At 69.1% G+C, this 98,512-nt stretch carries 106 protein-coding genes and 1 pseudogene (1 of these 107 only partly in view); 63 read left to right on the top strand and 44 right to left on the bottom strand.

Features of this window, described 5'->3' with window-relative positions; all coding sequences use genetic code 11:
* Positions 1–486 (top strand): SDR family oxidoreductase (locus NJ4_RS03065; protein ID WP_157550636.1); only part of this gene is annotated, 486 nt, incomplete at its 5' end.
* On the opposite strand, the gene NJ4_RS03060 is transcribed toward NJ4_RS03065, so the two are convergent.
* Complete coding sequence (locus NJ4_RS03060; protein ID WP_067429943.1) at positions 418–1,230, bottom strand: SURF1 family cytochrome oxidase biogenesis protein; 813 nt, start codon at positions 1,228–1,230, stop codon at positions 418–420. The genes NJ4_RS03065 and NJ4_RS03060 overlap by 69 nt on opposite strands.
* Positions 1,231–1,298: 68 nt before the next feature.
* Between NJ4_RS03060 and moaA the strand changes: the two genes are divergently transcribed.
* On the top strand, positions 1,299–2,291 hold the full coding sequence (gene moaA / locus NJ4_RS03055; RefSeq protein ID WP_067429940.1) for a GTP 3',8-cyclase MoaA: 993 nt from the start codon (positions 1,299–1,301) through the stop codon (positions 2,289–2,291).
* Positions 2,292–2,318: 27 nt separating this feature from the next.
* Here moaA and NJ4_RS03050 read toward each other — a convergent pair whose 3' ends face one another.
* Both NJ4_RS03050 and NJ4_RS03045 read right to left on the bottom strand, forming a co-directional pair.
* Complete coding sequence (locus NJ4_RS03050; RefSeq protein ID WP_067429938.1) at positions 2,319–2,516, bottom strand: acetone carboxylase; 198 nt, start codon at positions 2,514–2,516, stop codon at positions 2,319–2,321.
* Between the two features lie 105 nt (positions 2,517–2,621).
* Complete coding sequence (locus NJ4_RS03045) at positions 2,622–2,948, bottom strand: DUF3099 domain-containing protein (protein ID WP_067429935.1); 327 nt, start codon at positions 2,946–2,948, stop codon at positions 2,622–2,624.
* Between the two features lie 64 nt (positions 2,949–3,012).
* Here NJ4_RS03045 and NJ4_RS03040 point away from each other — a divergent pair, with 64 nt between their 5' ends.
* Genes NJ4_RS03040 through NJ4_RS03025 form a run of 4 tightly spaced genes read left to right on the top strand, consistent with a single transcriptional unit; the run spans position 3,013 to position 6,509 of the window.
* Complete coding sequence (locus NJ4_RS03040; protein WP_067429932.1) at positions 3,013–3,225, top strand: dodecin; 213 nt, start codon at positions 3,013–3,015, stop codon at positions 3,223–3,225.
* A gap of 58 nt (positions 3,226–3,283) precedes the next feature.
* The gene (gene fabG, locus NJ4_RS03035) at positions 3,284–3,988 is read left to right on the top strand and encodes a beta-ketoacyl-ACP reductase (protein WP_067429929.1); all 705 of its coding nucleotides are present in this window, start codon (positions 3,284–3,286) and stop codon (positions 3,986–3,988) included.
* A 46-nt stretch (positions 3,989–4,034) separates the two neighbouring features.
* Positions 4,035–4,805: an enoyl-ACP reductase FabI gene (fabI, locus tag NJ4_RS03030; RefSeq protein ID WP_067429926.1), complete on the top strand. Its 771-nt coding sequence runs from the start codon at positions 4,035–4,037 to the stop codon at positions 4,803–4,805.
* Between the two features lie 18 nt (positions 4,806–4,823).
* Entirely contained in the window at positions 4,824–6,509 is a 1,686-nt protein-coding gene (locus NJ4_RS03025) for a Mur ligase family protein (protein WP_245644421.1), read from the top strand.
* 20 nt (positions 6,510–6,529) lie between these two features.
* On the opposite strand, the gene NJ4_RS03020 is transcribed toward NJ4_RS03025, so the two are convergent.
* Genes NJ4_RS03020 through NJ4_RS03010 form a run of 3 tightly spaced genes read right to left on the bottom strand, consistent with a single transcriptional unit; the run spans position 6,530 to position 10,705 of the window.
* Positions 6,530–6,889 carry a cupin domain-containing protein gene (locus NJ4_RS03020; protein WP_067429923.1) on the bottom strand — a complete coding sequence of 120 codons (360 nt, stop codon included), beginning with the start codon at positions 6,887–6,889 and terminating at the stop codon, positions 6,530–6,532.
* 7 nt (positions 6,890–6,896) lie between these two features.
* Positions 6,897–9,692, bottom strand: coding sequence for a cyanophycin synthetase (gene cphA / locus NJ4_RS03015; RefSeq protein WP_067429920.1), 2,796 nt, complete (start codon positions 9,690–9,692; stop codon positions 6,897–6,899).
* Positions 9,689–10,705, bottom strand: a complete 1,017-nt coding sequence (locus NJ4_RS03010) for a cyanophycinase (protein WP_082748119.1) — start codon at positions 10,703–10,705, stop codon at positions 9,689–9,691. Before NJ4_RS03010 ends, cphA begins: the two co-directional genes overlap by 4 nt.
* 63 nt (positions 10,706–10,768) lie before the next feature.
* Here NJ4_RS03010 and NJ4_RS03005 point away from each other — a divergent pair, with 63 nt between their 5' ends.
* Positions 10,769–11,257: a SixA phosphatase family protein gene (locus NJ4_RS03005; RefSeq protein ID WP_067430041.1), complete on the top strand. Its 489-nt coding sequence runs from the start codon at positions 10,769–10,771 to the stop codon at positions 11,255–11,257.
* 21 nt (positions 11,258–11,278) lie between these two features.
* Here the strand turns inward: NJ4_RS03005 and serB are convergent, their stop codons facing one another.
* Together serB and NJ4_RS02995 are read right to left on the bottom strand one after the other, a co-directional pair.
* A complete protein-coding gene (serB, locus tag NJ4_RS03000) occupies positions 11,279–12,514 on the bottom strand; it encodes a phosphoserine phosphatase SerB (RefSeq protein WP_067429918.1) in 1,236 nt (411 codons plus the stop codon).
* A 49-nt stretch (positions 12,515–12,563) separates the two neighbouring features.
* Entirely contained in the window at positions 12,564–13,301 is a 738-nt protein-coding gene (locus tag NJ4_RS02995; RefSeq protein WP_067429916.1) for a hypothetical protein, read from the bottom strand.
* Positions 13,302–13,339: 38 nt separating this feature from the next.
* Here NJ4_RS02995 and NJ4_RS02990 point away from each other — a divergent pair, with 38 nt between their 5' ends.
* The 4 genes from NJ4_RS02990 (at position 13,340) to NJ4_RS02975 (ending at position 16,550) form a co-directional block, all read left to right on the top strand.
* Positions 13,340–14,140, top strand: coding sequence for an ABC transporter ATP-binding protein (locus NJ4_RS02990; RefSeq protein ID WP_067429914.1), 801 nt, complete (start codon positions 13,340–13,342; stop codon positions 14,138–14,140).
* Positions 14,141–14,149: 9 nt separating this feature from the next.
* The gene (locus NJ4_RS02985) at positions 14,150–14,611 is read left to right on the top strand and encodes an NfeD family protein (protein ID WP_067429911.1); all 462 of its coding nucleotides are present in this window, start codon (positions 14,150–14,152) and stop codon (positions 14,609–14,611) included.
* 62 nt (positions 14,612–14,673) lie between these two features.
* Positions 14,674–15,789, top strand: a complete 1,116-nt coding sequence (locus NJ4_RS02980; RefSeq protein WP_067429909.1) for an SPFH domain-containing protein — start codon at positions 14,674–14,676, stop codon at positions 15,787–15,789.
* Complete coding sequence (locus NJ4_RS02975) at positions 15,786–16,550, top strand: sulfite exporter TauE/SafE family protein (RefSeq protein WP_067429903.1); 765 nt, start codon at positions 15,786–15,788, stop codon at positions 16,548–16,550. Before NJ4_RS02980 ends, NJ4_RS02975 begins: the two co-directional genes overlap by 4 nt.
* Before the next feature lie 41 nt (positions 16,551–16,591).
* On the opposite strand, the gene NJ4_RS02970 is transcribed toward NJ4_RS02975, so the two are convergent.
* Positions 16,592–16,945: a DUF4267 domain-containing protein gene (locus tag NJ4_RS02970; RefSeq protein WP_067429902.1), complete on the bottom strand. Its 354-nt coding sequence runs from the start codon at positions 16,943–16,945 to the stop codon at positions 16,592–16,594.
* A gap of 58 nt (positions 16,946–17,003) precedes the next feature.
* Positions 17,004–17,957 (bottom strand): alpha/beta hydrolase, encoded by a 954-nt coding sequence (locus tag NJ4_RS02965; RefSeq protein ID WP_067429899.1) that lies wholly within the window; start codon positions 17,955–17,957, stop codon positions 17,004–17,006.
* A 115-nt stretch (positions 17,958–18,072) separates the two neighbouring features.
* On the opposite strand from NJ4_RS02965, the gene NJ4_RS02960 reads away from it, so the two are divergent.
* Positions 18,073–19,578, top strand: a complete 1,506-nt coding sequence (locus tag NJ4_RS02960) for a catalase (RefSeq protein ID WP_067429896.1) — start codon at positions 18,073–18,075, stop codon at positions 19,576–19,578.
* Positions 19,579–19,641: 63 nt separating this feature from the next.
* On the opposite strand, the gene NJ4_RS02955 is transcribed toward NJ4_RS02960, so the two are convergent.
* From NJ4_RS02955 to NJ4_RS02935, 5 genes are read right to left on the bottom strand one after another with little or no spacing between them, the layout of a single operon-like run.
* Complete coding sequence (locus tag NJ4_RS02955) at positions 19,642–20,016, bottom strand: ankyrin repeat domain-containing protein (protein WP_067430038.1); 375 nt, start codon at positions 20,014–20,016, stop codon at positions 19,642–19,644.
* 4 nt (positions 20,017–20,020) lie between these two features.
* On the bottom strand, positions 20,021–20,974 hold the full coding sequence (locus NJ4_RS02950) for an ABC transporter ATP-binding protein (protein ID WP_067429893.1): 954 nt from the start codon (positions 20,972–20,974) through the stop codon (positions 20,021–20,023).
* 1 nt (position 20,975) lies between these two features.
* Positions 20,976–21,791, bottom strand: a complete 816-nt coding sequence (locus tag NJ4_RS02945; protein WP_245644420.1) for an ABC transporter permease — start codon at positions 21,789–21,791, stop codon at positions 20,976–20,978.
* Positions 21,784–22,581: an ABC transporter permease gene (locus NJ4_RS02940; protein WP_067429889.1), complete on the bottom strand. Its 798-nt coding sequence runs from the start codon at positions 22,579–22,581 to the stop codon at positions 21,784–21,786. Before NJ4_RS02940 ends, NJ4_RS02945 begins: the two co-directional genes overlap by 8 nt.
* A 42-nt stretch (positions 22,582–22,623) precedes the next feature.
* Positions 22,624–23,118, bottom strand: coding sequence for a DUF6174 domain-containing protein (locus NJ4_RS02935; RefSeq protein ID WP_067429886.1), 495 nt, complete (start codon positions 23,116–23,118; stop codon positions 22,624–22,626).
* Between the two features lie 132 nt (positions 23,119–23,250).
* Here NJ4_RS02935 and NJ4_RS02930 point away from each other — a divergent pair, with 132 nt between their 5' ends.
* Together NJ4_RS02930 and NJ4_RS02925 are read left to right on the top strand one after the other, a co-directional pair.
* Positions 23,251–24,390, top strand: coding sequence for an LLM class flavin-dependent oxidoreductase (locus tag NJ4_RS02930; RefSeq protein ID WP_067429884.1), 1,140 nt, complete (start codon positions 23,251–23,253; stop codon positions 24,388–24,390).
* 61 nt (positions 24,391–24,451) lie between these two features.
* Positions 24,452–25,087, top strand: coding sequence for an FMN reductase (locus NJ4_RS02925; RefSeq protein ID WP_067429883.1), 636 nt, complete (start codon positions 24,452–24,454; stop codon positions 25,085–25,087).
* A 172-nt stretch (positions 25,088–25,259) separates the two neighbouring features.
* On the opposite strand, the gene NJ4_RS02920 is transcribed toward NJ4_RS02925, so the two are convergent.
* A complete protein-coding gene (locus NJ4_RS02920; RefSeq protein WP_067429881.1) occupies positions 25,260–25,751 on the bottom strand; it encodes a VOC family protein in 492 nt (163 codons plus the stop codon).
* Between the two features lie 27 nt (positions 25,752–25,778).
* Between NJ4_RS02920 and NJ4_RS02915 the strand changes: the two genes are divergently transcribed.
* Complete coding sequence (locus NJ4_RS02915) at positions 25,779–26,666, top strand: helix-turn-helix domain-containing protein (protein ID WP_082748118.1); 888 nt, start codon at positions 25,779–25,781, stop codon at positions 26,664–26,666.
* A 13-nt stretch (positions 26,667–26,679) separates the two neighbouring features.
* Here the strand turns inward: NJ4_RS02915 and NJ4_RS02910 are convergent, their stop codons facing one another.
* Complete coding sequence (locus NJ4_RS02910; protein ID WP_067429878.1) at positions 26,680–27,201, bottom strand: YbhB/YbcL family Raf kinase inhibitor-like protein; 522 nt, start codon at positions 27,199–27,201, stop codon at positions 26,680–26,682.
* Positions 27,202–27,283: 82 nt separating this feature from the next.
* Here NJ4_RS02910 and cobT point away from each other — a divergent pair, with 82 nt between their 5' ends.
* The 3 genes from cobT to NJ4_RS02895 are packed head-to-tail and all read left to right on the top strand — an operon-like array spanning position 27,284 to position 30,367.
* A complete protein-coding gene (cobT, locus tag NJ4_RS02905; protein ID WP_245644419.1) occupies positions 27,284–28,354 on the top strand; it encodes a nicotinate-nucleotide--dimethylbenzimidazole phosphoribosyltransferase in 1,071 nt (356 codons plus the stop codon).
* Positions 28,354–29,571 (top strand): uroporphyrinogen-III C-methyltransferase, encoded by a 1,218-nt coding sequence (gene cobA, locus NJ4_RS02900; RefSeq protein ID WP_067429875.1) that lies wholly within the window; start codon positions 28,354–28,356, stop codon positions 29,569–29,571. The genes cobT and cobA overlap by 1 nt, the downstream gene beginning before the upstream one ends.
* On the top strand, positions 29,564–30,367 hold the full coding sequence (locus tag NJ4_RS02895) for a TrmH family RNA methyltransferase (protein ID WP_067429872.1): 804 nt from the start codon (positions 29,564–29,566) through the stop codon (positions 30,365–30,367). Before cobA ends, NJ4_RS02895 begins: the two co-directional genes overlap by 8 nt.
* Before the next feature lie 53 nt (positions 30,368–30,420).
* On the opposite strand, the gene NJ4_RS02890 is transcribed toward NJ4_RS02895, so the two are convergent.
* Both NJ4_RS02890 and NJ4_RS02885 read right to left on the bottom strand, forming a co-directional pair.
* On the bottom strand, positions 30,421–31,434 hold the full coding sequence (locus NJ4_RS02890; RefSeq protein WP_067429869.1) for a hypothetical protein: 1,014 nt from the start codon (positions 31,432–31,434) through the stop codon (positions 30,421–30,423).
* Positions 31,431–31,955: a sugar transferase gene (locus NJ4_RS02885; RefSeq protein WP_067429866.1), complete on the bottom strand. Its 525-nt coding sequence runs from the start codon at positions 31,953–31,955 to the stop codon at positions 31,431–31,433. Before NJ4_RS02885 ends, NJ4_RS02890 begins: the two co-directional genes overlap by 4 nt.
* Before the next feature lie 73 nt (positions 31,956–32,028).
* Here NJ4_RS02885 and NJ4_RS02880 point away from each other — a divergent pair, with 73 nt between their 5' ends.
* Positions 32,029–32,727, top strand: a complete 699-nt coding sequence (locus tag NJ4_RS02880; protein ID WP_169799206.1) for a GNAT family N-acetyltransferase — start codon at positions 32,029–32,031, stop codon at positions 32,725–32,727.
* Positions 32,728–32,763: 36 nt separating this feature from the next.
* Here NJ4_RS02880 and def read toward each other — a convergent pair whose 3' ends face one another.
* Positions 32,764–33,360: a peptide deformylase gene (gene def / locus NJ4_RS02875; RefSeq protein WP_067430026.1), complete on the bottom strand. Its 597-nt coding sequence runs from the start codon at positions 33,358–33,360 to the stop codon at positions 32,764–32,766.
* An 8-nt stretch (positions 33,361–33,368) separates the two neighbouring features.
* A complete protein-coding gene (locus NJ4_RS02870; protein WP_067429860.1) occupies positions 33,369–34,187 on the bottom strand; it encodes a hypothetical protein in 819 nt (272 codons plus the stop codon).
* Positions 34,188–34,304: 117 nt separating this feature from the next.
* Between NJ4_RS02870 and NJ4_RS02865 the strand changes: the two genes are divergently transcribed.
* Positions 34,305–35,681: an acyl-CoA dehydrogenase family protein gene (locus NJ4_RS02865; protein WP_157550632.1), complete on the top strand. Its 1,377-nt coding sequence runs from the start codon at positions 34,305–34,307 to the stop codon at positions 35,679–35,681.
* Between the two features lie 30 nt (positions 35,682–35,711).
* Positions 35,712–36,923 (top strand): acyl-CoA dehydrogenase family protein, encoded by a 1,212-nt coding sequence (locus tag NJ4_RS02860; RefSeq protein ID WP_067429858.1) that lies wholly within the window; start codon positions 35,712–35,714, stop codon positions 36,921–36,923.
* A 117-nt stretch (positions 36,924–37,040) separates the two neighbouring features.
* Here NJ4_RS02860 and NJ4_RS02855 read toward each other — a convergent pair whose 3' ends face one another.
* Positions 37,041–37,328, bottom strand: coding sequence for a YiaA/YiaB family inner membrane protein (locus NJ4_RS02855; RefSeq protein ID WP_067429857.1), 288 nt, complete (start codon positions 37,326–37,328; stop codon positions 37,041–37,043).
* A 92-nt stretch (positions 37,329–37,420) separates the two neighbouring features.
* Here NJ4_RS02855 and NJ4_RS02850 point away from each other — a divergent pair, with 92 nt between their 5' ends.
* Positions 37,421–38,032: a hypothetical protein gene (locus NJ4_RS02850; protein ID WP_157550630.1), complete on the top strand. Its 612-nt coding sequence runs from the start codon at positions 37,421–37,423 to the stop codon at positions 38,030–38,032.
* Between the two features lie 34 nt (positions 38,033–38,066).
* Here NJ4_RS02850 and galK read toward each other — a convergent pair whose 3' ends face one another.
* A complete protein-coding gene (gene galK / locus NJ4_RS02845; RefSeq protein ID WP_217996725.1) occupies positions 38,067–39,224 on the bottom strand; it encodes a galactokinase in 1,158 nt (385 codons plus the stop codon).
* Between the two features lie 53 nt (positions 39,225–39,277).
* Here galK and NJ4_RS02840 point away from each other — a divergent pair, with 53 nt between their 5' ends.
* The 5 genes from NJ4_RS02840 (at position 39,278) to NJ4_RS02820 (ending at position 46,650) form a co-directional block, all read left to right on the top strand.
* Positions 39,278–40,714, top strand: coding sequence for a GuaB1 family IMP dehydrogenase-related protein (locus tag NJ4_RS02840; RefSeq protein ID WP_067429846.1), 1,437 nt, complete (start codon positions 39,278–39,280; stop codon positions 40,712–40,714).
* 118 nt (positions 40,715–40,832) lie between these two features.
* Positions 40,833–42,626: an ABC transporter ATP-binding protein gene (locus tag NJ4_RS02835; protein WP_067429841.1), complete on the top strand. Its 1,794-nt coding sequence runs from the start codon at positions 40,833–40,835 to the stop codon at positions 42,624–42,626.
* Positions 42,626–44,524 carry an ABC transporter ATP-binding protein gene (locus NJ4_RS02830; RefSeq protein WP_082748115.1) on the top strand — a complete coding sequence of 633 codons (1,899 nt, stop codon included), beginning with the start codon at positions 42,626–42,628 and terminating at the stop codon, positions 44,522–44,524. The genes NJ4_RS02835 and NJ4_RS02830 overlap by 1 nt, the downstream gene beginning before the upstream one ends.
* Before the next feature lie 226 nt (positions 44,525–44,750).
* The gene (locus tag NJ4_RS26305; RefSeq protein ID WP_245644418.1) at positions 44,751–46,091 is read left to right on the top strand and encodes a lytic murein transglycosylase; all 1,341 of its coding nucleotides are present in this window, start codon (positions 44,751–44,753) and stop codon (positions 46,089–46,091) included.
* 10 nt (positions 46,092–46,101) lie between these two features.
* Positions 46,102–46,650 (top strand): nucleosidase, encoded by a 549-nt coding sequence (locus tag NJ4_RS02820; protein WP_067429837.1) that lies wholly within the window; start codon positions 46,102–46,104, stop codon positions 46,648–46,650.
* A 22-nt stretch (positions 46,651–46,672) separates the two neighbouring features.
* Here the strand turns inward: NJ4_RS02820 and NJ4_RS02815 are convergent, their stop codons facing one another.
* Positions 46,673–47,482 carry a LysR family substrate-binding domain-containing protein gene (locus NJ4_RS02815; RefSeq protein ID WP_245644417.1) on the bottom strand — a complete coding sequence of 270 codons (810 nt, stop codon included), beginning with the start codon at positions 47,480–47,482 and terminating at the stop codon, positions 46,673–46,675.
* 317 nt (positions 47,483–47,799) lie between these two features.
* On the opposite strand from NJ4_RS02815, the gene NJ4_RS02810 reads away from it, so the two are divergent.
* The 3 genes from NJ4_RS02810 to NJ4_RS02800 all read left to right on the top strand — a co-directional run bounded on the left by NJ4_RS02810 (position 47,800) and on the right by NJ4_RS02800 (position 49,608).
* Positions 47,800–48,393 (top strand): M23 family metallopeptidase, encoded by a 594-nt coding sequence (locus NJ4_RS02810; RefSeq protein ID WP_157550628.1) that lies wholly within the window; start codon positions 47,800–47,802, stop codon positions 48,391–48,393.
* Between the two features lie 531 nt (positions 48,394–48,924).
* Positions 48,925–49,125 carry a cold-shock protein gene (locus tag NJ4_RS02805; protein ID WP_056678061.1) on the top strand — a complete coding sequence of 67 codons (201 nt, stop codon included), beginning with the start codon at positions 48,925–48,927 and terminating at the stop codon, positions 49,123–49,125.
* 72 nt (positions 49,126–49,197) lie between these two features.
* Positions 49,198–49,608, top strand: a complete 411-nt coding sequence (locus NJ4_RS02800; protein ID WP_067429831.1) for a TIGR03618 family F420-dependent PPOX class oxidoreductase — start codon at positions 49,198–49,200, stop codon at positions 49,606–49,608.
* A 73-nt stretch (positions 49,609–49,681) separates the two neighbouring features.
* Here NJ4_RS02800 and NJ4_RS02795 read toward each other — a convergent pair whose 3' ends face one another.
* From NJ4_RS02795 to NJ4_RS02785, 3 genes are all read right to left on the bottom strand, one after another.
* A complete protein-coding gene (locus NJ4_RS02795; protein ID WP_067429829.1) occupies positions 49,682–50,194 on the bottom strand; it encodes a ferritin in 513 nt (170 codons plus the stop codon).
* A 68-nt stretch (positions 50,195–50,262) separates the two neighbouring features.
* Entirely contained in the window at positions 50,263–50,883 is a 621-nt protein-coding gene (locus tag NJ4_RS02790) for a response regulator (RefSeq protein ID WP_067429826.1), read from the bottom strand.
* Entirely contained in the window at positions 50,880–51,953 is a 1,074-nt protein-coding gene (locus NJ4_RS02785; protein WP_067429824.1) for a sensor histidine kinase, read from the bottom strand. The genes NJ4_RS02790 and NJ4_RS02785 overlap by 4 nt, the downstream gene beginning before the upstream one ends.
* A gap of 149 nt (positions 51,954–52,102) precedes the next feature.
* On the opposite strand from NJ4_RS02785, the gene NJ4_RS02780 reads away from it, so the two are divergent.
* The 5 genes from NJ4_RS02780 to NJ4_RS02760 all read left to right on the top strand — a co-directional run bounded on the left by NJ4_RS02780 (position 52,103) and on the right by NJ4_RS02760 (position 56,801).
* A complete protein-coding gene (locus NJ4_RS02780; RefSeq protein WP_067429821.1) occupies positions 52,103–53,110 on the top strand; it encodes an FtsX-like permease family protein in 1,008 nt (335 codons plus the stop codon).
* Entirely contained in the window at positions 53,107–53,796 is a 690-nt protein-coding gene (locus NJ4_RS02775; RefSeq protein WP_067429819.1) for an ABC transporter ATP-binding protein, read from the top strand. Before NJ4_RS02780 ends, NJ4_RS02775 begins: the two co-directional genes overlap by 4 nt.
* A 75-nt stretch (positions 53,797–53,871) precedes the next feature.
* Positions 53,872–55,080 (top strand): sensor histidine kinase, encoded by a 1,209-nt coding sequence (locus NJ4_RS02770; RefSeq protein ID WP_067429816.1) that lies wholly within the window; start codon positions 53,872–53,874, stop codon positions 55,078–55,080.
* The gene (locus NJ4_RS02765) at positions 55,077–55,727 is read left to right on the top strand and encodes a response regulator transcription factor (RefSeq protein ID WP_067429813.1); all 651 of its coding nucleotides are present in this window, start codon (positions 55,077–55,079) and stop codon (positions 55,725–55,727) included. Before NJ4_RS02770 ends, NJ4_RS02765 begins: the two co-directional genes overlap by 4 nt.
* 87 nt (positions 55,728–55,814) lie before the next feature.
* Positions 55,815–56,801, top strand: coding sequence for a hypothetical protein (locus NJ4_RS02760; protein ID WP_067429810.1), 987 nt, complete (start codon positions 55,815–55,817; stop codon positions 56,799–56,801).
* On the opposite strand, the gene NJ4_RS02755 is transcribed toward NJ4_RS02760, so the two are convergent.
* Together NJ4_RS02755 and NJ4_RS02750 are read right to left on the bottom strand one after the other, a co-directional pair.
* Positions 56,791–57,738 (bottom strand): hypothetical protein, encoded by a 948-nt coding sequence (locus NJ4_RS02755; protein ID WP_067429805.1) that lies wholly within the window; start codon positions 57,736–57,738, stop codon positions 56,791–56,793. The two genes, NJ4_RS02760 and NJ4_RS02755, sit on opposite strands and share 11 nt — an antisense overlap.
* Before the next feature lie 102 nt (positions 57,739–57,840).
* Positions 57,841–58,737: a universal stress protein gene (locus NJ4_RS02750; RefSeq protein WP_067429802.1), complete on the bottom strand. Its 897-nt coding sequence runs from the start codon at positions 58,735–58,737 to the stop codon at positions 57,841–57,843.
* Positions 58,738–58,919: 182 nt separating this feature from the next.
* Here NJ4_RS02750 and NJ4_RS02745 point away from each other — a divergent pair, with 182 nt between their 5' ends.
* Positions 58,920–59,360, top strand: a complete 441-nt coding sequence (locus NJ4_RS02745) for a pyridoxamine 5'-phosphate oxidase family protein (protein WP_067429799.1) — start codon at positions 58,920–58,922, stop codon at positions 59,358–59,360.
* A gap of 32 nt (positions 59,361–59,392) precedes the next feature.
* Here the strand turns inward: NJ4_RS02745 and NJ4_RS02740 are convergent, their stop codons facing one another.
* Positions 59,393–60,187 (bottom strand): ABC transporter permease, encoded by a 795-nt coding sequence (locus tag NJ4_RS02740; RefSeq protein ID WP_217996724.1) that lies wholly within the window; start codon positions 60,185–60,187, stop codon positions 59,393–59,395.
* On the bottom strand, positions 60,126–61,028 hold the full coding sequence (locus NJ4_RS02735) for an ABC transporter ATP-binding protein (RefSeq protein WP_281178245.1): 903 nt from the start codon (positions 61,026–61,028) through the stop codon (positions 60,126–60,128). Before NJ4_RS02735 ends, NJ4_RS02740 begins: the two co-directional genes overlap by 62 nt.
* A 185-nt stretch (positions 61,029–61,213) precedes the next feature.
* Between NJ4_RS02735 and NJ4_RS02730 the strand changes: the two genes are divergently transcribed.
* Positions 61,214–62,596: an MBL fold metallo-hydrolase RNA specificity domain-containing protein gene (locus tag NJ4_RS02730; RefSeq protein WP_217996722.1), complete on the top strand. Its 1,383-nt coding sequence runs from the start codon at positions 61,214–61,216 to the stop codon at positions 62,594–62,596.
* 61 nt (positions 62,597–62,657) lie between these two features.
* Here NJ4_RS02730 and NJ4_RS02725 read toward each other — a convergent pair whose 3' ends face one another.
* Entirely contained in the window at positions 62,658–63,524 is an 867-nt protein-coding gene (locus NJ4_RS02725; protein ID WP_067429786.1) for a universal stress protein, read from the bottom strand.
* A gap of 202 nt (positions 63,525–63,726) precedes the next feature.
* Here NJ4_RS02725 and NJ4_RS02720 point away from each other — a divergent pair, with 202 nt between their 5' ends.
* On the top strand, positions 63,727–64,149 hold the full coding sequence (locus NJ4_RS02720; RefSeq protein WP_067429776.1) for a pyridoxamine 5'-phosphate oxidase family protein: 423 nt from the start codon (positions 63,727–63,729) through the stop codon (positions 64,147–64,149).
* Here NJ4_RS02720 and NJ4_RS02715 read toward each other — a convergent pair.
* A complete protein-coding gene (locus NJ4_RS02715) occupies positions 64,074–65,027 on the bottom strand; it encodes a universal stress protein (RefSeq protein ID WP_067429774.1) in 954 nt (317 codons plus the stop codon). The genes NJ4_RS02720 and NJ4_RS02715 overlap by 76 nt on opposite strands.
* Before the next feature lie 133 nt (positions 65,028–65,160).
* Between NJ4_RS02715 and NJ4_RS02710 the strand changes: the two genes are divergently transcribed.
* The 6 genes from NJ4_RS02710 (at position 65,161) to NJ4_RS02685 (ending at position 68,528) form a co-directional block, all read left to right on the top strand.
* Positions 65,161–66,063 (top strand): hypothetical protein, encoded by a 903-nt coding sequence (locus NJ4_RS02710; RefSeq protein ID WP_157550624.1) that lies wholly within the window; start codon positions 65,161–65,163, stop codon positions 66,061–66,063.
* Positions 66,064–66,150: 87 nt separating this feature from the next.
* Positions 66,151–66,561: a pyridoxamine 5'-phosphate oxidase family protein gene (locus tag NJ4_RS02705; RefSeq protein WP_067429769.1), complete on the top strand. Its 411-nt coding sequence runs from the start codon at positions 66,151–66,153 to the stop codon at positions 66,559–66,561.
* Positions 66,558–66,833: a CBS domain-containing protein gene (locus tag NJ4_RS02700; protein WP_157550622.1), complete on the top strand. Its 276-nt coding sequence runs from the start codon at positions 66,558–66,560 to the stop codon at positions 66,831–66,833. Before NJ4_RS02705 ends, NJ4_RS02700 begins: the two co-directional genes overlap by 4 nt.
* A complete protein-coding gene (locus NJ4_RS02695) occupies positions 66,800–67,090 on the top strand; it encodes a magnesium transporter (protein WP_082748112.1) in 291 nt (96 codons plus the stop codon). The genes NJ4_RS02700 and NJ4_RS02695 overlap by 34 nt, the downstream gene beginning before the upstream one ends.
* Positions 67,091–67,173: 83 nt before the next feature.
* Positions 67,174–68,091 carry a universal stress protein gene (locus tag NJ4_RS02690; RefSeq protein WP_067429765.1) on the top strand — a complete coding sequence of 306 codons (918 nt, stop codon included), beginning with the start codon at positions 67,174–67,176 and terminating at the stop codon, positions 68,089–68,091.
* Positions 68,091–68,528, top strand: a complete 438-nt coding sequence (locus NJ4_RS02685) for a pyridoxamine 5'-phosphate oxidase family protein (protein ID WP_067429762.1) — start codon at positions 68,091–68,093, stop codon at positions 68,526–68,528. The genes NJ4_RS02690 and NJ4_RS02685 overlap by 1 nt, the downstream gene beginning before the upstream one ends.
* 74 nt (positions 68,529–68,602) lie before the next feature.
* On the opposite strand, the gene NJ4_RS02680 is transcribed toward NJ4_RS02685, so the two are convergent.
* Positions 68,603–69,592 carry an Acg family FMN-binding oxidoreductase gene (locus NJ4_RS02680; protein WP_067429759.1) on the bottom strand — a complete coding sequence of 330 codons (990 nt, stop codon included), beginning with the start codon at positions 69,590–69,592 and terminating at the stop codon, positions 68,603–68,605.
* Positions 69,589–70,044 carry a hypothetical protein gene (locus tag NJ4_RS02675; protein ID WP_067429756.1) on the bottom strand — a complete coding sequence of 152 codons (456 nt, stop codon included), beginning with the start codon at positions 70,042–70,044 and terminating at the stop codon, positions 69,589–69,591. Before NJ4_RS02675 ends, NJ4_RS02680 begins: the two co-directional genes overlap by 4 nt.
* Before the next feature lie 183 nt (positions 70,045–70,227).
* On the opposite strand from NJ4_RS02675, the gene NJ4_RS02670 reads away from it, so the two are divergent.
* Both NJ4_RS02670 and NJ4_RS27100 read left to right on the top strand, forming a co-directional pair.
* Complete coding sequence (locus NJ4_RS02670; protein ID WP_067429753.1) at positions 70,228–71,640, top strand: DUF4389 domain-containing protein; 1,413 nt, start codon at positions 70,228–70,230, stop codon at positions 71,638–71,640.
* Positions 71,595–72,065 (top strand): DUF5655 domain-containing protein, encoded by a 471-nt coding sequence (locus tag NJ4_RS27100; RefSeq protein ID WP_407668040.1) that lies wholly within the window; start codon positions 71,595–71,597, stop codon positions 72,063–72,065. Before NJ4_RS02670 ends, NJ4_RS27100 begins: the two co-directional genes overlap by 46 nt.
* On the opposite strand, the gene ppdK is transcribed toward NJ4_RS27100, so the two are convergent.
* Positions 71,996–74,656, bottom strand: a complete 2,661-nt coding sequence (ppdK, locus tag NJ4_RS02665) for a pyruvate, phosphate dikinase (protein ID WP_067429750.1) — start codon at positions 74,654–74,656, stop codon at positions 71,996–71,998. The two genes, NJ4_RS27100 and ppdK, sit on opposite strands and share 70 nt — an antisense overlap.
* A gap of 396 nt (positions 74,657–75,052) precedes the next feature.
* Between ppdK and NJ4_RS02660 the strand changes: the two genes are divergently transcribed.
* Together NJ4_RS02660 and NJ4_RS02655 are read left to right on the top strand one after the other, a co-directional pair.
* Positions 75,053–75,466: a DUF302 domain-containing protein gene (locus NJ4_RS02660; protein WP_067429746.1), complete on the top strand. Its 414-nt coding sequence runs from the start codon at positions 75,053–75,055 to the stop codon at positions 75,464–75,466.
* On the top strand, positions 75,456–75,716 hold the full coding sequence (locus tag NJ4_RS02655) for a metal-sensitive transcriptional regulator (RefSeq protein ID WP_067429743.1): 261 nt from the start codon (positions 75,456–75,458) through the stop codon (positions 75,714–75,716). Before NJ4_RS02660 ends, NJ4_RS02655 begins: the two co-directional genes overlap by 11 nt.
* Before the next feature lie 24 nt (positions 75,717–75,740).
* Here NJ4_RS02655 and NJ4_RS02650 read toward each other — a convergent pair whose 3' ends face one another.
* Positions 75,741–76,325 carry a hypothetical protein gene (locus NJ4_RS02650; RefSeq protein ID WP_067429740.1) on the bottom strand — a complete coding sequence of 195 codons (585 nt, stop codon included), beginning with the start codon at positions 76,323–76,325 and terminating at the stop codon, positions 75,741–75,743.
* Between the two features lie 226 nt (positions 76,326–76,551).
* Between NJ4_RS02650 and NJ4_RS02645 the strand changes: the two genes are divergently transcribed.
* Positions 76,552–79,272, top strand: a complete 2,721-nt coding sequence (locus NJ4_RS02645; protein ID WP_169799204.1) for a bifunctional acetate--CoA ligase family protein/GNAT family N-acetyltransferase — start codon at positions 76,552–76,554, stop codon at positions 79,270–79,272.
* Positions 79,273–79,297: 25 nt separating this feature from the next.
* On the opposite strand, the gene NJ4_RS02640 is transcribed toward NJ4_RS02645, so the two are convergent.
* The gene (locus tag NJ4_RS02640) at positions 79,298–79,888 is read right to left on the bottom strand and encodes a CBS domain-containing protein (RefSeq protein ID WP_067429734.1); all 591 of its coding nucleotides are present in this window, start codon (positions 79,886–79,888) and stop codon (positions 79,298–79,300) included.
* A gap of 164 nt (positions 79,889–80,052) precedes the next feature.
* On the opposite strand from NJ4_RS02640, the gene NJ4_RS02635 reads away from it, so the two are divergent.
* The 3 genes from NJ4_RS02635 (at position 80,053) to NJ4_RS02625 (ending at position 81,783) form a co-directional block, all read left to right on the top strand.
* Positions 80,053–80,718, top strand: coding sequence for a response regulator (locus NJ4_RS02635; protein ID WP_217996721.1), 666 nt, complete (start codon positions 80,053–80,055; stop codon positions 80,716–80,718).
* 61 nt (positions 80,719–80,779) lie between these two features.
* The gene (locus NJ4_RS02630; RefSeq protein ID WP_067429731.1) at positions 80,780–81,034 is read left to right on the top strand and encodes a hypothetical protein; all 255 of its coding nucleotides are present in this window, start codon (positions 80,780–80,782) and stop codon (positions 81,032–81,034) included.
* Positions 81,031–81,783, top strand: coding sequence for a sensor histidine kinase (locus NJ4_RS02625; protein WP_067429728.1), 753 nt, complete (start codon positions 81,031–81,033; stop codon positions 81,781–81,783). Before NJ4_RS02630 ends, NJ4_RS02625 begins: the two co-directional genes overlap by 4 nt.
* Positions 81,784–81,791: 8 nt before the next feature.
* On the opposite strand, the gene NJ4_RS02620 is transcribed toward NJ4_RS02625, so the two are convergent.
* The 4 genes from NJ4_RS02620 to NJ4_RS02605 are packed head-to-tail and all read right to left on the bottom strand — an operon-like array spanning position 81,792 to position 85,633.
* The gene (locus NJ4_RS02620) at positions 81,792–82,340 is read right to left on the bottom strand and encodes a hypothetical protein (protein WP_082748126.1); all 549 of its coding nucleotides are present in this window, start codon (positions 82,338–82,340) and stop codon (positions 81,792–81,794) included.
* 52 nt (positions 82,341–82,392) lie between these two features.
* A complete protein-coding gene (arcC, locus tag NJ4_RS02615) occupies positions 82,393–83,403 on the bottom strand; it encodes a carbamate kinase (protein WP_067429721.1) in 1,011 nt (336 codons plus the stop codon).
* A 1-nt stretch (position 83,404) separates the two neighbouring features.
* Positions 83,405–84,406, bottom strand: a complete 1,002-nt coding sequence (gene argF / locus NJ4_RS02610; RefSeq protein ID WP_067429718.1) for an ornithine carbamoyltransferase — start codon at positions 84,404–84,406, stop codon at positions 83,405–83,407.
* A gap of 3 nt (positions 84,407–84,409) precedes the next feature.
* Positions 84,410–85,633 (bottom strand): arginine deiminase, encoded by a 1,224-nt coding sequence (locus NJ4_RS02605; RefSeq protein ID WP_067429715.1) that lies wholly within the window; start codon positions 85,631–85,633, stop codon positions 84,410–84,412.
* A gap of 373 nt (positions 85,634–86,006) precedes the next feature.
* On the opposite strand from NJ4_RS02605, the pseudogene NJ4_RS27095 reads away from it, so the two are divergent.
* Positions 86,007–86,189, top strand: a pseudogene (locus tag NJ4_RS27095) (hypothetical protein); the annotation flags it as partial.
* Between the two features lie 32 nt (positions 86,190–86,221).
* Here the strand turns inward: NJ4_RS27095 and NJ4_RS02600 are convergent.
* On the bottom strand, positions 86,222–86,776 hold the full coding sequence (locus NJ4_RS02600; RefSeq protein ID WP_169799203.1) for a universal stress protein: 555 nt from the start codon (positions 86,774–86,776) through the stop codon (positions 86,222–86,224).
* Positions 86,777–86,922: 146 nt separating this feature from the next.
* Here NJ4_RS02600 and NJ4_RS02595 point away from each other — a divergent pair, with 146 nt between their 5' ends.
* From NJ4_RS02595 to NJ4_RS02580, 4 genes are read left to right on the top strand one after another with little or no spacing between them, the layout of a single operon-like run.
* Positions 86,923–88,485 (top strand): YfcC family protein, encoded by a 1,563-nt coding sequence (locus tag NJ4_RS02595; protein ID WP_067429710.1) that lies wholly within the window; start codon positions 86,923–86,925, stop codon positions 88,483–88,485.
* A gap of 48 nt (positions 88,486–88,533) precedes the next feature.
* Complete coding sequence (locus NJ4_RS02590) at positions 88,534–89,451, top strand: universal stress protein (protein ID WP_067429708.1); 918 nt, start codon at positions 88,534–88,536, stop codon at positions 89,449–89,451.
* Positions 89,448–92,033 carry a cation-translocating P-type ATPase gene (locus tag NJ4_RS02585; protein WP_067429705.1) on the top strand — a complete coding sequence of 862 codons (2,586 nt, stop codon included), beginning with the start codon at positions 89,448–89,450 and terminating at the stop codon, positions 92,031–92,033. The genes NJ4_RS02590 and NJ4_RS02585 overlap by 4 nt, the downstream gene beginning before the upstream one ends.
* On the top strand, positions 92,030–92,908 hold the full coding sequence (locus tag NJ4_RS02580) for a universal stress protein (RefSeq protein WP_067429702.1): 879 nt from the start codon (positions 92,030–92,032) through the stop codon (positions 92,906–92,908). The genes NJ4_RS02585 and NJ4_RS02580 overlap by 4 nt, the downstream gene beginning before the upstream one ends.
* A 19-nt stretch (positions 92,909–92,927) precedes the next feature.
* Here NJ4_RS02580 and NJ4_RS02575 read toward each other — a convergent pair whose 3' ends face one another.
* Positions 92,928–93,974, bottom strand: a complete 1,047-nt coding sequence (locus NJ4_RS02575) for a zinc-binding dehydrogenase (RefSeq protein WP_067430004.1) — start codon at positions 93,972–93,974, stop codon at positions 92,928–92,930.
* Between the two features lie 359 nt (positions 93,975–94,333).
* On the opposite strand from NJ4_RS02575, the gene NJ4_RS02570 reads away from it, so the two are divergent.
* The 6 genes from NJ4_RS02570 to NJ4_RS02545 form a co-directional block, all read left to right on the top strand.
* Positions 94,334–95,713: a ferredoxin reductase family protein gene (locus tag NJ4_RS02570; RefSeq protein ID WP_082748125.1), complete on the top strand. Its 1,380-nt coding sequence runs from the start codon at positions 94,334–94,336 to the stop codon at positions 95,711–95,713.
* A gap of 68 nt (positions 95,714–95,781) precedes the next feature.
* Positions 95,782–96,219: an FMN-binding protein gene (locus tag NJ4_RS02565; RefSeq protein WP_169799202.1), complete on the top strand. Its 438-nt coding sequence runs from the start codon at positions 95,782–95,784 to the stop codon at positions 96,217–96,219.
* Entirely contained in the window at positions 96,216–97,028 is an 813-nt protein-coding gene (locus tag NJ4_RS02560; RefSeq protein WP_067429697.1) for an FAD:protein FMN transferase, read from the top strand. Before NJ4_RS02565 ends, NJ4_RS02560 begins: the two co-directional genes overlap by 4 nt.
* Positions 97,029–97,095: 67 nt before the next feature.
* Positions 97,096–97,605 (top strand): DUF2231 domain-containing protein, encoded by a 510-nt coding sequence (locus NJ4_RS02555; RefSeq protein ID WP_157550616.1) that lies wholly within the window; start codon positions 97,096–97,098, stop codon positions 97,603–97,605.
* 38 nt (positions 97,606–97,643) lie between these two features.
* Positions 97,644–98,306 (top strand): response regulator transcription factor, encoded by a 663-nt coding sequence (locus NJ4_RS02550; protein ID WP_174524572.1) that lies wholly within the window; start codon positions 97,644–97,646, stop codon positions 98,304–98,306.
* Positions 98,303–98,512, top strand: partial view of a sensor histidine kinase gene (locus NJ4_RS02545; protein WP_067429688.1) — the 5' portion only. The gene runs 1,017 nt beyond the window's last position; the window shows 210 of its 1,227 coding nt (coding positions 1–210); its start codon is at positions 98,303–98,305; its stop codon lies beyond the right edge, outside the window. The genes NJ4_RS02550 and NJ4_RS02545 overlap by 4 nt, the downstream gene beginning before the upstream one ends.

The following is a 98,512-nucleotide window of genomic DNA, read 5'->3' as shown; positions in this document are numbered from 1 at the left end:
GGGCCTCCGGCGGGCAGCGTGGCCGAGACCAGCGACGAGGACTGGACCCGTTCCTTCGAGTCCGTCTTCCTGGGCGCCGTGCGTGTGGCCCGCGAGATCGCGGCGGCACTCGAGGAGGGCGGCTCGATCACGTTCGTGCTCTCCAGCTCCGCCAAGGCGCCCCTGGGCAACATGGCCATCTCGAACGGACTGCGGCCCGGCCTGGCGATGGTCGCCAAGCAGCTCGCCGACGAGCTCGGCCCGCGCGGGATCCGGGTCAACGGGCTGCTGCCCGGGCGCATCGACACCGAGCGGGTGCAGCAGCTCGACGCCGGCACCGGTGACCCGGAGGCCGCACGGGCCGCCACCGTGGCCGACATTCCGCTGGGTCGCTACGGAGCGCCGGAGGAGTTCGGCCGCACGGCGGCCTTCCTCATGTCACCCGCGGCGGGTTTTCTGAGTGGCGTTCTTCTTGCGGTCGACGGCGGGATGTCTCGCACCCTGTGACTGCCGGGCCCTCTTGGCGCCCTTGCCGCTCCACTCGTCGTAGGCCATCCAGAAGAAGCCGACGATCGCGAGCAGACCGAAGAACCACCACTGCAGGCCGTAGAAGAAGTGCGGTCCGTTGCTCAGGTCGGGAGTCTCGGCCTGTTCGAGCGGTTCAGCGGCTTCGGGGTCCTCGGACTCCAGGTCGATGAATCCGCCGTACGTCGTGATGCCCAGCTCCTCGGCCAGCCGGCTGCTGGAGATGGCTCGCGTGGAGTGGTCGGACACGTCGGTCGAGTCCCCGGTGGCGTCCTTGCGGACCCAGCCGGTCACGGTGACCTCTCCCGAGGGCGGGTCGGGGATGTCATCGGGACGGGCGCCGCTGTTGCCGGTGGACATCCATCCCCGGTCGACCAGGAGAGACGTTCCCGACGTCGTCACCAGGGGCACCACGATGTCGACGCCGGACTGGCCGTCGCGAGTGCGGTAGCGCACCACCACCGTGTCATCGACGTCGTACTCACCGGTGGCCGTGACGAGGCGCCACTCGTGCTCGGTGTCCACGGCTCGGCCCGGAGCCATCACCTCGTCGAGCGGCACCGGATCGCCGGCGGTGTTGCGCTCCACGATCGCGTTGGACGCCTTGCGGTCCTCGAGCCGGTGGAACTGCCACTCGCCGAGTCGCCAGGCCAACCAGGCCAGGGCGATGACCACCAGGAAGAAGAGGATCCACCGCCGGCTGAGCAGGAACGACAGTGATCTCACGCCATCGAGGTTATCCCGGCGCCCGGCCGCGAATCGGATCGGGTTGCCCACCGCACTAGGATGGTGTGATGCAGACCTTGAGCGACGCATTCGGCCGCGCGGCCACCGACCTGCGGGTCTCGCTCACCGACAGGTGCAACCTGCGGTGCTCCTACTGTATGCCCGCCGAAGGGCTGGAGTGGCTGCCCGACGACTCGGTGCTCACTGATGACGAGCTGGTGCGGTTGATCTCCATCGCCACCGGCATGCTCGGGGTGAACGAGGTGAGGTTCACCGGTGGTGAGCCGTTGGTGCGCCGCGGCCTGGTCGACATCGTGCGGCGTACCGCTGCCCTCGACCCGCGGCCAGAGATCTCGGTGACCACCAATGCCCTCGGGCTGGCCCGCAACGCCAAGGCCCTGGCCGAGGCGGGACTCGACCGGGTCAACGTCAGCCTCGACACGATCCGCGCCGAGACGTTCGCCGAGATCACCCGCCGAGACCGCATGCAGGACGTCGTCGCCGGTCTAGCCGCAGCACACGAGGCGGGCCTCGGCCCGGTCAAGATCAACGCCGTGCTGTTGCGCGGCGTCAACGACGACCAGGCCCCCGAGCTGCTGCGTTGGGCCATCGAGCACGACTACCACCTGCGGTTCATCGAGCAGATGCCACTCGACGCCCAGCACGGATGGCGTCGCGACACGATGATCACCGCCGACGAGATCCTGGCCGCTCTCGAGGCGGAGTTCGCCCTCACGCCGGCGCAGGAGCCCCGGGGGAGCGCCCCGGCCGAGCTGTTCACCGTCGACGGGGGACCGGCCACGGTCGGGGTCATCGCGTCGGTCACGCGCCCGTTCTGCGGCGACTGCGACCGGGTGCGGCTGACCGCCGACGGCCAGGTGCGCAACTGCCTGTTCGCGCGTGAGGAGTCCGATCTCCGTACGGCGTTGCGCGCCGGGGCCTCCGATCTCGAGCTCGCCCAACGCTGGGTGAGCGCGGTCGCGGGCAAGCTTCCCGGCCACGGCATCAACGACCCGTCGTTCCTCCAGCCGACCAGGCCGATGTCAGCGATCGGCGGCTGAGGCGTCGCGAGGCGGCTCCGCCCGGGCTCAGTCCTGTGTGACCGGCTCGACGTCCTTGAGGAAGCCGCGGGCGCCCAGGAAGTCGCTGAGCGACTGCTTGTGCTCCTCACAGGCCAGCCAGGTCTTGCGGCGGTCGGGGGTGTGCAGCTTCGGGTTGTTCCAGAGCAGGGCCCACTGCGCCGGGGCCTGACACCCCTTCGCGGAGCAGCGCAGCTCGTCGTCCATGTGATCACCCAGTCCCGTCACAGACGATGCCGGACGGCCACGGGGGAGGTCGTCCGGCATCGCTGGTTGATGATTGCACGACCCCGCGTGGTTTCCAATCCGCGCTCACGTGTCGCCGTCGTGTGGCGTCGGACGACGCTCCGAGGAGCCTCCGGACAGCTCCCGGCCGAACCAGTCCGTGGGTCGCAGGTCCATGTCCTCCTTCGGCGTCTGCTCGCCGTTGGCGAAGACCACCGCGACGTACGGCAGGAACACGGCACCCGCGATCAGCACCCAACGCAACCAGCCGGGCCCGACCGCGACGGCGCCGATGAAGCAGGCGGTGCGGATCCCCATCGAGATCAGGTAGCGCTTCTGCCGAGCGGCGATGTCCTCGGCTCGGGCCGGCGCTGCGGTGGTGATCCGCACGGCTTCCGGCTCTCTGCGTGGCATGCCTCCATCGTACGTCGGTAGGCTCCAGGAGTTGTCCGCACTTTCACCCCATCTGGAGGCACCCATGTCGAACCGCACCTACCGAGTCACCGAGATCGTCGGCACGTCCCCCGACGGCATCGACCAGGCCATCCGCAACGGCATCGAGCGTGCCTCCACGACGCTGCGTCACATCGACTGGTTCGAGATGACCCAGGTCCGCGGCCAGGCCAAGGACGGCCAGGTCGAGCACTTCCAGGTCGGTCTCAAGATCGGTTTCCGCCTCGAGGACGAGTGACCAGGACCACGCGCGTCCGTTTAGGCGTACCCCACGGTAATCACTAGCGTCGAGTGGCGTGAGCAGATCCGTACTCGTCACCGGCGGCAACCGCGGCATCGGTCGCGCCATCGCCCAGGCGTTCATCGACCAGGGCGACCAGGTCGCCGTGACCACGCGCAACGGCGGTGCCCCCGAGGGAGCTCTCGACGTGCGCTGTGACATCACCGACCCGGCCGCCGTCGACGCGGCGTTCAAGCAGATCGAGGAGGCCCACGGGCCCGTCGAGGTGCTGGTCGCCAATGCCGGCATCACCAAGGACACCCTGGTGCTGCGGATGAGCGACGACGACTGGGACTCGGTGATCGCCACCAACCTCACCGGCTCGTTCCGGGTCGCCAAGCGCGCCGCCAAGGGCATGCTCAGGCTGCGCCGTGGCCGGATCATCTTCATCTCCTCCGTGGTCGGCCTGCTCGGTTCGCCGGGTCAGGTCAACTACGCGGCGTCCAAGTCCGGCCTGGTCGGCATGGCCCGGTCGCTGGCTCGTGAGCTGGGCTCGCGCTCCATCACGGCCAACGTGGTGGCGCCGGGCTTCGTCACGACGGAGATGACCGACGTCCTGCCCGACGAGCAGAAGGCCGCCTACCAGGCCCAGATCCCGCTCGGCCGGTTCGCCGCGGTCGAGGACGTGGCCGGCGCGGTCACCTGGTTGGCCGGAGACGGCGGTGCCTATGTGACCGGGGCCGTCATCCCGGTCGACGGCGGCCTCGGCATGGGCCACTGACCCACCTTCCCCGACCCCAGTTCGCATGACACAAGGAGTGAGACGCATGGGCATTCTCGACGGCAAGCGGATCCTGGTCGCCGGCGTGACGATGGACAGCTCGATCGGATTCGCGGTGGCCAAGGTCGCCCAGGAACAGGGCGCCACCGTCCTGATCTCCAACTTCGGCCGGGCACTGGGCATCACCAAGCGCATCGCCAAGAGACTGCCGGTCGAGCCGCCGGTGCTCGAGCTCGACGTCACCGACGAGGAGCACCTGGCCCGCCTGCCCGAGCTCGTCACGGAGCACGTCGACGGACTTGACGGCGTGGTGCACTCCATCGCCTACGGCAACCCCGAGACCCTGCTCGGGGGCAAGTTCCTCGACGGACCCTGGAACGACGTCGCCCAGGCGGTGCAGGTCTCGGCGTACTCGCTGAAGTCGCTCGCGATGGCCGCCAAGCCGTTGATGGGCAGCGGGAGCTCCGTGGTCGGCATGACCTTCGACGCGACCGTCGCCTGGCCGGCGTACGACTGGATGGGCGTGGCCAAGGCCTCGCTGGAGTCCACCTCGCGCTATCTGGCTCGCGACCTCGGCGCCGACGGCATCCGGTGCAACCTGGTCTCCGCCGGCCCGCTGCGCACGCTGGCTGCCAAGGCCATCCCCGGGTTCGGGGACCTCGAGGAGATGTGGGGAACCCGGGCACCGCTGGGCTGGGACAACACCGACCAGGACCCCACGGCCCGCGCCGTGTGCGCCCTGCTCTCGGACTTCTTCCCGGCCACCACCGGCGAGATCGTGCACGTCGACGGGGGCTTCCACGCCATGGGTGCGTGACTCTGTAACGTCTCCGGGGTGACCTCACTCATCGAGCTCCGCATCCTGGAAGGGCCCAACCTCTACTTCCCCCGGGCCGCGGTCAAGCTGACCCTCGACATCGCGGCACTGGCCGATGCTCCCGACGACCGGGCGGCGCGTCTCTCCCGCAGGATCGGGCTGAAGAACGCCCGCCCGGGAGCCGCCGGATCCGGTTTCCGGCAGCGGTTCGCGGCCCGCGCGGTGGCCCGGCTGGTCCGGTCCGTGGCCAGTGAGGCAGGCACGGCGCGGCTCGCGGTGCGGGTGCGTACGACGAGCGACCCGCACCAGCTCGTGGTGGCCTTCCCCTGGCGGCACCGCACCCGTGCGGAGGCCCTGGGCCGCTCAGTCGCCGAGGTCCTGGACGGTCTGCCGTCGGCCGACATCGAGTCGCTGATCAGCGAGGTCGCCGAGCGGCTCTCCTCGGTGGAGCCGGGTCCGGCACCCACCACCATCCGCCCGAAGATCCCCGTGGTCGCGGTCACCGGCACCAACGGCAAGACCACGACCTCCCGGATGATCGCGCACATCGCCCGCACCCGGGGACTGCTGGTCGGCTGGTCGAACACCGACGGCATCTACATCGACGGTGAGCTCGTCGAACCCGGCGACTACTCAGGGCCTTCGGGTGCCGGCCGGGTGCTGGCCCACGAACAGGTCGAGCTGGCGGTCACCGAGACCGCGCGCGGAGGCATCCTCCTCAAGGGCATCGGCCTGACCCGCAACGACGTCTCAGTGGTGACCAACGTGACCGCCGACCACCTCGGGCTGCAGGGCATCGACACCGTCGACCAGCTCGCGGAGGTGAAGTCGGTGGTCCCGCAGATCACCCGCCCCGACGGCTGGGCGGTGCTCAACGGCGACGATCCCCGGGTGCTGGCGATGCGTCAGGTGATCAAGGCCAAGCCGTGGGTGTTCTCCCGTGACCCCGACTCGCCGGCGATCCGGGAGGCGCTCAACGCCGGAGGCAGAGCCACCACGGTCATCGACGGGTGGGTGGCGGTGATCGAGCCGGGCAAGGACGCCGACCCGCTCGTCGAGCTGGTCGACGTCCCGATGACGCTGGCCGGACTGTCGCGGTTCAACGTCGAGAACACCCTGGCCGCGGCCTCCGCGGCGCTGGCGATCGGGCTGCCCCGCGAGACCGTCGTCGAGGGGCTGCGCACCTTCCGCCCCGACGCGGAGCACAACCCCGGGCGGATGAACTTCTTCTCCGTCGGCGAGATCTCGGTGGTGATGGACCTCGCCCACAACGAGGCCGGCCTGGAAGCGCTGATCGAGATCATGAACGGCGTACGCCGCCCCGGGGCACGCCTGCTCCTCGGTCTCGGCGTGGTGGGTGACCGCCAGGACGACCTGATCGAGAAGCTCGGCGAGATCGCCGGCCGTGACGCCGACGTGCTCGCGATCTGCCACAAGGAGAAGTACTTCCGCGGGCGCACCATGGAGGAGCTCGACGAGTTGATGCGGGCCGGTGCCGAGCGGGTCGGCGCCACCCACATCGTGTCCTGGCCCACGGAGGTGTCGGGGCTGGAGGCGCTGGTCGCTCAGGCCCAGCCCGGCGACGTGGTCGGCATCATGTGCCACGCCGAGCGGCAGGCCTGCTACGACTGGATCGCCGAGAAGGGCGGCACCGCCGACTCCGCGGAGACCCTGGCCGCCAAGGTCCGCGCCGCCGAGGCCTGAGCCCTGGCCGCCGGCGCGGGTCAGGGGGCGTCGACGGCGCCCGGTCGGGTGTCGAGGTCGACGTCGCCCTCGACGATGAAGCCGACCAGGCCGGCCCGAGACCTCGTCCCGTGGAGCTCGCCCGCCTCCCAGACCGCTGCCTGGCCGGGCCCGATCTCCTGCTCGACCTGATCGCTGCCGCTCACCGTCGCGTCGCCCTCGATCACGACCAGGATCTGGCGGCCGCCAGCGGGATGCCGGCCGATCACCCCACCTGCGGCGAGGCGTACGACGACCAGGTGGGCGTCGGCGGTGATGCCGAGGGCGCCCACCGAGAAGCCGACACTGCCGTGCGACTCGATGGGGCGCCGCGGGACCTGGCCCAGGCTGAGGATGCGCACGTGTCGGTCAGATCCGCTCGGTCGACCCGGAGGTGATGTCGGGATCGGCGGCGGGGGAGTCGTCCGTCGCACCCGACCCGGCCTGGGCCTGGTTGGACCAGGTCTCCAGCTCGGCCATCACCTGTGGGTGCTTGTCGACACAGAGGATGACCAGGTCGCCTCGGTTGGCCCGGCTCATGGCGTGCCGGATCGCGTCGGTCTCGTCGAGGATCACCTCGACCTGCTTGCAGCGGGCGCCGACCTCCATCTCGCGGCGTACGCCCTCGGCCACGAAGCCGGCGACCTCGCCGCGTTCACGACCCCGCAGCGCGACGTCCTCGCGCACGACGACCACGTCGAAGTGGCGCGCGGCGATCTCGCCGAGCTCGCGCATGTCTTCGTCGCGCCGGTCGCCCGCGGTGGCGATGACGCCGATGCGCGAGGGGCGGGCCAGCTCGTGCGCGGACTCGAGCGACTCACCGACCCGGTCGACGAAGTCGCCGAGCATGCGCATGCCAGGAGCGTTGTGGCAGTAGTCGACGATGACGTTGACGCCGTTGACCTCGACCTCGTTGAGGCGGCCGGGAGACTGGTAGTAGTTCGTCGAGAACGTGCGCATGCCTTGGCGGATGTCGTGCAACGGAGCACCAGCGGCGAACGCGGCCGCCGCGGCGGCCATCGCGTTCTGCACGTTCATCCGGGCCCGGCCGCCGAACGTGGACGGGAGCAGGTGGGTCCAGGCCAACTGCATCTCGCGTCGCCCGTGCTTGACCAGAATCATCTCGCCGCGGTCGGAGGGCGCCAGGATCAGCGCCTTGCCACCCCGACGGCAGTGCGCGTCGATCATCTCGCGGGCCTCGGTGCCCGGTTCCTCCATGGAGAACCAGACGATCTGACCCGAGCAGCGACGGCGCATGTTGCGCACCAGCGGATCGTCGGCGTTCAGCACGGCGTGCCCGTCGCGCGGCACCGCCTCGACCACGACCGCCTTCACGTCGGCCAGCTGCTCGACGGTGTCGATGCCGCGCAGGCCCAGGTGATCGGGCTGCACGTTGAGCACGACCGCGACGTCGTTGCGCTCGTAGCCGAGCCCCTCGCGCAGGATGCCGCCACGCGCGACCTCGAAGACCGCGAAGTCGACCCGCGGGTTCTGCAGCACCATGCGCGCCGACCGGGGTCCGGACGCGTCGGCCCGGATCAGCAGCCGCTCGTCGATCACCACACCGTCGGTCGAGGTCATGCCGACCTTGCGGCCCATGCCCTTGAAGATGTGGGAGATCATCCGCGAGGTGGTGGTCTTGCCGTTGGTGCCGGTCACCGCCACGATCGGGATCCGTGACGGCGCCCCGGGCGGGAAGAGCATGTCGACCACGGGCTTGGCGATGAACTGCGGCTCGCCGATGGTCGGATGGGTGTGCATGCGGAAGCCGGGAGCGGCGTTGACCTCGCAGATCGCGCCACCGGTCTCACGGACCGGCTCGGTGATGTCCGGGCAGATGAAGTCGATGCCGGCGATGTCGAGGCCGATCATGCGTGCGGCCTCCTCGGCGATCTCGACGTTCTCGGGGTGCGCCTCGAAGGTGCGGTCGATCGAGATGCCGCCGGTGGACATGTTGCCGGTCAGGGCCAGCTTCACCTGGACGCCGGCCTCGGGGACGTCGCTCATCTCATAGCCCTGGTCGCGGACTCGCTCGATGGCTGCGTCGTCGACGGCGATGCGGGTGAGCACCTTCTCGTGGCCGACGCCGCGCCGCGGGTCGGCGTTGGCCATCTCGACCAGGTGCTCGATCGAGCTGGTGCCGTCGCCGGTGACACCGGCCGGGACGCGCTCGGCCACGGCGACCAGCCGGCCATCGATGATCAGGCAGCGGTAGTCCTTGCCGGTGACCATCGACTCGACGATCACCCAGCCCCGCCGGGACTGGTCCTTGGCGATCGGGAACGCCTCGCGGACGTCGTCCTCGCTCTCGAGGTCGAGGCAGACGCCGCGGCCGTGGTTGCCGTCGAGCGGCTTCACGACGACGGGGTAGCCGATGCGGTTGGCGACCGTGACCGCCTGGTCCGCCGTACGCACGGACTCCTGCTTGGGGACGGGCAGGCCGGCGGCACCGAGCAAGCGTGTGGTGAGGTCCTTGTCGCTGGCGATGTCGACCGCGATCGAGCTGGTCTCCGAGGTCATCGTGGCCCGGATCCGCTTGGCGTGCACGCCCTGGCCGAGCTGGACCAGCGAGTGCTGGTTCAGTCGCAGCCACGGGATGTCGCGCGAGACGGCCTCGTCGACGATGGCCTGCGTGGACGGACCGAACGCGGTGCGTTCGGCGCGCTTGATGAACGCCTCCAGCTCGTTGTCCCAGTCGAACTCCGGGTCGGCCTCGACGAGGTGGTTGACCAGGCGTACGGCCAAGCGTGCGGCGGCCAGGCCGACCTGCTCGTCGACATAGCCGAAGATCACGTTGTAGTGCCCGGGCCTGCCCTTGACCTGCCGGGTCTTGCCGCGGCGGATGTCGTGGCCGACCACCTGCTGCAGGGCGAGCGCGGTGTGCTCGGCGACGTGGCCCAGCCAGGTGCCCTCGTTGAGCCGTTCGACGAAGCCGCCGCGGCGGCCGCGGGAGCAGGAGTGCTCACGCAGGCCGGGCAGCATCTGGAGGATGTTGTCGGTGAAACCGGGGATCGTGTTGGTCGGGAACTGCTCCAGGGAACCGAGGTCGACGACCAGATGGATCGAGCGGTCGTAGGACCAGATGTTCGCGCCACGGTAGACGCGGGTCTCGACGATGGCCAGGTCAGCGGTCGGGCGTCCACCCGCCAGGGGAGTTTCGGTCATGAGCTCGCTTCCGTCTCGTCGTGGATGGTGGGGTTGTGGGCACTCGCCCGTCGTCTGCTCCGACGACGCCTCAGGACCGTGGGCGACACGTCTCCGGCCGCGATGTCGCGAGCCAGCTTGCGGAGGTCGCGACCGGCCTCCGCGATCTCGGCCGCCTCCGCCTCGTCGGCCACGGCGGGCTTGGGCACCAGCGAACGTGTCGTCAGGTCGAAGGTGGCACCTTGTGGGAGCACGTGCAGGACGACGCCGGAGGTGAGCAGGGGTGAGGACCGGGGTGCCTCGTGCGCGTTGGTGACGATCTGGCTCGGGTCGAAGATGGTCACCGCCCCTTTGCCGATCACGCGCAGCACCTCGTGACCGTCCTCGACGGTGACCACGGCCGCGGTGTCCTCGTCGACCCCCATGCCGAGCAGCTGCGGCGACTGGGCCACGATCATCAGCAACCGGCCGTAGCGGTTGCGCTGCTCGAAGTGCTGGTCGATCACGGAGTTCTCGATCAGCCCGAGCCCGGCCGCGACCTGCGTCATCCGCTGCTTCGCGGTGGCCCCGCCGGTGCCGAACGCGACCATGTGCGAGGACTGGATGCTCGCGCCGGCCGACGTGCCCGCGATCACGGCACCACGACGGCGCGCCGCATGGATGGCTTCGCCGAACGGGGTTCCGCAGATTGCACCTGAGAGCTTGAGCTGGTTGCCGCCGGTCATGAAGATGCCGGTCACGTCGGCCAGCGCCTCCACGAACTCGGCGTCGTGCGACTGATCCCTGGTCTCCGGACGCACCGAGACGACCTCGGCCGCGCCCAGCCTGCGGAAGAGGGCGTCGTACACCTCGACGATCTCTGGGCCGAGTGACGAGGCGGTCGCGATCACGGCGATCTTCGCCTCCGCGCCGCCGCTGGCCCGCACGAACTCGGTGAGGACCGAACGCCTGCGCAGCTTGTCCTCGGCGCCCCCGACGATCATCAGGGGTCCGGGTGTGGTGGATTCGATGGTCTGCTCCGGCTCCGTCGGCATGACAGGCAGGCTAGCCGGTGCCAACATGGGCGCGTGCACACGACTTCCCGGATCCTCGTCATCATGAGACACGCCAAGGCGGAGCCGGCCGCCGTGACCGACCACGCACGGGATCTGACCGCCGGTGGTCGCCGCGACGCGGCCCTGGCGGGCGAGTGGTTGCGCGAGGCGCGGATCGTCCCCGACGCAGCCCTGATCTCCTCCGCGACACGGACGACGAGCACGTGGCAGGAGGTCTCCTCGGCGGCGGGGCTGAACTGTCGGCTCGACTCGAGTGACGCGTTGTACGCCGCCGAGCCCGACTCGGCTCTCGACCTGATCCGGAGCACGGCGGACGAGGTGGGCACCCTGATCGTGATCGGTCACAACCCGACGATGGGGCTGCTCGCCCAGTCGTTGGACGACGGCGACGGTGACGTCGAGGCCTCCACCGGCATGATCGCCGGCTTCCCGACCTGCGCGACGGCGGTGTTCACGTTCGAGGGCGGTTGGGTCGACCTCGCGCCCGGGGCCGCCCGTCTGGCCAGCTTCCACGTGCCGCGGGGCGGTTGAGTCCAGCCGCGGGTCGAGCCTTCAGACCGGTGGCGCCGGGGTGACGATCCCGACCGCAGCGTCGGCCGCCTCGATCTCCTCGCGTGAGATGCCCAACAGATACATGATCGCGTCGAGGTAGGGCACGTTGACCGCGGTGTCGGCGGCCTGCTGCACGACCGGCTTCGCGTTGTAGGCGATGCCCAGGCCGGCGGCGTTGAGCATGTCGAGGTCGTTGGCGCCGTCGCCGATCGCGATGACCGACTCCTCGGTCACCCCCACCTCGGCAGCGAACCGGCGCAGGGCGGCGGCCTTGCCGGCACGGTCGACGACGTCGCCGACGATGCGACCGGTGAGTCGGCCGTCGGCGATCTCGAGCTCGTTGGCGTGGGCGAAGTCGAAGCCCAGGTCGGCGGCGATCCGGTCGGTGATCTGGCTGAAGCCACCCGAGACCATCGCGAACCGGTAGCCCAGTCGCTTGAGCGTGCGGATCATCGTGCGAGCACCCGGTGCGAAGACGATGCCCTCGTAGACCCGGTCGAGGGCGCGGGCATCGACGCCTTCCAGCAGGGCGACGCGGCCACGCAGTGAGTCGGCGAAGTCCAGCTCGCCGCGCATCGCCTGCTCGGTGACCCGGGCCACCTCGGGCTCACACCCGGCGTGGGCGGCGAGCATCTCGATGACCTCACCCTGGACCAGGGTGGAGTCGACGTCCATCACGATCAGACGCATGCCGCGGCGCAGGAGGTTCGCCGGTTGCACGGCGACGTCCACGCCCTGCGTGGCGGCCTCCCTGACCAGCCCGGCGCGCAGCGTCTCGGTGGCGACGCCGGAGACGTGCAGCTCGATGGCGGTCACGGGATAGCGGGCCATCCGCTCGATGCGGTCGATGTTGCCGCCCGAGTCGGCGATGCGCCCGGTCATCGCGGCCATCGCCGCAGCGCGCAGGGGTGCGCCGATGACGGTGACATGGCTGCGCCCGTCGCGCCGGGCCTTGTTGTCGCCGACACCTCGGTCGACCTCGACCTGCATGCCGAGGTCGGTGCCGACCTGGGCGACCGCGTCGCGCAGCCGCTTCCACTCGCGGGGGGCACTCACCAGGACACCGAGCACCAGGCGGCGCCGCAGCACGATCTGCTCGATGTCGATCACCTCCACGCCAGCCGTGGCGAGCGTGGAGAACACGGCGGAGGTCACGCCCGGGCGGTCCTTGCCCGTGAGCGTGATGAGCAGGGTCTTCGGCGGACCGGTGGGGTCACTCGTGTCAGGCGCATTCATGTCAGGGCCGAGGCTATCCCCGTTGGGTGACGAGTCGTCCACCAGTTCGTCAGGCGGGCGGCCACACCTCGGGCGAGCAGGCCGCGACCATGGCCCGGCGTGCGGCGAGCTCCAGGGGGAGCAGTGCGTCGCTGCGTCGCGCCATCTCGTGGGCCGACATTGCGCCGCCGTGGTCCTCGCCGGCCAGCTCGACGATGCCCAGGGCCTGGAGCGCGCGTCCGGCCAGGGAGACGGCACGCGGCGGGGTCCCCTCGGGGGCGTCGTACGTCGGCACGTGCCGCAGGTTCATCAGCTCGTCGGCCACCTCGGGTCGCCACCGGGCGACATCGAGGTCGACGAGTGCTGTCGCGGTGGCGGCGACCGTCGCTCTCAGGCCACGGTCGGCCTCACCGAGGTCGTCGATCGCGCGTCGGCCGGCGGGCAGCACCTGCCAGACCACGCCGGCACCGGCGCGAGCGGGCACGAGGCCGAGGTCGGCACCTTCGAGCAGCACGGCCTCGCCGGACTCCAGTGCGGCGGCGTTGAAGTCGGACGGGCCGCCGAGGCCGGTGGGATGGCCGGGGGCAGGCAGGGCGAGACCGGCGGAACGGGCACCGCTGCGTCTGATCGCGCCCAGGCTGAGCAGCAGTGACGTGGTGCCGTCCGCGCCCGGCAGGCCGCTGAGGTCATGGGCGGCATCGCCGTCGAGCACCGCGTCGCGGACGTCGTCGGGGGTGGCATTCCCACGCAGCCACGCTGACAGCCACCAGGCCATGCGGGCCGAGTCGATCGGGAGTGCCGGTGCCATGCCGCGGGAGCCTACGCCGGGTGGATAGGGTGCGTGGCATGACCGCCGTACTTGAGTTCGCCGAGGTGACGGTGCGCCGTGGCGGGGCCACGTTGCTCGACGGCATCAACTGGACGGTCGAGGAGGACGAGCGTTGGGTGATCCTCGGGCCCAACGGGGCCGGCAAGACCACGCTGATCCAGGTCGCTGCCGCTCAGATCCACCCGACGTCCGGTGTCGCCGGCATCCTCGACGAGGTGCTCGGCACGATCGACGTGTTCGAGCTGCGACCCCGGATCGGGCTGACCTCCGCGGCCATCGCCGAACGCATCCCGCGCACCGAGCTGGTCCGCGACGTCGTGGTCTCCGCGTCGTACGGCGTCCTCGGGCGCTGGCGTGAGGAGTACGACTCCCTCGACCACGGGCGTGCGGAGCAGCTGCTCGTCGAGCTCGGCGCCAAGCCTCTGCTGGACCGCACGTTCGGCACGCTGAGCGAGGGGGAGCGGAAGCGGGTGCAGATCGCCCGGGCGCTGATGACCGACCCCGAGCTGCTGCTGCTCGACGAGCCCGCTGCGGGCCTCGACCTGGGCGGACGCGAGGACCTCGTCTCGACCCTGTCGGTGCTGGCGCAGGACGAGCTCGCCCCCGCGACCGTGCTGATCTCGCACCACGTCGAGGAGATCCCCCCGGGCTTCACCCACGCCCTGCTGCTGCGTGAGGGACGGGTCGTGGCGGCCGGGCCGGTCGAGCGGGTGATCAGCGAGGAGCTGCTCAGTGCCACGTTCGGGATGGCCCTGCAGGTGCGACTGGAGGACGGCAGGTACGCCGCCCGTCGTCGAAGTCGACGGCACGCGGGCTAGGCTCCGGACATGGACTGGTTGCGGGATCATGCGTGGGAGACCTGGTTGGGTCTGACCATCCTTCTCGGTGTCGCCGAGCTGTTCAGCATGGACCTCATCCTGCTCATGCTCGCCGCCGGTGCCGGGGTGGGTGTCATCGCCGCGCTGCTCGGGGCGCCGCTGGTGCTGCAGGTGCTGCTGTTCGCGATCGCCTCCGTTGCGGCGCTGGCGCTGGTGCGCCCGAGTGCGCTGAAGAGGCTGCACTCCGGTCCGGAGCTGTCGCTGGGCCACGGCAAGCTCGTCGGTCACCAGGGCGTCGTACTCGCCCGCATCACCGAGCAGGAGTCCGGTCGCATCAAGCTCGCCGGCGAGGAGTGGACCGCCCGACCGTACGACGAGACCATCGTGATCGAACCCGGGGAGACCGTCGAGGTGCTCCAGATCAAGGGAGCCACGGCCTACGTCCACCCGGTGCCGCGGCTCGAGCCCTGAGCCGCACAAGACCTGTTTGTCGCAACAAGTGACGGATCTTCCGTCGGGGAAAGGAAGAGCACATGCCCGTAGTACTCGTGCTGTTGCTACTGCTGTTGCTGTTCGTCGTCGTCGTGCTCGCCAAGACTGTGCGGATCGTTCCGCAGGCGCGCGCCGGCATCGTCGAACGGTTCGGCAAGTACAAGGGCTCGCTGCCGGCCGGCCTCAACATCGTGATGCCGTTCATCGACAAGGTGCGCTACATGATCGACCTGCGTGAGCAGGTCGTCTCGTTCCCGCCCCAGCCGGTGATCACCGAGGACAACCTGGTCGTCTCGATAGACACCGTCATCTACTTCCAGGTCACCGACCCGGTGGCGGCGACCTACGAGATCGCCAACTACATCCAGGCCGTCGAGCAGCTGACCATGACCACGCTGCGCAACATCGTCGGCGGCATGGACCTCGAGGAGACCCTCACCAGTCGTGACGCGATCAACAGCCGCCTGCGCGGCGTGCTCGACGAGGCGACCGGCAAGTGGGGCATCCGCGTGAACCGTGTCGAGCTCAAGGGCATCGACCCGCCGCCCTCCATCAAGGACTCGATGGAGAAGCAGATGCGCGCCGACCGTGAGAAGCGTGCCGTCATCCTCACCGCCGAAGGTCAGCGCCAGGCTGCGATCCTCACCGCCGAGGGTTCCAAGCAGTCCGCGATTCTCTCCGCCGAGGGTGACCGCGAGTCACTGATCCTGCGGGCCCAGGCTGACCGTGAGTCGCAGATCCTGCGTGCCCAGGGTGAGGGCCAGGCCATCCAGACGGTGTTCCAGGCGATCCACGACGGCCGTCCAGACCAGTCACTGCTGGCCTACCAGTACCTCCAGATGATGCCGAAGATCGCGGAGGGCGACGCCAACAAGGTGTGGATCGTGCCGTCCGAGATCGGCAAGGCGCTCGAGGGCCTCGGCTCCACGATGACCGAGCTCAGTGGCATCCCGAAGGACGTCGACGGGCCTCGGGTGCGCGTCGACATGGGTTCGAGCACGCCGAAGATTCCCGACCCGGCCGACCCGACCCTGTCCAGCACCCACGCAGCGGTCGAGGAGGCCATCGCCGAGGCCAAGGGCGCGGCCATCGGCAAGGACTCGGCCGCTGGTGCGTCGACGCCGCCGGTCGACCCTGAGGTGCCACCGAACCAGTGACACTGCTCGAAGCGGCGGCGATCCTGTTTGCGGGGCTCGCCGCCGGCACCATCAACACCGTGGTGGGGTCGGGAACGCTGATCACGTTCCCGACCCTCCTCGCGTTCGGCGTACCACCGGTGACTGCGAACGTGTCCAACACGGTCGGGCTCGTCCCGGGCTCGATCTCCGGCGCGGTCGGCTACCGCCGCGAGCTGCGCGGCCAGCGCGGCCGGATCGTGCGCCTCTCGGTGGCCTCACTCATCGGTGGTACGACGGGCGCGATCCTGTTGCTCGTGCTCCCGGAAGGCGCCTTCGAGGCGGTCGTGCCGGTGCTGATCGTGCTGGGCTGTGTGCTGGTCGTCTTCCAGCCGCGGATCTCGGCATGGGTGGCCAGGCGGCACGAGGCGGCCGGTGGCCTGCCCGAGCACGGGGCGTGGTGGGTGTGGCCGGCGGTGCTGCTGACCGGCGTGTACGGCGGTTACTTCGGCGCGGCCCAGGGTGTGCTGTTGATGGCGGTCATGGGCATCGGCATCGACGAGACGATGCAGCGGCTCAACGGCGCGAAGAACGTGTTGGCGGCGCTGGTCAACGGGGTCGCTGGCATCATCTTCGTGATCGTGGCCGACGTCGACTGGTTGGTGGTCGTGCTGATCGCCGCTGGTGCCGTGATCGGGGGGCAGGTCGGAGCGACGTACGGTCGTCGTCTGCCGTCTGCCGGGCTGCGCGCACTGATCGTCGTGGTCGGGATCGTGGCGCTCGTCTTCTTTCTGGCGGGTTGAGTGCCCGGGTGGCGGCGGGAGCGACCAGATGAGCACGCGACCTACCTGCGGAGGCCGGCAACTCCTGCGATGACCGCGCCGAGAGCCGGAAGAGTCAGCAGCACGGCGGTCTTCTTCGAGACCGAGCCGTTCGCGCCGGAGACCATGCCGGCCACGGCGTCAGCCGCGTCGATGCCGACGCCGACGAGCACGAGGTCACGTCGGCGAGTGCCGGAGGCGGCGAGCGTGAGCGCGCCGACCGCGACCTCACGCGAGCCGAACATCCGGGTCATGTAGCCGAGCTGGGGGTTCTTCGCCCCGTCGAGGCCGAAGATCCGGGTGGCGAGCGTGGGCGTGAGCAGGCTCAGCAGTCCGAGGACGAGGCGGCCGAGGTTCAGTCCGGTGACGGGATTCATGACCGGAGACTAGCGGCCGCCCTCGGACGTTCGTCGACGAACCTCCGACGATGTCCACTCAGTGGGTGTCGACGTACGCCGTCAGCCAGATGTCCATCTCGGCATACACCTGCTTGCGCACCTCGGGCAGTGACAGCACGACGTCGTGGCGGGCGTCCTCGATGGCGATGCTGGTGACGTGGCGCCCCAGCGACGGCGCCCACCGGCGGATCTGGCTGACGTCGAGGACGATGTCGTGACGGTTCACGGCGTCATCCATCTGTTCGGGGGCGGCGCTGCGGGCACTGGAGAGGACGAGGGAGGGGCAGCCCACCTCGATGCCCGCGTGCAGCTCGGCGTGCCCGTTGCGGACCGCGCGCAGCCACCCCGCATAGACCGGCTGGGACTCCACCGGCTTCCAGGCCAGGTCGAAGTCGAACTCGCCCTCGTGGTCACGGTGCAGGCTGCGTGTGTAGAAACCGTTGACCGGTCGCGGGATCACCCGTTTCGGTGTCCGGGCGCCGACCTGCTTGATCACCGTGGTGCCGATCGTGCGGGTCCACCACGCGCCCTGCATGTCGAACCAGGGCGAGTTGAGCACCATCCCGGCCAACGGGGGGCGACGGTCGTTGGCCCACAGGGGCAGGGTCAGGCCGCCGGTGGAGTGGGCGGTCACCACGACATGGTCGTGGTCGTCGCGTCCGGTGACACGGGCCCAGGCCGCGTCGAGGTCGGGGTAGTACTCCTTGAGGTCCTCGACGTAGTTGGGCGTCTGATGTGGCCGGATGGACCTGCCGTACTTGCGCAGGTCGAGGGCGTAGAAGTCGTAGCCTCGCGCGTTCCACCACTCGGCGTACTCGGTCTGGAAGAAGTAGTCGGCGAAGCCGTGCACGTGGAGCACCGCCCGGCGGGTCGGCGAGGGTGCCGGGCGGCGGACCAGCGTGGCCACCACCGCGCCCTCGGCGTCGTCGGGAAGGGTGATCGTCTCGGCGGTGTACGGCGTCCCCAGGACGTCAGTGTCGACCTCGCTCATGAGGTGATTGTCGCAGCCCCGACACGCCATCAGAACGTGGTCCGGAGTTTCTTGAATTATTCCAGAAAAGATGGTTGAGTCGTGGTGTTGACCCACCCCGACGAAGGAGCGATCAGTGAGTGACGAGAACACCAAGCCGTTGACCACGGCGGCCGGTGCCCCGGTCTCCAACAACCAGGACAGCCTGACCGCAGGTCCGCGTGGACCCATGCTCCTGCAGGACCTCTGGTTCCTCGAGAAGCTGGCCCACTTCGATCGCGAGGTCATCCCCGAGCGACGCATGCACGCCAAGGGATCTGGCGCCTACGGCACGTTCAAGGTCACCCACGACATCTCGAAGTACACCAAGGCCAAGCTGTTCAGCAAGGTCGGCAACGAGGCCGAGATGTTCGCCCGGTTCTCGACCGTGGCCGGCGAGCGCGGGGCGGCCGACGCCGAGCGCGACATCCGTGGCTTCGCGGTGCGCTTCTACACCGAGGAGGGCAACTGGGACATCGTCGGCAACAACACCCCGGTCTTCTTCTTCCGTGACCCGCTGAAGTTCCCCGACCTGAACCGTGCCGTGAAGCGCGACCCGCGCACCAACCTGCGCGACGCCGAGAACAACTGGGGCTTCTGGACCAACCTCCCCGAGGCGCTGCACCAGGTCACGATCGTGATGTCGGACCGAGGCATCCCGAAGTCCTACCGTCACATGCACGGCTTCGGCTCCCACACGTTCTCGATGATCAACGAGGCCGGCGAGCGGTTCTGGGTCAAGTTCCACCACCGCACCCAGCAGGGCATCGAGAACCTCACCGACGAGGAGGCCACCAAGCTCGTCGGCGAGGACCGCGAGTCCAGCCAGCGCGACCTCTACGAGGCCATCGAGCGCGGTGACTTCCCGAAGTGGAAGCTCTTCATCCAGGTGATGCCCGAGGCCGACGCGGAGAACTACCGCTTCCACCCCTTCGACCTCACCAAGGTCTGGTCGAAGAAGGACTACCCGCTGATCGAGGTCGGCGAGTGGGAGCTCAACCGCAACCCGGAGAACTACTTCGCCGACGTCGAGCAGGCCGCCTTCACTCCGGCCAACCTGATCCCCGGCATCAGCATCTCGCCCGACCGCATGCTGCAGGGTCGACTGTTCTCCTACGGCGACGCGGCGCGCTACCGCCTCGGCGTCAACCACCACCAGATCCCGGTGAACTTCGCCAAGGCGGCACCGGCCCTGAACACCTACCACCGCGACGGCACGATGCGCGTGGACGGCAACCAGGGTGGCGTTCCCGGCATCGAGCCGAACAACTTCGGCCGCTGGGCCGAGCAGCCGTCGTACGCCGACCCGGCCCAGGCGATCGGGTCGACGGCCGACCGGTTCAACTTCCGTGAGGACGACGACAACTACTTCGAGCAGCCCGGCGACCTGTTCCGCCTGATGAGCGCGGAGCAGCAGCAGGTGCTCTTCGAGAACACCGCTCGTGCCATCGACGGCGCTTCGGAGACGTCGGTCGAGAAGCACATCGCCAATTGCACCGCCGCCGACCCGGCGTACGGCGAGGGCGTGCGCAAGGCGATCGAGGCACTGAAGGCAGGCGCGGTCGGCGACACCGACCCGAACCCGGACAACACCCCCGCCTGATCCATCGATACTCCCTGACGTTCGGCCCCCCTGGGGGGTCCGAACGTCAGGGAGTATCTGATTTCAGAGCAGGTGGGTGCGGCCGAACATCTCGGCGGCCGCACGCGCGGACGGCGTACCGGCCTCGAGATCGGCACCTGCTGCGACGAGTACGCCGACCACGTCGTCGGCGCCCTTGAACAACGCCCCGGCGACGGGGGACTGGTCACGTTCGTTGCGCAGGTCGACGTCGGCACCGCGCTCGACGAGCGCGGCCACCGTGGCGGCATGGCCGTGGTAGGCGGCGAGCATCAGCAGGGTGTTGCCGCCCCCGTCTCGGCTGTCGACCGGGAGTCCATGGTCGATGAACTCCACCAGCTGGTCGGTCTCGCCGGTGCGCGCCAGGTCCATCGCCATGGCCACGACGCGTTCGGTCTGCTCGGGGGTCAACTCACTCATGAGGTCAGTGTCCCGCATAGATCGAACGGATGACGTCCTCGATGTCGGGCTCGCGCAACGACAGGTCGGCCACGTCGTACGCCGCTGCCACCGCGGCCACGATCGGCGCGGCACTCGACTCGGTCGGGAAGGCCAGCCACTGGCGCGGGCCCTCGACCTTGACCACCTCGGCTCCGGGCACCGTGATCGGCGCCGCCTGGTCGACGAGGTCGACGACCAGGGTCCGTCTCGAGCCACCCCGCCGGTGGAGCCCGGCCAGGCTGCCGTCGAAGACCGCGGTGCCGTGGTCGATCACGATCACCCGGTCGCACAGGGCTTCGATGTCCTGCAGGTCGTGCGTGGTGAGCAACAGCGTGGTGCCGCGCTGCTGGTTCAGCGTGCGCAGGAACGCGCGCAGTCGACCCTTGCTGACCACGTCGAGCCCGATCGTCGGCTCGTCGAGGTAGAGGATCTCCGGGTCGTGCAACAGGGCCGCGACGATGTCGCCGCGCATGCGTTGGCCCAGGGACAGCTGTCGCACCGGGGTGTCGAGCAGGTCGTGCAGGTCGAGCAGCTCGAGGAACTCCGCGAGGTTCTCCCGGTGCCGTGCCGGGTCCGTGCGATAGATCTTCTGGAGCAGGTCGAAGGAGTCGCGCAGTGGCAGGTCCCACCACAGGGTGGTGCGCTGGCCGAAGACGACGCCGATCCGCGTGGCCAGCTCGGTACGCCGCCGCGACGGGTCGAGCCCGGCGACGCGGATCTCACCGGCGCTGGGCACGAGGATCCCGGTGAGCATCTTGATCGTGGTCGACTTGCCGGCGCCGTTCGGGCCGATGTAGCCGACCATCTCGCCGGCCTCGATCGAGAAGGAGAGGTCGCGCACCGCCTCGACGTCGTGGCTGGTTCGTCGCATCAGGCCGGCCTTCTTGCGCACGGTGAAGGTGCGGCCGAGGTCGCGTACGTCGATGAGTGGGGGCATCTCAACTTCCCGTCGAGCGGTAGTGACGGACGCCGAAGCGCCACACGAACGTGGTCAGGGTGACCATGACGACCGCGACCACGGGGGAGAGGAACTGGAACCACTCCGGGAATCCGAAGGGGTCCTCGCGGTCGAGGATGAACAGCGCCGGGTACCAGTTCACGAACGCGAGCGGCATGAGGAAGGTCAGCCCCTTCACCACCTCGCTCGGGAAGATCGCCAGCGGGTACTGCGTGACCGTGTTGCCGCCGTAGGTGAACGCGTTGGCCACCTCGACGGCATCGGCGGTCCAGAACTGGATGCAGGCCAGCATGATGAAGACCGAGAAGAAGATCAGGGCGCCACTGACGATCATCACCGCGGCCACCACCACCCGCAGCGCCGTCCAGTCGACGTACAGGCTGGCCCAGGCGAAGACCAGCACGCACAGGAACACCCGCGCCAGCCGGCGCAGTGCGAACTCGTTGGAGCAGACCTGTGCCAGCAGCGGAATCGGCTTGACCATCATCGTGTCGAGGGTGCCCATCCGGATCATCTGGCCGAGCCGTTCGATGCGTCCGACGTACATGTCGGCCAGCGCCAGGCCCAGGCCGGTGGCGCCGTAGAGGAAGCCGACCTCGGTGAGGCTGAAGCCGCCCATCGCGTCGATGCTGTGGAAGAGGATCCAGATGCCCACGAAGTCGAGCCCGCCGATCACGAACCCGCCGAGGGTCAGGAGCCAGAACGACAGTGGGTAGGCCATCGACGCGTGGACCCACATCGCCGCAATCTGCCAGTAGCCGGTCCAGGCGCCCCGCAACGGGGCGGGCTCAGCCACCCTGCACCACCACTCGACGCTCGGCCAGGCGGAGCACGCCGGCGCACGCCACCATCAGGGCCACGGCCCACGCGACCATGAACCCGTAGCCGGTGACGATCTCCCAGCCGGTGCGGTGGCCGAGCCAGATGTCGGCCGGCACCTGCAGCAGGGAGGCCCAGGGCAGCGCCATCGCGAGATCGCGCAGCGCGCCCGGGAAGATCACCAGCGGCACGGTCATGCCGCTGAAGAACGTGCCCAGGACGACCAGCATCATCCGCGGGCCGGTGTCGTCGAAGATCCAGAACGTGGTGAGCGCGATCAGCAGGCGGAGCCCGAAGCTGACCGTCACTGCGATCGGCAGTGTGGCCAGGAAGACCAGCCAGACCCATGGCGCGCTCGGGAAGGTGAGGTCGAACAGCAGCGCACCCACGACTGTCGGGGCGAGCCCGCGCGTGCACAGGTGGTACGCCGCCCGGCCCAGGTCGGCCGCGAGGTACCAGCCGAGGAGCCCGACCGGTCGGTAGAGGTCGATGGCCACGTCGCCGGACTTGATCCGGGTGGCCAGGTCGTCGGGGGAGCCGCCGCCGAAGATCGCCATCGTCATCAGCATCGCCTGACCGAGCCAGACGTAGGTCAGGGCGTCCGAGACGTCGTACCCACCGGCGTCAGGGCGCTGGTTCCAGACCTCGACGTAGACGAAGCACATGATGATGCCGAAGACGCTGTTGGTGAAGATGCCGGCCAGGGTCGCGGCGCCGTACGTCGAGTAGCGCCGGAACGCTCGCGTCGCGATGGCGACGTGGAGCATCGGAGACCTCCGGCGGGCCGAACGGAAGAACGGGGCGACCGATCATCGCACAGCCAGCGGCACCACTCGCTTGACCCGATAGCTGTACTCATCGTCCATCGCGTTCATCAGGTGGTCGACCGAGAGTCGGCGTACGGCGCCGGTCTCGGGGTCATAGGTGACCGTCACCTTCTCGGACTCGTTCAGTGCGGTCTCCACCTGGTCGAAGAGGTCGTCCATGGTGAGGATCTCGGGTGGGTGGTCGTCGGAGCGGTCGGCGAGGTTCTTCCACGACACGACCGTGTCGCCGTCCACGTCGATGCGGGCCGTGAGCGCCGGGCAGAAGCACTGTCGCTCGTAGGTCCACTCGTAGCGGGTGGTGTCGGAGTCCGCCCAGCGTTCCTTGGCCTCGAGCAGTCGGGTGTGCGGTGTGCTCACTTCGGTGATGCCCTCGGTGGGCCGGTCGCGGCCGGTGGTGTGGTCGTCGGTGTCCTCGCCGGACCCGCAGCCGGTGAGGAGCAGCAGCCCGGCCGTCAGGATCGTCGTGAGCGTCTTCATGGCAGTACGACGGCCGCGACGCCGGCGCGGTTCCCGGGTCTGGTTGTCAGGCTGGATGCGGCGTGGGAATAGTCGGCAGGGGAGTGTCGTTGTGCCGGGTGATTGCATATTCAACTACTTGAGGAGTCAGTGATGCAGTTCGGAGTCTTCACCGTCGGCGACGTCACCACCGACCCGACCACGGGTCGCACGCTGTCCGAGCACGAGCGGATCAAGGCCACGGTCGAGATCGCCAAGAAGGTCGAAGAGGTCGGTCTCGACGTCTTCGCGACGGGCGAGCACCACAACCCGCCGTTCGCCGCACCCGCCAACCCGACGGTGCTGCTGGCCAACATCGCCGCGCAGACCGAGCGCATCGTGCTCTCGACCTCGACCACGTTGATCACCACCAACGACCCGGTGCGCCTCGCCGAGGACTACGCCTACCTCCAACACCTCGCCGAGGGCCGCGTCGACCTGATGATGGGGCGCGGCAACACCGGCCCGGTCTACCCGTGGTTCGGCAAGGACATCCGCGACGGCATCCCGCTGGCGATCGAGAACTACGCGCTGCTGCACAAGCTGTGGCGCGAGGAGTCGGTCGACTGGGAGGGCAAGTACCGCACGCCCCTGCAGGGCTTCACCTCCAGCCCGCGCCCGCTCGACGGGGTGGCGCCGTTCGTCTGGCACGGCTCGATCCGGTCTCCCGAGATTGCCGAGCAGGCCGCCTACTACGGCGACGGCTACTTCCACAACCACATCTTCTGGCCCGCCTCGCACGCGGCGAAGATGGTGCGGTTCTACCGGCAGCGCTTCGAGCACTACGGCCACGGCACCGCCGACCAGGCCATCGTCGGACTGGGTGGACAGGTGTTCATGCGCAAGAACAGCCAGGACGCCGTCAACGAGTTCCGGCCCTACTTCGACAACGCCCCGGTCTACGGACACGGCCCGTCGCTGGAGGACTTCATGCAGCAGACGCCGCTGATGGTCGGCTCGCCCCAGCAGGTGATCGAGCAGACCCTCGGCTTCCGCGACTACGCCGGCGACTACCAGCGCCAGCTGTGGCTGGTCGACCACGCCGGCCTGCCGTTGAAGACCGTGCTCGAGCAGCTCGACATCCTCGGCGAGGAGGTCGTGCCGGTGCTCCGCAAGGAGTTCGCCGCGCTGAAGCCGGCCCACGTGCCAGACGCCCCGACTCACGCGTCGCTGGTCGACGCCGCGGGCGGCCCCCGCGAGAGCACGGTCCACGGCGTCGACGACGTCACTGGCAAGTCACCCGCCACCGTCTGAAGTCGCCACCGGTTGAGGAGGGCGTGCAGCGCCCGTCTCGAAACCAAGGAAAGGAAGAGTCATGACCCTGAAGATCGCCGTCGTCACCGCCGGGCTGAGCGACCCGTCGTCCACCCGACTGTTGGCCGACCAGCTGGCCGCCGAGACGGTACGCCGGCTCGAGTCGAGCGGTCGTGAGGTCGATGTCGACGTCATCGAGCTGCGGCCGCTGGCGCACAACCTGGCCGACTTCATGCTCACCGGGTTCGCCTCGGGCGATCTCGAGGGAGCTCTGGCGTCGGTGGCACATGCCGATGCCGTGATCGCGGTGTCGCCGGTCTTCACCGCCTCCTACAGTGGGCTGTTCAAGATGTTCTTCGACGCGCTCGACAACGACGCGCTCGACGGAACGCCGGTGCTGATCGCGGCCACCGCCGGAACGGCCCGGCACTCGCTGGTTCTCGAGCACGCCCTGCGGCCGATGTTCGCCTACCTCAAGGCGGTCGTCGTACCCACCGGGGTGTTCGCGGCCAGCGAGGACTTCGGCAGCACGAACGGCGGGGCGCTGACCGGCCGGGTGCAGCGTGCGGCGCGTCAACTCGTGGCGCTGCTCGCTGACGAGGCGCCGAGCCGGGCACAGCGCCCGGTCAAGGTGACCATCGACAACCCCGAGGACACCCCTGACTTCGCGTCGATGCTGGCCGCCGCGTCCCGCTGATCCCCAATCACGGCGACTGAGAGGGGCATCCCCCGAGACAGTGGGTACTGCTCTCCTCGGCATGCACCTCGTGATGCTCCTCCGCGACTGCGGCGCTTTTCCGATGGACGCTTCGCTCACTGGGCCGCGGGTGTGGGCGTTTGGCAATCTCGGTCTGCTCAGGCGCGGCAGATCAGCGGCCCTCTTCCTCGAGCCACGCGTTGACCCGGCGCTCGGCCTCGTCCGGGGCGACGTCCTCGACCCGGGTCATCACGGCCCAGCGGTGGCCGAAGGGGTCGAGGAACGCGGCGTAGCGGTCACCGGTCACGAACGTGTCGGGCTCGCCGTACGACGTCGCGCCGCCGGCCACCGCGGCCGCGTGCACGGCGTCGACGTCCTCGCAGTAGAACACCGTGCTCCGGCTGACCACGTCGCCACCGTCGGGTGCGGCCAGGTTGTGGTCGGGGGCGGGGTCGCTGAGCTGCATGCGCCCGTTCGCCACCTCGAGCTCGGCATGCGCGATCGTGCCGTCGGGTGCCTCCATGCGGCTGAGGACGTTCGCGCCGAGCACGGCAGTGTAGAAGTCGATGGCCCTCGCTGCGTCCCGGCAGCAGAAGTACGGCGTGAGGCTGGTGTAGCCGGCGGGGATCGGGGCGACGTTCTGGGTCTTCTGTTCAGTGGTCATGTCACCGAGTCTCCCTAGGCTGGGGCCATGGGCTCTTGGACAAACGCGACAGCATCACGACCCGCGCGTCGCAGCCTTCCGCCCGATGCCCGGCGACCGAGCACCAGCACCGATGCGGGCATCCTGCGCCCCGACCAGTTCGCCAAGTACGTCGAGCTCGACCGGCCGGCGCCCGACCCGGCGCTGGACCGCTGGATCGAGCACTACTGGACCGTCCGTTGGGACCTTCCCGTCGGGTCGTCGTACCTCTCGGAGGTGGTGCCGCACCCCGCGGTGCACGTGACGGTCGAGTCGGGCAGCGAACCGCACCACGGGCTCGCCATGCCCGCCGCGCTGGTGCACGGTGTGGTGACTCGTCGGTTCTCGATCGACGTGAGCGGGGAGGGCAGGTCCTTCGGGATCAAGTTCCGACCCGGTGGCTTCGGCGCCTGGACCGGAGAGGACGTCGGTGCCTGGACCGATCGCATCGAGCCACTCGAGATGGTGTTCGGCGCAGATGCCGCGACCTTGCTGCACGACGTGCTTGCTGAGGCATCCGATCTCGGACGCGCCGGAGTGATGGACGAGTTCCTGCTGTCCCGCCTGCCGGCACCGGATCCGACGTACGACCGGGTGCTCGCGATCGTGGCCGATCTGGTCGCCGACCCGGCCCTGGTCACCGTCGAGCAGGTCGCATCGCGCCACGCCATGTCGGTCCGCACCCTGCAGCGTCTGTTCCGTCGCTACGTCGGCGTGGGTCCCAAGTGGGTGCTGCAGCGCCATCGGCTGCACGACGCAGTGACGCTCATCGACGCGGGGGAGTACGCCGACCTCGCCGACCTCGCCACCAGGCTCGGGTGGTTCGACCAGGCCCACTTCACCCGCGACTTCACCGACCTGGTCGGCATGTCTCCACGGGCCTACGCAGCCCGCTGAACCAGTCGAGGGATCAGTGCTGGTAGGTGCCGTGGATGATCGCCCGGCCCAGCGTCTTGAACGCCAGGTTGAACGACACCACCGCGGGTGAGGCATCGGCGTCGACGCCGAGTGACTCCTCGCCGACCGCGTGGACGACGAAGTAGTAGCGGTGCACCTGGTCGCCCTGCGGGGGAGCGGCACCCATGAAGCCGGCGTCACCGCCGTCGTTGCGCACGTGGAACGCCGCACCGGGCAGGTCTCCTGCTGCGGCACCGGTGTCGAGGGAGGTGACCTCGGCCGGGACGTCGACCAGCACCCAGTGCCAGAAGCCGCTGGGTGTGGGCGCATCCGGGTCGAAGCAGGTGATCACGAAGGACTTCGTGCCTTGCGGGGCGTCGCTCCAGGACAGCTGCGGTGACGTGTTGCCCACGGCGGCCACCTGGTCGTCCTTGAGTGGTTGGCCGTCGGTGACGTCGGTGCTGGTCACCGTGAAGGCGGCCGTGGCCGGGAGCAGGTCGTAGGGGTTCGGGCTGACGGGGCGCTCGATGCTCATACCTCCGAACCTAACCGGCGATCGATGCGTCCGCCACGTGGCCGGGTCACTTCCGGACTCGGTTGTCCGGAAGAATGGCCCGGTGACCTCGCCACGTGAACTCCTCGACTCCACTCTCGCTGCGATCCGCCCCCTCTCGACGGAGGCCATGCAGCTGGCTCGCGAGCGTCAGGCGCTGCTGACCAAGCCGGCCGGCGCCCTGGGCGTGCTCGAGGAGGTCTCCATCCGCCTGGCCGGGATTGCCGGGGCCTGCCCGGCACCGGCACCCGCCGCCCCTGCAGTGGCTGTCTTCGCTGGTGACCACGGGGTGCTGGCCCAGGGTGTGTCGCCGTGGCCGCAGGAGGTCACCGTCGGCATGGTCGAGAACTTCCGCGCCGGAGGAGCGGCGGTCAACGTCCTGGCTCGGGCCTGCGGCGCCGTGGTCCGCGTGATCGACATCGGAGTCGCCTCCGAGGTGGTCGGCGACGACACCGTCCTGGCCCGCAACGTCCGTCGCGGCACCGCGGATCTCTCCATCGGCCCCGCCATGACCCGCGACGAGGCCGAGCAGGCGATCGCGGTGGGCATCGAGGTCGCCGACCAGCTCGTCGACGACGGGTACGACGTCCTCCTCACCGGCGACATGGGCATCGGCAACACCACGCCGTCCGCCTGCCTTCTCTCCGCCTTCACCGGTACGCCGGCCGACGTGGTCACCGGCCGCGGCACCGGCATCGACAACCAGACGCTGGCTCTCAAGACCCGGGTCGTCGCCGAGGCGGTGGCCCGGTTGTCCGCCGACGCCGACCCGATCGACGTGCTGGCCGAGGTCGGCGGACTGGAGCACGCCGGGCTCGTCGGGTTCATCCTCGGTGCCGCTGCGCGGCGTACGCCGGTGATCCTCGACGGCGTCATCGCCGGCTCGGCCGCCCTGGTCGCCCAGGCTCTCTCCGTTGACGCCGTCGACCACTGCTTCGCCGGGCACCGCAGTGTCGAACCCGGCCACCGCACCGCGCTGGAGAAGCTGGGCCTGCGACCCCTTGTCGACCTCGACCTGCGTCTCGGTGAGGGCAGTGGTGCCGCCCTCGCCTTCCCGCTGGTCCGCTCAGCTGCTCTGATCCTCGACGAGATGGCCACCTTCGACTCCGCCGGCGTGGCGAACAAGGACAACTGATGAGCGACTTCGTTCCCTACCCGTCCGGGCTGCGGCTGGCCGGCCGCAAGGTGGTCGTGGTCGGTGGCGGGCACGTCGCCCAGCGTCGGGTCCCACCGCTGATCGCCGCAGGGGCCGACGTACACCTGGTCTCTCCCGAGGTCACGCCCGCGATCGAGGGGCTTGGCAACGAGATCAGCATCGAGCTGCGCGAATTCGTCGAGACCGACCTCGACGAGGCGTGGTACGCGATCGCAGCCACCGACGACCCGGCAACGAATGCCGCCGTGGCGGCCGCGGCCGAGGTGCGCCGCATCTTCTGCGTGCGCTCCGACGATGCCCGCGAGGCGACCGCCTGGACGCCGGCCACCGGTCACCACGGCACCGTCACCGTCGCCGTGCTGGGCAATCGCGAGCCCAGGCAGTCGGCCCAGGTGCGTGACGAGATCATGCACGCCCTGCGCGAAGGGCTGATCACCGCCAACCACGACCACACCCCGGGGGTCGTCCTGGTCGGTGGCGGCCCGGGCGACCCGGAGCTGGTCACCCTGGCCGCCCGCAACGCGCTGGCCTCGGCCGACGTGGTGGTGGCCGATCGCCTGGCCCCGCGCGAGCTGCTCGACGAGCTCTCCCCGGAGACCGAGCTGATCGACGTGGCGAAGCTGCCGCGCGGTCGTTCGGCCAGCCAGGAGTTCATCAACCAGGTGATCGTCGAGCGCGCTCTTGAGGGCAAGCGAGTGGTGCGCTTCAAGGGTGGCGACAACTTCGTCTTCGGCCGTGGCTTCGAGGAGGTCATCGCCTGCAAGGCTGCCGGCGTACCCGTCGAGGTGGTCCCGGGTCTCTCCTCGTCCATCGCCGTGCCTGCCCGGGTCGGCATCCCGGTCACCCACCGCGGCGTGACCCACGAGTTCACGGTGATCTCCGGTCACCTGCCGCCCGGTCACGCCGACTCGCTGGTCAACTGGTCCGCGGTCGCGCAGATGCAGGGGACGGTGGTGCTGCTGATGGCCGTGCGGAACGCGCCGGCCATCGCCGAGACCCTGGTCGCCGAGGGTCGTGACGTCGCCACCCCGGTGGCCGTGATCATGGACGGCACCATGCCCGAGGAGCGCACGGTCCTCTCGACGTTGGGCACCCTGGCTGCCGACATCGAGGCCCAGTCCGTCACGCCGCCGGCGATCATCGTGATCGGCGAGGTGGTGGCGGTGGCCCGCCCGGAGCATTTCGGGCGTGGCTGAGCTCCTCACGATCGACGACCCGGCCGACCCTCGGCTGGCGGACTACCGCGACCTGCGCGACGTCCAGCTGCGCAAGAACCTCGAGGCCGAGAACGGGCTGTTCCTGGCCGAGGGCGAGAAGGTCATCCGCCGCGCGGTCGAGGCCGGCTACGCGGCGCGCTCGTTCCTGATGGCGCCGAAGTGGCTCGACGGTCTGGGTGACGTTCTCGGGCACAGCGACGCGCCCTGCTTCGTGATGGGGGAGCGCGCCGCCGAGGAGGTCACCGGCTTCCACGTTCACCGAGGCGCCCTGGCGTCACTGCACCGCAAGCCGTTGCCCACGATCGATGCGGTGCTCGCCCAGGCCCGGTCGGTGCTGGTGCTCGAGGACATCGTCGACCACACGAATGTCGGTGCCATCTTCCGCAGCGGTGCGGCCCTCGGCTTCGACGCCGTGCTGCTGGCGCCCCGGTGCGCCGACCCGCTCTACCGCCGTTCGATCAAGGTCGGCATGGGCGCGGTCTTCACCACGCCGTGGACCCGCCTCGACGACTGGTACGACGCCCTGCCGTCCCTGTCCGCACGCGGGTTCACCACCGTCGCACTGACCCTGGCCGACGACGCCACTCCCATCGAGGACGCGGTCTCGGGCCAGGAGAAGGTCGCCCTGGTCCTGGGGGGAGAGGGCCACGGACTCTCCACTCGTTGGGAGCAGTCGGCCGACCGGCGCGCGATCATTCCGATGCGTGAGGGCATCGACTCGCTCAACGTCGCCGCCGCATCTGCGGTCGCCTGCTACATCACCGTCCGCCGCTGACCCCTGGACCCGGTCGTTGTGGCGACCTCGACCCAGGACGTTCTGCCGGCGGCCTACAGGGGGCCGATCAGCAACTTCTCCGCCAGCGCCGCAGTCCGCACCTCGGCCTCGGTGACGCCGCACGAGCGTTGGAGGAACGCCGCGCACGTCGAGAGGATCGTGTTGCCCTCCTGCGGCACCATGGCCCAGCCGCTGACCAGGTCGTCGTTGACCAGGAGGTTGTCGGCCACGAAGATCGCCTGGTTGAACAGTCGCCCGCCCAACCCGAAGCGACGGCCGATCTCGAAGACCTTGTTCGTGTCGAAGACCTGCGTGCTCGTGACGTACGACGACCGCGCGATGCGGTCGCGCACCTCGGACGCGGACGGAGCCGACCGCAGTCGCAGCGAGAACCGGGTGCTGTGCAGGAACTGGCTCGGCGTGGTGATGTCGGAGGACTGGATGGGCAGCCGCCTGCCCAGGACCGCGAGCACCTTGTCGGCGTCGATCGCGTGGTGGGTGCCGAGCACCGGGTCGAGGTGGCGGGCGACGACGTTGCCGGCCACGAGGCGCTCGTGGTTGCCGACGTCCTCACTGCGTCGCGCGACCACGAAGTCACCGAAGGCCACGTCGTCGAGGTCACCGTCGGTCAGGGTGCGCAGCACCGCGAGAGCCGAATGCGTGTTGCAGGAGGGGATGTGCGTCCACCGTTGGGCCGAGGCGTCCATGCCGAGACCGAGCACGTAGGGAGTGCCGAAGGTGGTCTCGGTGCCCTGCGCCGACGCCCCGAGGAGCCGTGGGAACGTCTCGTAGAGCGAGCGGCGCTCGATGCCGAACCCGTTGCGGCCCGCATCGAAGACGTAGTCGATGTCGTGGGCCACCTGGTCGAGGGTCGCCTGCGCGGTGTAGGCGTCGCCGACCAGCACGACGCCGGAGTCCTTGAGGCGTTCGAGCTGCGGGACGTCCCACGGACGCACCGTCGACTTGTGGGCCAGGACCTCGTCGATGCCGAGCAGGTCGCGGTGGGTGGAGAGCACCTGAAGCAGCGTCGTACCGATGTTGCCGACGCCGTTGACCAAGACCTTCATCGCCAGAACCAGTCCTTCGCGCGTTGTTTGCCCAGTGCCAGCGCCGTGAACGACGCGAGCAGGATCCGGAGGTCGAGCCCCGGGTAGCGGTGTTGCGCATAGTCCTCGTCGAGCGACCACGACAGCTGCCGGTCACAGGTCGGTGCCAACTGGGCGTAGCCGGTGAGCCCCGGCGGCACCTGCCAGCGCGTGTCTTGCCTGGGGGAGTCCCACTCCAGACGCGTCACGTCGGCATCGGTGAGGGGGCGCGGGCCGATGAAGCGCATGTCGCCCCGCGCGATGTTGACCAGCTGTGGCAGCTCGTCGAGCCCCGTCCGGCGCAACAGCCGGCCCACCCGGGTGACGTTCCCGTCGCGCATCGTGCGGAACTTCAGGATCGTGAAGGGCCGACGTCCCAGACCAAGACGTGGCTGCCGGAACAGCACCGGCCCGCCGTCGATCAGGCGGATCACCAACGCCACCACCGCGAGCAGAGGAGCCAGCACGATCACGCCGATCGCCGCGCCAAGTCGTTGCACCATGCCCCTACGACGCACGGGGCGCCGAATGGGTTGCCATCGCTGGTCACTTTGGCGTCATGGCACGATGGCGACGATGAGCCCGTCCCTGAACGACACCACGCTTGCGCAGGTCCGCGAAGGCTGGGCCGAGGAGTTCGAGATCCCGGTCGAGGCCTTCTCCACGTCCGGATTCACGACGTTCACGCGTGATGACACGCACGCCCTGGTGATGGTCGAGCTGTGGGGAGCCCACGTAGCCGTCGGCCCGGCGGCGGCCATTGATCGCCTCGAGCGCCTCGCGCCCGAGCGGCGGTGCGACCTCGACGCGGTGACGTCAGCGCTCGGGGGCCTGCACCCCGATCCGATTGCGGCGGCCAGCCTGTCGTACGTCGACCGTGTGGAGGTGCCGACCGGCATCGAGGTGGCCGTCGGTCCGGTGCAGAACGTCGACATGCTGCGTGATCGCTGCACGCTCGAGGAGTGGGAGGAGAGCGGGCTGATCGACATGCCCGCACGGGTGGCGGCGCGCCGTCCCGACGGGCGGGTGGCGGCCGTGGCCGGCTACGAGCGGTGGGGACGCAACCTGGCCCAGCTCGGTGTGCTCACCGATCCCGAGTGGCGCGGGATGGGCTATGCGGCGGTGGCAGCCGCCCGCGCCGCGCAGGTCGCCCAGAACGAGGCGCTCGTGCCGCAGTGGCGCTGTCGCATCGGCAACACCGCGTCGGAGGAGGTCGCCGTGCGACTGGGCTTCCAGCGGGTGGGCGTGCAGCTTGCCGTCGTGCTCGGGCGTTGACGAGCGCGCCCGGGTGCACCTCAGCCTGGATCCGGCTCAGTCCTCCACGGGCCAGTTCTCCGGGTAGTCCTCGGCGAGCTTGTCGTGCTGCTTGGTGAGCTTCTTGCGGTTGCGGTCGCTGATGCGGTCACCGAAGACGGTGCCGTGTGTGTGGTCGGTCTCGTGCTGGAGGCAACGGGCCAACAACCCGTCGCCCTCGAAGGTGACGGGCTCGCCGTCCAGGCCGGTGCCGGTGACCGAGGCGAAGTCGGGGCGCCCGCACTCGACGAATGCTCCGGGGAACGAGAGGCATCCCTCGTCGGCGACGTCGAGCACGCGGTCCTTGCCCTCGGGCAGCGTCACCTCGGGGTTGCAGACCACCCCGACCGTACGACGACCGCTCTCGTCGGGGCAGTCGAAGACGACGACGGCCAGGTCGACGCCGATCTGACAGGCGGCCAGTCCGACTCCCTCGGCGGCGTACATCGTGGCCACCATGTCGGCGACCAGCGCGCGTAGCTCGTCGTCGTAGGTGGTCACCTTCTTCTGGGGGGAGTGCATGACCGGCGTGCCCCACCGCGTCATCGGTCGGACGGTGCCGCCTTCGGGCAGTGGTCCGTGAGGAGTGAGGGGTGCGGGTTCGGTGGCCGACATGGGCCAGATCATAGGTCGTCGAGCGGGTCGTCCAGCAGCCGGCGGTAGGCATCTCGTCGGGACCGGCGGGCATCCTCGTCGACGCGCACGACGAGCTGTTGGAGCCCGAGCAGCGACCGGACCAGCTCGGCGCGCTGGAGCAGCACGTCGTCCACCAGTGCGTGATGCGACGGTGGCATCGCGGTGCCGACGACGAGCTGGTGGCTCTCATCCATCAGTCCGGCCTCGGCGGCGGCGTGCTCGGCGTGTGCGACCTCCTCGCTACCGCCCTCGATCAGGGCGAGCAGGCGATGCGCGCCTCTCAGCTCCGATCCGTGACCCGTCTGGCGGGACACGAGGGCCTGGGCTCGTGCCGTGAGCGCCGCGGCACCGCCGATCACGAACCGTCGGTCCGACCTGGAGGGTCGAGGACGCCACAGCCATCCGGCCCCGAGTGCGGTGACCGCGGCGACTGCTGCGGCACCGAGCGCTTCGAGTGCCACCGGCGCGGAGCCGGCCACCACCGCGCCGGATCCGGCGGCGGCAACACCTGCGGTGAGCCACGGCGCAGCGGGATGGACGCGCACCCTGGTCCGGTGCTCCACCACTTCGGGCAGCGTGTCGGGGCGAGCCAGCACCGTGACGGTTGCCTGCCAGGCCGTGCCGAGATGGACGAGTGCGTCGCGCCGCCCTTCCGGGCTGGCCAGCAGGTGTCCTGCCTCGGTGCCGTCGAGGGCGAGCAGGAAGGTGCCCAGGTCGCCGGGCCGGCGCCGGATCAGCCGGTTGCCGCCCTCGATGAGAGCGCCGACCAGTTCGGCCGCCCTCTGACGGTGGCGCCACTCGGCCATCGAAACCCCTCCACGAACGCTGTGCTGAGGAGATCAGCCTACCGGCGCGAGAGCCTGTGACCTGCGCCACGGGAAGTAAGTGTGGCGCCATGTGTAACTCCGAGTTACATTTTCCTTATGTCCCTGATCAAAGCAACCAAGAACGCGGTCTCGCCGGGCGGCAAGCACGGCCTGTCCAACCGCGAGTCGCGAGACCCGATCGGCTACGCCGTCCTCGCGCTGAACAAGCTCGCCCAGAGTGAGCTCATCGACCGGATGGGCCTGCGCAAGCAGACCGAGCAGACCGTCTTCACCGTGACCCGCAGTGGATTCAAGGTGGCCGGTCAGGCAGGTCGCGCCTTCGCGAAGAAGGGCAAGAAGGGCGCCGACGGCGTCCGCGTGCCCACGGCGAACCCCACCGGAGTCTTCGACCTGACGCCCACCGAGGACGAGCAGATGCTCGTCGACGTGGTCTCCGAGTTCGCCGCCGAGGCGCTTCGCCCCGCGGCTGCCGAGGCCAACGAGACCTGCCTCGCCCCCGATGACCTGCTCAAGTCCTCCCTCGAGATCGGCCTGCCCATCCTCGGGGTCCCCGAGAAGCTCGGCGGCATCTCCGAGGAGCGTTCGGCGATGGCCGGCACCCTGGTCGCCGAGGCTCTCGCCAAGGGCGACATGGGTCTGGCTGTGGCCGCGCTCGCGCCCGGCGCGGTCGCCACCGCACTCTCCCTGTGGGGCACCGACGAGCAGCAGTCGACCTACCTCCCCGAGTTCACCGGCGACGACGTTCCCGCCGCGGCTCTGGCCCTCAACGAGTCGAAGGTGCTCTTCGACGTGCTCAAGCCCGGGACGTTGGCCACCAAGACCGACGGCGGCTACGTGCTCAACGGTGTGAAGACCCTGGTGCCGCGCGGTGCGCAGGCCGAGCTGTTCATCATCGGCGCCGACCTCGACGGCAAGAACGTGCTGTTCCTGGTCGAGTCCAAGGCCCAGGGCCTGCTCGTCGAGGGCGACCCGGCCATGGGCGTCCGTGCCGCCAGCCTGGCCAAGATCACCCTCGAGGACGTCACGGTCCCGGCCGAGGCGATCCTCGGTGAGACCGACGGGTCGACGTACCTCGAGGCCGTGCGACTCTCCCGGCTGGCCTGGTGCGCGCTCGCCGTCGGCACCGCTCAGGCCGTGCTCGACTACGTCACGACGTACGTCAACGAGCGTCAGGCCTTCGGTGAGCCGATCAGCCACCGCCAGAGCGTGGCGTTCATGGTCGCCAACATCGCGATCGAGCTGCAGTCCATGCGGCTGCTGACCTACAAGGCCGCCTCGCGTGCCGCCCAGGGCAAGGACTTCTCCCGTGAGGTCGCCCTGGCCCGCAAGGCCTGCGGCGACAAGGGCATGCAGATCGGTCTCGACGGCGTCCAGCTGCTCGGCGGCCACGGCTTCGTCAAGGAGCACCCGGTGGAGCGTTGGTACCGCGACTTGCGGGCAATCGGCCTCGTGGAAGGAGGCGTGCTGGTCTGAGCCTCGGCTCACGACTGGACACACACGACCATGATCAATCTCGAAACCCCCAAGAAGCACCGCGCCCTCATCGACCAGGCCCACCAGGTCGCGATGAACATGCTGCGCCCCATCTCCCGCAAGTACGACCTCGGCGAGCACGAGTACCCCAAGGAACTCGACATGCTGGCCGCGATGATCGACGGGCTCTCCGAGTCCGGCGCCTCCGAGGGTGCCGGCGCCACCGGCGTACGCCGTGAGGAGGCCGACACCAACAAGACCGTGAAGAACGGGGCGAACCTCGCGTCCGTCCTCTCCGTCGCCGAGATGTGCTGGGGCGACACCGGCCTGCTCTTGTCGATGCCCCGCCAGGGCCTCGGCAACTCGGCCATCGCCTCGGTCGCCAACGACGAGCAGCTCAAGCGCTTCGAAGGCACCTGGGCGGCGATGGCGATCACCGAGCCCGGCATGGGCTCCGACTCCGCCAACCTCTCGACGACCGCCCGCAAGGACGGCGACGAGTACGTCCTCAACGGCGAGAAGATCTTCGTCACCTCGGGTGAGCGCGCCGACAGCGTGGTCGTCTGGGCAACGCTGGACAAGTCCCTCGGCCGCGCTGCGATCAAGTCGTTCGTGGTCACCAAGGGCACGCCCGGCATGAACGTCGAGCGCCTCGAGCACAAGCTCGGCATCCGGGCCTCCGACACCGCGGTGATCACCTTCACCGACTGCCGGGTGCCGGCCGCCAACCTCCTCGGTTCGCCCGAGGTGGACGTCAAGCAGGGGTTCGCCGGTGCCATGGCGACCTTCGACAACACGCGCCCGCTGGTCGCCGCGATGGCCGTGGGCTGTGCCCGCGCCTCACTCGACCTCACCCGTGGGCTGCTCGAGGAGGCCGGCGTCGAGATCGACTACGACCGCCCCGCCCAGCTCCAGTCCGCCGCCGCCGCGAAGTTCCTGCAGATGGAGGCCGACTGGGAGGGCGCACAGCTGCTCACCATGCAGGCCGCCTGGATGGCCGACAACCAGCTGCCCAACTCGCTGGAGGCCTCGATGGCCAAGGCGAAGGCCGGCCGCGTGGGTTCGGACATCACGCTCAGCTGCGTCGAGCTGGCTGCCGGCGTGGGCTACAGCGAGACCGAGCTGCTCGAGAAGTGGTCGCGCGACTCCAAGATCCTCGACATCTTCGAGGGCACGCAGCAGATCCAGCAGCTGATCGTCGCCCGCCGCCTCCTGGGTCTCTCGAGCGCCGAGCTGAAGTGACCCGGTGAACAGTGCCTGTCTCTGACAGGGACATGGAGACGCCCCGACCACTCACGTGGTCGGGGCGTTTTCCTGTCCCGGACCCCCGCACCGGGACAGATCGTGGGAGTCCGCGGCTCAGACGGCGGGCCGGAACGGGTCGTGCTCGGCGAGGATCTTGTCGACCCGAGCCTGGTCGAGACGGGCGTAGACCGCCTGGTTCTCCTGGGCGTCACGCACGCACTTGGCGAGGGTGAACGACGACGTGGTCAGGAACAGGGTGCCGAGCGCCAGGAAGGCCCGGATCCAGGGATCGACCGGCAGGTAGCAGACCGCCAGGATCATCGTGATCAAGGCGATGCCGAAGGAGATGCCGGCCTGGAGGAAGAAGGCGTTGGTGGACTTGGAGGGGAGTTCGTTGCTCATGACGACAACTCTGCCCAGCGCGACGGGCCGGCGTACCCGCCCGGCTACCCGAGTTGCCCTGAGTACCCGCACCCATGTGGTCGGATACGTCCATGAAGATGTACGCCGACCACCAGCAGCGAAGGACCCGGCAGATCGCCGCCGACGTCGTCTTCATCGTCTGGATCGGGTTCTGGATCTGGCAGGGGATCAGCACGTTCCAGTCCACGATGGAGCTGACCGAGCCCACCGAGCGCACCCAGCAGGCGGCCACCTCGCTGGCCGACAACATGGGGGAGGCAGCCGACTCCCTGGGTGGCATCCCGTTGCTCGGCCAGGCAGCGTCGTCGCCGTTCCTCAAGGCCGAGGAGTCGGCCCAGAACCTGGCCGATGCCGGTGACCGCACCGAGCACTCGCTGAGAGTGCTGGCCTGGAAGCTCGGTCTCTCCCTGGCACTCGGCCCCGGTGTCCTGCTCGCCGCGTTCTACCTGCCGCCCAGGCTGCGGTTCATCCGCAACGCGACGGCCGGGCGTCGGTTCGTCGACTCCACGCACGACATCGACCTCTTCGCGATGCGGGCCCTGGCCAACCAGCCGTTGCACCGACTGGCACAGATCAGTGACGACCCGGCGGGGGCGTGGCGTCAGGGAGACCCGGCGGTGATCCGTGCCCTGGCCCACCTGGAGCTGCGCGACTGCGGGCTCGAGCCCCCGCCCGGCCACTGAGGCCCACGCCACGACCGGGCCGGCGGGCCGGGTGTCAGCCCACGACCCCGGCCGGCGCGGACGGCTCGGCCACCAGGAACGTGGGCGAGGACCAGCCGCGCGCGGCGTACGCCGCGGCCACCGTCGCCGCGACATCGGTGACGCGATCCGCGGGCGCCAGGGCGATCACGGAGCCACCGAAGCCGCCACCCGTCATCCGGGCCCCCAGGGCGCCCGCGGCCCGGGCCGTCTCGACCGCCACGTCGAGCTCGGCACAACTGACCTCGAAGTCGTGGGCCAGCGAAGCGTGCGAGGCATCCAGCACGGCTCCGAGCTCGGCCCACTCGCCCTCGATGATCGCCTGGTCGGCGGTGTCGACGCGCTCGCACTCGGTGAGCACGTGGCGCGCCCGGCGCATCAGCACGTCGTCGGAGAGCCGTGACCAGCTGTCCTCGGAGGCCCTGGCCAGTGTCGGTACGCCGAGCAGGTGCGCGGCCGCCTCACACTCCCGACGGCGCGCGGCGTAGGCGCCGTCGGCCAGGGCGTGCCGCACGCCGGTGTCGATCACCAGCAGCTGCAGGCCGCCCTCCTGCAACGGCACCGGCACCGGCCGGGTGCTGTCGTCGTGGAAGTCGATCAGCAGGGCGTCACCGTCGGGTGCCAGCATCGCGACCAGCTGGTCCATGCCGCCGGTGGGTGCGCCGGCGATCTCCGACTCGGCCCGCATGCACGCGGCGGCCAGGTGGCGGCGGCGTACGTCGTCCAAGGGGTGGCCGTGGAGGGCATCGACGGCGACCGCGACCGCGCATTCGAGGGCGGCCGAGCTGGAGAGCCCGCTTCCCACCGGCACCGAGCTGGCGATCACGAGGTCGAACCCGCGCTCGACCTCGAGCACCCACAGGACCCCGGTCACATAGCTGGCCCAGCCGGGGGCCGCGGCCAGGTCCTTGGTGCTTCCGGTCCACTCGCCTTCGACAGTGAGACTGCTGATGCGGACCCTGTCGTCCTCACGCCGCCGGGCCGCGACATAGGTCGCGTGGGGGAGGGCCAGTGGCAGGCAGCGGCCACCGTTGTAGTCGGTGTGCTCACCGATCAGGTTCACCCGTCCGGGAGCTCGAGCGACGAGGTCAGGCGTGCCGCCGTACGCCTGCTCGAACGCCTTGCCGACTCTCGCCGCCATCCAGGGGGTGGTGCCGGGGTCCAGGTGATCCACCCGGCCACTATAGATGCGTCAGTCCCAGGGACTCGCAGGTAGATTCGGCTCTCGTGCGCTTCCTTCACGACACTGCCCCGACCAACGACCTGACCTACGACGACGTCTTCATGGTTCCGCGTCACTCCGCGGTGGCCAGCAGGTACGACGTCGACCTGTCCACCACCGACGGCACCGGAGCGACGCTGCCCCTCGTGGTGGCCAACATGACCGCGATCGCGGGCAAGCGGATGGCCGAGACCGTCGCTCGTCGCGGCGGGCTGACCGTGATCCCGCAGGACATCCCGATCCCGGTGGTGGCCGACGTGGTCCGGTTCGTGAAGTCTCGCCACCTCGTCTTCGACACCCCCATCGAGCTGCGGCCTGACCAGACCGTGTCCGAGGCCCTGGCCCTGATCCCGAAGCGCAGCCACCGGGCTGCCGTGGTGGTCGACGGTGGCCGCCCCGTGGGCGTGGTCGGGGAGGCGGACTGCGTCGAGGTCGACCGGTTCGCACAGGTGCGTGACGTGATGACCACCGGGTTCGTCCGGCTGGCGGCCGATGCCGACCCACGCGAGGCCTTCGACGCGATCGACACTGCCCGGGCACCACTGGCTGTGGCGGTCGACGACAACGGCGACCTCGTCGGAGTCCTGACCCGCACCGGCGCCCTCCGGGCCACCCTCTACACGCCCGCCGTCGATGCCGCCGGTGGTCTGCGGATCGCGGCAGCCGTGGGCGTCAACGGTGACGTCGCGGCCAAGGCGGAGGAGCTGCTCACCGCCGGCGTCGACTGCCTCGTCGTCGACACCGCGCACGGCCATCAGGACCGGATGGTCGAAGCACTCCGTGCGGTCCGCGCGCTTGATCCGTCCGTCCCGGTCGCGGCGGGCAACGTGGTCGACGCCGAGGGCACCCGGGCGCTGATCGAGGCCGGCGCCGACATCATCAAGGTCGGGGTCGGACCCGGCGCCATGTGCACCACCCGGATGATGACCGGTGTCGGGCGACCGCAGTTCTCCGCCGTCCTGGAGTGCGCCACCACCGCCCGCGAGCTCGGCAAGCACGTGTGGGCCGATGGGGGAGTGCGCCACCCGCGCGACGTCGCGCTGGCCTTGGCCGCCGGCGCCTCCTCGGTGATGATCGGCTCCTGGTTCGCCGGCACCCATGAGTCGCCGGGCGACCTGCTCACCGACTCCGACGGGCGGGCGTTCAAGGTGTCGTTCGGCATGGCCTCGGCCCGGGCCGTCGCGAACCGTACGTCGACCGAGTCGGCCTACGACCGAGCACGCAAGGGCCTCTACGAAGAGGGGATCAGCTCCTCGCGGATGTACCTCGAACCGCAGCGTCCGGGCGTCGAGGACCTGATCGACCAGATCTGCTCGGGCGTGCGTTCCTCGGCCACCTATGCGGGCGCCACCACGTTGGCCGAGTTCCACGACCGCGCCGTCGTGGGCGTGCAGTCGGCGGCCGGGTTCCACGAGGGCCGGCCGTTGTCGACGAGCTGGTGAGAGCTCCTCGCGGGTCGGCCGGCGGCTCCGACCAGCGGAGGTAAATCACTCGCTGGCGGTCAGAGGCACGGGCTAATCTGGCTCTTACAAACAACACGAGGGGATCCGCCGCCACCCGATGACGTCCACCGCCAGCACCCTGCCGTCGAACCACCCACCTGCCGGAATCCACTCCCTGTGGCGGCTACGCGGCTACCTGAAACGTCACATCCCAGCGCTGTCGGTCATGCTTGGCACCTCGTTGGCCGGCGTCGGGTTGAGCATCGCGATCCCGCTGGTCACCAAGGCGATCATCGACGGCCCGATCACCGACGGCGAGATCGACCCGGTGCTGCCGCTGGGGCTGCTCGCGCTCGGCCTCGGCATCCTCGAGGCAGCGTTGATCTTCTGGCGCCGCTGGATCCAGTCCAACGCAGTCCTCGGTGTCGAGACCGACATCCGCCACGACCTCTACGAGCACCTCCAGCAGCTGCCGATGGCCTTCCACAGTCGCTGGCAGTCCGGGCAGCTGCTCTCCCGCGTCACCACCGACCTGTCGAGCATCCGTCGGTTCAGCGGCTTCGGCCTGCTGTTCCTGCTGATCAACATCACCCAACTGGTGGTGGTGACCGGGGTGCTGCTGCACATGTACTGGCCGCTGGGTCTGGTCGTGGCCGCCGCCGCCGTGCCGATCATCTATCTCTCGATGCGCTTCGAGAAGGCCTACGTCGTGGTCTCCCGCCGAGTCCAGGACGAGCAGGGCGACCTGGCCACCCTGGCCGAGGAGGGTGCGCTCGGCATCCGGGTGATCAAGTCCTTCGGCCGCAGTCGTCACGTGTCCGACCAGTACGACGACGCCGCCCGCAGGCTGTATGAGACCTCGATGGACAAGGTGCGTCTCTCGGCCCGCTTCTGGACGTTCCTCGAGGTCATCCCGAACCTTGCGGTCACCCTGGTGCTGCTGCTCGGTGCGCTCGGCGTGGGACGCGGTGACCTGAGCCCCGGCACCCTCGTCGCCTTCATCATCCTGATGTTGTCGCTGGTCTGGCCGATCGCCTCCCTGGGCGTGATCCTGGCGATGGCCCAGGAGGCGATGACGGCCTCGGCCCGGGTGCTCGAGATCTTCGACACCGAGCCGGCGATCGTCTCCGGCACCCGGTCCATCGCCGAGCCCCGCGGGCACCTGCGCTTCGAGCACGTCGACTTCCGATTCCCCGACCAGCCCGACGACGAGCTGGTGCTGCGTGACGTGAACCTCGAGGTCGCGCCGGGCGAGACGGTCGCGATCGTCGGTGCCACGGGGTCGGGCAAGACCACGATCACTGCCCTGGTCCCGCGCCTGTACGACGTCAGCGGCGGCCGGGTGACCGTTGACGGAGTCGACGTGCGGGACCTGACCCTGCCGTCGTTGCGCACGATCGTCGCGACTGCCTTCGAGGAGCCCACGCTCTTCTCGATGAGTGCCCGGGAGAACCTGACCCTCGGCCGCAGCGACGCCACCGACGACGAGGTCGATCAGGCGGTCCGGGTGGCCCAGGCCGGCTTCGTGCACGACCTGCCCTGGGGGCTCGACACCCGCATCGGCGAACAGGGCATGTCGCTCTCCGGCGGGCAGCGTCAACGCCTCGCGCTGGCCCGTGCGGTCGTGGCCAGGCCCAAGATCCTCGTGCTCGACGACACCCTCTCCGCTCTCGACGTGCACACCGAGAAGCTCGTCGAGGCGGCGTTGAAGCACGTGCTCTCCGACGCGACGGGCATCGTGGTGGCCCACCGGGCGTCCACGGTCATGCTCGCCGACAAGGTCGCCCTGCTCCAGGACGGCACCATCACCCATGTCGGGAAACACAGCGAGCTGATGGCCACCGTGCCGGCGTACCGCCAGCTCCTGGCTGCCGACGTCTCCGACAGCGACGCCCTCGAAGGGGTGCGCTGATGACGAGCACCCCTGTGCACACCTCGACGCCCGACCCACGGGACCCCGGCACCGAGGAGGAGCCGTTCGAGCGAGCCACCCAGCTCGACTGGCGCGGCGTCGCGGCCGACGGTCGCTCCGACGAGATCACCGAGGCGGTCAGCATCAAGCTGCGCGACCGCTCGCGCAGGCTGCTCGGCCAGCTGCTGCGCCCGCACCGCAGGTGGCTGTGGATCGTGGTCGGCATCGTCCTGGTCGAGAACGCGGCCCGCCTCTCCATCCCGTTCCTGGTCAAGGAGGGCATCGACAAGGGCATCCCGCCGATCCGGGAGACCGGGTCGACCGGCACCCTCTATCTGATCGTCGGCATCGTGCTGTTCGCGACGGTCACCCAGGCGATCACCCGCCAGATCTTCCTGGTGGTGTCGGGACGCATCGGCCAGGACATCCTGTTCGAGCTGCGCCGCCGGGTCTTCGGCCACTTCCAGAAGCTCAGCCCGGCCTTCCACGACGACTACACCTCCGGCCGGGTGATCTCGCGGCAGACCTCCGACGTCGACGCGATCTACGAGATGCTCGAGACCGGCTTCGACGGCCTGGTCACCGCGTTCCTGACCCTGCTCGGCACGTCGGTGCTGCTGCTGGTGCTCGACGTGAAGCTCGGCCTGGTGGCCCTGCTCTGCTTCCCGTTCCTGATGCTACTGACGAACTGGTTCCGCAAGGAGTCGGCGAAGACCTACCGGGTGACCCGCGAGAAGGTGGCCCTGGTCATCGTTCACTTCGTGGAGTCGATGGGCGGCATCCGCGCGGTGCAGGCGTTCCGCCGCGAGGCCCGCAACCAGGAGATCTTCGACGACGTCAACCACCAGTACCGTCGCGCCAACCTGCGTGCCTTTCGGCTGGTCGCCTGGTTCATGCCGGGCATCAAGCTGATCGGCAACGTGACGATCGGCGTGACCCTGCTCTACGGCGCCTACCTGGCCTTCCACGGCGAGGTCACGGTCGGGGTGCTGGCCGCGTTCCTGCTCTACCTGCGCCAGTTCTTCGAGCCGATGCAGGAGATCTCGCAGTTCTACAACACCTTCCAGTCCGCCTCGGCCGCCCTGGAGAAGCTCTCCGGAGTGCTCGAGGAGCAGCCCACGGTCGCCGAGCCCGCCAGCCCGGTTCCGCTCGACCAGGCCCACGGCGAGCTCACCTTCGACCGGGTCCGGTTCGAGTACGTCGACGGGGTGGCCGTGCTGCCGGGGCTCGACCTGGACGTCCCCGCGGGACAGACCGTCGCCCTGGTCGGCACGACCGGGGCCGGCAAGACCACGCTGGCCAAGCTGGTCTCGCGGTTCTACGACCCGGTCGAGGGGGCGGTGCGCCTCGACGGCGTCGACCTGCGCGACCTCGACGACGACACGTTGCGCCGGGCCGTGGTGATGGTGACGCAGGAGAACTACCTCTTCAGCGGCACCGTCGCCGACAACATCCGGTTCGGCAGACCTGGAGCGAGCATGGACGAGGTGGTCGCCGCGACCACGGCGATCGGGGCCCACGACTTCATCGCCGCGCTGCCGCAGGGGTACGACACCGACGTGGCCAACCGTGGCGGCCGGCTCTCCGCCGGTCAGCGGCAACTGGTCGCCTTCGCCCGCGCGTTCCTGGCCGACCCGGCGGTGCTGATCCTCGACGAGGCCACCTCGTCGCTCGACATCCCGTCCGAACGGCTGGTGCAACGAGCCCTGAAGACGATCCTCAAGGACCGCACCGCGATCATCATCGCCCACCGGCTCTCGACCGTGGAGATCGCGGACCGGGTGCTGGTGATGGAGCACGGCGAGGTCGTCGAGGACGGCACGCCGGAGCAGCTGGTCGCCAGCGGGGACGGTCGGTTCTCCGACCTCCACGATGCCTGGCTGGAGTCACTGGCCTGACCTGGCCGAGGTGTCCCGAACCGGGCAGAACGCAGGCAGTCGTGGTCGGTTCGGGGATTTCTTGCCATGCAGATACCGAATCTGCGCCAAATTCCCGGTGGATCCTGTTTGTGGGCCACGATTCGGTGCAAGTATCAGTGCAGCGGCCACCTCGTTCGAGGTTCGGGGGCCAACGAGACAGACGAGACGACATGCCATGAACGGTTCACGGTCACGAATGGTCCAGATGTCCGCGCGCGCACTGCCTGCTGCGATTCTCGGGGTGGCGCTCCTGACGGGCCTGGGCGGGTCGCTCCAGACGCCGGGCACGGCCAGCCCTGCGCAGGCCGCCGAGGACAGCACCCAGGCCCCACCGCCCGAGGTGGCACTCGAGGCACCGGCCAGTGTGACCACGCCGCTCAGCGCGACCGGTGGCTCGGCCACGGTGAGCGTGGCTGCGACCAACGCCTCGACCGCCATCCCGTCCGCGGCGCTGAGCGCCTACCAGCGTGCCGCCGCGGTGCTGAACTCCTCCGACTCCACCTGTCACCTCGACTGGGAGCTGCTGGCCGCCATCGGGCGCGTCGAGTCGGCCCACGGAACCTTCGCCGGCAGCCGGCTCGGGGCAGACGGTGTGGCCAGGCCCTCGATCATCGGCGTCGCCCTCGACGGTCGTCGTACCGCCCTCATCTCTGACACCGACGCCGGCCAGCTCGACGGTGACACCGTCCACGACCGGGCCGTGGGTCCGCTGCAGTTCATCCCGGCGACCTGGTCCGTGGTGGGTGTCGACGCAGACGGCGACGGAAACCGCAATCCGCAGGACATCGACGACGCCGCTCTCGCCGCGGCCGTCTACCTCTGTCAGGGCAGCGACGACCTCAGTTCCGACGCGGGGCGCCGCTCGGCGGTCTTCCGCTACAACCACTCGCCGGAATACGTGTCCCTGGTGCTGGGCCTGATGCAGCAGTACGTCGACGGCAACCTCACCGCCGTGCCGACGACTTCGAACGTGAGCGCGTCGATGCAGACGCGTCTGGTGGGCCAGGCCGTCAAGCGACCGGTCGCCCCCTCGAATGCCGCGGCCTCACGTGACGACCGGGCCGCTCGGGTGGCGCAGGGCCAGCAGACCGGCGCCGAACCCGACCCAGCCGCCATCCACGGCTTGACCGCCCCGTCAACGCCGCCCGGGGGTGGCACGACCGAGCCGGCTGACCCGACTGACCCGGCTGACCCGGTTGACCCGGTTGACCCGGTCCAGCCGACCGATCCCGCCGAGCCGACGGATCCCGGCACGCCCGCCGAGCCGGAGGCACCCGCCGAGCCGGAGGCACCCGCCGAGCCGGAGGCACCCGCCTGTGTCGTGGATCCGGCCTCGGGTCTGCCCGTCGACTCGGTCACCCTGGTGGTCATCGACCCGACCACCGGAGAGCCGCTCACGGACTCGGAGATTGCCGCCGCCGAGCTCGCGCTCGAGACCGCCGAGCCGGGAAGCGACCCCTGCCACCCGGTCGAGGTCGACTCCGAGGAGCCGACCGATCCCGGCACCTCGGCTCCCGCCGACCCGGAAGCCCTCCCCGCCTCGTAGCCTGCGGGACGTGACCTCCTACCTGATCGTGGCCGCGACGGCCGCGGAAGCCTCCCATGTCCCCGCCAGCCTGCCGGTCGTGGTGACCGGGATAGGCAAGACCGCGGCTGCTGCGGTGACGACTCGCGCCCTGGCCGGTCGCAGGACCTCGGACGATCTCGTGGTGGTCAACATCGGCACCGCCGGCGCGCTGCGGGAGGGGATGACCGGACTGCACGAGCCGGGTCTGGTCTGCAACCACGACATCAACGCGGACGCGATCCGGGCGCTGGGCTACGACCCGGAGGACGAGCTCCGGGTGAGCGAGGGCGAGGTCGTGCTGGCCACCGGTGACGTCTTCGTCACCGACCCGCTGACCCGTGCGCGCCTGGCGGGGCGGGCGCACCTGGTCGACATGGAGGGGTACGCCGTGGTGTGGGCCGCCCGGCAGTTCGAGGTGCCCGTGCGCCTGGTCAAGCATGTCTCGGACAATGCCGACGAGAGCGCCTTCGACTGGCCGGCGATGGTCGACCTCAGCGCTCGCGCGTTGGGGGAGTGGTTGCGCAGCACCCTGCCGTGAGGGTGGCTGTCCTGCCCGACGATCAGCGGCGGCGCTTGCGAGCTCCCGCCTTCTTCGCCGCCGCACTGCCCGACCGGCCCGACCGCTTCCTGGCCGACCCCGACGTGCCCGCCGACCTGCCCGACCCTGACCTGCCCGCCGCGGGCTTGGCCGACGCCTTCCCGACCGGGTTCTTCTTCGCCGCTGACTTCGCCGCGGCGGGCTGCAGGCCGGTCTGCCCACGGGAGCTGTTCGCCCGCCGTCCCCGCACGACACCGACGAACTCCTCCAGGCGCGGGTCGTCGGTGTCCTGGGGCCAGGCCAGGCCGACGCGTGTGGTCGGCACACCGTGCACGGGCCGGTGCACGACGTCCTTGCGGTGATGGAGCCGGGCCACCGACATCGGCACGATCGCGATGCCGGTCCCGGAACCGACCACCTCGAAGGCCTCCTTCACCGTCATCTCGGGGAAGAGCAGTGGCGTGGCGGTCGCGATGTCACCCCAGCCGGGCACGTCGCCGAGGACCAGCTGCTCCCCGGCGAGATCGGAGAGCGTCACCTCGTCGTACGCCGCGACCGGGTGCTCCTTCTCGACCACGACGACGGGTTGCTCTTCGTAGAGCGGAATCAGATGCAGCCCGTCCTGGTCGACGGGGAGCCGCACGAAGACCATGTCTGCCTCGCCGTCGTCGAGAACTGCGCGCTGGTTGTCCTCGTCGACGAGGAAGAGCTCGAGGGGGAGTCGCGGAAACCGTTCCCGCCAGGTGCGCGACCACTTGTCGGGGGTCACGCCGGGCACGAACCCGATCCGCAGAGGCATCGGGGCTTGGTCGGCGGAGTCGGGGTCAGTCACCCGCTCAGGTTAGTCGGCCCAGTCAGGCGATGCCCGAGCTGTGATCTGCCTCGCCATTTCGGGTCGGGTCACGCGTGGTTCCCGGCAGATCCTGTGACGGGCGTTACCTGCCGCTTTGTCCGGATTTGAACCGCGCGAGGCGTGGATGGCCCACTGGAACCTCCGCTGCTTCCAGGAGTTGGCAAGCAGCATGCCTCACCGGCCCGGGTCGCCGAACACTGCCCAACCCGGAGCCGTCCATGTCACCGAACGCGAATCACCGGGCAGGTCCAGCGGCGCCACGACGTGCCCCGATCGGCGAGTGACACCACGAACCCATGTCTTCACGCTTGCCCCTGCGACGCACTGTCGCGCGTTCCGCCGCCCTCGGCGTCCTGCTCGCCGCCACCGCGCTGGCCGCCCCCTCCGAGGCCCACGCCGGCCCGGAGCAGATCGCCGCGACCTCAGTCGACACCGACGTCGAGGCCCAGCCCAAGACCGTCGCCAAGCCGATCACCCTCGAGGAGCTTCCGCCTGCCTGGGTGCTCCCGGTCTCCGGCTATCACCTCACCGGCACCTTCGGGGCCAGCAGCTCCCTGTGGTCGTCCACGCACACAGGGCTGGACTTCGCCGCACCGACCGGTACGCCGATCCGCTCCGTGGCCGCCGGCGTCGTGACCGAGTCCGGATGGGACGGCGCCTACGGCAACAAGACCGTCGTGGAGCTTCCGGACGGAACCCAGCTCTGGTACTGCCACCAGAACACCTTGACCGTGGGCGTGGGGGAGCAGCTCGCGGCCGGTGAGCTGCTCGGCTATGTCGGTGCCACCGGCAATGTCACGGGCCCGCACCTGCACCTCGAGGTGCGTCCGACTCCAGACGTGCCGGTGGATCCCTACACGGCGCTCACCGAGCACGGTCTGGCGCCCTGACCCGCAGCGCACGTGACGAAGGCCCCGCCGACGGCGGGGCCTCCTGTCGTGGTGGTGCGTGGGATCAGGCTGCGAGGCCGGGCAGCACGGACCCGCGAGTCGTCAGTCGTGGACGCGGATGGGCTGGGGCTGCGGCTCTTCTTCCTGCGGCAGCAGCAGGCCGATCGCGTGGAGCACGGCGATGCCGCCGATGATGGTTGCCCAGACGAGCATGGTGTTCCTCCTGTCGTTGCGGTGAGCTCCCCCGTGGGCCCGCCGATGGAACACGTTGTTCCCCGGACGGGAGGCTCCTACACCTCGCGTGATGTGCGACACGCCAGAACTTGTGCGTGGCGAAATTCGCTATTCGCCCCCGATGCCCGTAACGTTGTCGTTTGTCGGGCCGCGTTGTTCTGTCGGTGCCCGACCGAATCAGCGTCAATGACCGTGTGTTGCGGACAACGATCCGCCCCGGGCAGAACGCATCATCAGTTTATTGGGACTTTCGCATCATGCAGGGCCCCGCTTTACGCTCCAGAAGGGAGCAGCAACATGACACAGGGAACCGTCAAGTGGTTCAACGGCGAAAAGGGCTTCGGCTTCATCGAGCAGGCTGAGGGCCCCGACGTCTTCGTGCACTACTCGGAGATCCAGGGCACCGGCTTCAAGAACCTCGAAGAGAACCAGAAGGTCGAGTTCGAGGTTGCCCAGGGTCCCAAGGGCCCCCAGGCGACCAACGTGCGCGGTCTCTGAGACTTCTCACTCGAAGAACCCCCGCAGCCTTCGGGCTGCGGGGGTTCTTCGCAATTCGGGGAGAATGAGGTCATGCCCCGACTCGAACTGCTCAGCGATCCGGCCTACCTCGCGTTCTGGCGGGCCCGTCACCTCTGCTCCGTCAGCACGCCGCGCCCCGACGGCACGCTGCACGTCACCCCGATGGGGATCGTGCTCGATCCGGACGCCGGCCGTGCCTGGGGCATCACCAGCCGCACGTCGGTCAAGGCGCGCAACCTGATGGCGGCGGGAGCGGGGGCGCCGGTCGCGGTGTGCCAGATCGACGGCCGGCACTGGGCATCACTCGAAGGTGTCGCGGAGGTGCTCGGCGACGAGGCGTCGGTGCGCGAGGCCGAGGAGCGCTACGCGGTCCGCTACAAGGTGCCCCGGCCGAACCCGCAACGGGTGGCCCTGCGCATCACGCTGAACCGGGTCCTGGGCAAGGCGCCGGAAGCGAGCTGAACCAGCCAGACTGAACGAGAACGGCGCCACACCCCTGGTGGGGTGCGGCGCCGTTCTCGGGTGGAGCGCTGTGTCACGTGGCCTCGGTGGACCTGGTCGGGCGGGCGCCCAGCTCCTCGTCGAGGCGGAGCAGACCGGGGCCGTCCTCGTTGATCAGCTCGACGCGGCCGACGATCTCGCTGACCGTGGCCTCCTCCTCGATCTGCTCCGAGAGGAACCAGTTCAGAAGTGGGCGGGAGTCGAGATCACCTTCCTGCTCGGCGGCACGGTAGAGCTCGCGGATGCTCTCGGAGACCTTCTGCTCGTGGGCATAGGCGGCCCGGAACACGTCGAGCACGGAGGTGCCCTCGACCTTCGGGGCCTTCAGTGCACCGATGCACGGGTGGTTGTCACGGTCGGCGACGTGGTCGATGAACTTGTTGGCGTGCACGATCTCTTCGTCGGCCTGGTGCCGCAGCCAGGCGGCCATGCCGGGAAGGTCCTTCAGCTCGAGCTCGATGGCGAGCTGGCGGTAGACCAGCGATGCCTCGAACTCCAGGGTGATCTGTTCGTTGAATGCCTTCTCGAGCGTGTCAGTGAGCTTCATGGCCTCAACTCTAGGGACTGGGCGGGGACAAATCATTGAAGGATTGGCAAACCTAGGGAAGGGCTGGCTCACCTGATCAGACCGGTGCTCCTGGCGGTCGCGACGGCCGAGGTCCGGGAGTCCACGCCGAGCTTGCCGAAGACGTGCACGAGATGGGACTTCACCGTGGCCTGGCTGAGAAAGAGGCGTTCGCCGACCTGTTGGTTGGACAGTCCCGCCGCAACCAGCTCGAGCACTTCCAGCTCGCGGGCAGACAGGGATGTGTCCGGCCGCAGCGTTCGTCGTACGAGCCGCTGAGCAATCGACGGGGCGAGCACGGTCTCCCCGCGAGCGGCGTCGCGGATCCCCGCGGCGAGTGCTGCGGGATCGGCGTCCTTGAGAAGGTAGCCGACCGCGCCCGCGTCCACGGCGGCGAGCACGTCACTCTCCACGTCGTACGTCGTCAGCACCAGCACCTGGGGCGCATCGGGGAGGGCCCGGATGCGGCGCGTGGCATCGATGCCGTCGACCCGGCCGCCGAACTGGAGGTCCATCAGCACCACGTCCACCGGGTCGACCGCACAGAACGACACCGCCTCGTCGGCGACGGCGAACTGGCGCACCACGTCGAGATCGTCCTCGAGGGCCAGCACGGCCGCCAGTCCGGCCCTGACCACGGGGTGGTCGTCGACCAGGATCACCCGGATCACGCGTCGTCCCCTGCGGGAAGTCGGGCGGCCAGCGCTGTGCCGTGGCCGGGACGGGACTCGAGGGCGAAGGATCCGCCGAGCTCGCTGATGCGGGTGCGCATGGAGTCGAGCCCGAACCCGCCGTTCTCCACGGCGAGGCCGTTGCCGTCGTCGACGACGTCGAGCGCCACCTCGTCGTCGAGGTAGGAGAGTGTGAGCGCGATGTGACCCGCTCCGGAATGACGCACCGCGTTGGCCACGGTCTCCTGGGCGACCCGCAACAACGCCACGTCGTGTCCACCGGGCAGGGCGCGTGGTTCGCCGTCGACGCGGAAGGTGGTGGTGCCCTCGATTCGCGCGGTCAGACGGGCGAGTGCCTCGGGCAGCGAGCGTTCGGCGAGGTCGGCGGGTCCCAGGGAACGGACCAGTCGCCGTGCCTCCACCAGGTTCAAGGCGGCGACCTCCCGGGCCTGGGCGATCAGTGGGGCCGCCTGGTCGGGACGGGAGACGAGGTGGCGCTCGGCGGCCCCGAGGAGCAGGTGAATGCTGCTCAGGCCCTGGGCCAGCGTGTCGTGCACCTCCCGGGAGAACCGTTCCCGCTCGTCGAGTTGCCCCCGACGTTCGCTCTCCTGGTCGGCCGCCCGGAGACCGAGCACCACGGCGATCGCAACGCCGGCCCCGATCACCGGCCCGAGGACCGCGCCGAACTCCCATGCACCGCGATGGTGCGCGAAGCCCACGACGGCGACCACGGTCAGGCCGCCGACGACCGGGATCGCCACCCGGGCGGGGAGCACGTTGAGGGCCAGGAAGAACAGAGGGAAGGCGAGCCAGACGCCCATCGGGGTGAGCACGACCAGCACGACCCAGAGCACCGACAGCGCGGCGCCCCAGACCCGAAGAAGGGTGGGACGGTCACCGAGGCTCAGCCCTGCGGCATAGGCGAGTGCGAGCAGGACCGTGACCAGCAGGACGGGGACGTCGGGCCTGTCGGTGAGGGCCGAGGCGGCGGTGACGATCAACAGGGCAACGACCAGCAGATGGGTGACCAACCGCACCAGAGGAAGAGCGCGGCGCAGGGGGGAGGGCACCGGCCCAGCATAGGCATCAGCGGCGGCGCGGCCATCAATCAAAAGATGGAGCGAGGTGCGTGCTCACGGGCGACGTGTGACCCGCCGGCGACCACGAGACTCGAGGTGTGGTCGTCGCAAGGACGACCCGGAGAGTCAGGAGTCACACGGTGTACGTCGGATGGCGGGACCTGGTCCACGCGAAGGGTCGCTTCACGTTGATGGCCGGGGTGGTGATGTTGATCGCCGTGCTGGTCGGGCTGCTCAGCGGATTGACCCGCGGGCTGGCCGACGAGAGCACCTCGGCCATCACCGGGCTGCACACGTCGCGGCTGGTCTTCTCCGGAGACGCTCCCGACTTCTCGTCGTCCCGGGTGCCCACGGACGGCAGCCTGGCCGGAGACCCTCTGGGGGTCGCGACCAGCCGGGCCAGCGGCCCGGACCACACGGAGCCGGTCACCCTGATGGGGGTGCGGCCCGGCTCCGGACTGGCCCCGGACGCGTCCGGCGTCGGTGAAGGGTCCGTCGTGCTGAGCGAGCCGCTGGGCGCCGAGCTGGACCTCGTGGCGGGGGACCATGTGCGCCTCGGCACGAAGTCGCTCGTGATCGCGCAGGTTCGCGGCGACGCGTCGTATTCGCACGTGCCGGTCGTCTGGTTGTCGCTCACGGACTGGCAGGCGATCACGGGTGCGGAGGAGTCCGCGACCGTGCTGGCGACCGACAACGCCCGGGCACCCGATGGGTACACGAACGTGACGCTCGACGACTCGCTCTCCGGGATCGGTGCCTTCAGTTCCGAGAACGGGTCGCTGCAACTGATCCGCGGCTTCCTCTTCGCGATCTCTGCGCTGGTCGTCGGTGCGTTCTTCACGGTCTGGACCGTGCAACGTTCGCGCGACATCGCCGTCCTCAAGGCCCTGGGTGCCTCCACGGCGTTCCTGGTCCGTGACGCCCTCGGCCAAGCACTGCTGCTGTTGACCGCCGGTGTCGGCCTCGGTGCCGCCGTCGTCTGGTTGGTTGGCGGGCTGGCGGGTGACGCCGTTCCGTTCGTCAGCGACGCGGCCACCGTCGGACTGCCTCTCGTGGCCCTCGTGCTGTTGGGTCTCGCCGGCGCCGCGCTCGCCGTACGCCGTGTCACCTCCGTCGATCCACTGACTGCCCTGGGGAGTGCCCGATGAATGCGCTGGAAATGACCGATGTGACCTTGACCTACCCCGACGGCGCCTCACGGCTGATCGCCGTCGACCGAGCTGGTCTCACCGTTGCCCGTGGCGAGCTGGTGGCCCTGGTCGGTCCCTCCGGCTCCGGCAAGTCCTCGCTGCTGGCGGTGGCGGCCACCCTGATCACGCCCGATTCCGGCCGCGTGCTGGTCGACGGCATCGAGACCGGGACGCTGGGCCGCAGTGCGCGTACGGCGTTGCGTCGCGACCACGTGGGCCTGGTCTTCCAGCAACCCAACCTGATCGACTCGCTCAGCGCCCTCGACCAGCTGACGGTCACGGCACTGCTTGCCGGCCGGTCACGCCGGTCGGCGATCGTGGAGGCGCGGGCGCTGCTCGCCTCGGTCGGGCTCGACGGCCAGGAGTCACGACTGCCGGCTCAGCTCTCCGGCGGCCAGCGCCAACGGGTCAACATCGCCCGGGCGCTGATGGGCTCCCCGGCCCTGCTGCTCGTCGACGAGCCGACCTCGGCACTCGACCACGAGCGCGGCGCCGAGGTGATGGCGTTGATCCGCCGGATGACGGTCGAGCGCAACGTGGGCACGGTGCTGGTCACCCACGACACCGGCCACCTCACGGGGCACGACCGGGTGGTGGAGTGTCGCGACGGTCGGCTGCTCGCGCGGGTTCCTGTCGGGCGGTAGGCCACCCCAGCGCCCGGGTCACATCCGAACCGCTGGTGTGGGGGCTGCCGGGGAGGCGGCTCCACCTCTTGGTGGATGCGCGAGTTCGACGCTCCCGCAATGATGAGCGCCATGAACCCGTCACTGCGCCGCCGCCGGCTGGTGGACCTCACCGTCGCGGCCGTCCTGGCTGCGGTGCTGGCACCGGTCTCGATCGGCCTGGTCATCGGCTCGACGGCCGTGGTGTGGGCCGGGTTCGCCGTGGCGTCGGTGGTGCTGCTCGGTTGTGTCGCGGGCCGACGGGAGTGGCCCTGGTGGACCTTCTGGGGCTCCGGCACGGCGATGCTCGTCCTGACGGCGCTGCCGAGTCTGCCCGAGGGCGCCCCGGTGGCAATGGTTCCGTTGTCGTTGGCCTACCTGGTGAATCTCCACTCGGTGATCGCCGAGACCCGGCGTACCGTCGTGCCACTCGTGGTCTCGGTGGCCGGGCTGGTGCTGGTCCTGCTCAGGATGCTGCTCGACCAGCCCGTGCAGGACGACTGGCGCGCCGTCCTCGCCTTCGCGCCGGCGGCCGGGTTGGCGATCGGACTCAGTGCGGCAATGGGTGCCTATCACCGGACCCGACGTCGGTACGTCGAGTCGCTGGAGGAGCGCGCCCGGCAGGCGGACGCCCTCAGAGCACAGTCCGTCCGCGAGGGAGTGGCGCGGGAACGCGAACGCATCGCCCACGAGGTGCACGACGTGGTCGCGCACTCCCTGGCCGTGGTGGTCACTCAGTCGGACGCCGCGCTGATGGTGATGGAGCGCGATCCGGCCCGGGCTCGCCCGATGCTCGAGGCGGTGCGGCAGACCGGACGGGACGCCATGGGAGAGATCCGCACGGCCTTGGCCGTGCTCAAGGGCGGCCAGCTCGACACGGCACCGGTGCAGTCCCTGGCCGACGTGGCGAAACTCGTCACATCCATGCAGGAGAAGGGGCTCAGGGTGACCCTCGACGTGATCGGCGAACCCGTGCCGGTGTCCACCGACCTTGCCCGGGCGGCGTACCGCATCGTGCAGGAGTCGGTCACCAATGCGCTCAAGCACGGCGGGCCCGAGGTGGGCTGCGTCGTGCGACTGGAACACCTGCCCGGGCTCGTGCGACTCACCGTGACCGACGACGGCCCGGGGTTCGTGACAGACGCACGACAGACGGGGCTGGGGCTCGTCGGCATGCGGGAGCGTGCCCGTCAGCTGGGTGGCGGTCTCGACATCACCAGTGGAGCCGATGGCACCACCCTCGTCGTCAGGTTGCCGGTCCGATGACGATCAAGGTGCTGGTGGCCGACGACCAGGAGCTGATCCGGTCGGCCCTCGAGACCGTCATCGACCTGCAGGACGACATGGAGGTGGTCGCCTCGGTGGCCGACGGTGACGAGGCGATCACGCAGGCGCTGGCCCGTCGTGTCGACGTGGCCCTGCTTGACATCCGGATGGGGGCCACCGACGGCATCACTGCGAGCTCCCGCATCCGCAGGCACCGGGGCGGCGTACGCACGCTCATCCTCACCACCTACGACGAGGACGACTACCTCTTCCGGTCGTTGGCGGCCGGCGCGGCCGGATTCCTCACGAAGGACACGCCGGCGACCGAGATCGTGGCGGCCATCCGACAGGTGCACGCGGGCCGGTCGGTGGTCTCGCCCCGAGCAACCCGTGCGCTCGTCGACGAGGTCGCCGCCCGGGTCCCGCTGGGCCCAGGTGGCGACCCGCTGGAGCGCCACGGACTGACGGCACGCGAGCGTGAGGTGCTCGCCCTGCTCGCACGCGGCTTCTCGAACGCCGAGATCGCCGGCGTGCTCTACGTCGCCGAGTCGACGGTGAAGACCCACGTCGGCAGTCTGATCCGCAAGCTCGGCGTGCGCGACCGTCTCCACATCGTGGTGTGGGCCTATCAGCACGGGGCCGTCTGAGCAGCTCGGCGGATTCCACCATTCGGTGGAGTCGGACGGCACCTTTGCCGGACGCCCCGGGCGATGTCGCCGGGAAACGATCGAGACATGAAACGAACTCTGACTCGACTCACTCCCTTCTTCGGCGGCGCAGCCCTCATCACGTCGGGCGTGGTGCCCTGGCTGGCCGACCGGGTGAACCCGCTGGCCGATGACTCGGACAACCTCGGCGAGAGCCTGCTCCCGATGAGCAGCACGTGGGCCAACGTCTGGTGCGTGCTGGTGGGTTTCGGACTGCTGCTGGCCGGCGGGGCGGCCCTGGGGCGCCCCGGCACGGACCCGAGGCCGGCTCGTCGGGTGATGACCGTCGGCGCCGTACTCGGCCTGCTCACCCTGGACCACACCCTGCTCATGGTGGCCGGTTATCTGCCCGTCGGGTTGGTCTTCGTGGCGATGGGCGACCTGGACAAGCTGGACATCCTGCTCTCTCCAGGGTTGCTCGTGCAGGGGCTGACGGCCAGCGCCGCCATGGTGCTCGCGTGGACCGTGCTGCGCAGTTGGCGACCGGCAGTGCGGCCTGGCGAGGATCCGCTGGCCGGCGTCGCTCGGCGTACCCACCAGTGGACGATGATCGCGGTCGAGGCGCCACTGGCCTACGCGCTCTCTCGAGTCTTCATGTTCCTCCAGGTGCCGGGCTTCGACGGGTTCGAGGGCGCGATCCTGTGGGCCGGTCTCGGGCTCGCCGCCGCGTCCACCGGCGGCGCCTGGCTCACGATCGGGCTGGTGCGCCCCTGGGGCGAACGATTCCCGCGATGGGTGCCGGGACTGGCGGACCGTCGCGTGCCGGTCGGCTTCGCGGTGATCCCCGCTCTCGTGGTCGCCGCACTCGTCGCGGTGGCCTCGCGGGCGATCTTCGTCGGCGTGGCCCTCATGGACAAGGAGGAGCGAACCGACCTGCTGGCTGCCCCACTCATCTTCCTGCCGCAGCTGCTGTGGCCCCTCTGGGCCTTCGCGCTCGCGATGGCCGCGCTGAACTATCGGGAGCGTCGTCGGCTGGGTGAGATCAGGACCAGCCAGGCACCCGCTACTTCCTGAGGTCGACGACGTCGTCCCACTCGACCTCATCCGCGGAGGCGAGCGCCTCACCGATCGCCTCCACGTCGGGCACGTCACCGGTGCCCTCACGGAGTTTCGCCGTCAGGCGCACGTAGTCGCGCTCGGCGCTCACCGTGTCGGCGACGCCGTCCCGTTCGGTGACGACGTACCCGTCACCCTCACGACACTCGAGGTGACCCTCGATCTCTTCGCAGGCCGGTCCCTGCGGATGGCTGACGCTGAGGGTGATGTAGGCGGCATCCCAGTTGCTGCTGGACTCCTGCTCGTACCTCACGTTGTAGCCCACCACCTCTCGTCCGCCGCCCTGGGACGTCCGCACGGTGGTGCCTTCGTATTCAGGAACCATGCCGTCGAGCTCAGGCACGTACGGCGACAGGCCCGAGTCCTCGAATGCCTTGATGTCCGCAGCGTCGTCGCGGGCGTCGTCGAGCTGCTCCCCGATGGACGGGCCGGCACTGAACGCGATGGTGAAGCCGAGGACGCAGGCAACGACGCCGAAGGCGGTCCCTCCGGCATGCTCCCCGGTGCGTCCGATCATTGCGGTGGACAGGGGAGCGGCAACGGCAGCAGCCGGGAGCCCCGCCATCAGTGACACCGTGGTGTCGCTGCCGGGGTCTCCGAGGCTGCCCACGATCGCCAGTGCGATCACGACGGCGACCGCGAACACACCGGACATGGTCAGCGCGGTGCCGACGGCCTGCGGAACCTTCGAGGCTCGCAGCACGAACGCGTAGGCGACGATGACGACGACTCCACCGACGAACCAGTAGAACAGGGCGTTGTACGTCGTCGTGCCCAGGGCGCCACGGACCGGGACCAGCAGCACCAGCCCGGCGAGGAACGCCGCGTTGAGCTGTCTTGCGACGGGGTCCATGACTCGTTCGTGGTCGGAGACGGCGGGTTTCGAGGCGTCCATGGCGCCAGTGTTGCCTCGTCCTCGGGGATCAAACCCAGGCGGTGCCGCTGTTCTCCGTCGAGCACGGGCGCCCGTGACCTTGCGACCCCGCTCGGGTGGCGGTCAGCCGACACCGGGAGAGGTGCCGGATCGGAGCCAGGGCACGACGGCAACCGGGCACTCCGTGTGCTGCAGGAGCCCTCGCACGGTCGCGCCGAGTCCATGACGACCGAGACCGCTGGCACGAGTGCGTCCGACGACGGTCAACTGGGCGTGGCGCGCGGCGCGGAGCAGGGCCGTCTCCGGTGTGACGTCGCCGCAGGACAGGGTCGTCCTCACCTCCGGGAAACGCTCGAGCCACGGTTCCAGCCTGGTCTCCAGGGCTTCCCTGGTCGCCTGCTCGTACAGGGAGATCGCCTCTGCGTCGTACGCCAGCACGGGCGGAACCTGCCAGGCGCAGACGATCGTCAACGGCACCTGCAGGTTGTCCGCACGAGCGAAGGCGAACGCGAGTGCCGGAGCTTCCGGGTCCTGGCCCTCGCCCACGTCGGGAGACAGCCCGAGCACGATCGGCGCCGCCGCGAATCGCGGTTGTATCCACGCTTCGGGGACCACCACCACCGGCACCGGGGAGCCGGTTGCGACCTGGGCCGAGGTGCCGCGGGTGATCGCCCGCGCCACCCGTCCCAGGCCGCGGTGGCCGATGACCAGCAGTTCGGCGTCCGCGGTGGCCGCGAGGAGTGTCGCCGCAACCGGGCCGACCACGCGTTGTGACTGCACCTGACCCAGTGCGAGGCGCCGGGCCAGGACGGAGAGGTCGTGGCCGGACTGCTCCACGGGCTCGACCTCGCTCGCGTCCACGGCGGTCACGAGCCGCACCAGCTGTCCGGTCTGTTCCGCCTCCTGGACGGCCCAGACCACGGCCGATGCCGAGCGGCCGTCGGGGCTGACGCCGACCAGGAGGGGACGGGCCTCGAGGGCCGAGCGCGCGTGTGCCTGTCGTGTGGAACTGACGTCCATGGTGGTCTCCTCGCAGGGTGCGGTGTCTCGGCTTCAGCATGTCTGCCTGCGGCCCACCCGGGGCAGGGCCGGCCGTCCCGCTTCCCGGGACCTTCGACACTGCTCGGGACACACGAACGCTCCTACCGTGGAAAGGCCAGGTCGGGCTCAGGTGTGCCGACCCCTGCAGGAGGAGCCACCCAGTGAACGTGCCCCGCGAACTGACCACGGAGAAGTGCCGGGACCTGTTGGCGGCGGGGGTGGTCGGCCGGGTGGCCGTCTGCACGCCCGACGGGCCGCGCATCGTCCCGGTGAACTACGCCGTGGTGGAAGGCGACATCGTCTTCAGAACCGACCCGGACTCGATCCTGGGCCAGCTGGCCCCGCTGGCGTCCCTGGCCTTCGAGATCGACCAGCTCGACTATGAACGCCACCGGGGGTGGAGCGTGGTCGCGGTCGGGACGGGGGAGGCCATCGATGACCCCGAGACCCTGGAGGCCATCCGCCGAGTGTGGGAGCCGAGGCCGTGGGCCGGAGGCACCCGATTGCTCCACATACGGCTGTACCCCGTCTCCGTGACCGGTCGACGGATCGGGGTCCACTGGACCCCGCAGGAGGAAGCGCCGGTTCGTCGCACCGTCTGACTCGCCCACTGACCGTATGAGTGGCATGCGGTTCAGCGGGCCGTGCCGATGTCGCGGCGCGACCAGAGGGGCAGTGCAACGAGGAGCGCCAGGAGAGGCGGCAGCACCAGCCACGCGAAGGACGCAGGGACCTGAGGTGACAGCGGCCCGGAGTGCAGGGCCTGGTCGAAGGGAGAGAACCCGCGCCAGGCGGCGAGCCCGTCGACAAGTGCACCGGCGACGAACAGGAGATAGGCCGCCATGACCAGCGCTGTGGGCGCGCCGATCGCCAGTCCTCGCCGCCCGGTGAGGGCACCGATCACCAGTGCGAGAATTCCGAACTCCACACCGAGCAGTACCAGAGCCGTTGCGCCCACAACCGCAGCGGCGACGGAGATGCCGAGGCCGAAGAGCCGGCCGCCAACCATGGTTGCGCCGAAGACCGCGGCTCCGAGTGCGATGATGCTGAGGGTGAGGGCAGCTGCCTCTTGCACCAGCAGGCGCGTGGTCGAGAGCGGGGTGACCAGGAGCAGGTCGAGCGTTCCCGCCTCCTCCTCACCGGCAACCATGCGCGCCCCGCGGTTGATCGCGAAGACAAGAAAGATCATGGGCAGGACCAAAGTGAAGAGCTCGGCGTTGAGGAATCCTGAGCCGGTGGCCATCTGGTCAAGGGAGAACACCTCACGCAGGGCCGGCGGGAGGTCCTGAAGGTAGTCGTCGAGGCTGGCCATGTCTGACATCGACGGCCACAGCGCCGCCTCCAGCAGGACGACCAACGCGACGCCGCTAGCCCAGAACGGAAGGTTGCGGCGTTGGTCCCACAGCGCCTTCTGAAAGACGTTGCGCATCAGAGTCCTCCCATCCGTTCTCGTAGAAGTCGAGGAAGGTGTCGGCCAGGTCTGTCTCATGGGTCACGAGGCGGACGATGCCGTGGGGTGCGGCCACCCGCAGGAGGTCGGCCGTCGAACCGGTGACGGACAGGTGGGCGGTCCGGTCGTGGACCTGTACATCCTTGACCCCGGTGGTGCGTCGGAGGTCGGCTTCGGGAACCGAGCGTTCGAACGTGAGATCAATGCTGCGACGCGCACCCGCGTGGAGCTCTTCCATCGTGAGCGTGGTCAGCAGTCGGCCGTCCTTCAGGATGCCGATCTGATCGGCCACGGCTTCCACCTCGGCCAGCACATGGGAGGAGAGCAGCACCGTCTGTCCTTGGGCGCGAACCTCTCGCACGAGCGCCAGGAACTCCCGCTGCATGAGGGGATCCAGGCCCTGGGTGGGTTCGTCCAGGACAAGGAGTGGTGGCTGGTTCATGAAGGCCTGGATGATCCCGATCTTCTGCCGGTTGCCATGAGACAGCGTGCCAAGACGTCGCCCGAGGTCGACCTCGAATCGTTCTGCGAGTTGCAAGACCCGGGCTGGGTTCACACCTCCGCGAAGTGACCCGATCAGGTGGAGAAACTGTCCGCCTGTCTGGTCGGCGTACCCGGTGAAGTCCCCGGGAAGGTAGCCGATCATCCCTTGGACGCGATCGCGATCGGACGTGACTTCGTGGCCGAAGACAAGGGCCTGGCCCGCGGTAGGGCGGTAGAGCCCGGCGAGGAGCTTGATGGTCGTTGTCTTCCCTGCGCCGTTGGGGCCGAGGTAGCCGAACACGATGCCAGGTGGGACGACGAGGTCCAGGACGTGCACCGCACGCCGCTTCCCGAAGTCCTTGGTCAGGCCGTGTGTCGCAATGGCAGGGGTCTTGTCCACGGTGCCTCCCTTCCCACGTCACGATATGGAACAGCGACCTGTGCCGGGGAGGGCCCAAGGTCCTGTGCATCCCTGACCATCGCCGCTGCCGAGCCATCAAGACCCTGGAGCAACATCGGCACATGAGAAGCTCCATGACGTTGTCCTTCCTGGGTGCGGCCGGCACGGTCACCGGGAGCAAGTTCCTGCTCGAAGCCGACGACCACCGCATCCTGGTCGACGCCGGCCTGTTCCAGGGTGAGGCCGCCTGGCGTCGGCGAAACTGGGAGCCGCCTCCGCTGGATCCCTCCACGGTCGACGCAGTTGTGCTGACGCATGCCCACTTGGATCACTGCGGGTATCTCCCCGTCCTGGCACGCGAGGGTTTCGCCGGGCAGGTGATCTGCACGGCGGACACGGCGCGTCTGGCTGAGATCGTGCTGCGCGACGCGGCGCACCTCCAGGAGGAAGAGGCACGGTGGGTGCGGTCGACCGGGCTCTCCAAGCATGAACGCCCCCGGCCGCTCTTCGACAGCGCCGACGCGGAGCAGGCGATCGCGCTCTTCCGACCGGTGGTGCGCCACCAGGTGATCCCATTGGGCGGTGAGTTCTCGGCGGAGTTGTTCCGCGCCGGCCACATCCTGGGATCATCGTTCGCAGCCATCACTAGAGGTTCCACGCGTCTGGTGTTCAGCGGCGATCTCGGCCGCACGGATCACCCGTTGTTGCGTGCGCCGGAGCACCCCGGCCGGGCAGACCACTTCGTCGTCGAGTCGACGTACGGCAGTCGGCAACATCACGGTCACGGCGGTGATGAGCTGGCCGGGGCGCTCGATCGGACCCTGCGGCGTGGCGGTGTCGCCCTGCTCCCGGCGTTCGCCGTCGACCGTACGCCCATGGTCCTGCACGAGATCCAGAGGCTCATCAGGACCGGCAAGGTGCCGGACGTGCCCGTGTACGTCGACAGCCCCATGGCGCTGAGCGCACTCCGGGTCTATCAGGCAGCACTGACCGCCACGGACACCGACTTCCGCGATGAGGCCGCCAGCGATCCGGAGCCGTTCGACCCTGGCAAGCTGCAGCTCGTGGCAGGGACTGAGGAGTCGCGAAAGCTCAACGATCCGAGCCACCCGTGCATCCTGGTCTCGGCTTCCGGGATGGCCACGGGTGGCCGAGTCCTGCACCACCTGGAGCATCAGTTGCCGCTGCAGCGCAACAGTGTCGTGCTCACGGGGTACCAGGTTGCCGGGACACGTGGGCGGCTGCTCGCCGACGGTGCCCGATCCGTCAAGATCCATGGTCGCTACATCCCGGTGCGCGCCGAGATCGTCAACGTCCAGGGTTTCTCCGCGCACGCGGATGCCACCCAGATGATCGATTGGCTACGGCCGTCTCCGCCGCCCCGCACAGTCTTCGTGGTCCACGGTGAACCGCACTCGGCCGAGGCACTCGCGACGCGTCTACGAGAAGAACTCGCCTGGAACGCCGTGGTCCCCGGTTATCAGGAGAAGGTGCTGGTGGACTGAGTCCGGGGTTGTCCGTGGGCCTGGTGACGCCGAGTGGGCGTGGTCGGGCGTGACCTCGAGGTCAGCCCGGGATGACCGCGACGGGTATCTCGACGTAGTGGAGCACCGCTCGGGAGGTGGAGCCGAGCCCAGGTCCGAAGGTTCGACGCTGGCCTCTCCCCAGCACCAGCAGTTGGGCCGCGCGTGAGCGACGCAGCAGCATCGTCGCAGGGTCGCTCCTCTCGTCGCAGAGGGTGACCGGCACCGAGGGGAACACGGAACTGAACGTGGCCACGACGTCTTCGAGGTGTCGAGCGCCCAACGTCTGTGTGGTCCGGTGGGCAGGGCCGGCAAGAACCGGATCCCAGAGCAACCGGGGCTCGGTGTCGAACGCGTGCACCGCCACGAGAGCGGACTCCCGTCTCGCGGCCTCCTCGAAGGCAAAACACACTGCGGAATCGTCCGGGTCAGTCGGATCAATGCCCACCACCACGGGGTGACGCCTGCGATCCTCGTGGCGCCAACCGGCCGGAACGATCAGGACCGGACGGTCGGACCGGGCCGCGACAGCGGTGGAGGTCGAGCCCAGGATCGGCTGGCCGAAGGTGCCGAGCCCACGTTGCCCGATCACCAGGCGATCCGCGCGCCTCGCCCGGTCCAACAACCGAGCGGGGACGTCGCCGAACTCCAGGGTGCTGCGCACCCTCAGGTCGGGATGCTGCCTCGTGGCCCTTCGACCGATGGCGTTGAGCAGCGTCCAGTCGGGCGGCGACTGCTGGGGAACCGAGGGATCGCCGGTGTCGTCGAGCACGGCCACCAGGAGCAGCGGGCGCCGAGTCCCGGCAGCCTCCTCGACTGCGTACCGGACGGCTGCCTGGTTGTTTCTCGAGCCATCCACCCCCACGACGACGGGGCGGCGCAGGGGCAGGTCGGCGATGCGATCGGGCATGTCCCCACCCTGTCGTGGACAGGTCCTCGGGGGCAGGGGCGAAAGTCACTCCACGCGCGGGCCTCGTGTCCTGGCACTGATCCTGGCCGGACGCGCGTGGAGCCGGGACCTTCGCCCCTTCGCCTGACCCGGCCCGGCTCGTAGCGTGGAGTCAGGGACACCCGAAGTCCCTCTGGCCCGTTGAGGAGAGGAGCCGACCATCATGGACATGCCGCGGGAGCTTTCCCAGCAGGAGTGCCTCCAACTGCTCTCGCACGAGGAGGTGGCCAGGGTGGCGGTGTGCACGCCCACAGGCCCTCACATCGTGCCGGTGAACTACGTGGTCGTGGACGACGCCATCGTGTTCCGTACGGCGCCGTACTCGGTGTTGGGGACAGTGGGCTGGTCGTCGCCGCTCGCCCTTGAGGTCGACCACCTCGACCACGAGCTCCGACGCGGGTGGAGCGTGGTCGCCACGGGCCATGGCGAGACGATCACGGACCCGGACGCGCTGTCGACCATCGCCGGCCTTGCCGACCTCCAGCCATGGGCCGGAGGCAGCCGTCATCTCTACATCCGGCTGCCGTGGGTCTCTCTCACCGGCCGCTCGGTCGGTGGCACGACTGCCACCGGCACCTCGGCATAGTGAAGAACAGCCTGGGCGACGGAGCCGAACTGGAAGTCGCCCGTGCGGCCTCGGCTGCCATGTCTGCCGAGCACGAGGAGCTGCGTGGGGCCGATCCGGTCGAGCAGGACTGTCAGTGGGTGTTCGGAGCCATGGAAGAGTTCGACGGGCACGTCGCTGAACCGCTCGCGTAGCGGCGCGACTGCGCGAGCGAGCGCCTCTGGTGAGGCATGATCGGCTGCCTCCCCGGCACTGGGCTCGGGCGGGGAGCCGTGGGCCCAGTCTCGGGCCGGAACCTCGCGACCGTGCGCCGCGATCAACGTCACTCCCCGTCGCCGTGCCTCCAGGAACGCGTAGAGGAGCGCTTCGTGCTGCAGGTCTCGATGATCGACTCCGACGACGACCGGTTCCCGGAGGTGCTGACCTGTGGACCAGTGCTGCGGAACCACGATCACGGGAACTCGGGCCCTGCTGGTCACCTTGATCGAGGTGGAGCCGATGAGCTGCCGGAGAAAGCTTCCGTGGCCGCGTCGGCCGACCACGAGCGTCGACTGTCCCGAGGAACGCGCGACCAGTGCGTCCGCGACTCGGCCGATCGTCACCTCCGTGCCCAACTGGGCATCCGGGTGCTCCTGGAGGATGCCTGTCGTCACCCGGGAGAGCAGGCGTCTTCCGAGCTCGTCGTCGGTGTCCATGGGATGGAAGGGCGTCGCAGTCTCCGATTCGTCGAGGACGTGCAACAAGATGAGCGGGCGGCCGCTTCCGACCGCCGTGGCAGTGGCCCACTCGAGCGCCGCCCGGTTGCGTCGGGAGCCGTCGACCGCTACGACCACCGCCTTGTCGGGCTCGGTCCACGGCGGGTCCTCGTGCCCTACGAGCGGCTCGTGGGTCGTGTGCATGGGGTTCCTTCCGGTCGCGTCTGGTGTCTCCAGCCAACCCGGGGTGCACCTGGGCTCGACAGGGAATGAGGTCTCCGCTGGTGGGGCACAAGGTCCCTGCCGCCACGGGTGTGGAGGGCACAAGGTGGCTGGCATGGGGTATGGAGAGGCCGGGTCGACGTCAGGTGAGTCCGGCATGGTCGAAGCGAGTCCACCACCGCGCACGTACGGCGTGCTCCTGTTGGTCCTGGCCGGCAGCTTGCTCGCCAACTCTCTGGCCGGCCCGTTGTTCCGGGGGCTCGTGACCTACCCCGTCTCCGAAACCGTGACGAACCAGCTCCTCGGACTCGAGCTCGTGACTGTCTTCATCGTCGTCCCGTGGGCGACGCTCGCGGGCGTGGCAGGGGTCAGGGGAGCCCGGGCGTCACCCCTCTTCGGATTCGCACCGTCCGCCTACGCGGCCTACATGCTCGTTCAGTACATCCTCGGTCCCGAGTACGACCACTACTCGGTCGTCGTTCTGGGTCAGCTGCTGCTCTTCGTCCTGGCAGCGGGCCTGATGATCTGGTCATGGACGTTGTCGGCGTACACGCCCGTGCCGTCGCGCGACCGTCGTGGCTCGCGACGGCACGGGCTGATCCTGTTCGCGCTGGGTGCCTTCGTGACTCTCCGCTACGCCGGCGCCATCGGCGGTTCGTTCACCGGCGCCGGGATCGGAGACGAGTTCGCGGGGGAGCGAACCTTCTACTGGTCCATCTTCCTGCTCGATCTGGGGATCGTGGTGCCCTGCACGGTCGCCGCCGGCTGTGCGCTCGTCTCCGGTGCTGGGGCCGGGGGTCGTGCCCTGTACGCGGTGATCGGCTGGTTCGCGCTGGTTCCCCCGTCAGTGACCGCGATGGCTGTCGTCATGGTGGTCAAGGACGATCCGCATGCCTCAGTTCCCACAACGCTCCTGTTGGGTGCTGCCTCGGTGGTGTTCGGCTGGTTCGCCTGGCACACGTTCCGAAGGCTTCTGCGACCCACCGGGTCCTTGGTCCCGGCCGGGCATGACTCGTGACTCTGCGGCCACGGCCACGTGCGCAGAAGACTCGGATGCGAACGGGTCGACGACCCGGGCCCCCACCACTCCGACGAGGGAGACGACATGAACAACGAGCGCTGGTATGCGAACCACTTCAGGGAGCTGTCCTCGGACGAGTGCATGGAGCTGCTGGGAGCCTGCTCGGTCGGGCGCATCGCCTACTCGGTCGAGGGTGGCCCGGTGGTCCTCCCGGTGAACCATGTGCTCGACGGCGGCGACATTCTCTTCCGGACCTCACCGCACAGTGAGCTCGGCCGCAGGATGATCTCCGGCCACGTCGCCTTCCAGGTCGACCAGCTCGACGAGACCGAGCGCACCGGTTGGAGCGTGCTCGTGCGCGGGTCGGCCGAGTACGACGACTCCGACGTGAGCGTTCCTGAAGATCGGCCTGCTCCCTGGGCGGACGGAACCCGGAACCTCGTGGTGCGCATCCGCCCCCGTCTGGTGACCGGACGCCGACTCCTTCCCGAGTGAATACGCTGGAGACCACGAGCGGCAGGGTGCATCGCGCCAATGACGCCCCGGGGCATCGCCGACGGGTGGCCAGCCGCATCGAGGCACGGGTGCCCGAGGTCGGGCCGGACGCGTTGGTCATCGACGCGCGCGCCCTGTTGGCTGCCGGCCGGTTCTCCTACGCAGGCCATCTTGCCGTCCTCGACGGCAAGCACCTCGTCGGACTGGTGCCCGTCGAGTCGCTGTCAGTCGCGGCGCCATCCTGGCCAGTGAGCTGGCGACCGGCCTTCTGATCGGGATCGTCCTGGCCGGCCTGTTCCTGCCCTTCGCATTCATGGTCGGCGGGGACCTGCGGCTGGCGTGTGCGATCTCGCTCGCGTTGGTGGTCAGCTGTGCCACGGCCACCCTCGTGGCGCTGGGCCTGCCCCACGTCTTCGCCAGGTTCGGCAAGGACCCGGCCCTCGGGTCCGGACCGTTGGCCACTGTGATCCAGGACCTGCTGTCCCTTGGCGTCTACTTCGCCCTGGCGATCTCCGTCGGGGGAGTCTGAGTCCTCGACTTCGGGCCCTTGGTCCTCGCTGTTCGGGCCCATGGACGGTGTGGCATGTCCTTGGTGCTCGGCACGCTGAAAACATGAACACACACAGCGCACCGGGCACCATCGTCGTCGGGTACGACGGCTCCGACTCCGCCAGGCAGGCGGTCACCTGGGCCGCCGAGCAGGCGGCCCTGGACGGTCGCCCCCTCACCATCGTGAACGCCGGCGGGGAGGGTGAGATCAGGACCATTGCCTGGGCAGGGTTGGACGGGGGGTGCTCGCAAGAACTGCCGGATGTCCTCGCGACGTCCCGTGAGCTGGTGCAGGAGGCCGTGACGCTCGCTCTGTCGACGCAACCCGGCATACGCATCCACAGCGTGCCACTGCTGGGTCCTCCCCGACAACGACTCGTCGAGATGTCCGCTTCGGCGCACATGGTCGTCCTGGGATCACGGGGCCGTGGCCCCTTTCGCAGCACGGTCCTCGGATCGGTGAGCGCTGGCGTGGTCCGATCGGCACGCTGCACCGTCGTGGTGTGCCGGCCCGGGCACCTCGATGCCCCCAAGCACGGCGTCCTCGTCGGAGCCGACGGATCTGCTGAATCAGTGCCGGTGCTCGAATTCGCCTACCGGCTCGCCTCCGTTCGAAGCTTGCCGCTGGCCGTGGTGCACTGCGCGACGCGCCCCGTCGCCCGCACCTCCCTTCCCGAGTCCTCAATCGCGCCCGACGACCAGGCGCTTCACATGCTCCTGTCGGAGTCAGTCGCGGGTCTGTCCGAGAAGTTCCCGGACGTGCAGGTCACGCTCCAGGTTGCTCGGGGCCCCGTCGAGGAGTGCCTGACCAGCGGTTCACGATCCTGTGACCTCGTGGTCGTCGGCCGTCATCCGGTGACACCGCTGTTGAGGTGGGTGACCGGCACGATGGCCACGGCAGTGCTCGAGCGGTCAGGCAGCACGGTCGCGGTAGTCCCTGAAGCGGCACCTGCCGGCGAGACGCGGACCCAGGAGGAGTGATGAACCACACCGACTACACCGACGACGACCTTGACGACGTCGTCACGGAGCTGACGCCCGAGCAGTGCTGGGCGCTGCTCGAGGGCGAGGAGTTCGGCCGACTGGCCTTCCGACTGGTCTCCGAGGTGCACATCGTGCCGATCAACTACTCGGTCGAGCACCGTGTCCTGCTCTTCCCCACGACCTCCGGCAACAAGCTGCTGGCCGCGGCCATGCATTCCGAGGTGGCCTTCGAGATCGACTGGTACGACGACCAGTCGGCCTGGTCCGTCGTCGTCCGTGGCACCCTTCGGCGTCTGGGTGAGGATGAGACGCGCCTCCTCGGAGCGAACTCACCGAAGTCGTGGCTGCCCACACTGAAGCGCGACGTCGTCGAGCTGAGTCCCTCCGCGGTCACCGGGCGACGTTTCGTGCTCCGCCGTCCGGCGACGAGCTGAGGACTGTCCGGGAGCCACTGCTCTGCCCAGGCCCGCCGCGAGGAAGACCAGCCATCGTGCGGCGCGTGTCGCATTCAGAGCGTGAGTACGTCGTCCTGCGGTCGGCGTGGTGTCCGGGGGAGAGCACTTCGGCTGATCGCCTGCCAACCAACCCTGACCAGCAGGTGCGGCGTGCCCATGCCTTGGAGGACCTCTGCGCGCAGGCGTTCGCGTGTCTCGTCGACCTCGATCACCTGACTCAGCGGGACCACCGAGAGTCCCTCCCGGGTCGCCCTCAGCCACAGGGCGCTCAGCCCCTCACCGGTCCGCAGCCAAGCCAGCTTGTCGTCGGCGGCACCCCGCATCACCAACAGTCCGTCTGATCCCTCGAGGTCTCGATCCGGCTCGGCAAGGTGACCGCTGCCGAAGCGCGTGCGGAGGTGTACCTCGTTCGGTGCGTTCGCGGGGATGACCACGCCTGGGACGCCGTCACGAACGCTGTGGTCGACCCAGCGGCGCTGCTCGGCGGCGAGCGGCTCATCGGTTGATTGAAGGTCGAGTGCGCGACCGACCAGCAGCTCGGTACGAACCCGGTCGGACGGATCCTGCAGCAGCATCACATGAGCGCCCGACTCCTCGGCGGTGGCTGCCAGGTGGCGCAGGCGCTCCTCCGGCACCGGCCACGACGTGAAACGTCTCCGGTCGGTGCAGCGATCTCGGATTGCCTGGAGCTCCTCGCCTGAGTCCGGCGATGGTTCCGTGGAGGTCAGCTCGATGCTGGCCAGTAGCGTGGAGTCGTCACCCTCGGGAAGGCGGTTGACGATGGGTTCCCAGCCCAGGGCAGCGGCCGCGATCTGGGCATGGTGCAGTGCGGCACCGCAACTGATCACGAGGTTGCGTCCCCGAGCGTCGGCCAAGGGGAGCCGTCGCCAAGGATCGGCGGACAGCTCAAGCCTGTTTCCGGAGGCATGCCACGACCAGGGCTGGGTGTTGTGGACGCTGGGGGCCATGCACGCGTACCCGACGATGTCGCGCAATGCGCGCGCCGGAACGATCAAGCTCGCAGAGGCTTCATCGGTGGTCATGACAGTGGCTCCTTCGACGTACGCAGGTCACGCATTGCCAGCGGCACCAGGACGGCCAGCGCGGGAATCGACCACACCCAGGCTCCCCAGCCGAACAGCAGCAGCAACAGGTGGAAGGCGATGACCCCGAGCCAGCCGTACCGGGCCGCATGACCCCCGACGAGCAGGGCGGCGCCCATGGCAATTTCGGCGGCCATCAGCAGGAGACCGTAGACGACAGGTTCGGCCATCACGATCTGGTCCCAACCGTCGCGGACAAAGGGAAACAGTCCGCGGTCGGCGAAACCGGAGTAGGCCTCGGGATCGGCGGAGACCAGACCGAGGTGCACGCCGCCCATGACGAGGAAGAAGCCGCCGACGATGTTGCGGCCCACGGAGTGGCGGATCGGGAACGGGCCGAGTGGATCCTCGGGGAGAGCCGTTCTGGGAACGGCGCGGGTCGCGGTGGTCATCAAAGTTTCCCTTCGTCACATCCAAGAATCCAGCACGGGTTGGGGGACAGCACAGGGCCGTTGGTCCCGGCTCTGCGAGTACGGCGGCCCCTGCCGGGTGCGGCAAAACGGGGTTGCATGGCGTCATGCCGACCAGGACCGGCCTGGCACGCCCGTGCAACGGGCTCTCCCGAAGGAGAACCGATGGACAGTCTCGCCTATCCCGTCCGCGTGGATGCGACCCTGCAGGAGCCACTGAGTCGCTGGCTGTGGCTCGTGAAGTGGATCTTGGTGATCCCTCACTACGTCGTACTGGCGTTGCTGTGGCTCGCCTTCCTGGTACTGACGGTCGTGGCCATGGTGGCCATCGTGGTGACGGGGCGATATCCGCGTCCGATCTTCGACTTCAATGTGGGGGTGCTTCGCTGGTCGTGGCGCGTCGCCTACTACTCCTACGGCGGGCTGGGCTCCGACAGCTACCCACCGTTCAGCCTGGCCGAGCGGGTCGACGACCCGGCCCGCCTCGAGGTGGTCTATCCGGAGCGTCTTTCTCGGGGCCTTGCGCTGGTGAAGTGGTGGTTGCTGGCGATTCCCCACTACCTCGTGCTCAGCCTCTTCCTCGGCGGCAGTGGGTATGCCGTCCACGGGCACAACGGTGCTGCGGCACTCGGGCTGATTCCGCTCCTCGTCCTGATTGCCGGTGTCGCACTTCTCTTCACGGGCCGATACCCGAGGGACATCTTCGATCTGGTCCTCGGTCTCAACAGGTGGGTTCTGCGAGCAGTGGCGTACGTCGGCCTGATGACCGATCGCTACCCCCCGTTCCGGTTGGACCTGGGCGTTGAGACCGCGGGTGGTGGAGGCGGACGGGGTGGGACCCCGCTGGAAGGGCGCTTCGCATCTGCCATGCAGCATCCCGATCCAGTGCCGTCGGCCGGTGACCGGCGTCGCTGGGGGGCCGGTCGCATCATTGCCGTGGTCGTGGCGAGCTTGGCATTCATCGCTTCATTGGGCCTGTTGAGTGGGGGAGCCACGCTGAAGGTCGTCGACGACGTCGGTCGCGCCGACGACGGCTACGTCACGAACTCGCCCGTGGAGCTCCGGACACGGGGACACGCACTGGTCTCCCGAGAAGCGCAGATACGCAACGACAAAACCGTCGTCGACCTGCCGGCGCGCCTGATCGGCAGGGTTCGGATTGAGGCGTGGGCGCCGGACGACGAAGACCTCTTCGTCGGGATCGCCGAGCACGACGATGTGGCGGCGTGCCTCGCAGGGGTGGCGTTGTCCACCGTGGGTGACCCGATTGACGCATACGGCGACCGGGACTACCGGTTCACCCACGGTGGTGCACCGCGAACGTCCCCGGTCGACAGCCGGATCTGGGCGGCCTCGGCGGTTGGGCCCGGCACGCAGCAGATCACTTTCTCCCCGCGAGAGGGTTCGTGGTCTGTGGTGGTGATGAATGCGGACGGATCTGCGCCTGTGCGGGCCTCGGTGCGGGTGGGCGCGACGCTCCCGGTACTGGACGACGTCGCCACCGGGTTGATCTGGGCCGGCTTGGTTCTCCTGTGTGGCGGAGGTGTCGGCCTGTGGCTGGCAGTTCGGAGGCGCTGACTCCCGAGGAGGTGTTCGATCACGACCCGGTCGCTCTCGCAATCCATGACGAGATCCGACGCACACTGCTACGCCTGGACGGAGTCAGGGTGCGAGTCACCAGGTCACAAGTCGGGTTCCGTCGAGACCGGGCGTTCGCAATGCTGTGGCGTCCGGGCCGGTACGTCGCCTCCGACGTGCCCGTTGTGCTGTCCGTGGCGCTGCCCAGGGCACTGCAATCGGCGCGGCTGAAACAGGTGGTGAAACCCTCAGCTGGGACATGGATGCACCACCTCGAGCTCCGTGACGTGACCGACATCGATGACGAGGTCCGGGGTTGGCTCGTCGAAGCCTGGGCGGCCGCCACGGGCGCGGGTCAGCCCAGGGTCGAGCGACCGGCCTCCAGACGTGCCACCGGGACCCGGAACGGAGAGCACGAGACGTAGTCGAGACCGAGGTCGTCGAAGAAGTGGATCGATTCGGGGTCGCCTCCGTGCTCACCGCACACGCCGAGGTGCAGTTCGGGATTGGCTGCGCGGCCCTGTGCGGCGGCGATGCGCACCAGGGCACCGACCCCCTCGGTGTCGAGTGACTCGAATGGTGACACCCGGAAGACTCCCTGCTCCAGGTAGGTGGAGAAGAAGGACGCCTCGACGTCGTCACGCGAGAATCCCCAGGTCATCTGGGTGAGGTCGTTCGTGCCGAAGGAGAAGAAGTCTGCGGAGCGGCCGATCGCGTCGGCGGTCAGGGCCGCACGTGGCAGCTCGATCATGGTGCCGACGAGGAAGGGAACCTCCACCCCTGTCTCGGAGCGGACGTCCGCGGCGACCTCGAGGATTCGACCCTTGACGAGGTCCAGCTCGCGGACCGAGCCGACCAGGGGAATCATGATCTCCGGGTGCGGGTCGCCGCCCGCCCGGATCTGCTCGGCCGCGGCCTCGAGAATCGCCCGGGCCTGCATGGTGAAGAGCCCGGGGATCACGATGCCCAGACGGACGCCGCGCAGGCCGAGCATCGGGTTCTGCTCGTGCAGTCGCCGGACGGCCTCAAGCAGTTTGCGCTGACGCGTCTTGTGATGTCCGTTGGCCTCAGCGAGGGCGAGTGTCACCGACAGCTCGGTGAGGTCGGGCAGGAACTCGTGCAGAGGTGGGTCGATCAGCCGGATGGTGACTGGCAGGCCGTCCATCGCCTCGAGGATCTCGACGAAGTCGGCCTTCTGCAGCGGCAGCAGTGCCGCCAAGGCTGTGTCCCGGCCCTCCTGGTCTTCGGCGACGATCAGGTGCTCGACGAGTTCGCGTCGCTCGCCGAGGAACATGTGCTCGGTGCGACACAGGCCGATGCCCTGGGCTCCGAACCGCCGCGCGCGGGCCGCGTCGTCCACGGTGTCGGCGTTGGCCCGGACGAGCAGTCGGCGCATGGTGTCAGCGTGTTCCATCAGTCGCGCCACCGCGTGCACGAGTGGGGCGTCGATGTCGTCGCCCTCGAACCAGCGTACGACCGCGGAGTCGGTCACCGGCACGGCGCCGGCGAAGACTTCCCCCGTGGTGCCGTCGATCGAGATCACGTCGCCCTCTCGGATCGTCGGGCCGCCGCGCACCGTGAACTGCGCGTTTCTCGCGTCGACGTCCAGAGACTCGGCCCCACACACGCAGGTGCGACCCATCCCGCGTGCCACCACGGCCGCGTGCGAGGTCTTGCCACCTCGGCTGGTCAGGATGCCTTTCGCGACCATCATGCCGTGCAGGTCGTCTGGGCTCGTCTCCTTGCGGACCAGGATGACGTCTTCACCGCGCTCGACCCACTCCACGGCGGTTCGCCAGTCGAAGACCGCCTTGCCGACTGCCGCGCCGGGTGAGGCGTTCATCCCCTTCGCCAGCAACGTGCGAGGAGCGGAGTAGTCGAACCGGGGGAACATCAACTGCGCCAACTGGCCGCCGGTCACCCGGCGGAGTGCCTCGTCGAGATCGATCAGGCCCTCGTCGACCATGTCCCCGGCAATCCGGAACGCCGCCTCGGGGGTGCGCTTGCCAATGCGGGTCTGAAGCATCCAGAGCCGTCCGTGCTCGACGGTGAACTCGATGTCGCACATGTCGCGGTAGTGCTTCTCGAGCGTCTCCAGGATTGCCAGCAGCTCGTCGTGAGAGGCACGGTCGAGGTCTGCCATGTCCGCCAGCGACACGGTGTTGCGAATGCCGGCAACCACGTCCTCGCCTTGTGCGTTCTGCAGGTAGTCGCCGTACACACCCCGGTTGCCGGTGGCCGGGTCACGGGTGAAGGCGACGCCTGAGCCGGAGTCCGTGCCGAGGTTGCCGAACACCATCGCCTGCACGTTGACCGCGGTGCCGAGGTCCTCGGGGATCTGCTCCTGGCGGCGGTAGAGCACCGCGCGGTCGGTGTTCCAGGAGCCGAAGACCGCGTGAATGGCGAGGTCGAGCTGCTCGCGCGGGTCCTGCGGGAACGGGTGACCGTCGTGCTCCTGAATGAGGTCCTTGTAGGTCGAGACGACAGCGCGCAGATCGTGAGTCTCGAGGTCGAGGTCAAGTTCGGACCCACGGGCCTGCTTCGCCGCATTCAGCGCGCGGGAGAAGACCTCGTCCTTGATGCCCAGCACCGTGGCCCCGAACATCTGGAGGAGCCGACGGTAGGAGTCGTACGCGAACCGTTCGTCGTCGCTCTGTAGGGCGAGCCCCTCGACCGACTGGTCGTTGAGACCGACGTTGAGGACTGTGTCCATCATTCCGGGCATGGAGAACCGGGCGCCGCTGCGCACGCTGACCAGCAATGGGTCAGTGGGGTCGCCGAGTCGACGGCCCATGGCATTCTCGAGTGTGGCCAGATGGTCGCTCACCTGGGCCGCGAGTGCGTCGGGCTCTCCGCCCTCCTGCAAGTAGGCGCGGCATGCCTCGGTGGTGATGGTGAACCCGGGCGGCACGGGAAGCCCCAGGTTGGTCATCTCGGCGAGGTTGGCGCCCTTGCTGCCCAGGAGGTCCTTCTGATCCATGCTGCCGTCGGCGAAGTCGAACACGTAGGGGCTCATGGATCGATCATGGCGACCTGGTGCAGCCGGTGACAGGGGTCGAAGGTCACGAGTGCAGGCAAAGTCCTCTTTGGCCGTTGGGTTCGCCAACCGCTCGAGCTGCCGCCTCGAGAGCCGGAGCTCGAGACCAAGCCTTCCAGCCATTGACGGTTCAGGTCGTGCGGGGCCAGGTCGTGCGGGGCCAGTCACCTGACGACGACCACGGGGCACGCGACCCGGTGAAGCGCCTCCTGCGCGAGCGACCCTCGCAGCATCTCGGCGAACGCGTCGCGGCCACGGGGATCCGACGGCCGGGAAGGAGTCATGCCTACCCTAGGGGGTATGCATCCTTGAAAGATAAACACCCCGGGGGGTATCCTGGTCTCCGATCACACCATCCACGCAGGAGGCAGACCGATGAGCAGTTACACGATGGCGATGACAGTGGATCGGGGCTTTCCAGAGACCGTCGACCTGGTCCGTATCGCCTTGGCCGAGCAGGGGTTTGGCATCATCACCGAGATCGACATGAGCGCCACGTTGAAGGCGAAGATCGATGTCGACATTCCCCCGCAGATCATCCTTGGGGCTTGTCGTCCTGCGCTCGCCCATCAGGCACTGCTTGCCGACCCGTCCATCGCGGCCCTGCTTCCCTGCAACGTGGTTGTGCGCAGTGTCGACGCGAACGCCACCACGGTCGAGGCGTTCGACCCTGCCTTCATGGCCGGGATGGCCGGCAGCGACGCGGTCCGCACTGTGGCAGCCGATGCCCGAGAGCGGCTGACCAACGTGCTTGACACTCTTGCGAAGGAGACCGAGCATGCAGCTTGACCCTGAGGCGATGAAGCCGGTGGTGAACCGGGTCAAACGCGCCCAAGGTCAGCTGGCCGGGGTGCTGCGGATGCTCGAAGAAGGCCGAGACTGCGAAGACGTGGTCACTCAACTCGCAGCGGTGTCCAAGGCACTCGACCGTGCCGGCTTCGCCATCGTCGCCACCGGGCTGCAGCAATGCATTTCCGAAGGTGGCGCCGACAGCCTCGATGTCAGGAAGATGGAGAAGCTGTTCCTGTCCCTCGCGTGAGGCGCTCCTCCAACTCGTGGTCGCCTATCGGAGGATCGGGTTGTCCCTGACCACCCGGGTCCTTGCCCAGACCCTGCCGAGGCCCCAGGTGTCGCCGGCGCTGAATGCCGCGAGAACCACCAGGGTGACGGCGCCCAAGAGGTGGTCGTCGATCACCGGGTTGTTCTCCGGAGGAAGCACGACCGACCACATCAACACGTAGAGCAGGGCCCCGGCGGCCGCGGCGAACCGCATTCCGATGCCGAAGGTGAGTGCAGCGCCGATGCCGAGAAGGCCGAGCATGAACAGCCAGTCCGCCCAAGCGGCCCCGGCGATGTCGTTGTAGAAGCTCTGGAACGGGCCGTCGGCGCCGAACTTCAGGAATCCCTCGGTGGGGCTGCCGCCGTTGATCCAGGCGGCGTCACCGTAGCGGTCCAGATTCCCCGCCTGGTCGTAGCCGGTGTGGAATCCCAGGGCAAGCAACTTGTCGAAGAAGGCCCACAGGAACGTGAGCCCGAAACCAATCCGGAGCACGGCAAGCGCCCCTCGCGCAAAAGTATTCGTCTGGGTGTCATCGGCCGTGTGGACCGTGTCCGTCATGTCGTGATGACGGCGATGGAGCGTGATCATGGCTGACCTCCTCTTCCTTGCGATGGATGATGAATGGGTTGTGATGTCCTCAGCGTCGCGGCTCACGGCGGTGACGAGCAGGGTCCCGGGTCATCGGCAGGGCAGGCAGATGGTCCCTATCCAGCGGCCCTTGGACCCTGTGTGCGCGTGCCCGCCCGCCGTACGTTCGATGGAGCGGCCCGAGCGGGCCATACCAGCGCCGCCGTCGCGGCCCCAGGAGGATGCAGTGAGCCAAGACGTGAGCAGGACGAGGAAAGCGGCCGATGCCGCCTTCGTGGCGGCAGGACCGGCCCCGGCGGACGTTCTCCTGGCCGACGGCTCGGTCGCTACGATCCGTCCGGCGACCACGGACGACCTGGCGCCACTCAGTGGCCTTCACTCCAGGGTCAGCGACGACAATCTGCGGTTGCGGTTCTTCAGCTCCAACCGTGCTGCGGCGCAGGCGTACGTCGATCACCTGGGCACCAGCAGCGACACGCTGACCCTCGTCGTGGAGCGCGCGGGATCGCTCGTCGCGGTCGGCACCGCGGAGCCCGTTGGCCCCGACGTCGCCGAGGTGGCGTTCCTGGTCGACGACTCGCAGCATGGTCTCGGTCTGGGCAGTCTCCTGCTTGAGCACCTGGCCGCCGCGGGTCGCACACTCGGCGTACGCCGTTTCGTCGCCGAGATTTTGGCCGAGAACCGCGGCATGCTCCAGGTCTTCGCCGATGCCGGGTTCGCCATTTCACGACACGCCGACCACGGTGACGTCCACCTGGAGATGGACACGATCAACTCCGCTGCGGCGCTCCTGGCGGCTGACGAACGTGAATGCCGATCAGAGGCGCGGTCGCTCCGGCCGCTGCTCTACCCGCGGAGCATCGCGGTGACGGGTGTTCGCCGGGATGGGAGCGGTGTCGGAGCGACCGTCCTGCGCTCGGTGCTCACGGGCGGCTTCACCGGTGACGTGTACGCCGTACACCCGACGGCCGATGAGGTCGGTGGCGTCACGGCGTACGCCAGTCTGGTCGACATACCCGGGGAGGTCGACCTGGTCGTGGTTGCGGTGCCGGCAAAGCGGGTGTTGGCAACCCTCGAGGACGCCGCAGACGCCGGGGTGCACGCCGCGGTGGTCGTCTCGTCTGGTTTTGAGGAGTTCGGTGTCGAAGGCGCGAGGATGCAGCACGAGATGCTCGCGCTGGCTCGGCGCCGGAGCATCCGGATCGTGGGGCCCAACTGCCTCGGCCTGATGAGCAACTACCCCGACATCTCCCTCGACGCGACGTTCAGCGGCTCCGTGCCACCGTCCGGCGGACTGGCCATCGCCTCCCAGTCGGGTGGCGTCGGCATCGCGCTCAGTGACCTGGCTCGGGAGCTGGGGCTCGGCGTCGGAGCCTTCGTGTCGCTGGGCAACAAGGCCGACGTGTCCAGCAACGACCTGCTCGCCGCCTGGCGCGACGACCCGCGGGTGACCGCCGCCGCGCTGTATCTCGAGTCATTTGGAAACGCTCCGAAGTTCGCCCGGTTCGCCCGCCGCTTCGCCGAGCGCAAGCCTCTGCTCGCCGTGGTCGGTGGCCGGTCCGCCGGGGGACAACGGGCCGGTGCGTCCCACACTGCTGCGGCGGCGTCGTCGTCCGTCGGTGTCGATGCGCTCTTCGCCCAGGCCGGAGTGATCGCGTGCAGCGGTGCCGAGGACATGGCGGAGACCGCGCTCCTGCTCAGCGAGCAGCCGCTCCCGGCCGGCAACCGGATCGCCATCGTCAGCAACGCCGGGGGGATGGGCGTGCTCGCCGCCGACAGCGCCGACACCTGCGGCCTGCGGGTGCCCGAGCTCTCCGCTTCCCTGCGCGCGCGGGTCGCTTCACACGTCGCCGGCACGATGGGCACGGGGAATCCGATCGATGCCGGGCCGGGCGCCGACGCGCGCGCACTGGCCGCCATCTGTTCACTTCTCGTGTCGTCCGACGAAATCGATGCGGTGGTGGTGATCATCGTCGCCACCGGAGTCAGTGATGCGGACACTGCGTTGCTTGGCCTGGCCAGCGTTGCGCATACGGACAAGCCCCTGGTCGTGGTGCCGATGGGAGGGCTGTCCGTCACCTCCGCTGAGCTGCCGGGGGTCACCACGTTCCGCAGCGCGTCTGCGGCGGTCCGGGCACTCGGTCGGGCCGCGCGCTACTTCGCATGGCTCGCGCAGCCGACCGAGCCCCTCACTCCGGTCGATCGGGACCGCGCCGAGCGTGCGCGGCACACGGCCGAGGCCTTGCTCGCCCAACGGGGCGGAGAACCGGGCTGGCTCGATGCTGGCGAGATGGTCGCGCTGCTGGCGGACTACGACCTCGCCCCCGTCGGCACGGTGGTGGCCGACCCCGACGCGGCGGCAGCGGTCGCTGAGGCGATCGGATTCCCGGTGGCGATCAAGGTGGCCGACCGGGACGTTGTGCACAAGACCGACAGAGGTCTTGTTCGCGTCGGACTGACCTCGACGACCGCCGTCATGACAGCCGTGCGGGAGTTCGAGGTGGAGCTCGGGCACCCTGGAGCGTCTGTGCTCGTGCAACCGATGGGGAGCGGAGTCGAGATGGTGGTCGGCGTCGTTCGTGACCCGGGCTTCGGCCCCCTGGTCATGGTGGGTGCGGGTGGCGTTGCCACCGACCTCTGGGCTGACCGCGCCTTCCTGCTCCCTCCGGTGACCACCGGGGATGCCGCCCGGGCCCTCAAGTCGCTCCGGATCTGGCCGATGCTGAACGGGTTCCGCGGAGGGCTCCCGGCCGACGTGGCGGCACTGGAGACGGTCATCGTGCGCCTGGGACAGCTCGCGGAGGATGTTCCGCAGGTGGCCGAGATCGACCTCAACCCGGTGCTCGCCGGTCCGAACGGCTGCGCGCTGGTGGACGTGAAGGTTCGCCTGGCCACCCCTGTGGCCCTCGACGCCGGCGTCCCGCGCCGGTTGAGACGAAGCCTGTGACTGTCCGTTGGCGCTGGCCGCGGGATCAGACGATGCGTACGTCGATCACTCCCGGCACCATGCCAGCCACCGCCCGGGCCAGATGCAGCTCGCCGGGGCTGGCCGGGCCGCTGATCTCGACGATGCCGTCATTCACCTCGACCAGCCAGTCGGGTCCGCCGAGGGTGCGGAGCAGATCGTCGACCTGGCCCTCGATGTCGGTGTCGGCGCGGGCGAGTGACCGGACGACGTCACTTCGACTCACCATGCCGATCGGCCGATCATGGTGGTCCACCACCGGCAGGCTCTTCACCCTCGTCGACGTCATGAGCTCCACGGCGACGGCTAGATCGTCCTCCGGATGCACGACAATCGGGTGCGCGGTGAGCACCTCGTCGACCGTGTGCGGTGGCGCGATGGTCTCGCGCTCGGTCAGCCACACGTCCATCCGCGGATCGGGTCGGATCGACTCGCGGATCAGGTCCGACTCGCTGACGACGCCGCAGATCCGGCCGTCCGTGGCGACCACAGGGAGCGACGTCACGCCGTAGCGAGCAAGCAGCCTCAGGCCCGTCTTGAACGATGCTCCCGCCTCCACCGTGACCGGGTTCTCGGTCATCACGTCCTTCACGAACATCGTCCTGCTCCTCTGGTCTGTGCCCCGTCACCCGGTAGTGCCGGCGGTCGTGCGTCACTCTCAGGCTTGTCCCGCCGCTCCGATGCGCACAGGGACGAAGGTCCCGTGGACACGGGGACCGTCGACACCTGCACGCCAGCCGATGGGCGCCGTAGAGTGAAGATGTGAGTGAAGACAGCGCTGCCCAGACGCCCGGACCGATCAAGGTCTACCTGCTCGACGACCACGAGATCGTCCGCCGGGGGATCAGGGAGCTGCTGGAGGCCGAGGGCGACATCGTCGTCGTCGGCGAGTCCGGCCTGGCCCAGGAGGCCTCGCGGCGGATTCCCGCACTGCGTCCCGACGTGGCCATCCTCGACGGCCGGCTGCCGGACGGTTCCGGCATCGACGTGTGTCGCGAGATCCGGTCGCGGGACGCAAGCATTGCTGCGCTGATCCTGACGTCGTACGACGACGACGACGCGTTGTTCTCGGCGATCATGGCCGGAGCCGCCGGCTATGTCCTCAAGCAGGTGCACGGCAACGACCTCATCAACACGGTGCGTCGGGTGGCGGCCGGCCAGTCGATGCTCGACCCCGGTGTGACCGCCCAGGTGCTCGAAAGGCTGCGCAGCGGCCCCAAGAAGGATCCGTCCCTGGACCAGTTGACCCAGCAGGAGCAGCGAATCCTCGAGTTGATCGGTGAGGGCATGACCAACCGGCAGATCGCTGGCGCCATGTTCCTGGCCGAGAAGACGGTCAAGAACTATGTGTCGTCGTTGCTCGCGAAGCTGTCCTTGCAGAGTCGCACCCAGGCGGCGATCTTCGCCACCAAGCACTTGAAGGACTGAGCCTCGGTTCATCTTGCTGCTAGCGTCCTATGGGGGAGTGGACAGAGGCGTGGGAGCGAGCATGGACAACGAGGCGAAAGACGTGCCGTCACCGGACGAACGATCAGGCTCGTCGTCCTTGGCGGAGACCAGCTTCGACGATCTGCTGCGCGAGGTGGCCGACCGCACGCACAGCGTTCTCGACGAGCAGTCGCGGTGGAAGCTCCTCCTTGATGCGGTGGTCACGATGGGCACCGATCTCGACCTGGACACGCTGCTCAGCCGGATCGTCGAGTCGGCTGGCCGCGGTTGGGCCCGGTGGTGGTCGTTCCGATGAGCACGTCACGCGGTATCACTGGTGCGTTGGCGTTGGGCTGGGAGCCAGCCCACGCGCAGCAGTTCCACGAGCTCGACACCGCGCTGCCGGCCAGCTTCGCCGAGCAGGCCGCCCTCGCCATGGAGATCACCCGGGTCCGTGAGGACCAGCACCGTCTGACCCTTTTCGAGGACCGCGACCGGATCGCACGTGACCTGCACGACCTGGTCATCCAGCGGCTTTTCGCCGTGGGACTGGGACTGCAGAGCCTGAGCCGCCTGGCCGACAATCCGCAGATCGCCACCCGCCTAGCCACGGCCGTCGATGACCTCGACGCGACCATCAAGGACATCCGGCGCACGATCTTCGCCCTCGGCTCGATGGATGACTCAACAGACGTTCAGGTAGAGGTCCAGCGCATCGTCGACCGCGCCGCCGAGACTCTCGGCTTCCGCCCGAGTCTGCGGTTCGAGGGGCCCGTGCGCACCAGGATCCGGCCCGCGGTCGTCCCGGATCTCCTGGCCGTTCTGGGGGAGGCGCTGTCGAACGCCGCCAGGCACGCCGAGGCGGACACTGTCGACGTACGTGTCGCTGCCGGTGACGAGATCCTGCTCCGGGTGCGCGACGACGGTCGTGGTCTGCCCGAGGGCGTGACCGAGAGCGGTCTCCTGAACATGAAGCAGCGGGCCGAACGGCTCGGCGGCCACTGTGCGATCACGTCCCGATCGGACGACGGCACCACCGTGGAATGGTCGGTGCCCTCGGGCTGAAGTGCACGTCAGTGCGCCGCGGCGGCGATCCGGTTCCGGGTCTCGACGCCGAGCAGTCGTCCCCAGCGGGTCGCTTCCTTGAGTTGCCCCTCGCTCAGTGGGCCGGCCACGTCCTCCACGAGAAAACCGCGCGGTGGGGACACCAGGTGGTAGCCCTTCCTGCGGAGCAGGCGGGTCGCAGTGTGCGAGGCAGTGGCCGGCAGGTGCCGCACCTTGCGCACCCGAGTGTCGAACACGGCCGCCAGCCGGTGTTGGTCTGCCGGGGGAGAGGAGGCCTCGATCCATTCGCGCAGTCCGGCCGCTACCGCGTCCGGTGGTGCGCCCTTCCGGACCGCGTCCTGCCGGGTTGACGGCCGGCTCAGCGAGAACGCGTGTGTGGGGGCGCCGACCACGAGCAGATCGAGGTCCTCGGCGCGTACGGCGAAGCGCACGTCGACGACCGACGTGTCGAAGCCCTCGAGACGTAGTCCCTCCGCCACCGCCAGCGCTATCCATGCGGTGTTGCCGAACAGCGACTCGTGGACCACCTGGGCCCGAAGACCCTTCCTCGTGCTCATCACCACATCTCCTTCCCGTGCCGGACCGTGCGGAGAGGCTCGGTCTCTTGCCTCAAGCCTCCTGCGAGAGCGCGGTCAGGACTGGTGCCGGGAGACCCATGGGCGGGGGCACTTGGTCCGGCCTCCCGATTCCGGGGACTGCCTCGCCGTAGTGCCCCGTGGGGGTGACCAGCGTGCCGGCCTCGCCACGCAGGATGGCCACGGCGTCCTCGAGGGCACCGATGCCGGCTGCTCCACCCGTGAGCTCGGCGAAACGGCAGGCCGCATCCACCTTGGGTCCCATGGACCCGGCAGGGAACCCCAGGGCACGCAGCCCACTCGGCGTGGCCCGGTGCACCGGCTGTTGACCGGGCGTGCCGAAGTCGCGGAAGACGCAGGACACGTCGGTGAGCACCAGCAGCATGTCGGCGTCAAGGGCCTCGGCCAGCACCGCGCTGGTCAGGTCCTTGTCGACCACGGCCTCGACGCCTCGGAGCTGCCCCTCGGCGTCGCGGATCACGGGTACACCGCCGCCACCGGCGCAGACCACGACCGCCCCGCTCTCGAGGAGCTGTCGGATCAGCCTGGTCTCCACCACCCGTTGCGGTCGTGGTGAGCCGACGACGCGGCGCCACCCCTCGCCGTCGGGCTTGACCACCCAGTCCCGTTCCCTGGCGAGGCGTGCTGCCTCGTCACGGCCGTACATCTCGCCGACGAACTTGCTGGGGTCGGCGAATGCCGGGTCGGCGGCCTCGACCAGGGTCTGGTTGATGATGGCGGCGACCTGACGGCCGGGCAGCCGGTTCTGCATGGCCTGAAGCAGCCAGTAGCCGATCATCCCCTGGGTCTGGGCGCCCAGCACGTCGAAGGGGTACGGCGTGGTCAGGTGGGGGTCCATGGCGCTCTGCAGGGCCAGCACGCCCACCTGGGGCCCGTTGCCGTGGGTGAGGACCAGCTCGTGCTCCTCGGCCAGCGGTGCCAGGGCATCGACAGCGCGGCGTACGTTCTCCTGCTGCGTCGTGGCGTCGGGCCGCTGGCCGCGGCGCAGCAGCGCGTTGCCGCCGAGTGCGACCACGATGCGCACGTCAGCCGCCCAACGTGGCCACGAGCACGGCCTTGATGGTGTGCATGCGGTTCTCGGCCTGGTCGAAGACGATCGAGTGGCGTGACTCGAAGACTTCGTCGGTCACCTCGAGGCCGTCCAGTCCGGTGCTCTGGAAGAGCTGCTCACCGACCTCGGTGTGCCGGTCGTGGAACGCGGGGAGGCAGTGCATGAACTTCACCGTCGGGTTGTGGGTCGCCTTCACGACGGCCATGTCCACCCGGTAGGGGAGCAGTAGGTCGACCCGCTCGGTCCACACCTCCTCGGGTTCGCCCATCGAGACCCACACGTCGGTGTAGAGGAAGTCGACGCCGTCGACGCCGTCCTCGACGTTTTCGGTGTGACTGATGCGAGCGCCGGTCTCCTCGGCGATCTGACGAGCAGCGGAGATCACGTCGGGGTCATTCCACAGCGCCTGCGGCGCGACGATCCGCACGTCCATGCCCATCAGGGCACCGGCGACGAGCAGCGAGTTGCCGACGTTGTTGCGGGCATCGCCCAGATAGGCGAACGCGATCTCGCCATCTTGCTTGCCCGAGTGCTCGCGCATGGTGAGCATGTCGCACAGGGTCTGGGTCGGGTGCCACTCGTCGGTCAGGCCGTTCCACACCGGCACCCCGGCGTACGTCGCCAGCGTCTCGACGTCGGCCTGCCCATGACCGCGGTACTCGATGCCGTCGTACATCCGGCCCAGGACCCGGGCAGTGTCCTTCATCGACTCCTTGTGCCCGATGTGGGATCCGCTCGGCCCGAGGTAGGTCACCTGGGCGCCCTGGTCGAAGGCCGCCACCTCGAACGCGCACCGGGTGCGGGTCGACGCCTTCTCGAAGATCAACGCGAGCTCCTTGCCGACCAGCAGCGGTTGCTCGGAGCCGGTGTACTTCGCGATCTTCAGCTCCGCGGCCAGGTCCAGCAGAAACCTCCACTCCTTCGGGGTGAAGTCGAGCTCCTTGACGAAGTTGCGGTTGCGCAGGTTGAAGGCCATGACTCAGATCCCTTCTCGTTCGATCGGGCAGGTCATGCACCGCGGTCCGCCGCGGCCACGACCCAGTTCGTTGCCCTGGATGGTGATCACCTCGATGCCGTTCTTGCGCAGGTGGGTGTTGGTGGTGACGTTGCGCTCGTAGGCGACCACGACACCCGGCTCGACGGCGAGCACGTTGCAGCCGTCGTCCCACTGCTCCCGTTCGGCGGCATGCACGTCCTGGGTCGCGGTGAGCATGTTGATCGAGTCGATGCCGAGCGCGGCGGCGATCACGGCATGCATCTGGTCCGGTTCGTGCGGCGTCACCTTCAGCTCCTTCTCAGTGTCGCCCGGCTCGATCGTGTACGACGGCAGCATCCCGAGCCCGACGTACTTGGTGAAGGTGTGGTCGTCGACCATCGTCATCACGGTGTCGAGATGCATGAAGGCGCGCTTCTGGGGCATCGCCAGGGCCACGATCCTGGTGGCTCGTCCGGCGTCGAAGAGGCGGCGGGCGAGGCGCTCGATCCCTTGCGGTGTGGTTCGTTCGCTCATCCCCACCAGGACCGCGCCCCTGCCGAGCACCAGGATGTCCCCACCCTCGGTGGTGGCGGCACCGCTCGACGTGCCGTCGGCCCAGATGTGGAAGTCGTCGGTCACGAAGCTGGGGTGCCAGCGGTAGATCGCCTCGTAGTGGATGGTCTCGCGCATGCGTGCCCGCTTGCGCATCGCGTTGATGGACACGCCGTCGTAGATCCACGCGGACGTGTCCCGGGTGAACAGGTGGTTGGGCAGCGGGGGCAGCAGGAAGTCGCCGGGAGCCATCGCGCGTACGACGACCGAGGACGGCTCGTCGATGCGTTGGAGAAGCTCGTGCTTGGTCATGCCGCCGATCAGGTACGTCGTCAGCTCGGCAGGGTCCATGGCGCTGAAGAGGCTGTGCAGGGCATCGAGCGCCATCGGCCCGTAGACCCGTTCGTCCAGGGTCGACTCGAGCACGTGCTTGCGTGCCTCCGGGATTGCCAGGGTCTCGGTGAGGAGCTGGTCGAGCAGATGCACCTGGACGCCCCTGTCGCGCAGCGTGTCGGCGAAGGCGTCGTGTTCCTGCTTCGCGTGCTTGACCCAGAGCACGTCATCGAAGAGGTAGTCGTCATGGTTGGTCGGGGTCAGCCTCTTCAGCTCGAGGTCCGGACGGTGCAGGATGGCCTGCCGGAGCCGGCCGACCTCCGAGTCGACGTGCAGGTTCACGATGTTCCCTCTCGTAGTGGTGCTGCCAGCGTGGCGCCGCTGGCCGCCTTCTTGAGAGGGGCGAAGGTCCCGAGGTACCGGGCCGCTCGACATCTCTCGGGGGTCAGGCAATACCTCCCGCCCCGAAGGTTCCTTGTCCTCTGCTCGGCGTGCCGTCTCGGTCACGTGGAGATGGCTTCGCGGTGCCGGGGCGGTGGTGCTCACAGTGGCGGCTGTCGAGTACGGCAGCCTTCCGTTCCTGGTGGACGCCCGCGCGGAGTCGTCAGTGCTGGACCACGCGATGTGGCCGCTCGGCGCCTGTTGCAGTACTGGCTCTCGATGTCCGTGGCGGGGGTGTGCTGGGCGTCCCTCATTGTGACCGGGCGTCAGCACAATGGGCCGAGCGCGCTCAGCGAGCCCTCGAACGCAGCCTGAGTGGCTTGCGGTAGGCCATCCCGAGCTCGCGAACTCCGAGCAGGCTTGGCTGCTCGCGGTGGAGCGTCACGATCAGGTGCTGCCTCTGGGTTCACACCTGGGTTCGGTGACGCGCACCGTCCTCACCCATGCAGTTTGCCCTCTGCTGGTCATCGATTCCCGGCCATGTCGCTGTCACCGCACCGGCAAAGGGGATCCGGTTCCCCGGACGGCGCGCCGGCCCGACGTCATGAAGACCTCACCGCACGCATCCACCAGCGCGACCGGACAATGCGCCTGCCGTGCGATGTGGGTGGAGAGGTTCTGCGGTCCCTGGTTCGGGGTGGCTCCCAGGACCACCAGATCGCAGCGATCCGACGCACGGACGATCGTCTCCACGACGTGCCCGTTCTCCAGCCTGGTAGCGATGACCGAGCCAGTGGGCACCTGCTCGAGTGCACGACGAACGACGTCGCGTTGAGCGTCGCGTGCACTCCAACGAGGCGCGCAGAAGTGGCCGGGGACTTCGTGGACCAGCGCACTGCCGTGCGACGGCCAGACTGTCATGACCTCGACAGTCATGTCGTGCACGATCGCATGGCGCAGTGCCCAGACCAAGGGCTGGAAGCCGGCCGCAGATCCGTCGACGGCGACCAGGCAGCGGCGTCCCTCTTGCGCGCGTTCACGTTTCTCGAGCTTTCGCGGGGCTGGCACGAGGCGAGAGGGATCTATGGGATCGCGTTGGTTCACGGCTTGATCATGCGTTGCCGCAGGCGTGTCCGGCACGGGCCCAAGGTCCCGCGGGGAAGGGCCGATCGCCACCTCTGGTGAGGCACTCGTTCATGGTTCGGTGAGTCTCGGCTGACCTGACGTCGCCATCCGAGAGAGGGAGCACCATGACCACCACCAGAAGGTCCATCCTGCCGAAGGGAATCAACGGGAACGGGACCGACCACAGCAGCGAAGAGCAGACCGCCTCCGCAAAGAAGTTCCGCTTCCCGAGTGCCTTCACGGTGCTGTTCGGCGTGACGATCACGGTGTGGCTGCTGGCGTTCGTCGTACCGACCGGTGCCTATCAGACGGACAGCGACAGCGGACGACCGATCCCCGGGAGCTATCAGGCGACGGACAGTGCCCTGTCGTTCGGGGACCGTCTGATGGAGTTGTTCATGGCTCCCGTCAACGGGCTCTACGGTGTGATCAACCCGGACGGGTACATCGGGCCCTACGAGTCCGGTGAGCTGTACGGCGCCGCCGGCGTCTTCCTGTTCGTGCTCGCGATCGGTGTGTTCATCACGATGGCGATGAAGACCGGCGCGATCGACAACGGCGTGGCGAGGGTGGCCCAGAGGATGAGCACCCGAGGCGCGGTCCTGATCGCGGTGCTGATGGTGCTGTTCTCGATCGGTGGCACCACGGAAGGCATGGCCGAGGAGACCCTGGGCTTCTACGCGCTGCTCATCCCGCTCATGCTCGCCCTCGGCTACGACCGCATGGTGGCGGCGGCGACGATCCTGGTCGGTGCCGGGATCGGGGTCCTGGCGTCGACCGTCAACCCGTTCGCGACCGGCGTCGGCTCGGGTGCCGCGGACATCTCGATCGGTGACGGCATCGGCTTCCGCCTGTTGATGTACGTCGTCCTTGTGCCCGTCGCCGTGTGGTGGGTGCTGCGCTACGCCCGCAAGGTCAAGGCCGACCCCACGACGTCGATGGTCGGCCAGATGGAGGGCGACGCGGAGCTGCGGGCGCACGGTGTGCGCGAGGTGGCCCGTCTCACCGGCCGGGAGAAGAGCGTGCTGGCGATCGTCGCAGCCACCTTCGCGTTCATGATCTACGCGATCGTGCCCTGGGCACAGGTCATCCAGGGCCCTGACGCCGCGAGCTACGCGTGGCAGCTCGACTGGTACTTCCCCGAGCTGGCCGCGCTGTTCCTGGCGATGGCCCTCGTGGTTGGACTCGTCGGCGGGTTGGGTGAGAAGGGGATCAGCAGCTCGGTCGTCAAGGGTGCAGGGGACTTCGTCGGGGTCGGGCTGATCATCGTCCTGGCGCGCGGGGTCACCGTGATCATGAACAACGCCGAGATCACCGGAACGATCCTGCACTCGATGGAGAACATCGTCGGGAACACGAACTCGGGAGTCTTCGGCGTGCTGATGTTCCTCATCAACCTGCCCCTCGCGTTCCTCGTCCCGTCGACTTCTGGTCACGGTGCACTGGCCATGCCCATCCTGGCGCCACTGGCCGACTTCGCCGGTGTCTCGCGCGCCATGGTGGTCACCGCCTTCCAGTCAGCCTCGGGCATCGTCAACCTGATCACGCCCACGTCGGCGGTGGTGATGGGTGGCCTCGCGCTGGCCCGGGTCCGCTACGACCAGTACCTGCGCTTCGTCCTGCCTCTGGTCGGCATCCTTCTGGTTCTCTGCGCCGCGTTCATCGGCGTCGGTGCCGCCATCTCGTAGAAGCGATCCATGTCAGAGCGCCAACCACCAAGAAAAGAGGACTCAACAATGAACACGGAAGCTCAGGGGATCGTCATCGGCGTCAACGGCACCGAGGGCAGTTCGGCCGCGATCCGGGAGGGTGTGCTGGAGGCGAAGCGGACCGGAAGTGCCGTTCGACTCGTGCACGTGGTGCCCAACTGTCTGCCGACGTCTCCCTTCCTTCTCGATCTGCCGACCATGCTGACGGAGGCCGGCCGCCAACTTCTCGACGAGGCGAGACGGACAGCGGAGAGCATGGCCCCGGGTCTGGTCGTCGAGGCCGACCTGCTGCACGGCTCCCGGGCCAGGGAGCTGGCCAGAAGCGCCAACGGCGCACGGGCACTGTACGTCGGCAGCGACAATCGCATCGGGATCGACCACCTGTTCCGGGGCGATGTCTGCGCCGGGGTGGTTGCCCGGGCGACCTGCCCCGTGATGGTCGCCCGCGTCGAGCCGGCCGGCGAACCGCACGACACGATCCTGGTCGGAGTGAAGGCATCGAGCCACTCCGCCGAGCTCTTGGCAGCGGCGTTCGCAGCAGCGGATGAGCGGGGCTCAAGTCTGATCGTGCTGCACGCCTGGATGCTGCCCAGCGCCTACGCCGACCTCGGCACCTCGGGTCCGGCTCTGGAGGAATGGACACGGTACGCGACCGAAGAGACCGAGAGCCTGCTCAAGGACTGGCGCACCGGCTACCCCGACGTGGAGGTCGAGCTGCGCATCGTCCATGCCGAAGCGGCCCAGGCACTGGTCAGCGCGTCCGAGGAGGCTGACCTGCTGGTGGTCGTACGCCGCAGCCACGGGGTCCCCGCGGCCATGCATCTCGGTGGCGTGGCACACGCGCTCCTGCGTGCTGCGCGGTGCCCGGTTCTTGTGGTCCCACCGGGCGACGTCGCCGCTCTGCCCGGACTTGTCGTGGAGCGTGCCGGAGCCCTGCGTCCATGATCGCCCCACCCGTGGCGTCGCCTGCGGGCCTCAGCGCCGCCGAGGCGGCGCGTCGACTCGATCAGACTGGGCCCAACAGCGCCCCCCGGCCTCGACCCCGACGGCTCACCTCGCGGATCGGGGCCCAGCTGCGCGACCCGATGATCCTCCTCCTGCTGGGGGCACTGGTGGTCGTGGTGGCCGTGGGCGACATCGCAGACGCGATCATCATCGCCGTCGTGATCGCTCTCAACACGGCCATCGGCGTGATCCAGGAGGTCAGGGCAGCCAACGCCATCGCGGCCCTCGACCGCCTTGCTGCGCCGCATGCGACGGTCCTGCGCGACGGAGAGCTGACCCGGGTCGACAGTGCCGATGTCGTACCCGGGGACGTGGCGCGGCTCGAGGCCGGCGACATCGTTCCCGCCGACGGCGTACTGCTGGAAGCCGCCGCCCTCCAGCTCGATGAGGCCGCCATGACCGGGGAGTCCGTCCCGGTCGCGCGCGGTGCCGGCGATCCCGTGCTCTCCGGCACGGTGGTCACGACCGGGCGCGGCCTCGCTGAGATCGAGCGGACGGGCGCGGAGAGCGGTCTCGGCCGGATCGCCTCCGCCATCGCGACCTCGGGCACCCGACCCACCCCTCTCCAGCAGAGGCTCTCGCGACTCTCGCGCCAGCTCGTGGCACTGACGCTGGGACTGGCCACCATCGTCTTCGGGCTCGGACTGGCCCGCGGGGAGGACGCTGTCGAGATGCTCGTCCTGGCGGTCAGCCTGGCGGTGGCCGCCATCCCGGAGTCCTTGCCGGCGGTCGTCTCGGTTGCGTTGGCGTTGGGCGCCTACCGGATGGCCCGCGAGGCGGCCCTGGTCCGCTGGCTCCCGGCGGTGGAGACCCTCGGCTCGGTCACGGTCCTCGCCTCCGACAAGACCGGAACCCTCACTGAGGGACGCATGGTGGTCCAGGAGCTGTGGACGCCCGGTGGGTCCTGGCGGGTCGGTGGCCACGGCTACTCCCGTGAGGGCGAGATCACCGCGACCGAGAGCCAGGTGCCGGAGGACCCACGGCTCCCGGACCTGTTTCGTGACCTGGTCCTGTGCAACGACGCCGGGCTGAGGAAGGGGCAGGCTGCCGACTGGGAGATCGTCGGTGACCCGATGGAGGCGGCTCTGCTCATTGCCGCAGCCAAGGACGACGAGGGCCTGCTCGGTCTCGGTGCCGTCTGGGAGCGGGTCGTCGAGGTCCCGTTCGACGCGCGCCTGCAGCGGATGACGACCCTGCATCACACGTCCGGTCGATGGCTGACCGTGTGCAAGGGCGCACCCGAGGTCGTTCTCGACCTGCTCGGCGATTCCGATCTCACCGACCGCGCTCGGGCACAGGCGTGGGAGCTGGCGGAACGCGGGTTCCGGGTGCTGGCGATCGCGGACGCCGAAGGGTCATCGCGGCCCCCGGAAGGGCGACTCGAGGCCGAACTCCAGCTGCGTGGCCTCGTGGCCATCGCCGACCCGCCGCGTGCGGATGCGGCCGACGTCATGGCTTCGTGCCACGAGGCCGGCATCCGCACCGTGCTGATCACCGGTGACCATCCGGCCACCGCAGCGGCGATCGCCGGCCAGCTCGGGATGACGTCCGGAGCACCTTCGGTGGCGGACGGCGACATGGTGGCCCGCGGAGAGCACGTCGCAAGGATCCGGGAGATCGATGTTTATGCGCGCACTCGCCCGGAGCAGAAGGTCGACATCGTCACCGCCTGGCAGCGCCAGGGTGAGGTTGTCGCCATGACCGGCGACGGGGTCAATGACGCGCCCGCGCTGCGAAGTGCCGACATCGGCATCGCGATGGGGGACCGCGGCACCGAGGTCGCCCGTCAAGCGGCCGACCTGGTGCTGGCCGATGACAACCTGCGCACCGTCGTGAAGGCGGTGGGGGAAGGCCGGCGGATCTACGCCAACATCCGGATGTTCCTGCGTTATGCCATTGCCGGTGGTTTCGCGGAAGTGGTTGTGATCCTGTTCGGGCCATTCCTCGGGATGGCTGTTCCTCTCGGTCCCGGCCAGATCCTGTGGATCAACATGCTCACCCACGGCGTACCGGGTGTGGCCTTCGGTGGAGAGCCGGCGGACCCCGCGGTGATGAGCCGTCCGTCGCCGCCGCCCGAGGTGTCGGTGCTGGGCAACGGTCTTCTGCGCCAGATCCTGACGGCGGGCGCTCTCATCAGCGCGGTCTCACTGGCCGCGGGGTTCCTCGCACCCGACACCGCACATCTCCAGACGTGGGTCTTTCTCACCCTTGGCCTCGCCCAGCTCGGCGTCGCGCTCGCGATCCGCGCGCCTCGCGAGGGCCTGACCTGGCGGGCGCGCGGGCTCGAGGCCTCCGTTGCCATCGCTGCCACACTGCAAGTGGCCGCTGTTGCCTGGGCCCCGCTGCGCGACCTCCTCGGCACCCGCACGATCTCTGTCGGTGATGCACTGCAGATCTTCGCCCTGAGCCTGGTGCCGGGGGCGGTGATCGCCGTGGGCAGAACCCTGCAACGGGCACGCCGCCAGCGGCCCCGTGTCGAGGGCTTCGGGACTGAACTGAACCCGGTCGAGGCCCAGCGATGAGCCCCGCCCGAAAGCGCATCGTCGTCGCCGTGGCCGGTGAGGACCTCCGGGCCCTGATGCGGTTCGTGACGGAGGAAGCCCTGCGCACAGACAGCGATCTGCACTTCGTCCATGTGCCGCACCTGGCACCGGGGTTGTCAGGATCTTTCGAGTCCGACTGGCAGAACGCGCTGGGCATCGGCCACCTTGTCCTGGACCGGGCATCGTGCGCAGCACGCGAGCGGGTCGCCGGCAAGGTCGCGGTCACCCAGGAGCTCGTGGAGGTCAGTCGAGGCACCGTGACGGACATCGTCACGTGCGCGGACGGCGCCAGTCTGGTGGCACTGCAGCACAGGCACCTCACGGGTCTGCGCCGGCTGACCAACACGTCCACCACGCACGGTGTCGCCTCGCGCTCCCGGGCCCCGGTGGTCTCGGTGCCGGACTCGTGGCAGCCGGAGCCCCGCCACGACCGGGTGACGGTGGCGATCCATGATCCGCATGGTGCCGACCACGCGCTCCAGAAGGCGCTGGAACTGGCCGAGCAGCGTGATGCCCGGCTGCTCGTCGTCCACGCCTGGTGGCAGGCCGACGGTCCCGAGCGGGCGGAGAACGAAGCACTCGATGACGCTGACACGGGCTTCCGCCGCAGGCTCGCACCGCACCTGGATGCGTTGCACAGGGAGCATCCCGATGTCGAGGTCGAGATCCGGGTGTGTCACGCGCCGATCGAGTCGGCGATCCTCAGCGCGGCCGAGAGCAGTGACCTGGTGGTCCTGGGGCGTCGACACCCCCACCTTCCACTCGGGGGTCATCTGGGACCGGTGAGCCGGCTCGTCCTGCGAACCTGCGCGGTTCCGGTGGTGCTCGTGGAGGCCGCCACCCCGGTTCGCTAGGTACGACGAGGCATCCGGATCAGGAGCCGGAACGTGTGAGCACCACTTTCAGGGCACCCGTTTCCGCTGGGGCACCGAAGACGTCGTACGCCTCCATCATCCGGTCCAGCGCGAACCGGTGCGTGATGATCGACGTCGGGTGGATCTGGCCATCGGCCAGGAGCCGCAGCAGTGTCGGCGTGGTCATGGTGTCGACGAGCCCCATCGTGATCGTGACGTCCTTGGCCCAGAGGGACTCCAGGTGCAGCGTCGCCGGTGCGCCGTGCACACCGATGTTGGCCACGTGCCCGCCGGGCCGCACCAGTCGGGCACACAGCTCGAAGGTCTCGGGCCGGCCCACAGCCTCCATGACCACGTCCGCCCCCAGACCCTCCGTCAGGCTTGCGACGACCTCGCTCACCCCGTCGCTCGCGTCAAGGACGATGTCGGCACCGAGGCGCTTGGCCGCATCGCGACGTGGTGGCGACGGGTCGACGACGACGATGCTGGTGGGGGAGTAGAGCTGTGCCGTCATCACCGCGGCCAGACCGATCGGTCCGGCACCGACGATGACGACCACGTCACCAGGACGGACTCGTCCCGCGAGGACTCCGACCTCATGGCTGGTGGGCAGGATGTCCGCCAGCAGGACGACGGCCTCGTCACTGACACCCGCCGGCAGGAGATGTGTGGACATGTCGCCGAAGGGGACGCGGGCGTACTCCGCCTGGACACCGTCAATGGTGTGTCCGAGGGCCCAGCCGCCACCGCCGGTGCACTGGCCGTACCGGGCTTCGCGACAGAATCGGCAGGAGCCGCACGCGGTGATGCAGGAAACCAGGACGTGGTCGCCGGGACGCACCTTGCGCACGGCGGAACCCACTTCCTCGACAGTGCCCACCGCCTCGTGGCCCAGGATGCGGCCAGATTCCACCTCAGGTACGTCGCCCTTGAGGATGTGCAGGTCGGTGCCGCAGATGGTCACCGCGTCAACGCCGACGATGATGTCCGTGTCCGATTTCAGATCTGGGTCTGGCACCTGGTCCCAGCTGCGCTGGCCGGGGCCGTGGTAGACGAGTGCGTGCATGAGATCCTCCTCGATCGGGGTCGGTGATGCCAGCGTGCTCTTGGGCGTTGTGCCGAGCACGGGCCCAACGCCCTGACTTCGCATGCCACGTGGTGTGGACGGCTTCCGTGCCCTCTGCCCCGCACGGAAGCCGTTCACGAGGCCTGCCCGACGGGGCAGGGCGCCGACGGTGTGGGTGTGCGTGACGCCCGCATCTCCGACGCACCCCCACCACACGCCCACGCCGGCGAATGTCACAGGGTGAAAGGTCACATCCTGTGGGGCCGAATGTCTCTGTGCCGATACGGCCGCTCCAAGGAATCTCCGAGAATTCGTTCCTACCGTTGATGGCAGGCAACGATGAGAAGGGTGGCGTGACCATGACCGTGGCACCGGAACGACACGTGACCGCGCCGACGCGCGTGGCGGAGCCTTCGGCAGGTCACGTGGGTGTGCGGCTGGCTCTCGTTGCGGGGGCCATCGCGATCGTCGTGATGTGGTGGATCGATCCCAGCCCGATGCACGGTGCCGGTGCCGCGGTGACGGCGGCCGGCCGCCTTGCGGGCCTGCTGGGCGCCTACCTGGTGCTCGTACAGTTGCTGTTGATGGCGCGCATTGCGTGGTTCGAGCACGCCGTCGGGTTCGACCGGCTCACTGCATGGCACCGCGGCCTCGGCACCAATACGGTGCTGCTGCTGGTCGCCCACGTCCTGCTGATTGTCGAGGGCTACAGCCTCACCGATCACCGCGCAGTCGTCTCGACCGGGTGGCGGGTTCTGTCGACGTACCCCTCGATGCTGAAGGCGACGGCGGGGCTGCTGCTGTTCGGCCTGGTGGCCGTGACGAGTGGCCGTGCGATGCGGCGCCGGTTGAGCTACGAGGCGTGGTACGCCGTGCATCTGACGGCGTACGCCGCAGTGTCCCTGGCGTTCATGCACCAGATCAACGCGGGGCAGGACTTCGTGGGGCACCCTGTGAACCGTGCCTTGTGGTGGGGCCTCTACCTCTTCGTGGCGATCGAAGTGCTACGAGGGCGTGTGTTCCTGCCTTTCCGCACCTGGTTTCGGCACCGCATGCTGGTCGAACGGGTCGTCGTTGAGAGCCCCGGAGTCGTGAGCGTCTGGGTTCGCGGGCGCCGGCTGCACGATCTCGGCGCCGAGGCCGGACAGTTCCTGCTGTGGCGGTTCCTCGCACCGGGTCACGTGTGGTCGGCCCACCCCTACTCCCTGTCCGCGGCTCCACAGGACGGTCGGCTACGGATCACGGTGAAGGATGCCGGCGACCACAGCGCCGCGCTGGCACATCTACGCCCGGGCACACCGGTGATTGCCGAGGGACCCTTCGGACACTTCACGTTGGGCAGGAGCGTCGGCACCCGACTCCTGCTGGTCGCCGGGGGGTCGGGCATCGGCCCCATCCGCGCGCTCGCCGAGGAACTGGTCCGGCGAGGACCCCGGCATCACCTGGACGCGGTGCTGGTCTATCGAGTCGGGCACGAGCGTGACCTGGCCCTGCGTCACGAGCTCGATCTCCTCGCGCGGGAGGCCGGCCTCCGCGTCTTCTACGTGGTCGGTCACCGTTCCGAGTTGGGGGCTGACCCCTTCTCTCCGGCGGCGATCCACCAACTCGTCCCCGACGTGCGTTCGCGCGACGTCTATGTGTGCGGCCCGGCAGGCATGACCCACGATGTCCTGCGTGCCCTGCGTGAGTTGCGGGTGCCTGTCCGCCAGCTCCACTCCGAAGATTTCGAGATGGCATGAGCACCGCGATTCCCGACCGGAGTCGGGCACGGCGCAGGCGTGTGCGTCGCGCAGCTGCGTTCGCGGGCATGCTCACAACGGTCGCGGGGGTGGTCGGGCTGCGGGCGACGGTGACACCGCGACCACACGACGCCCTCGCCTCCTCGGGGCTCGTGACCGAGGCCGGGCCCAACGTAGCGACGACGCCCTCGCCGACCCCTGCTCCAGTGGCGACCGGTGGAACCGCGCAGGGCAAGAAGGTCATCGTGGGCGAGGCGTACGACGTGAGCTACGGCGTCGTCCAGGTGAAGGTGACGATGACGGGACCCCGCATCACCGACATCTCCACGTTGTCGCTGCCTCAGGGTGGCCGCTCCGGCGACATCAGCCAGTTCGCCGAGCCGCAGCTGCGCAGCGAGGCGCTGGCCGCGCAGAGTGCCCACATCGACAGCGTGTCGGGTGCGTCGTACACGTCTGCCGGGTACGCCATGTCCTTGCAGTCGGCACTGGACAGGAGCGGCTCATGAGACAGGTCGAGCTGGTTTCCACCATGGGAACGGTGGTCTCGCTGGATGTGCGTACACCCGCCGATCCCGACTCCCTCGCGACGGCGGTCGATGCCGTCACCCATCGGCTCCACGAGATCGATGACTCGTTCAGCGCCTGGCGTCCCGAGTCGTGGGTCAGCCGGTTGATCAGCGGTGTGCTCGTGCCCGAGGACTGCCCGGCCGAAGTCCAGCGGTTGGTGCAGATCGCCACCCGGCTCGTTGCGCTGACCGACGGCTACTTCTCCCCGTTCTGGCGTCGCCCGGCCTATGGAGACCCGGGGCCGGATCCGACGGGCCTGGTCAAGGGTTGGGCGGCTCAGCAGGCCAGCGACATCCTGATCCTCCATGGTCTGCCGGACCATGTCGTGAACGCCGCCGGTGACCTCGTCGTGTCCGGAAGGTCCGCGCCGGAGAGCCCCGTTGCGCCGTGGCGGATCGGCATCAGTGACCCGCACCGTACGCGTGCCGTGGCCGGAGTCATCGAACTCGACCGGAGCTCGACGAGGTGGGCGGTGGCGACCTCCGGGACGGCGGAGCTCGGTGCCCACGTGAGCGATCCGCACACCGGTCGGTTTCCCGTCTCCGTCGCGTCCGCGACCGCGGTCGCGAGGCTCGACCTCGTCGAGGACGGGGGAGCCATCGCGGACGCCTGCGCCACGGCCCTCGCCGCGGCCGGGGAACATGCTCCGTCCCTGGTCGAGAGGTTCGTGGCGATGGACGTCGACGCGTTCCTCATCAGTGACACCGGTTTCGTGAGCGATCCGGGACATTGGCTCCGGTCTGCCTAGGTGGGCTCCAAGAATCTTCCAAGAACTCTTCGGGAGGCTGTGCCCAGACCCTTCGAGAGGAAACCTTGTGCCCCATTCAATAGCGGGACTTCCCATCCACCCGCTCCTCGTCCACGCCACCGTGGTGATCGTGCCGGCCGCCGCCCTGGCCGTCCTGCTCGCTGCCGTGTGGCGCCGATTCCGTCGATGGTCCGGGCCACTGCCACTCGCCCTGGCCGTGCTCGGGCTGATTCTCGACCCCCTGTCGACCTCGAGCGGTGAGTCCCTGGAGCACCAGGTCGGCGGAAGCACCCTGATCGAGAAGCACGCCGAACTCGCCGACGGGCTGCTGCCGTGGATGATCGCGCTCGTGGCCGGGGCGGCCGGGCTGTATGCCTGGCACTGGCGTCAGGATCGTCGTGGGCCGGGCGCCGTCCCCGCGTCGCAGCGCTGGGTGCCGGTGGCCATCTCGGTGCTGGCAGTTGTTGCCGCGCTCGGGACGACAGTGCAGGTCGTCCTGATCGGCCACAGCGGGGCGAAGGCTGCCTGGTCCCGGCCGGCGGCTCAGACGGTGGAGCAGGGTCCCGTCAACAAGTGACGGCGCCTCGCGAGCCGGCGTGCTTCTATTCTGACGGCATGGACCCAGTTGCGCAGTTGCTCGTGGTCGAGGACGACCCCCAGTTGGCCACGATGCTGACCGAGCTGCTCACTGGCGAGGGATACGCCGTGGAACTGGCCCGTGACGGTCAGCGGGGCCTGCACCTGGGGTTGACCCGCGACTTCGACCTGATGCTCCTCGATCGCGGCCTGCCCGCGATCGAGGGGCTCGACCTGCTCACCAGACTGCGGGCGCGCGGGCGCCATGTCCCCACCCTGGTGCTGTCGGCCCTCGGCCAGCCGAGCGATCGTGTGGACGGGCTCGATGCCGGTGCCGAGGACTACCTCGGCAAGCCCTTCGACGTCGACGAGTTGCTCGCCAGGCTGCGCGGTCTGTTGCGACGTCCGCAGGACCACGTCGACGTCCTGCGGGTGCCCGGGGGCGAGTTGGACATCTCCTCGCGATCGGTGGCGACACCGTCGGGCGAGGTCACCCTGTCCGAGCGCGAGGCGAAGCTGCTCTGCGCGCTGGCGCGCAGTCCTCGTCGCGTCTTCTCTCGCCAGGAACTGTTGGAGAGCGTTTTCGAGAGTGCCGAGGACGAGGGCGTCGTCGACACCTACGTGCACTATCTGCGGCGCAAGCTCCACCGTGGCGTCGTGGCGACCGTACGCGGACTCGGCTACCGGCTGGGGAACCTGTGAAGGCCGTCGGCGACGCGGCCGACTTGCGTCGTACGTCGGTCCGGCTGGGCCTCCAGGCGGGGGCCCTCGTCGTGGGGTGCCTCCTGGTTGTCGGCGCGCTGCTCTTCGTGGTCTATGAGCGAGCGGCCGATGCGGCAGCCGACCAGCTGCTGAGCGACACGACGAGCAACATAGATGCGGCCAGCGAGGCACCCCCCGGCGTGCTG

It is taken from the genome of Nocardioides jensenii JCM 1364 = NBRC 14755 (assembly GCF_001552535.1).
In the GTDB taxonomy this organism is placed as follows: Bacteria; Actinomycetota; Actinomycetes; order Propionibacteriales; family Nocardioidaceae; genus Nocardioides; species Nocardioides jensenii.
This window is presented reverse-complemented; position numbering and strand designations above follow the sequence as displayed.

Bases quoted from the DNA above. Each gene is read 5' to 3' on its own strand.
- NJ4_RS02655 (WP_067429743.1), top strand. From the start codon at position 75,456: ATGCAGCTTGACCCTGAGGCGATGAAGCCGGTGGTGAACCGGGTCAAA.
- NJ4_RS02620 (WP_082748126.1), bottom strand. From the start codon at position 82,340: ATGAGCACGAGGAAGGGTCTTCGGGCCCAGGTGGTCCACGAGTCGCTG.
- NJ4_RS02860 (WP_067429858.1), top strand. From the start codon at position 35,712: ATGATCAATCTCGAAACCCCCAAGAAGCACCGCGCCCTCATCGACCAG.
- ppdK (WP_067429750.1), bottom strand. From the start codon at position 74,656: ATGAGCCCCTACGTGTTCGACTTCGCCGACGGCAGCATGGATCAGAAG.
- NJ4_RS02650 (WP_067429740.1), bottom strand. From the start codon at position 76,325: ATGATCACGCTCCATCGCCGTCATCACGACATGACGGACACGGTCCAC.
- NJ4_RS02710 (WP_157550624.1), top strand. From the start codon at position 65,161: ATGGGGTATGGAGAGGCCGGGTCGACGTCAGGTGAGTCCGGCATGGTC.
- NJ4_RS03040 (WP_067429932.1), top strand. From the start codon at position 3,013: ATGTCGAACCGCACCTACCGAGTCACCGAGATCGTCGGCACGTCCCCC.
- NJ4_RS02550 (WP_174524572.1), top strand. From the start codon at position 97,644: ATGGACCCAGTTGCGCAGTTGCTCGTGGTCGAGGACGACCCCCAGTTG.
- NJ4_RS02930 (WP_067429884.1), top strand. From the start codon at position 23,251: ATGCAGTTCGGAGTCTTCACCGTCGGCGACGTCACCACCGACCCGACC.
- NJ4_RS02935 (WP_067429886.1), bottom strand. From the start codon at position 23,118: ATGAAGACGCTCACGACGATCCTGACGGCCGGGCTGCTGCTCCTCACC.
- NJ4_RS02775 (WP_067429819.1), top strand. From the start codon at position 53,107: ATGAATGCGCTGGAAATGACCGATGTGACCTTGACCTACCCCGACGGC.
- NJ4_RS03005 (WP_067430041.1), top strand. From the start codon at position 10,769: ATGAGACACGCCAAGGCGGAGCCGGCCGCCGTGACCGACCACGCACGG.
- NJ4_RS02565 (WP_169799202.1), top strand. From the start codon at position 95,782: ATGCTCACAACGGTCGCGGGGGTGGTCGGGCTGCGGGCGACGGTGACA.
- NJ4_RS02750 (WP_067429802.1), bottom strand. From the start codon at position 58,737: ATGGACGTCAGTTCCACACGACAGGCACACGCGCGCTCGGCCCTCGAG.
- NJ4_RS02560 (WP_067429697.1), top strand. From the start codon at position 96,216: ATGAGACAGGTCGAGCTGGTTTCCACCATGGGAACGGTGGTCTCGCTG.
- NJ4_RS03050 (WP_067429938.1), bottom strand. From the start codon at position 2,516: ATGGACGACGAGCTGCGCTGCTCCGCGAAGGGGTGTCAGGCCCCGGCG.
- NJ4_RS02770 (WP_067429816.1), top strand. From the start codon at position 53,872: ATGCGCGAGTTCGACGCTCCCGCAATGATGAGCGCCATGAACCCGTCA.
- NJ4_RS02675 (WP_067429756.1), bottom strand. From the start codon at position 70,044: ATGACCACCGCGACCCGCGCCGTTCCCAGAACGGCTCTCCCCGAGGAT.
- NJ4_RS02855 (WP_067429857.1), bottom strand. From the start codon at position 37,328: ATGAGCAACGAACTCCCCTCCAAGTCCACCAACGCCTTCTTCCTCCAG.
- NJ4_RS02640 (WP_067429734.1), bottom strand. From the start codon at position 79,888: ATGTTCGTGAAGGACGTGATGACCGAGAACCCGGTCACGGTGGAGGCG.
- NJ4_RS26305 (WP_245644418.1), top strand. From the start codon at position 44,751: ATGTCCGCGCGCGCACTGCCTGCTGCGATTCTCGGGGTGGCGCTCCTG.
- NJ4_RS02800 (WP_067429831.1), top strand. From the start codon at position 49,198: ATGCCCCGACTCGAACTGCTCAGCGATCCGGCCTACCTCGCGTTCTGG.
- NJ4_RS02970 (WP_067429902.1), bottom strand. From the start codon at position 16,945: ATGAATCCCGTCACCGGACTGAACCTCGGCCGCCTCGTCCTCGGACTG.
- NJ4_RS02570 (WP_082748125.1), top strand. From the start codon at position 94,334: ATGACCGTGGCACCGGAACGACACGTGACCGCGCCGACGCGCGTGGCG.
- NJ4_RS02890 (WP_067429869.1), bottom strand. From the start codon at position 31,434: ATGAAGGTCTTGGTCAACGGCGTCGGCAACATCGGTACGACGCTGCTT.
- NJ4_RS02690 (WP_067429765.1), top strand. From the start codon at position 67,174: ATGAACACACACAGCGCACCGGGCACCATCGTCGTCGGGTACGACGGC.
- NJ4_RS02995 (WP_067429916.1), bottom strand. From the start codon at position 13,301: ATGGCACCGGCACTCCCGATCGACTCGGCCCGCATGGCCTGGTGGCTG.
- NJ4_RS02925 (WP_067429883.1), top strand. From the start codon at position 24,452: ATGACCCTGAAGATCGCCGTCGTCACCGCCGGGCTGAGCGACCCGTCG.
- NJ4_RS02850 (WP_157550630.1), top strand. From the start codon at position 37,421: ATGAAGATGTACGCCGACCACCAGCAGCGAAGGACCCGGCAGATCGCC.
- NJ4_RS02625 (WP_067429728.1), top strand. From the start codon at position 81,031: ATGAGCACGTCACGCGGTATCACTGGTGCGTTGGCGTTGGGCTGGGAG.
- NJ4_RS02715 (WP_067429774.1), bottom strand. From the start codon at position 65,027: ATGCACACGACCCACGAGCCGCTCGTAGGGCACGAGGACCCGCCGTGG.
- serB (WP_067429918.1), bottom strand. From the start codon at position 12,514: ATGAATGCGCCTGACACGAGTGACCCCACCGGTCCGCCGAAGACCCTG.
- NJ4_RS02760 (WP_067429810.1), top strand. From the start codon at position 55,815: ATGAAACGAACTCTGACTCGACTCACTCCCTTCTTCGGCGGCGCAGCC.
- NJ4_RS02980 (WP_067429909.1), top strand. From the start codon at position 14,674: ATGCCCGTAGTACTCGTGCTGTTGCTACTGCTGTTGCTGTTCGTCGTC.
- cobA (WP_067429875.1), top strand. From the start codon at position 28,354: ATGAGCGACTTCGTTCCCTACCCGTCCGGGCTGCGGCTGGCCGGCCGC.
- NJ4_RS02915 (WP_082748118.1), top strand. From the start codon at position 25,779: ATGGGCTCTTGGACAAACGCGACAGCATCACGACCCGCGCGTCGCAGC.
- NJ4_RS02765 (WP_067429813.1), top strand. From the start codon at position 55,077: ATGACGATCAAGGTGCTGGTGGCCGACGACCAGGAGCTGATCCGGTCG.
- NJ4_RS02685 (WP_067429762.1), top strand. From the start codon at position 68,091: ATGAACCACACCGACTACACCGACGACGACCTTGACGACGTCGTCACG.
- def (WP_067430026.1), bottom strand. From the start codon at position 33,360: ATGTCGGCCACCGAACCCGCACCCCTCACTCCTCACGGACCACTGCCC.
- NJ4_RS02965 (WP_067429899.1), bottom strand. From the start codon at position 17,957: ATGAGCGAGGTCGACACTGACGTCCTGGGGACGCCGTACACCGCCGAG.
- NJ4_RS02940 (WP_067429889.1), bottom strand. From the start codon at position 22,581: ATGCTCCACGTCGCCATCGCGACGCGAGCGTTCCGGCGCTACTCGACG.
- fabI (WP_067429926.1), top strand. From the start codon at position 4,035: ATGGGCATTCTCGACGGCAAGCGGATCCTGGTCGCCGGCGTGACGATG.
- cphA (WP_067429920.1), bottom strand. From the start codon at position 9,692: ATGACCGAAACTCCCCTGGCGGGTGGACGCCCGACCGCTGACCTGGCC.
- NJ4_RS02740 (WP_217996724.1), bottom strand. From the start codon at position 60,187: ATGCGCAACGTCTTTCAGAAGGCGCTGTGGGACCAACGCCGCAACCTT.
- NJ4_RS02660 (WP_067429746.1), top strand. From the start codon at position 75,053: ATGAGCAGTTACACGATGGCGATGACAGTGGATCGGGGCTTTCCAGAG.
- NJ4_RS02885 (WP_067429866.1), bottom strand. From the start codon at position 31,955: ATGGTGCAACGACTTGGCGCGGCGATCGGCGTGATCGTGCTGGCTCCT.
- NJ4_RS02705 (WP_067429769.1), top strand. From the start codon at position 66,151: ATGAACAACGAGCGCTGGTATGCGAACCACTTCAGGGAGCTGTCCTCG.
- argF (WP_067429718.1), bottom strand. From the start codon at position 84,406: ATGGCCTTCAACCTGCGCAACCGCAACTTCGTCAAGGAGCTCGACTTC.
- NJ4_RS02795 (WP_067429829.1), bottom strand. From the start codon at position 50,194: ATGAAGCTCACTGACACGCTCGAGAAGGCATTCAACGAACAGATCACC.
- NJ4_RS02920 (WP_067429881.1), bottom strand. From the start codon at position 25,751: ATGACCACTGAACAGAAGACCCAGAACGTCGCCCCGATCCCCGCCGGC.
- NJ4_RS02950 (WP_067429893.1), bottom strand. From the start codon at position 20,974: ATGCCCCCACTCATCGACGTACGCGACCTCGGCCGCACCTTCACCGTG.
- NJ4_RS02835 (WP_067429841.1), top strand. From the start codon at position 40,833: ATGACGTCCACCGCCAGCACCCTGCCGTCGAACCACCCACCTGCCGGA.
- NJ4_RS02725 (WP_067429786.1), bottom strand. From the start codon at position 63,524: ATGCCCGATCGCATCGCCGACCTGCCCCTGCGCCGCCCCGTCGTCGTG.
- NJ4_RS02575 (WP_067430004.1), bottom strand. From the start codon at position 93,974: ATGCACGCACTCGTCTACCACGGCCCCGGCCAGCGCAGCTGGGACCAG.
- NJ4_RS02830 (WP_082748115.1), top strand. From the start codon at position 42,626: ATGACGAGCACCCCTGTGCACACCTCGACGCCCGACCCACGGGACCCC.
- NJ4_RS02990 (WP_067429914.1), top strand. From the start codon at position 13,340: ATGACCGCCGTACTTGAGTTCGCCGAGGTGACGGTGCGCCGTGGCGGG.
- NJ4_RS03045 (WP_067429935.1), bottom strand. From the start codon at position 2,948: ATGCCACGCAGAGAGCCGGAAGCCGTGCGGATCACCACCGCAGCGCCG.
- NJ4_RS02955 (WP_067430038.1), bottom strand. From the start codon at position 20,016: ATGAGTGAGTTGACCCCCGAGCAGACCGAACGCGTCGTGGCCATGGCG.
- NJ4_RS02910 (WP_067429878.1), bottom strand. From the start codon at position 27,201: ATGAGCATCGAGCGCCCCGTCAGCCCGAACCCCTACGACCTGCTCCCG.
- NJ4_RS02865 (WP_157550632.1), top strand. From the start codon at position 34,305: ATGTCCCTGATCAAAGCAACCAAGAACGCGGTCTCGCCGGGCGGCAAG.
- moaA (WP_067429940.1), top strand. From the start codon at position 1,299: ATGCAGACCTTGAGCGACGCATTCGGCCGCGCGGCCACCGACCTGCGG.
- NJ4_RS02730 (WP_217996722.1), top strand. From the start codon at position 61,214: ATGAGAAGCTCCATGACGTTGTCCTTCCTGGGTGCGGCCGGCACGGTC.
- NJ4_RS02755 (WP_067429805.1), bottom strand. From the start codon at position 57,738: ATGGACGCCTCGAAACCCGCCGTCTCCGACCACGAACGAGTCATGGAC.
- NJ4_RS02670 (WP_067429753.1), top strand. From the start codon at position 70,228: ATGGACAGTCTCGCCTATCCCGTCCGCGTGGATGCGACCCTGCAGGAG.
- NJ4_RS02810 (WP_157550628.1), top strand. From the start codon at position 47,800: ATGTCTTCACGCTTGCCCCTGCGACGCACTGTCGCGCGTTCCGCCGCC.
- NJ4_RS02585 (WP_067429705.1), top strand. From the start codon at position 89,448: ATGATCGCCCCACCCGTGGCGTCGCCTGCGGGCCTCAGCGCCGCCGAG.
- NJ4_RS02805 (WP_056678061.1), top strand. From the start codon at position 48,925: ATGACACAGGGAACCGTCAAGTGGTTCAACGGCGAAAAGGGCTTCGGC.
- NJ4_RS02595 (WP_067429710.1), top strand. From the start codon at position 86,923: ATGACCACCACCAGAAGGTCCATCCTGCCGAAGGGAATCAACGGGAAC.
- NJ4_RS02720 (WP_067429776.1), top strand. From the start codon at position 63,727: ATGGACATGCCGCGGGAGCTTTCCCAGCAGGAGTGCCTCCAACTGCTC.
- NJ4_RS03010 (WP_082748119.1), bottom strand. From the start codon at position 10,705: ATGCCGACGGAGCCGGAGCAGACCATCGAATCCACCACACCCGGACCC.
- NJ4_RS02630 (WP_067429731.1), top strand. From the start codon at position 80,780: ATGGACAACGAGGCGAAAGACGTGCCGTCACCGGACGAACGATCAGGC.
- NJ4_RS02870 (WP_067429860.1), bottom strand. From the start codon at position 34,187: ATGGCCGAGTGGCGCCACCGTCAGAGGGCGGCCGAACTGGTCGGCGCT.
- NJ4_RS02680 (WP_067429759.1), bottom strand. From the start codon at position 69,592: ATGACCACCGATGAAGCCTCTGCGAGCTTGATCGTTCCGGCGCGCGCA.
- NJ4_RS02590 (WP_067429708.1), top strand. From the start codon at position 88,534: ATGAACACGGAAGCTCAGGGGATCGTCATCGGCGTCAACGGCACCGAG.
- NJ4_RS02985 (WP_067429911.1), top strand. From the start codon at position 14,150: ATGGACTGGTTGCGGGATCATGCGTGGGAGACCTGGTTGGGTCTGACC.
- NJ4_RS02580 (WP_067429702.1), top strand. From the start codon at position 92,030: ATGAGCCCCGCCCGAAAGCGCATCGTCGTCGCCGTGGCCGGTGAGGAC.
- NJ4_RS02880 (WP_169799206.1), top strand. From the start codon at position 32,029: ATGAGCCCGTCCCTGAACGACACCACGCTTGCGCAGGTCCGCGAAGGC.